Consider the following 99,856-nt stretch of genomic DNA (forward strand, 5'->3'; position numbering starts at 1 on the left):
TTCACCCTCATGGTTATCAAGTTGTCAAGGTTCTGTTGAACCAGGCGGTCATACCCTCAAACCTTTATAAGTCTTGGGTTTCAGACCAACGAATCACAGCCGCGACTTTAGTCCGGGGTAAGCTTACAAGATTTAACCTGCTGAGAGGGCTTATACCAAAGCTTTCAAATTCAACGCTGTTTCATTCAGTTTTTGAGTTTCTACCTTGGTTTGGCTGATGCTACTCGCTGTTTGACTAGCTCCTTGATTAAGTACATTCATGGCATCAATGACTTGTTGAATCGCGATCGCTTGCTGTTTAGCGGTGAGCGAAATTTGTTGGCTATTCATCGTGATGCCATTCACAGCAACCACAATTGTTTCTACCGTTTTAGTGCCTTCATCAGTCACCATGACAGTAACGTTGGTAGTATTTTGAATGTCTGTGACTAGGGCGTTGATGCGTTCGGTGGATTGTCGGCTTTGGTCAGCCAGTTTGCGAATCTCGGCAGCGACCACTGCAAAGCCTTTGCCCTGATCTCCGGCTCTGGCTGCTTCTACGGCTGCATTCAGCGCCAACATATTGGTTTGATTTGCCAAGTCTCGGACTAGATCGGAGATGTTACCAATTTGGTTGGTCTGCTCACTTAAGCGCAAAATCTGCTTAGCTATCTGCCCGACTCTTGCTTGTAGGCTGGTGCCATCAGCGGATAGCTCATCGCTACTATTACCGTTCACCAGCGTTAGCACTTGTTGCGCTCCGGTGGCGGCAGCCTCAGCTTGACTAGCTGACTGACGCGCAGAAGTTCCTAGCTCATCCATCGTCGTAGTCGTTTGGCTGACTGAAACGGCTTGTTGGGCAGCGGTACGTTCTTGCTGCTCAACGGCCACTGCAATTTCTGTTGATGAGGATGCGAGTGTGTTGATGACACTGCTGAGTTTGGTACTCAATGGTTTGGCGATCGCTTGAGTGAAGTAGAAGCCAAAGATAATAGCGATCGTAGGCCCCAACACCATACCTAAAATTGCCAGAGTTGAAGTTTGTCTAACATCATTTAAAGCTAAGTTTTCGGCTTCTTTGGCCACTTTATAGTTGAGGTCGAGCAGAGCCAGTAGATCATTTGTAGCAGCGTCAAAGGCTGCCCGCTCTTCATTCGCCAAAAAGCGATTGAGCCGATCCATTTCAGTTAAAGAAATGCCATCTACTTCTAGTTCTTGATAAAGCTGCAAAAACCTAGCTTGTTGTTTCTTCCATTCTTCCCATTGCGGTAGGAACTGAGTTTTGTAGAGTTTAGCTTCTGCAAGAGTTTGGGGGGCGGGTTCATATTCCTCAAATCCTGCGTTAATTTGCTGCCAAGCAGCCTCAATTCGGTTTAATTCAACGTTGCGATCCTCCGGGCTTAAGCGGGGATTGGTTAGCGATCGCATGGAGGACTCTACTTGAGTTTGTCCTTCATTAATCTTCCATAACCCGGTGATGCTAGGAATACTAGTTTTGCTAAAGATTTCAATGCGACTACTGAGCCGAGTGGTACTATTCCAACCCAAAGCAGTAGACGAAAAAACAATAAACCCCATAAACAGAAATGAACCGATGAGCCTGCCCTGTAGCGTCATGCTCTTAAACATTAGAAAATCCTAATGAAGGTAATAGTGAAATGGATTGCTCATACTACTGCCTTTAAATCGTGAGCCGCTTCATTCAGCTGCTGCGTACTAATTTTGGTTTGGCTAATGCCGCTTGCCGTTTCTAAAGCTCTTTGGTTTAAGGAGCCCATTGCATCCACGACTTGTTGAATTGCGATCGCCTGTTGTTTAGCGGTTAGTAAAATCTGCTGATTATTAACAGTGATGTTGTCAATTGCTGTGACAATACCTCCCACCGTTTTGTTGCCTTCATCAGCAACCATGACTGTGGAGTTGGTGGCATTCTGAATATCAGAGACCAGTGAACTAATTCGTTCTGCTGACTTACGGCTTTGATCTGCCAGCCTACGAATTTCGGCGGCAACAACTGCAAAACCTTTGCCATGTTCTCCAGCCCTTGCTGCTTCTACGGCTGCATTTAAAGCCAACATGTTTGTCTGATTTGCCAAATCACTCACCAAGACGGAAATACTCCCGATTTGGCTAGTTTGCTCGCTCAAACGCAAAATCTGCTCGGCGATTTGCCCTACTTTGTCCCGTAAGCTGGAGTTATGTACTCCTCCTTGTGCTCCAACTGAGCCATTCCCATCTACTAAAACCAAGGCTTTTTGAGCGCTAGTTGCCGCAGCTTCAGCTTGCTGTGCTGACTGCCGAGCAGAAGCCCCTAACTCATCCATCGTTGTGGTAGTTTGGCTGACTGCGGCGGCCTGTTGGCTAGCGGTACGTTCTTGTTGCTCTACAGCCACAGCAATTTCTGTAGCAGAACTGGCGATCGCACTTGCTACTTGATTGATAGGTTGCACAATGCGACGAGCAATAAAAAACGCGATTGAGGAACCCAAAACAACCACAATGACAGTTCCACCAAAGGATGAAAAAGAGGCAAAGCGTTCAGCTCTAGTTGCCGTAGCCTCTCGATCTGCTAAAAGCTTGTCCTCCACAGCTTGCATCGCAGCCAGGTTTTTGCGAATATCATCCATTGTTTCCTTGCCCTGGCCTGACAGCACCAAAGCCCTCAGTTCCTGTTCTTGACCTTGTCGCTTGAGCGTGATGGTGCGGGCTAGCTCATCTAGTTTTCGTTCGGTTAAAACTTCTACTTGATCAAGCTTTCGTCTTTGTTCTTCACTTCTAATTTCGCTTTTTAGTTGGCTTATATGGTCATCAAGCACCTCTGTAGCTTGATTATAGGGTTCTAGAAAGTCTTCTCGACCTGTGAAGATGAACCCACGCTGCCCAGTTTCGGCATTCACCAAAATAGTTTCTAGTTCTTGAAGATCTTGTTTAACTCGATGGGTGTGATTGACCCAAGTAATTGAGTTAACCAAAATATTCATACTCAGTTTTGAGGCTAAGCCGACCCCAACCATGAGCGCAAAAATAACTGCAAAGCCCATCGGAACGACTCGGCTCAATTTCATATTTCTTTGTAACATTTCAGTCCCTCCACTCCAGTGATTACATGAGCGCAATCAGCTTCTTTTTACGGGCGATCGTCCTGTTTTAGATAAAATAACTGCCCAACTCAGTAATATTCTGATTTAGACTCTGAAAAAACTAAAGCGTAATCAGTGGCTGGCACGAGTATTTCATAAAAATAAAAAAACAGTATAAATGCTGATTTTGCTATCTAGAGCATGCTTAAACAATAGTTTCGCTGAAATAAATCTCAGCATCAATCAAGACCTAGCTACTTTAGCAAGCCCATCTCAGTTTAATAAAGTAGAGATCTTTATAAATTTTATGGTTTGAAGACAAAGGTTAATATATGTAAAAATACACAAAAAGCGATCGCATTAATTGCAATATTGTCTACTAATGAGCTATTTAGCAGAGATATTTAATTAAAGATATTTAGTTAGAGATATTTAGTGAAAACTTTATAGCTCCTCCTCAATGAATAAATTACCTTGCTGTAGGATTTTTGGCATATCTAAAATCCCCATCATTTTTTCGCGATAAAGCGCGGTTCCTTTTAGAAAGTCACTCGCTTCAAAGTACATAGCAGCAGGCACAGGCTTTAGATCATGGGGATGTAAGTAGGTTACATCGAAGACCTCATCTACTGTGATGCCAGCAATTACATCAGAAATGTCTACTATCATCGACTTCATGGCTGAATTACTAGGACTAACCGCTAAATTCAGCAAATTTCGAATATCAATCAGTGTGACAATTTCCCCTCTTAGGTTCACGTTTCCAACAATATGAGGGGGGCAGCAGGGAATCGGTGTGACCTTGTGGATATCTGTAAACTCTCGGACAAACTTGAGATCTAACCCAAAATACTCTCCATTGAGACCAATCACCGCTAGCGGCATCAAACCCGTAAAGTCCTGGTTTTGAGGCAGTTGCAGTAAATTAGTGGCTCGATTTCGTAAGACTGCTTGTTCTGCCACCGATAAATGACGGGATAGCTCCATTGGTTGTCTTGATTCATCTGTCTGATCGGCTGCAACTTGTAATGCAGCTAATGTTTCATTCAGTGATGACTGACGAACCAAATTTTCGTGATTGAGAATAGTAATAATTTCGCCATCAGTTTTGGCAATTCCAGACGTAAATCTGGATGTAGTCTCTTGCTCTCTACCGTACTGAACTGCGACTTCAATAGTAGCGGAATCGAGGTTTTTAACAGCATGGACTTGATTTACTAAGATGCCAATCAAGAGTTCCTGCCACTCCACCACAAGCACACTATCGCTTAACTGATAATCTTTTGGTTGTCGTCCTAACCGACGAGCGAGGTCCATGATTGGCACGATTTTGCCCCGCAGATTAATCATGCCGATAATGTCGGGTGGTGCCTCTAAAGCCACTGTTAGCTCTGGTACATAAAAGATTTCATAAACGAGGGTGGCTTTTACACCATACAGTGAACCATGAAGACTAAAGATTAAGTAGGGATCTGACAGCATTTTTGAAAATTAATCTAGTTTTAGATAATTAGAGATGTAGTTAAATTTATATCCTCGAAACTATGCCTGATGTAACAGTTTTTTGATGTATAGAATCAGCTCACTTGCCGTCAACTGCTCCTGATACTCTATAGTTGTATGCGGAGATACCTGCCTCAGCAACTCTAAGGCTGTGTTGCGCATTTTTTTAGCTCTAATAATATCACTTTCCCTGTTGTAAATAGCTCCTAAATCTAAGTAGGCAGCGATCGCCTTAGGATCTAAATAAATAATTTTTCTCAGAATAGATTTGGCTAGCTCTATATCCCCCTGCTCTTCAGCAATTTTAGCCAATAGATAGTAAGGTTTGACCGATGAAGCCTTTAAATTCATGGCTTGCTGACAACAATCTTGGGCTTTTTGATACTGACCTAGATTGGCATATGCTTGAGCGGCTAAGTAATAGGCATCAAAACTGCTGGGGTCATGCTTAATAGCTTGGTTCGTTGCTTGTAGAGCGAACATGTAAGCACCCTCTTCAACCAACTTCTCAGCTTGCCTCAACGCTGCTTGATACAAGGCGACTTGAGTTTTCTCAGGCAGGGGAGAGGCAGGCGATCGCTGGAATGTTGTCTCCGGTGAGGGTAATGGCCAAGACTGTTCTGGCTGGTTAGCCTGGAGCGAAGCGGGAATAGGGCGCTGATATATAATTGATTCTGGCAAAATTTGAGCATGAAACTGGCTTAACTCTTGATTGTAGAGTTCTGCATGACCCGTTATTAAATATCCTCCTGGTCTCAAAGAATTATGAAACTTAGTTAAGACTGTCGCGATCGCAGTAGCGTCAAAGTAGATAAATACATTGCGACAAAGAATTAGATCTAAATCACAGAGGTTAGACAAAGAATTAGGAAGTTTGTCTCGGATTAAATTTCCCGTGGAAAACTTCACCATCTGACGAATTTTGGCATCAATCTCCCAACCCGATTTAATTGGGGAAAAATGCTGCTTTTGCAACTCAGTGCTCACCATCCGAAAAGACCAGGAGCTATAAATACCCTGCTGTGCTTTTTTAATGGCCTCAGGATTAATATCCGTTCCTAATATAGTAATGTTCCAATCATCTTGTCTTGGCAGTAATTCATTAACTAAAATGGCTAGTGAATAAGCTTCTTCTCCTGTGGAACAGCCTGCACTCCAGACCTTGAGTGCAGCTTTGGGTTTACCCTGCTGAATCTTTAGATTTCTTTGATAACTAATGATTTCTGGCAATATTTTATTTCTTAGAAGATTGATTTGCCCCTGATCTCGGAACAAGTAACTTTCTCCAGTCGTTAATAAAACAACTAACTCTTGCCATTCGCGATCGCTCTGAGAGCTTGAACCTTCTAGAAGACTGTGGTATTGGGAAAGATTTGACAGTTTGAGGGTTTGCCTCCTCGTGATAATTTTTTTAGAAATATTAGTCTGATCTTGCGATCGGATCTGCAATCCTGTTCGTACAGAAATTAATTGAAATAAAGCTGGCAGGAATTCATCCTGAGTGGAAACCATAATTTATGGAGCCTGTCTCTTAAAAAATAATTGATTTTAACTTTATGAAATATCAGAAACAGAACTACCTACTTTGCTGTAATCAAGCTGCGTAATTCACATTTACTTCTACGGGCCTCAAAGCTGTAGGAGGAGCTATGGGAATTTGAATCAAAAACTCTGACCCCTGTCCTGGCTCCGAGAGGCAATTTAGCATTCCACCGTGCTTATCTACCACAATCTGGTAGCTGATCGATAATCCTAGACCCGTTCCTCTGCCTACAGGTTTTGTCGTAAAGAAGGGATCAAATAACCGTCCTCTTACAGATTCATTCATTCCAGGGCCATTATCCCTCACTCGAATGAGAATTTGAGGAGCTGTGCTAATCTGCCCCAAACCTAATAGCTCTAGAGAAGCTGCCAATTCAGCTGTCAATAGTTCTGTCTGAATGGTAATTTTTCCGAATTGTGACTGTTCTTCTAAAGCATCAACAGCGTTGCTCAAAATATTCATGAAGACTTGATTTAGTTGCCCTGCATAACATTCAACTAAGGGTAATTCTCCATACTCTTTAATAATTTCGATCCCTTGATTGCTGCCAGCAGGCTTGAGACGGTTTTGTAAAATTAGTAAAGTATTGTCAATACCTTCATGGATGTCTACTGGCTTCATTTCCGCTTCGTCTAAACGGGAGAAGTTACGGAGTGATAGCACGATTTGGCGGATGCGATCGGCTCCCATTTTCATAGAAGAAAGCAACTTCAATAGATCTTCAGTCATAAACTCAACATCCAATTCTTCAATCTGCTGCTGAATGCTCTCCGCTGGTTCGGGATAACACTTTTGATACAAGTGCAGCAACTCTAATAAATCTTGAATGTAGTTGTCAGCATAGATGAGATTGCCGCTGATGAAATTCACAGGATTGTTGATTTCATGAGCAACACCAGCCACCAATTGGCCTAAGCTCGACATTTTTTCGGTTTGGATGAGTTGCGATTGCGTCTGCTTCAGATGTTGTAGCGCTTCGGTTAACTGTTTTGCCTGAGTCTGAGCGGCAAAGGCAGCAGCCCGTGTCTGAGCATACAGTTCGGCCTGGTCAATCGCGATCGCTAGTTGGTCTGTTACGGCTCGCAACAACTCTACTTCTGTCTCAGTCCATTGCCGAGGGCCACTCGCATGGCTACAAACAATGGCTCCAAATTGTCCCGAACGAGTTTCTAAGGGGAGCAGCAATTGCGAAGTCATGCCTAAGTGTGCCAACAAGGGTTGCACCTCCACATCGATGTTCTGCCCATCGCTCGCATCATCGATCTGAATCACATCGGCGCTGAGAATTTGCCTGACGACCAAATCAGTGTACTGAGGTGGAAAATCTCCCAACAAGCTAGCTAGAGTGGCATGCCGAGCTTCATGAGTGACGGCTAGCGTGGGTTGTTCTGGATGTGGCCAGCACCAAATGAAGTGACAGCGATCAATCTTCAACAAACTACGAATTTCGGTGACAGCCGTTTCTAAAATGGTGTCTAAATCAAGGGAGTTACGAATTTGATTGGCTAAGCGCAGCATTAAAGCTTCACGCCGACTCAGCAACTCTTCTCGCGCCCAAGCTCGGTCGATCGAGACTGCAATGCTGTTAGCTACCCAGCCCAAAAAGTTCTGGACTGTGTCTGTAATCACGTTGCGGCTGAAAAGTGCCATCACTCCGACGAGTCGGTCTTCCACAATCAGTGGATAGCCTACAAAGGTCTGCATCCCTTCTTGCTGCACCCACTCGGTAGCTCCAATGCACAAATCCTTGGACACATCATGACTTAAATAAGGCGTCCGATTCTGGGCAATGAAGCCAACAATAGAGATGCCTAAAGAGATCAAACTAGGGAAGTCTTCTGTATGGCTGTGTTGTCCTGCGATCGCCTGTAGTTCTAATAAATTGGTATCAGTGTTGAAAGTCCAGATGCGTACAAAGGCGGCTTCGAGTTGCTGGGCTACGGCGTTAACAAAGTGCTCCAGTACCTCTGGTAAATCTCCACCTTGGGCCAAGGCAATCCCGATTTCAGCGCTTAAGGTTGAAAGGCGCGATCGCTCAATCAGAGCCACTTCCGCTTGCTTTCTGGCCGTTACATCTCGGAAATAAACCGATAGGCCATCTTGGTAAGGATACGCCTGCACCTCAAACCAGGTTTCTAGAGGGGCGTAGAATTCCTCAAAATGTACCGTTACCTGCTCGGTCACGGCTCTGTGATACTCACGGTGAAATGTAGATCCTACAGTCTCCGGTAGCTGGTCCCAAATCCGCTGACCAATCAACTCTGCTCGGTTCCTAAATAGGATCTGCTCAGCTTGCGAGTTGACGTAAGTAAAGCGCCAATCGCGATCGAGCGCAAAAAACGCATCTGTGACACTTTCCAAAATATTGATAATGCGCTTGTTCGACTTGTGCAGCTCTTCCTCTGCCCATTTGCGATCGCTGATGTCGATCAAGATGCCATTCCACAGGAGATCTCCGTTGGCTTGCCGAGATGGACACGAAGCTCCTTGTATCCACTTCACTTGGCCTGAGGACAAAACAAATCTCCCCTGCCAAGCCCAAGACTCTAGCGTCTCGGCTGAAATGGCAATGGACTGATCTAAACCTAGGCGATCGTCTAGGTGGATGAGACTAAAAATGGCATCAGCATCCTGTTGAACAACTTCTGGCTCCAACTCTAGCAATTCCCGCGAACCAGGACTGATAAAGGGAAAAGCCAGTGAACCATCACAGCGCAAGAGAAATTGGTAGACCATGCCAGGAATCGTAGTCGCCATCTTCTGGAAGTTGGCTTCACTCTCTCTTAAGGCAGCTTGAGATTGCACCCACTCAGTCACATCATTCAGCGTGCCAGACACACCCATCACGGTGCCATTCGCTGCACACATCTGTTGCATATAGATTTCTAGCCAACAGAGATCACCCGCTTCTGTGAAGAAACGGAGTTGCTGCCGAAAAGTATCTATCTTTCCTTGCACGATCGCTTGCAGTTGGGCCTGGGTAGACTCATGGTCGTCTGGATGCAAGTAGTCAGTAATGGAGCTACCAATGGATTCTCCCAGCGAGAAGCCCGTGATTTCTGTCCAAGCAGGATTAAGAAAAGTCCAGCGACCCTCCACGCTGAGTTGAAAGATTACTTCTTTAATACTCTCGACTACAGAGCGGTACTGCCTTTCACTTTCCTGTAGGGCTGCTTCGGCTCGCTTGCGCTCTGTAATGTCTTCTGAGATCCCTAATAGATATTGAGGATTTCCAGTGGCATCTAGTAAAGGAATTTTTTTGGTATGTAAAACCCTAGAGCCTCTGTGCTTGGTATGAATTCTTTCTTCTGAGCTATCAATTAATTGTTTGACCTGTATTACTTCTTGGTCTTTGGCTCTAAAAAAGTCAGCTTCTGCTTCAGAAAAGAAGTCATAATCATCTTTACCAATCATTTCGGCTCTAGAGAGACCCGTTAGTTCTTCACCAAATTTGTTGAATTTAACAAACTTGAAATCGTGAGCATCTTTCACAAAAACCATGTGCGGAATGTTTTCGACGATCGAGTCTAAAAACATCTGGGTCTGTCGGATTTCTGCTTCGGAAGCTTTACGCTCTGTGATGTCATGAGCAACTGCATAAATCAAGCCCTGCTCTACTAGAGGCGTGGCCTTCCAAGAAAGCCATCTGTAAGAGCCATCTTTACAGCGATAGCGGTTTTCGAAGCAAAGTGTTTCTAAACCCGACTTCAATCTCTCCAGTTCGGCTGCGGTGGCTGCTTGATCCTCTGGATGTACCCATTCGCTGAGAGGATAGGCCGAGAGTTCTTGCTGCGTAAAACCTAAGTTCTTTTCCCAAGCTGGGCTGAGATATCTAAAATAGTGGTCAAAATCAGTAATAGAAAGCATGTCGAGGGAGAGAGTAAAGAAGCGATCGCGCTCTTCCTCAGCTTTCCGACGTTCTGTAATATCAATACCTGTACAAATAATATGCTTAGTCGATTCATCTGCATTCAATAAAACCGTATGTGACCAAGCAATAATGCGGCGATCGCCGAGCTTGGTTAAACATTGGCTTTCGTATTGGTTGACAGGCTGCCCCAACTGCAACTTCTGTAGCATTGCTGCTACCTGCTCTATATCCCGAGGGGAGATAAATAAGTCCCAAAAATAACGCTCTTTGACTTCCGAAAAGGTGTACTGGATTGTGTCAGCGCAAACCTCATTGATCCGCAGCACTTGTCCTTGGGGATTTAACACAACCACTAGGGCGTTGGCTGTCTCTAGTACAGTAGAAACAAAGTTACGAACTAGCTCATCGGTTGAATCTAAAACAGTGGCCAGGAGGTTACGTTCTTCTTGGAGTGCTCGTTCAACCTGCTGGCGATCGCTAACTGCTTGAGTCAAAGCTTGCAGATTGTAACGTAACTCCAGTTGAGCCACAACTTGACGGCTCAATGCTAACAGCCCTTCTTGTTGTTCTTGGCTTAGCCCTCGAGGTTCATAATCGATTACACAGAGGGTTCCTAAGGAAAATCCTGCCTGTGTAATTAAAGGCGCTCCCGCATAAAACCGAATATGGGGGGCATTAACGACTAAAGGATTGGTTGCAAACCGTTCATCCAACAACGCATCCTCAACCAAAAGCAACTCTGGCTGCAAAATCGCGTGAGCGCAGAATGCTACCTCCCGTGAGGTTTCACAGGCTGTCAACCCAATTTTGGACTTAAACCACTGGCGGCTTTTATCCACCAAGCTCACCAAAGCAATCGGGGTTTGACAAACCTGTGCAGCCAAACGAGTGATGTCATCAAAACTAGCTTCAGAGCCAGTGTCTAGAATTTGATACTGGTGCAAAGCAGCTAGTCTGGCTGATTCGTTGCTAGGAATGGGTGCTTGCATAATCGGGTTTACTACCTACTAGCTGGGTTCTGTGATAGTTGAGATACTGCTCTACAGTGCAGTCCTATCGCTGATCACAGAACATCGATACTCAAATCCCTAACTGACCAACTTTAATGATTTAGCTGGATGTGTCTAAGGGAAGTTCAAGACAAAGGTCTCAACGTAGCTATTCATGGGCGATCGCGGCTGGTTCTGGGCAAATGACTGCAACATCAGCAGTCGGTCAGGTGGTTGGTAAACAACGCAACGCTCAGCCTTTGCTAGTAAATAAGACACGGCCTTTTGCGTTCTGATTTATCGTGCCCAAGAAACCACTAATGAGAATCAAAAGGTCGAAGGTTCTACATTTATGTTTATGTGGGCTTGTGTGGGCGGTTGCTAGAGCGGGTGGGAGCCTGAGCCATTCACCCAGCCAATGCTTCTAGGCTTTCAATTAAAGGGTGTTGGGCGATCGCAGTCATCCAAGCAAAGTGCCCACAAAAGGTGCTCCTACAGTTGTTATGAAATATTTATTCGTTGTTGATAAAACCTATCTTTTCTTGAGTCAGCTATAACCAAGCCTGACTGAAAGTAAGCCTAGCTAACTGAAACTCTTGAATATTAAGATATGTTGATTGAAAGGTAGTTAGATTTTTGAATTGGGAATTTATAACTTTAGTTGAAGTGAAGCTCAAGACAGGATAGAAACAAAGCTCTAGCTTATTTTCAGCCTTGTAGTAAAGCGAAAGCCTTACAACTCAAAAATTAAGTTTTTCTTAAGTTTCTATCCTGTTTTTTTATTTAGCTTCAGATGGAATCATAGATTTTCTGACCAAACCTTCTTTATCCCAACCCTTGAACATTTTAGTTTTAGCTAGTAAGTCAACTGTGATATTTACTCTAAGCTTATGTCATCTTCTTCGAGTTCTATACCTACTGTTCTAGTAGTTGATGATAGCGCGGTGATGCGAGATTTGATGCAGGCAGCATTATCCCCTAAATATCAAGTCTTACCAGTTAGCAATGCAGTTGATGCTTTGGCGGCTCTCTATCATGAAAATATTTCTATTTTGTTGCTAGATGTTTCTATGCCAGAAATTGATGGCCTAGAGCTGTGCCGAACTATCCGTAATCTGCCTCAATTTCACCAAATGCCTATTATTATGGTGACAGCAAAAGATAGCTTCTTTGACAGAGTTCAAGGAAGGCTAGCAGGGGCGACGGAATACTTGACCAAGCCTTTTGATACGGATCAACTTCTGCAAGTAGTTGAAAGATTTGTTGATGTCACCTTCATGAATAAACTACTCTCTGGTAGCGAGCTTGAGGAGAAAAGCTAGCATTTTTAGAAGCCGCCACTGCTAGATTGAAAGCGCTGAACTGGCAGGATGACAGCACGTTGAAAACCTCTACCAAAGAGTTAGCTTGATGCAAGAGATTTTGGAAGCTAACCTCAGCAAGCTAGAGACGCTACCCCCTGCCTACTGTTAAGGCGTTTTATGTCAACAACGTAGACAAGTTGCTACTGCCTACTCCATCTACCACTTCAAGCAGGCCCGTTTTACGCTGGATAAATCCGTAGACGGCGATTAGGTTCCTCCCCAAAGCTGGAAGACTTGAGATGATAGTGTTCCACCAGCTCATGTTGCATCTTTCGCACCTTAGACGATCGTGGCAACAACTCTACGGGTTGACCTTTGGGAATCACGATTTGCTCCACCGCAAGTCTGGCTTCTTCGAGTGCTTCGATTTCGTCTTCATCACTATCGCGGTAAAACAGGCTTAAGTCCGATGCTTCTGGAATAGCGGGGTCGTCCATGTTTAACAACCGCCGCAATGAACGGACAATTTGTGGGACTGTATTGGCCTTAATGGTATGGATCGGCACATGGCGATTTTTGGCCATACTTCGCAGCTTGGCATGGTTTTTGACATGCGATCGCAGTGCTAACACGGCATCAGAACTGTCAATATCCTTCGTCAACACCACAGGCAAATTGAGGGTTTGAATCACTTGGTCGAGCTGATGCCGACTAATGCCGTAGGGATAGACATGTAAAGGCAAATCTTCTCCGTTAGGCCCTGCGGTGCGAGCTGAGAGATCCGTAACGAAATCTGAGCTGCTGCTACCAAAGCTAGCCTGCTGCCAAGAGGCATCCAACAGTTGCTCAAATTCTTGAGCCGCCGGAGAGCTATCTAAGCGGCTGTTAAGAGCTGATGATCGCCTCGACAAGCGCTTTTCCCCAAAACTAGGACTCGGAAGTGGCATCATCTGACCCGAAGAACGCCAGCCGACAGTCCCCTTAGCCGCTGCAAAGCGATTTGGGGAGGTTGGGGCTTCGGCGATCGCATTAGGCACTTCGTGGGTAATTACCACTGCGCCAGCTTCGTTCACCGTTCTGGTCTGCGGATTGGGTTGACGACCTCGCAGCAAGCTATCCACAGTGTCAGCCACATGCTCATGTACCACCCACTTTTGCCGCTCCATCATCTCGACCGCAATATCGAACGTGGGTGGAGCTTTGCGCTCTAGTACACTCTTTTGGCTCCCGCGCCGTCTCGCTTCCTCATCACCCAAGGTCACCGATTGAATGCCACCCACTAGATCCGACAATGTGGGATTTTTGATCAAGTTTTCAATGCGGTTACCGTGAGCGGTACCAACCAGTTGCACCCCCCGCTCCGCGATCGTACGAGCTGCCAGAGCTTCTAGCTCTGTGCCGATTTCATCAATCACAATCACTTCGGGCATGTGGTTTTCCACGGCCTCAATCATGACTTGATGCTGCAATTCCGGTCGCGCGACTTGCATCCGACGGGCACGTCCGATCGCGGGATGAGGCACATCTCCATCGCCTGCAATCTCATTAGAGGTGTCAATAATGACCACGCGCTTTTCTAGTTCATCCGCCAAAACACGAGCGATCTCGCGCAGAGCTGTCGTTTTACCCACACCAGGTCGCCCCAGCATCAAAATGGAACGGCCACTCTCTACCAAGTCCCGAATCATGCCAATGGTGCCAAAGATGGCTCGCCCCACTCGGCAGGTGAGACCGATCACCTCGCCCCGCCGATTGCGAATCGCACTAATGCGGTGCAACGTTCGCTCGATACCCGCACGATTGTCTCCACCAAAATCTCCGACCCGCTCAATGCAGTATTGGAGGTCTGCTTGGGAAACGGGTGTTTCGGACAAGTACTCTGCTTTACCTGGAAAACGGGCTTCTGGACGACGGCCTATATCCATGACCACCTCAACCAAGCTGTCTTGGTCAGGATGCTGCTCTAAGCGTTGGCGGATCTCGCTAGGCAAAATATCTAGCAATTTACTGAGATCGTCTGTAATTTGCATGTTTTTCATCATGACGTTTTGAGGCTCGATCGCTGCCGTTTCTGCTGCCAGAGGGGCTGTTTTGGGCTGCGGTTTTTGGCTCTGGCTCGGTGAAGCTGGGAGCGAGTCAGGAACACCCGGCAGATTGTCCTGATTCTCAAAAGAATTTATACCGTCAAGGCTCACCATAGTGATTAAAAAATTGAGTTAACAGCAGGTGCTTCGGAAGGTAAGGGTTGGTTGAGAGCAGAGGTGAGAGCAGGGGGTGACTTGAGTTGGCCCACTAAGGAGTGAGCTAAATCAACGGCTTGCCACAGGAGGTCTGGTTGAGCTTCTAATTGCAGGAGTTGGGGTTGAGCTTCTGCTAAGGCGATCGCGCCTAGAGGGCTTTCAACCGCAGGCAAGGCCAAAGTTTCTAATTGGTCTAAAACAGGGGATAACAAGACTCTGGCATAGCTGCCGTAGGCCACTCCAGCAATCTGTTTTTGGCCTAAGGTTTGAGCAGCTAGAAGCCCTAGACTGTTTAGCTTCTCAACAGTATGACGGTTCGTTCCTCCTGCTAATTGCACAAATCCGGGTAGGTTGGCGGCCAACACTTTCTGGCCCAGCTTGACCGCAGCTCTAGTAGCTCCATCTCCAATGTCTCCACTCATGGGCCGACCATCGGTTTGCCAAACTAAAGCGCAGGTAAGCGGCGAAATGGTTTCGTAGATTGACCAGAGATAGTCAATCAAGCCATCGCCATCGGGGCAGCTAATCGCCAACAATTTGAGTTGTCCCGCCCAGGGAGCGATCGCTCGCCACAACCGCTGAAAGTCAGCCAGCCGTCCTACTTGTGTATGAATTTCTAGCGCATCTACCCCTGCTTGCAACACTAGGGGTGCGATCGCTTCTGGGGTAAACACATGAGCGCGGGTAGTGATTTGCTGAATCGGGCAGATAGGTAAACACCGCCCACAACCATAGCAACGGGCATCTATAACTCCAGAAAATTGCTCCGCTTGGTTTTGCTGTGGTTGCTCAAGGACTCGTTGTTCAAAGACTGGTTGCTTAAAGACTGGTTGCTTAAAGACAATTGCTTGGGCAGGACAGATTGCCTCGCAAGGGCGGGGACACTCAGGTGGACATAAAGCTGGGTTAAATTCTGCTTTGCGAAAGTGGGGGTCTTCGCCATCATTCAAACTCACCATCAGCCAGGGACGGCCTCTCCAAGCAAGGGCGGGATGCTGAGCGGCGATCGCAATTTGGCTCGCTGTGTCTAGAGCGGCTTGGGCGATCGCAATTACTGCTGGGTCTGCGGCAACATCAATACAATCAGCACCAGCCAAAGCATAGGCCAGGGTCAAGTTTCGGACGGCAGGGAGATGTTGGAAACTGGCTCCGCAAATCAACTTGAACCAGCGTCCCTCCCTTAGAGAACGTAAGGGATGGTCGAAATTAGTCACACCTTCATGCTAATGCCCTCGCAGTAAAATGACGAGGCTCTAGGCAAAATTTGATCCCGCAACCTCAGTGCAAGGGCTGTTTACAACTGGGTGGCGTTGGCATTGTTGACTGCTCCTTCGCTACATCTGTTGTCTTAAGGAACCCTTCGCCGCCAACCCACTCCAAATCTGGTAATTGTTTCAGGGGCGATCGCGGATCAGCCCATGCCAACCTTGATTAATAGCAATTAGCGTTTGTTAACAAATTTGGCCTATCCTTAAACCAAAACCTCGGCTTCATTGGCTGCAAGCTGACGAGCGCGGACTTCTAAGTGAACTAAAAGGGCGTTGATGTCGGCTGGGTTGACTCCGCCAATCCGGGTGGCTTGACCGAGGGTGAGTGGCTTGATCTTAGCTAGTTTTTCGCGGGACTCTTTCGAGAGGGTTTCGATCGCGGCATAGTCGAGGTCGGCGGGCAGCTTGCGGTGTTCTTGGCGGGCGATTTGCTCGATTTGGTGTTGTTGGCGGTGCAGGTAGCCTGCATATTTGAGGTCAATTTCAGCCCCTTCTTTCTCGACACGTTCCAGTGCTGGGTTGCCTAGGCCGTAGTGGTCAAGGTTGACATAGTGGAATCCGGGACGACGAAGCAAATCAGCTAGAGTAGCGGAGCCTTTAATGGCTTGTTGCGTGTCAGCGGCGATCGCTTTGCCGACCGGATCGTTTTCTTTGATCCGGGTTCCGTGCAGGCGTTCTTTTTCGGCGGTGATGTTGGTTTGCTTGCGGGTAAACAGTTCCCAGCGGCGATCGTCGATGAGGCCAATTTCGCGACCGAGGGGGGTGAGGCGTTGGTCGGCGTTGTCGGAGCGCAGCAACAAGCGGTACTCGGAGCGGCTAGTGAGCATGCGGTAAGGTTCGCGCAGGTCTTTGGTGCAGAGGTCGTCGATCAAGGTACCGATGTAGCTTTGCTCGCGCGGAAGAATCACCATTTCCTGGTTATAGGCATAGCGGGCGGCATTCATGCCTGCGACTAGACCTTGAGCGGCAGCTTCTTCGTAACCCGTGGTGCCGTTGATTTGCCCTGCACAGAAAAGCCCTGCTACCTTTTTGGTCATCAAGGTGGGGTAGCACTGGGTGGCGGGTAGGTAGTCGTACTCCACCGCGTAGGCAGGCCGCAGCATGGTGCAGTTTTCGAGTCCAGGCAGCGATCGCAGCATTTGCAATTGCAAGCCTTCTGGGAGTCCGGTGGAGAAGCCTTGAATATAGAGTTCTGGGATGTCTCGGCCTTCTGGCTCAATAAAGATTTGGTGGCTCTCTTTGTCGGCAAAGCGCACAATTTTGTCTTCAATGCTGGGGCAGTAGCGTGGCCCTTTGGCATCGACCCAACCGCCATAAACCGGAGACAAGTGTAAGTTCTCCCGAATCAGACGGTGGGTTTCAGCCGTGGTGCGGGTCAGGTGGCAATTCATCTGCTCTCGCTCTACCCATACTTCGGGGTCGAAGCTGAACCAGCGCACGTCTTCGTCGGGAGGCTGGGGTTCCATTTTGCTGTAGTCTACCGATCGCCGATCGACCCGTGCAGGGGTACCAGTTTTGAGTCGTCCAGTTTCAAAGCCAAGTCGGTTGAGGGTTTCGGTTAGTCCTACGGCAGCAAATTCTCCAGCTCGTCCTGCATCCATCGACTTGTTGCCGACCCAGATTTTGCCACCCAGAAATGTGCCTGTAGTTAAAACCACAGCTTTGCACTGGAAAGCCACCCCAAAGTAGGTTTGTACGCCGATCACTTCATCGTTCTCGCCCAAGATTAGGTCGGTGGCCATGCTCTCTCGCAGTACCAAGTTCTCTTGGTTCTCCACGATGACTTTCATGATGTTGGCGTATTCGCGCTTGTCGGTCTGCGCACGTAAGGCCCAAACTGCTGGCCCTCTGGAGTTGTTGAGGATGCGTTTTTGCAAGTAGGTGCGATCGGCCATTTTACCAATCTCGCCCCCTAGAGCATCGGCTTCATGCACAAGCTGAGATTTTGCGGGTCCACCGACGGCTGGATTGCAAGGCTGCCAAGCAATTTTGTCGAGGGTGAGGGTGAGCAGCATGGTACGGCAACCCAACCGCGCGGAAGCTAGGGCTGCCTCACAACCGGAGTGGCCCGCTCCAACCACAATCACATCAAAAGCATCTAAGAATTCAACAGAATTTGGCGATCGCATACCTACGCTTCAACCCATGCAAAGGACCCATGTTTAATCTTAGCGAGTCTATGTGGGCTTCTATATCAATCAGCTCCATAACTTCAACACTCTTTTAGTAACTGGGAATGTTGGAGTTGCGTGATGTAGTCAATATTCTCTAGCCAAGCCCAACTTAAAAATATGCCTCAGTCTGCTCCTTCCAGAAATTCAGCTTGGTGCAATAGGGCTGAAGCTTTACTCATTGCAGGTTCCATTGGTAGCTCAGTCGCAGCGGTTGTGTTGCAACAAGTCACCTTTGCAGCGATTACATCAATCCAGCTTTCTTTTGTAGTTGGTCTAAATTCTTGGAGCCGTAAACGCTTCGATGAAGTAAATCAGCAAAACCAAACTGTTATTACTCAATTGCAGCAACAACTTTTACAAGGACAAAACTCTTTTAATCAAATTGAGCAGGTAACACGGCAGCTACCCACCTACAAAGAAATTGGAGATCTACAGCACCATCTGGAGCGATTAGAGACTGACAATCAAAAACGAATTAATCAACTGCATGAGGATCTTGAAAAGCAAGAAGATCAATTTAATCAGTTAAGAAAAGAACTATCCTCTCTACAACAAGCTCCACAATCCATCCCATTTGTAGATGTTGATTCCTTTCAAAATGAAATTCACAACTTAAAATCTCGTTTTGAGCTTAAGTTCAGAGAATTAAAAGGAACTAATCACTCTTTGGTTGATCAAGTAGAAAACCGCGTTGCTCAAGTTGAAAAGACTGTTAATAAATTGCTAGAGATTGCAGATTCAACAACTCTCTTTAGTGCTCAAATTCAAGGTTTTAGAAAGGAGATTGCAGGGATAAATGTTACAGCATCTAAGCTGTCTTTCCTCAGTGAATTCGATCCTGAAACTTTACATGCTGATGTGCAAGGATTGTCTGTTAATCTTCAAAAACTAGAAAGCCGAATTCACGAAATGGAGATTAATCTCAAAAAAATTTCTTTAATAAATACAGAGGTAGAAAATAGAACTCCTCAAACCCAAGAACTGTTTGATTTCGACTTTATTCAATCTGAAATTGATGAACTAGATGGTAGAAACCAAAAACTTTATCTCCAAATTTCTACACTAACAAATCAACTTGAATCTTATTCAAGCAGTATTACTCATAGATTTCAAAAAAGTGAAATCGAATCGACTGCTCGTTTTGGAACTCTAGAAGCAGAAATTAAAAGAATTTATGTCTATATTGATTCAAGAATAAATAAAAACATTCCTAATCCTCCTGGTTTAACCCAACCTAATACAGCTGCTAAATCAGTATGTGCCTGGTGTGGAAAGGTTTGTAATTCGTTTGTTAAAGGTAGAGTTGTAGAGGGATATATTTTTTGCTCAACAAGTTGTAGAAAAGTTTATGAAGACACTGAAGATAAAAGAGGACACTGAGTATACATTTTTTTACTTGTCATCCCTAAAAATACGCCTTTTTTACAAGTAACAAGTAGCTGTTGGAGCTGTTTTAGATGATTAAGCTCATATTTAGATGAGTGGCTTTGTTGCTGCAAGTGCGATCGCTAGCTTCAAATGCATCACCACAATAGAACTAACTGTTTGCTCAGTAGCCTTCGATGCTTAGGATGACGCGATCGCATCCCTCTATTGAATTTTTCTCTGTTTAACTGTGGCTTTGCTGATTATCCTGGTGAGTTGCAACAAATACTGAATGATACTGAAGAATCATGAAAGATTAGATTTAGAACGTCATAATTTCAAAGCCATTTCTCATTTTTAATCGCTTGTGAAGTACTTCTTTTTGTCAGACGGCTGGACTGTGGGGCGAGTGTGGGAGTCAGCAGGGTTATGGAGCGAAGTAGCTTGGCGGCGAAAGCCAGACATTGAGAAAATGAACGTCTCAATCTTAGAGCAAGGGGAAAAGCTGTGGCTTTACCGAGTGGAAGATGCAGTGCTGATGGTAGAAGTGAGGCCCACTGAGTCAGCAGACCTGAATCACAGCACTCAAGCCATTGGGCAAGTTGTACTCAAGCGCTTAATTACAGCAGAGCAAGTCCTAGAGTGGCTGTCTAGCTCTAGCTCAGTTTGCACCCAGAAAGAGGCTGAGCTTGACATCTAGCGAGCTTTGCACGGGCGTTCACTCATTCGGGGGAAGAAGATTTTCACCACATCATCCACACTAAGCTAATAGGTATTTAAGCCACCTCACGTTCTAGCGCATCACTGTATAACTAGCGGGTTTTGTAGTGGGAACTAACTTGGTCGAACAAGCGTATCAGCGTCTTGCCATCGCTACAGACCTGGTGAGAAATAGTGTGGATTCTCTAGGAAAAGTAAGGGAAGCAAGCGATCGCTCAGAAACTAGCTTTGAAGTCTTGCAAGACCTAACGGTTGCCCTCTACGAACTGGAAAAGCTGGCCCAAGATTTCAACACGTTGCTGAAAAACTGAGCCAGTCGGTTTTACAAATAAGAGCCAAACTGCCTAATGGTTACGGAGCGGTAGCCTCAGGAGTCGTACCGATAGGGGTGGTAGGAGCAGCTCCCAAGTTGGTAATCGATCGTTGCAGATTAGCGAGAGCCCGGTTATAGTTCAAAATCGCATTCAGGCGATTGCCTTCAGCTCTAGTCAACTCGTTTTGGGCACTGATTACGTCTGTTTGAGTGCCAACTCCTGCCTGGAAGCGCAGCCGTGCTAAACGTAAGCTCTCCCGTGCTTGCTCCAAGGCGACTGAAGCCGTTTGAATATTTTCAAAGTTGGATTGTAGGTTAAAGAAGGACTGTTCTACATCCAAGCGGACTTGATTTCTCGTATCTGCAAACTGGTTTTCAGTAATTTCTGCATTAATTTCTTCCTGTCTGGCTCGCGCTCTAGCCGCCCCGCCATCAAACAAGTTCCAGTTGACCCTAGCGCCGAGGGAGTACCTCCTGAGGGCATCTCGGTCATCATCAAACTGATCTTGCAAGCTAGTGTTCAGAAAAGCGCTAATTTGCGGTCGGTTCTCTGAAAGGGCAATCTGACGCTGTTGCTGGTTGATTTCTCGCTGTAGCAGTTGTTGTTCTAGCTCAGCCCGGTTTTTGAAGGCTTGGACAATACTCTGTTCCAGCGACAGATTCCACAAGCCTGAAATTTCCACTGGGTCTGCTGCTGCTAAATCGATTGATTGGGTGGTATTGAGCCGCTGAGCCAGTTGCCGTCGAGCAGTTCGTTGGTCGCTGAGGGCTTGAGTCAGGTCTTGCTGCGAGTTGGCCAAGTCTACTTGAAATCGCAACACATCAAAGCGGGTGCCTACACCTGCTCGTTCTAGAGCTAGGGCATCTCGTAAACTGGCTTGAGCCGTTTCTACCGCAGCCCGGGAGATACGAACTTGCTCATCGCTTTGTTGCAAATCATAGTAATTGTTTGTGACATCCAGTCGTAGCTGCTCTCGCTGCACTTCAACTTCTAATTCGTTAGAGCGCACCTGCGTCTCTCTGGCTCTAATGGTGGCAGATCGTCGGCCTGAGGTGAAAATGTCGTAGCTAACGCCAACTGTGCCACTCAAGGATGTGCTGGCAGTATCGCCATCATCCAACTGGGGTTGTTGTGAGATGTTGTCTTGGTTCGAGTCTTGGTGCGTAACGTCAGCTTGGGCCGACACGCTGGGGTAATAAGCGGCTTGAGCTTCTCGCAGGGCAGCACGGCTTCTTTCTAGATTGAGTCGGGCAACTTGCAAGCTAGGTGTATTGCGCTCGGCTAGGGCGATCGCCTCTTGTAAGGTAATCGGTTGAGTCCCTTGAATTTCGACTTCGCTAGGTCTAGTCGGAAACCTCAACGGATTAGGGTCAGGATTGAGATAACCCCGGGGAACAGGTCTGACCGATGGGTTGGGATTGCCAGCAGGAGTCGTGGGAGTGACGGCTGGAATTACAGTCGGTAGGTTAGTGCCCGGACTAGGCTGAGAAGGGTTAGATGTAGGATTCACCAGGCTCGGAGCGGGTGTTTGAGCACTGCCCGGACTGTTAGAATTGGTCGGAACTGTCCCATTTGCAGGTTGTAGCGCAGGCAAGGGAGAGTTAGTCTGAGCTGTCCTTTTGGCGGGAGTCCCAGTGGACTTGGTTTGATTCGCACTCTGATTTGCTTTTTTAGCGGTAGTCCCAGATTGAACGACGGTCCCAGTTTTAGCCGTATTCTTGGAGCGCTTAGAGTTAGGCTGAGCCGTTGTCTTTCGGGTAACGTTAGTCTGAGTTGTGCCTTTCTGAGCTGCATCCTGGCTAGGAGCGTCAGTCTGATCTGTGCTCTTGGAAATAGCGCTAGTGTTAGTAGCACTCTGATTAGCAGGATGCGAGGAGCGAGTAGAGCGGCTAGAGCCAGCCTTAGTCACACGCTTAGAACTAGAGGTAGTAGAGTCAGAACTAGTTTTAGTCGTCCGCTCGAAGGTGGAGTCGGAGACGGTAGCGTCAGTCTTAGCAGCACTCTTTGGCGTTGCATCAGTGGAAGGCTGAGCCGAAGTTTTAGACTGGGCTGCACTGGGTTCGGGGGTACCCAACGTACTACCCAAGGCGATCGCCGCACTCATACCTACAGCCATCAAATAGCGAATGGTTTGCATAAGTTTTATTCGGTCTGCAATCCAGAGAAACGTCCAGAAGTCGGGCAACTAACCTTAAGCAGGATACTGGCTGGCAAAGGCACTTGGCAAATAGTTCAGCCTGGCAACTCCTACACCGCTCTAATTTACTAAGTATGTGAACTAAAAGCACCCTAAAGATATCAATAAGACTATAGGATGCTGTGGCTCAGAAAGCTCAGCAACAATAAGCAACAGTAATTAGTCGCAGATCAACAAGTCTCAGAACAACAGTTGCAAGCTCAATTGCAACTAGCCTGCCGAGCCGCTTTGACTCGCACTGCTCAAGATTTACCAACAAAACTTAGCTAGTATTTCTGTAACAACTAGTTAAAATCTCAATCCTCTTGGCTGGAATCATCACGGCCCTTGCTAAATTTTGTAGATCCAGCGATCGCAGTTTCAGCTTCAGATCACAAAATTCATTGTATTCTTCCTGTAAATTACTCATAACTTTTCGCCTCGCCAGCAGAACCTGCGGCAAATGAGGCCGCGATCACCTTCTCCAGCAACGATTGAACTGTCACTGAGCGAGCAGTCTATGTCCCAGGATGTCGTAACAAATCAGATGGCCTCAGACTCACTAGAAGGCTCAATGCCGAGCCAGGTTTGGTCAGTCGAAGACTATGCTGACAAATTGATGGATGAGCTATTTGAGGATGTGGATCGTGTCGTGGAAGGCGGCACCTCACTACCGACCGAAACCACGCCGATCGAGACCCCTCCCCTCCAAACTCTCGCCATCCCTCAAATGATCTTGGCTTCGGCCTTAATGCCCCGCCAAGGTCTCACCTCCCAGCCTGTTCGCCGTGAAGCATCTGATACGGCGTTAGTAGAAACTGATGGTTCGATTACCAAGCATCACCCTCTTACTCGGTCGTTTGATAAGTTGCTGTTGGGTGCCGCTTGCGCTTCTATTATCGTCACTATCCTCATTTGGTTAGGCAGTCAGGGGAGGCTGGGGCGCTTTTTCCCCGCTAGTAACTCCACCCCGACCGTCACTGCACCCGCTCCCACGGCTAAAGAGCTAGCAGATGCTCAATTTGGGGAGTATGTGCAGCGATCGCTAGAGGTAATCGCTCAGCTCGACACCCCAAACAAACAAGTTGCAGCAGTTCCCACCACCGCTCCTCAACCTGCGGGCACTCTACCAACTGTGCCAGTGACAGGTAACTTAGCTCAGCCCCCAACTCGGATTCCTAGCGCCCTAGAGAGAATCTATACCCTGCCCAAGATACCCCAACGTCCCTACAAGCTGCCTGCGCCTGTAGCACCTGTGTCGCCGCGTCCTGTGGTGGTGCGCCCCGTAGTGCCCATGCCCAGAGTTGCTCCTGCGCCTGTTGCTTCTGCGCCTGTAGTACCCGTTGCTCCTGCTGCACCTGCCGCACCCGCACCTAAAGTGACCTTGCAAGGAGTTGTGGAGTGGGGCGATCGCTCTGCCGCTCTGTTTGAAATTGGTGGCAGCACTCAGCGGATTAACCTAGGCGAAAACATTGGCTCTAGTGGCTGGACTTTGGTAAAAGTCAACAATCAAGAAGCCATGATTCGTCGTAATGGTGAGGTGCGCTCGGTCTATGTAGGACAGCAGTTTTAAGCTGACATCAGGCCGAGCCAGTTCTTCGTAAGTTCTTCCTTAAGCTTGTAGCGGACTTTGGGTTACTCCTTGTTACCATCAGGAAAAGCTTTATCCGACCGCAGGAGTTCTTGCCGTGGGTTTATTTGAAGATTTCAGCCGTTTTCTGGAAACTCGACTAGAGGAGTTTCTACGGAACAACCCTCATCTGGAGTTGCAAGCCCTAGAAGAACAACTGCGGGAACAGGAAGAAGAATCGCTGCGGCTCATGGCAGATTTGCGCCTGAAAGAGAAGCAAGCCCAAGACAATATTTTGGCGACAGCTCAAGAGATTCAGCGCTGGCATGAGCGGATTGACAAGGCTAAAAAGGCAGGAAGATGGGACTTGGTGAAGCCAGCGGAGGAACGAGAAGCCGCTCTGTTGCGCGAAGGCAATCAGCGTTGGGGCCAGATGCAAGCTCTGAAGGAACGCATGAAGCAAGCAGAAGAACTACAGCGTAAAATTCAGGCCCGTCGTCAAGAAGTGAGAGCTAAAGCGGTGGAAGCGGAAGCGGCTCGCGCTACAGCTAGTGCCAATGCGAGTGCCAAAACCGAACCCAGTTGGCAGACGATTGGCTGGAATCAAAGCAATACCTATCTACATAACAGCGCCGACCCCTTAGAAGCCCAATTTAAGCGCTGGGAAATGGACGAAGAACTAGATCAACTGAAGCGCAACATGGGGCGATAGTTCAGACTGATTGGGAAAAGCTTAATTTAGCGATCGCGACCCCTGACTTGTCCAAATCAAGAGCTAGCTTAAGTTTTTACTCTTGGGGCTCAGGGCGACGAATAGTAAATGAAACGGGGCGAGGTGATTGAGCTTTGAGGTTAGGTAACTGAGGCTCTAAAGGTTTTTGGGCTGAGTTAAGTTGAACCGGAATGCCTGATTGAGCAGGGTTAATCACTGTAGGAGCTGGGCTGGCGATCGCCTTTGATTCCTCAAACTTCAAGGCGAAGGGTAAGCCAGTCCGTTTGTCATAGTTAGAGGCGATCGCTAAAGCCGCTCCACCCAAAATAAACACAGGCAACGGTAAGGTAATCGTCCAGTTGAAATGCTGCACCCATTGGTACAGTTCCACCAAGCCAAACAAGACCACAAAAGTAGTTGCCCAGATTTTCATGGCTCAGCCCCAAGATTCACTCATGTACCAGTACTGTACCAAAGCCGTACTATATCGCAACGCTTGGAGCTAGAAGTGCCTTAGGCTGACCATTCCTGGATAAAAGGCGCGATCGCTTGGACAAATTCAGGAGTTGTTTCGTAGGGCATGACGTTTCGGCCTGTCATCTTGAGGCTACGGCCTTGAGGGAGATGAGCGAGATAGTCGGCAATGCGTTGATCAGGGGTTTCCTGCTTTCCAGAACGACTGATGCTGGACGCAGTTTCTCCCACCACTACCAGCGTGGGTTGCTGAATGGCCGCGATCGCTTTCTCGTAGTCTTGTCGCCAAAAGCCTGCTAAGAACGCAAACACTGCATGACGACTCGCTGGATCTTGAGCCCCTTCCACTAACATGTCTACCCATTCTTGATCCACAGCCTCGGCGCGATCGAACAGTTGTTTGGTAGAAAACGATCGCAAAAACTGGGGACGACGAGCATACCGGAAGAAGGCTGCACCTAAAGGCGAATCAAACAGATTCCAAGAGAGTCGTCGTTGCCAAGGGGGAGAAGCTTGGGTCATCACGGGCCAAGCCGGAGGGCCAGAGAGCACTAAACCACGAATCAGATTGGTTTCGGTTTGTAATTGGGTCAAGGCGATCGCAACTGGAAACAACGCTCCCTGCACCACCAAAATCACAGGCTGCTGAATCACCGTCTGCAAAAAGTACTGCAACTGCTCCGCCCAATCTTCGGGAGTGTAAGTCACGTGAGGCATATCGCTGTCTCCACAGCCCAACAGATCAGGGTTGTAGATGGGGTTGCGATTTCCAGCTTGATACCACTCGCGACAAAAGCGCTGCCAAAAATGCCGCGACAACCCCACACCGATAGGATGAATCAACAATAAGGGCGTTCCAGTTGCCGTAGACGCATCGGTAGGAGTTTGCACCTCATAAGCGCAACGATATTCTTTCCAGGTATAGAACTGCGTGGGGGAAACAGTTTGGTATTCGGGGGCAGAAGTTGGAGATTGCATAGAGGTTGAGGATTGGGGTGCTTGAAATTCTCTTGCGTAACTACCGTGTCCAATCGTTTGCTGAGTGCAAATTCCTGTGAAACCTAACCCCCAGCCCCTTCCCTGCCAGGGAAGGGGAGCTAGATTTAAAGCCCCTCGCCTCGCAGGAGAGGGTTTGGGGAGAGGTCTGTGGCTTCACTGTACTATCAAAAATTAGTGTGTACACGGTAGTGACACAGGGAGGGTTTGCGGGGCATTCTTCCCGCATTTTAGGATCAATACCCGCTCAACAAACCTCGTTGCTTAGCTCGGCGTTCGGCTTGCCAAAATAGCAGTACCCCAACTACTAGATATACAGCTCCGTTGATAAAGGCGATCGCCAACTCGTTCCAATCTAGGGCTTGCCCTTCTGCCATCAGTTCTCGTAATACACCCGCCCCAGCGGTCATGGGCAGAATTCTTGATAACACTTGCAGGGAACCTGTCCAATTTTCTGTAGGGGTTGAAATCAAGAATAGTAGGGCAAATTGAAAAATGCCTAACACTTGCTGTACCCGCTTGAGTAGCAACGCTAAGGCTCCTAGCGCAAAGGATAAACCATAGGCTCCGAGCAGAATGGCGCTAAGCGGTAAAAATAAACTGAAGCTGAAATTGAGCCGACTGCCTGTGACTGCCATGATGATCAGCAGCACTACGAGAGTTAGGAATAAGCGGAGAGTGAGACTCGCGATCGCCCGCATCAAGAAGACCCGTGAGGCTCCAAAGGGAGATAGGAATAACTGCTCTAGCGTCCCGGTTTGAGCTTCTGCCTGTAAGCCGACGGCAATGTCGTTCATGATGAAGATCAACAGCGTCCACAGTACATAGCCAATGACTACCGCATCTAAGCGATCGCCAAACTGGATACTAGGCCCAGCAATGTAACGGGCACTGGCAAATAGCCCGTAAAAGACGAGAGTCGTGATTAAAATTCCAGCGATCGCATCAGCGGGATAACGAATGAACTGAATCCAACTTCGTCGCAGTTCGGCCCAAAACAAGTTAAGCATCTCGCCCCTCCCGCACCAATTTCAAAAAGATGCCTGTCAAATCAGCTTGATCCTTCTTCACCCGCAAAATCGGCAGCGGTTGCAGAATGGCAAACACTTGATACAGCGTGTCGGAACCCTGCACATACACGGTTTGCTCAGCTTCAACGACTGCACCCAGCGCCGCGATCGCCTGACTTTGCTTGGCATCCAAGGAGCTTTCGAGTTCGATCGTGTAAGCAGAACCAGAAAACTGCCGAATCAATTCTCGTGTCGGCTCCTCAGCAATAATTTCTCCTGCTTGAATAATTGCCACGCGATCAGAGAGTTGTTCGGCAATGTCAAGCTGGTGGGTAGTGAGGAGAATCGCCCGTCCTTCTTGAGCAATCTCGCGCACCAAAGCTTTGACGTTTTCGGTGGCTTCTACATCAAGGCCGAGGGTGGGTTCATCTAACAGTAAAAGCTGCGGTTGATGTACCAGAGCCACAGCGATCGCCAGTTTTTGTTGCATCCCTCGTGACAGGGCTTGCACTGGAGTCCGGCGTTTATCCATCAAGCCAAAGCGCTCTAGTAGCGATCGCCCGTATCGTTTAGCGTGGCGCTGGTCTAATCCCCGCAACATGCCGAAGTATTCTAGATTCTCTTCTGGGCTGAGCCGCCAGTAGACATTGCGATTGCCCTCCAAAACGGCACCAAGCAGTTTTAAGGCGTGGGGCTCACGGTGGGGGTCACTTCCGGTAATTTTGACAAAGCCAGAGTCGGGACGAATTAAGCCCGCAATCATCTTGATGGTGGTGGTTTTGCCTGCTCCGTTTGGCCCCAGAAACGCCAGAACTTCACCTGTCTTGATAGTTAAGGAAACGTCGCGCACGGCTTGGATCTGTTTGCCGCGATCGCGATAGGTTTTGCTCAGGTTGTTGGCTTCGAGTGCAATCATGTCGCCTAAACTAACCACCCTGTTTCATCGCGTTCGTGGCGCTCGTGGCGAGCTTGAGCAAATTGCTGGAGCTGCCCCGCATTTTGTTGTTCGCACCACCAGCGCAAGCCAGCCTCAATCGCTTGGTCGCGATCGCTGGTCAATTGGTCTACTTGTTGCACCAGTGCTGCATCTAAGGTGACAGAAATGGTCTGCTGTGAAAAATCCACCGAGGACATGTTGAGATTGCCAGTCAGGGTTAGGTTTTGCGAAGGTTTGCGATCGCTTTGTTACTATATCAACCTAAAACCACTCTCTGAGTCAGCTCACTGAGGATAGATTAGGACATAATTTCTGTAGCTAGATTTTGTAAGGAGAAAAGATGCCTATTGAAGTTGGAATTTGGCGATTAGGAGATAAGCCAGAGAAAGTTGTTATGTCCGCCATTGACTCTGAGATAAGGCTTGAAGATGCTCTTACCAAGGATCTATCAATTTTATCTCCACAACTAATGCTGATTGGCCGACAAATTCCAACTGCATACGGGAAGTTTATTGATATCCTGGCGATGGACATGTCAGGATATCTATCTATCATTGAGCTAAAAAGGAATCGTACGCCCCGTGAGGTAGTAGCTCAATTGCTGGACTATGCTTCTTGGGTACAAACACTTTCATATGAAGCAATTGCCAAAACTTACTCGGATAAAAATCAAAACAAAAAAATAGAAGAGGGGTTCGATGAAGCTTTTGGCATGAGTTTGCCAGAGCAAATCAATCAAGCACATGAATTGATTGTAGTTTCATCAGAACTAGATACTAGTACAGAGCGAATTATTAGCTATCTCTCAGATAACGACGGTGTACCAGTTAACGCAGTATTTTTCCGCTTTTTTCGAGACAACGATCGCGAGTATTTAACAAGAACTTGGCTCACTGAACCGGAAGAAGTTGAACGAAAAGCTAGTAAATCAAAAAGTAGAAAAGGTGGTGAATCTTGGAATGGCCGAGATTTCTACATCAGTCTTGGAGAGGGTGAACATAGAACTTGGGATGATTGCCAAAGATATGGCTTCATCTCTGGTGGCCAAGGTAAATGGTATAACCAAACCTTAAAGCTTTTATTTCCTGGAGCAAGAGTTTTTGTCAACATACCTAAAACAGGTTATGTTGGCGTCGGAACAGTGAAGGAAAGTCCTCTTCCTATCAAGGATTTTAAGGTAGTCATTGATAGTCAAGAGATTCCAATTCTAAATGCTCCTCTCAAAGCTATAAATATGAAAGAAAATGTCAATAATCCAGATTTATGTGAATATCTCGTTCGGATTGAATGGATAAAAACCTTTCCCAAAGGTAAAGCTTACTGGGAGAAGGGGTTTTTCGCCATTCAGCATACAGCCTGTAGGTTAACAAACACTTTTACGATAGAAAGGCTTGCTAAACATTTCGGTTTGGATGATTAATGTGTATAAAAATCTTAAAAGTCAGAAGACGTAAAAATATTTAGAAGTTGTATTGCTTTAGTTAGCGATCGCCTAACTCATTACTCAAAACCTAAACTATGACCCCCAATAGTTAAATTTTAAGCTGCTAGTTGCAGGTAAGCCATGAATCTAAAATCGCATTTTGTCACGATCGCAAAATATAATGCTTGGGCGAATGCCAAACTCTACAAAATGGCTCGTGAATTGCCCGATGAAGCCTATCGTAAAAACGTCGGGGCGTATTTTGGCAGCTTGCAAGGAACCCTCAATCATATCCTTACCGCCGATCGCATTTGGATGCGTCGCATGACTGGAACTGGAGAGCATCCTGACAAGCTGAACGCGATCGCCTTTGAGGATTTGCCTTCCCTCCAAGCAGCCAGAGAAGCTGAAGACGATCGCATTCTGCAATTTGTAGAAGGATTAACAGACGCTGACCTCGACCGAGAGTGGAGCTACCAAACCCTTGATGGAGCACCTCACCGTCAACCCCTCCACGAGATCCTGGCCCACTTCTTTAATCACCAAACTCATCATCGCGGCCAAGCCCATGCCATCCTTACCGCCCTCGGTGTTGCTGAACCTGACCCCCTCGACCTTTTAATGATGGTCCGTGAGGCTAAGGGTTCGTAGAGCGATCGTCTTGATATTAGCCGTAAAGCTAAGACGGTATGGCTTACGTTAAGTTGGGTGATACAAGTATTTCTTGAGAAAAAATGCCCCTCAGCGAGTTGCTATCTGCTGCTAGCCAACTAACCCATCAAGACAAATTACGCCTTATCCATTTTCTACTGCTGGAAGTAGCAAAAGAAGAGGGATGTAATCTCGAATCACCTGGGCATCAAGCACCAGAAGACTTACTACTAAGTCAACTAGCATCAACCGAAGCTACTGTGTGGTCTCCCTACGATTCCTACGAAGCAGCTCAAACCCTCTCTAACCTTTTAGAAGAAGCAAGAAAAGAGAATGATGCTTGATGGGAGACGGTTTCCCTTCGTTGAGCGGAGTAGCAACCTTGGTACTTCTAGCATGATGCCTTATCTGCCCTTAACACTGACTTACCGAAATCAATCGGTAGAAGTGATGGGTTTGCTGGATACAGGTGCCAGCGTCAACGTATTGCCTTACGAAGTGGGCTTACAACTTGGCGCTGTCTGGGAAGAACAAACAGTTCCAGTTCAATTGGGTGGTAATTTGGCCCAGCTAGAAGCAAGGGGCTTAATTGTTTCATCTCATGTAGATGAGTTTGCCCCGGTGATGCTTGCGTTTGCTTGGACATCATCTAAAGACGCCCCTGTAATCCTAGGGCACATGAACTTCTTTGCAGAATTCGATATCTGTTTTTATCACTCTGATTTAGCATTCGAGATACATCCACGAAGAAAAGGATGATCTTCAGAGCCTTTATGACTTTGGCTGGTTTTCAGGTTTGTCCAAGCCTTTCATAGCGTTAGGCCAGTATTGACTTTGTTCCGACAGCAGCACGAGTTGAGCAGAAATAAACCCAGCTTCTGGTTGGTTAGAACGTGTCCATCGCCATTTATAGTGGAATTGCAGTCAATTCTTAAGCGATTGTGAAAGCAATTACTCTCCTCGGCTCCACTGGCTCGATTGGTACGCAAACGCTAGACATCGTGGCTCAATATCCCGACCAGTTTCGGATTGTTGGGTTGGCGGCGGGACGGAATGTCGAACTACTGGCGCAACAGATTCGGCAATTTAAGCCAGAAATCGTGGCCCTTTGTGACGAGGAGAAACTGCCAGAACTGAAAGCGGCGATCGCAGACCTTGCTCCCCAACCGATTCTGCTGACGGGGGAGGCGGGGATTGTAGAAGTGGCACGCTATGGCGATTCAGAGGCCGTAGTCACCGGAATTGTGGGTTGTGCGGGTCTGTTACCGACGATCGCCGCGATCGAAGCAGGGAAAGATATTGCTCTTGCCAACAAAGAAACTCTGATTGCAGGTGGGCCAGTTGTGCTGCCCTTGGTTGAGAAACATGGCATCAAGTTGTTGCCTGCCGACTCCGAACACTCCGCCATCTTTCAGTGCTTGCAAGGCGTACCGAAAGGTGGACTGCGACGAATTCTTCTGACTGCTTCCGGTGGTGCTTTCCGCGATTGGCCTGTGGAGAAACTGCCTCAAGTGACAGTGGCTGATGCCTTAAAGCATCCCAACTGGTCCATGGGTCGCAAGATTACGGTAGACTCTGCCACCTTGATGAACAAAGGTTTGGAAGTCATTGAGGCGCACTATCTATTTGGTATGGACTACGACGACATCGAAATCGTCATCCATCCCCAAAGCATTATTCACTCTTTAATTGAGCTGCAAGATACCTCTGTTCTGGCGCAACTGGGCTGGCCCGATATGCGCTTGCCACTGCTCTACGCCCTTTCTTGGCCCGATCGCATCTACACCAACTGGGAACGCCTCGACTTGGTGAAAGCAGGAGATCTCACCTTCCGCGCTCCCGACCACCAGAAATATCCTTGTATGCAGTTGGCTTATGCCGCAGGTCGAGCCGGGGGTTCTATGCCCGCTGTCCTCAATGCCGCGAACGAACAAGCAGTGGCCCTGTTCCTCGACGAAAAGATTCGCTTTTTAGATATCCCTCGCGTGATTGAAACTGCTTGCGATCGCTACCAAACCCAAAACTCTACCACTCCTTCCTTAGAAGATATTGTGGCCGCTGACCAATGGGCGAGACAAGCGGTTCTGCAAGCCACTGAGGAACTAAACCAGGGCGATCGCCTAATTTCCCTGCGCTAACCTCGGCTTATTCCAGTTATGCTTTTGGCACTTCAGTCATACAGAGACTAGCGCGTCAGTACGTTCCGAAACTTCTAAGAGCGATCGTACTAGCGGGTAGCTGCATAACTGGAGTGCCGCAATCAGATCTCCTGCTAACTCAACAAAGTTAAACTACCAAGCTGAGCAATCTATTTAGGTTTGCTATAGCAGAGTAATTATTCTTTGGCTGTCATAGTCCGTTTTCTGGTAAAGGCCGCCAACCCTACAACTCCTAAACCAATTAGAGCAGATGGTTCAGGAACAGAGGCACGAGGTGCAAGGCGTTCTGCGGTTAAGCTAGCACCATACTCAACAGCCTGACCATTGCTAGACCTGATTTGATAGCTAGCTTCAATGGGTTGCAATCCATCCGCTCCTACAGGAATTGCAGCGATACCATTGCTATCTAACGCAACCTCCTCTCCTAAGTATTCCAACAATACATTATTAGTGGGCGCTCCCTGGTAGAGCACTTGTACGGGCAGAGATGCCCCCGTGAGCCCAATCGGATTCCGGAGGGGCAAAATTTCAAAGGGTAAGCCTAAAGGGTTCGCAACAAAGTCTGACCAATCATAAAGAGCTTTCGTGTACTTCAAGGTATTGACAGTTGTGTTGATGTTGCGGTCAAAGTAGCTGCTTTCATAAAAGGCGGTAATCGCCGCAACGTCTCCTTTAGCAGTGATAGAAACGCCATCTGTATGCGGAACCTGAGAGAAGGGAAGAGCAGCTCCAGAGGCATCGTAGACATTCACTTGCTTGACTCTAGCGGGATCATAAGGTTGTGGTGTGCCCAACTCAGGATGACCAAATAGAAGGTCGAAATTGCCGTCCTGTTGCTGAAACCAAATCGCATGCGCTAAAGCGGGTTGAGCCAATAAGGGCAGTAGAGCTACTGACAAAAGTACTTCTTTCAACCACTTCTGAGCCATTTTATTTCTCCTGCAATGGGTAGATGCTCGTTTTGATTACGCGAGCGACAAGGGAAGCAACCTACACCCCGTAAAAGCCTTAGGTAGGGAGCTTTTAGCAGTTTGAGGATGATTCCCATTATCTCCATCACAGATTAGTAAGCCAGTGAAAATACTACCATTCCCCTGCAAGTATCTTCACCAAATCATTAAACAAGGCCTCTTTTTTAAAGTTTCTATAAAGGAGAAGCTTTAATATTTCGCAATATCGAACTAGAGGATAAATGCCAATGGCATTAATACCTAAATTTGCAGACAGAAGGCTGGAATGAAGTATTTTCTCCCTCTACCCCGTTATGGGTTCAACTGCTAACGAGATTCAAGTTCAAACCATAGATCATCTAGCATCGTCGCTGGAACGATGAATGAGATTGGACTGGTTGAACAAGTAGTCAAATGATTGGAAGCTCATCCGTAGGCAGTAATGACGCTAGGACAAGGGTTCAAATCGATGATTTTCGATGGTTGAGTTTTGCCTCAACCCCGTTGTATCTCTTTAAGCAGCCCTTGCTGGCAAGGCGATCGAGCCTTTGCTGGGCACTGAGGTAAGAGCCTATCACTGAATTGTTAACTGGCACTCACTAAGCGGGCTAAGGCATCCTTCACAGCAGGCGGGAGTCTTCGCATAATCTTGCCTTTTTCCCGGTCAACCGCTACTAAGATCACCCGCGCTGTCAGGTACAGTTCTGCGCCATCCGGAGATTGAATCTGGTAATCCCAGTTAATTCGCACTCCATCGACATCGGCCATCCGAGCTTTTACGATCGCCGACATCCCTAAGCGCAGACCTCGGTGGTAACGCACCGACAGATCCACTACAGGTAAATCACAACCCAACGCGACTAGGTCAGCATAGTCAATGCCGATCGCGCGTAGACATTCAATTCGAGCTTCTTCCATCCAAGCTACATAGGCACCGTGCCAAACGGCTCCTGCATAGTCAGTATGGTTAGGATGAACCCGCACCGGGTACTCAAACCAACTTCCCGCTGCAAACAACGGTGGGCTTTGAATGGCTCCCGAAGCAGGGACTTGAGGTTGTATTTGTTTACTTTCCGACACGTTGCGATCGCCTAAAAAATCTAAGTTTTACATTAATTTCTAAACTAATTTTTACACTAATTGTTCAGATTATTTAAGTTTGCCTGAACCCAATTTTGCTTAACCAATTCAAACCGTCGATTTTTACTTCCCTCTCAGGGCAAAAACTGACTTCGATTACTACAAATCCTTTACACAGATAATTCTGGCCTAATAATCGTGACACTTCTTAACAAGAAGTTGGAATCACAAATCTTTAAGAGAATGAGACCATTCACTATCAGTAGATATGATGATCTTGTAAGAAGAAGGCTAAAGTTTTTCAGCCAATCGATCATTCAATGTAATGAATGATTAAAAGGTGTTACTAATCACTGAACTGTTCGGGCATTAACTTAAGAAACTAGACAATTTTTTGGGCACGAGGCGAAACAATGATTGAGAGAATTCTGCTAGCTGACTCCGGAAATGGACACTCTGAAGAGATGCTCAAGGCTTTAATGGCCATTCCGTCCATGCAACGGGCATCCGTTACAGTTCTCCACGTAGTGCAGCCCCAAATTACGGCTGAATCAATGGCTGCAAAGCGAGAGCAAGGCCAGCAGCTTTTAGAGTCGGCTGTGCAATCCCTGCACCTTGATTCGGGCCATGTTACGACGATTCTACGGGAAGGCAATCCTAAGGATGAAGTCTGCCGCGTCGCTGATGAGATTGATGCCGATCTCGTCATTATGGGTTCCCGTGGCCTCAAGCGTCTAGAGGCAATTTTAGAAGACTCTGTCAGCCAGTATGTGTTCCAAGCTTCTTCTCGTCCCATGTTGTTTGTGAAGGACGACGTTTATGTGAAGCAAATCCATCGAGTTATGGTCGCGATGGATAACTCTGATTCAGCTAAAAAGTCACTCGACTTAGCCATGTTCTTGCTACGAGATGTGAAGGGTGGACAGCTACTCCTGACTCACGTCAATCCCAAGAAGGAACGATCAGGCGTAGCCATGCAAAATCCAGAGCAAGATCCTGTCTTGGCTCCTGCGGTGGCAGCAGCGAAAAAGTGGGGCATTGCCTACCGTTGCATTTCCACAAGTGGTAAGCCTGGAGAAGAAATCTGTCGCTTGGCAGAAGAGATGAGCGTTGACCTGCTAATGCTCGGCTCTCCCGATCGCCGTCCCATGATCGGCAAAACCTTGCCCGATCTCGATCGTCTCCTCGGCGGCTCCCTATCAGATTACGTCCGAGTTTATGCCAACTGCCCTGTACTGCTAGAGCGGACAGTAGGTTAAGTCTGAAGTTAAATTGAGTTGAGTCAAACAACCTGGGCCAGAAGCAAACATTGCTAAGATCTGCCCCAGGTTGTTTCTTTCTAAACTAACCTCAGAGCTGTTCCTGCGGCGCTATCTTAGAGCAAAGCCTGGTTTGAAGGGTGAAACGTGGCAGAAAGAATCAGAGCAGCTCGAAATCGTACCCTGACGTTGACAGAGGCAGAGCGATCGCATTACCCATCCCAACTGTTACAGCTATCTGGCCCAGTTACTGCTGAGGCGATCCTCAACCAAACGATTTGCCAAGATTTGTTCCAAGTTTTGGATTGGCTCCCAGAGCAGTTTGTCGATTTGCTGGTTATAGACCCTCCTTATAACCTCACCAAACAGTTCAATCAACAATGGGTAAAGCAGCGATCGCTCGAAGACTACAGCGATTGGGTGGATAGTTGGCTGTCTCGCCTAGTACGGGTACTAAAGCCCACGGCCTCGGTTTATCTCTGTGGTGACTGGCAATCTTCCCTCGCCCTCTACGCGATCGCCTCGCGTTATTTTACGGTGCGTAATCGCATCACGTGGGAACGTGAAAAAGGTCGGGGAGCTAAAGCCAATTGGAAAAACTGTGCCGAAGATATTTGGTTTTGTACTGTCTCAAAAGACTACTACTTCGATGCTGAGGCAGTGCAATTAAAACGCCAAGTTCGGGCTCCTTACACCGATGGGGCAGGGCAACCCAAAGATTGGCAAAATACCGCAGAAGGTAACTTTCGCCTCACAGCCGCTTCTAACCTCTGGACGGATATGACTGTGCCCTTCTGGTCTATGCCCGAAAACACCGATCACCCTACCCAAAAACCAGAGAAGCTAATCGCCAAAATTATTCTGGCTAGCTCACCCATGGGTGCTGTCGTCCTCGATCCATTTCTCGGTTCAGGGACTACTTCTGTGGTTGCTAAAAAGTTAGATCGGCAGTTTGTCGGGATTGAACTAGACGAGTACTATGCTTGCCTAGCGCTAAAACGTCTAGCCCTAGCAGAGAGCGATCGCCACATTCAAGGCTACTGCGATCGTGTTTTTTGGGAACGCAACACATTGCCCCACCAAAGAACATTGCTCAAACGTAGATTTTTATCTCAGCCATAGCAAAAGCGCCGCACTTTTGAGAAGTAGGCGCTTAGCAGTATCAATCCAATTCAGTTGTTCAGTTGCTTGATCAAAAATGATTGATCAAAACGCAAATTAACACAAGTTTTGAAGCCGTTGGCAGGAGAGTAAAATCACCAACCCAGGGTTGCTCGATCTCCTAAGCAAAACTATTTGTCTTGGTCTGCTGATTGGCGGCTAGCAGTTTGGATATAAAGAATCAGCAAAAATACAGTTGGAACCAACACAAACAAAATACTTGCGACAAATCCTAGCTCATTAACTTCCATTACCCAGCCTCAATTTCATTTCAAAGTTACTAGCAGGCCCAGCTCACTCAAGCAAACAAGTTACCGCTTACTGGCAATGCTGTCGTCAGAACTGGGCTTTGAAAAAGCCTTAAGTGCCCTGTCTATCTTGTATCACAGATGGGCTGTCTGCTAACACCTACTCTCTTGATCTCCAATCAACGGCTCTTAGGTTTAGTGTTTACGCTCACAGGCCCATTCACCAAGGCTTGGCAAGCTAACCGATAGTTGTCAGGCTTTTTCTTGAGTTTACGATCCTCAACCTCAGTCCGAGGAGAAAGATTATCAAGACCTTCCACAACCTCAACAATGCAGGTACCACATTGGCCATACCCGCCACAGTTCGTCATTTTGCCAATGAGGGTATAAACATCAATCCCATTCTCGATCGCCTTAAACCTCAAGTTGGCCCCATCTGCTGCGATCACCTCTTTATTTTCTTTGACGAACTTAATATTTCCCATGCCCGTTTCCCTCGTTGTCGCTTCGTTACATTCACCCGTCATCACAAAAGCTGCTCTATCTCAGTGGCATAGACGTTGCCGCAAAAATGTAACAGCTTAACCAGTAAGGTTCAAGAAACGCAAATTCTTTCTCAGAATCAAAGCTCCCCGTTTCTAAGCTAACAAATGAATTGATGCTGATCTGACCCAGAACGTTGTATTCTGCTAGCTTTCAGTCAAAAACCGTGAAGATGCCAGGATATTGAAGAGTAATTACAAGTCACAAAGGACTATTGCAGAACCATCAACTTTACTTGCATTAGGCTCTAACACTGGTTACACTTCTTTATACATTTCATCTTTATAAGCGCATTGTCAAACTGCTTAAGCTGTCTTGTTTAGAGGCAATTTTGGTAGACGGTGCTAAACGGCAAAAGAGTTACAGCGGTTCCAGATCTGGTAGGTTTATCAGTATCCGGCACCTTAACAAAATGCTGAAAGAAGCGTTGAAGTAGGAATATTTAGAGGAGGAGCGTAGTCAATGGGACTACCCTGGTACCGAGTACACACAGTCGTTCTGAATGATCCAGGGCGGCTGATTTCTGTACACCTAATGCACACTGCCCTTGTGGCAGGCTGGGCCGGTTCAATGGCGTTGTATGAACTGGCTATTTTTGATCCTAGCGACCCCGTCCTGAATCCCATGTGGCGTCAGGGCATGTTCGTTCTACCCTTCATGACTCGTTTGGGCGTCACCCAATCTTGGGGTGGCTGGAGCATTGCAGGTGAAGCAGCTGCCAATCCTGGTATCTGGTCATTTGAAGGTGTTGCAGCTGCTCACATTATCCTTTCCGGTCTACTATTCCTCGCTGCCTGCTGGCACTGGGTTTATTGGGATCTAGAACTGTTTAGAGATCCTCGGACTGGCGAGCCTGCTCTCGACTTGCCAAAAATGTTTGGCATTCACTTGTTCTTGTCTGGTCTACTCTGCTTTGGCTTTGGTGCATTCCACCTGTCAGGCTTGTTTGGACCCGGAATGTGGGTTTCCGACCCCTATGGTATAACAGGCAGTGTTCAGGCTGTGGCTCCAGAATGGGGACCTGCTGGATTTAACCCCTTCAACCCTGGTGGGATTGTGGCTCACCACATTGCAGCTGGAACGGTTGGCATTATTGCTGGTTTATTCCACCTCAGTGTCCGTCCTCCTGAGCGTCTCTACAGAGCGTTGCGGATGGGTAACATTGAGACTGTTCTCTCTAGCAGTATTGCGGCTGTCTTCTTTGCTGCTTTTGTGGTTGCAGGCACGATGTGGTACGGCAACGCTGCTACCCCCATCGAATTGTTTGGCCCCACTCGCTATCAGTGGGACCAAGGTTACTTTTATCAAGAAATCAACCGTCGTGTTGAAGCCAGTGTTGCTGGAGGCGGCAGTCTCGAAGCAGCTTGGTCGGAGATTCCTGAGAAGCTAGCGTTCTACGACTATGTCGGCAACAACCCTGCGAAGGGTGGTTTGTTCCGTACTGGTCCCATGAACAAAGGTGACGGGATTGCTCAAACTTGGCTAGGCCACCCTGTCTTCAAAGATTCTGAAGGTCGCGAGCTGTTTGTTCGTCGTATCCCCAACTTCTTTGAGAACTTCCCCGTTGTCTTGATTGATAGCGAAGGAATAGTTCGGGCAGACATTCCCTTCCGTCGGGCTGAATCTAAATACAGCTTTGAGCAGACTGGAGTGACTGTTAGCCTGTACGGTGGCGAACTCGATGGCAAAACCTTCGATGATCCTGCAACTGTGAAGCGCTATGCTCGTGCAGCTCAGTTGGGCGAACCCTTCCAGTTCGATCGCGAAACTTTGAACTCTGACGGGGTATTCCGGACTAGCACTCGTGGTTGGTTTACCTTCGGACATGCTGTATTTGCACTCTTGTTCTTCTTCGGCCACATCTGGCACGGTTCTCGGACTCTGTTCCGCGACGTGTTTGCTGGGGTTGAGGCCGACCTAGAGGAGCAAGTTGAGTGGGGTCTGTTCCAGAAAGTGGGTGACAAGAGCAGCCGCCGGAAGGAAGCTGTTTAAGCCTCTGTATGAGAGCGGAAGAATGGTTTGGCGGCATCTCACCTATAGAGGTTAGTTCGTTAGGCCGTTCTTCCCGTTCTCTTGATAAACTAACAATTAGCTAGATGCTCAGGAATTTCTGACATGGAAGCCATTGCTTACATTTTGATTTTGACTTTGGCGATCGGAGTGCTGTTCTTTGCAATTGCCTTCCGCGAACCTCCTCGGATTGGTAAATAGTCACTATTTACAGGCAATATTCTTCACAAAGAACAATTTGTGAGAGGCTGGCGGGACTCGGTAATCTGACATTACTAGGGTAAAATTCTCCCAAAAGCAACAATTCAAAGTTTTTGATGACCTGAGCCTTAGCGCTGTTCGTAGGGAGTTATATCACTCTCAATCTGAACAGTTTGCATCTTAAGTGGCTCAGGTTTTCACCTTTGTTTTTTCCGACGCAAAGGATTTGGTGAATATGCGGTGTCCCTTCTGCCAGCACCCCGATAATCGCGTTCTTGAGTCTCGCTCTGCGGAGGCGAGCCAAAGTGTGCGACGGCGACGGGAATGCTTGAAGTGTAACCGCCGCTTTACCACTTACGAGCGAATTGAGTATGTGCCGATCGCAATCATTAAGCGAGATGGCGATCGCGAATCATTTGACCGTTCCAAGCTGCTTCGAGGAGTTGTGCGGGCTTGCGAAAAAACAGGCATCAGCTCAGACCGATTAGAAGCCTTAGTCGATGAAATTGAAGCTGAACTACAGCAAAGAGCGGTACGCGAGGTACCAAGCACCGAGATTGGTGAATTAGTATTGCAGCGCCTACAGTTTCTGAGTGAAGTTGCTTATATTCGATTTGCCTCGGTCTACCGTCAGTTTCGTGGCATTCGAGACTTCATTGATACCCTTAATCATCTGCAAGGATGTCTTGACCAAGGAGAGAGTATTAGTAAAGCTGCCGAGGACAGAATAGATGCCGGAGCTAGCGCTGATGCAGAACCTGAGCAAGAAACACCTGCTTCCTTTGTGACCCATTCCTAAGAATTACAAAACTGTCATAGAAAGTTACAAAAACCCCTCTAAAGATAATAGCGGGGGAAGCTATTGCGTTATGATAGTTCTTCTGAACCCACAAACCATCTAGAGCAAATCTCCTACAATAGTGCTTGGGGGGGATACAGGTGTAGGCTGCACATTAGTAAACGTGCGTGTACATCGATAGGAGACGAAACTACCAAATAGATTAGACACTGGGAAACAATTAGCATGGTCAATCAGGAAACAACGGCTAAGGACATTGGCTTTACTCACGACGATTTTGCAGCCCTACTCGACAAATACGATTATCATTTCAGCCCCGGCGATGTGGTCGCCGGCACAGTATTCAGCTTGGAGCCGAGGGGCGCTCTGATTGACATCGGTGCTAAGACGGCTGCTTATATTCCGATTCAGGAGATGTCGATTAATCGCATTGATGCTCCCGAAGAGGTACTCCAGTCAAACGAAACTCGTGAATTTTTCATTTTGACGGATGAAAACGAAGATGGACAGTTAACTCTGTCTATTCGTCGAATTGAATATATGCGAGCTTGGGAGCGGGTCCGTCAGTTGCAAGCAGAAGATGCGACGGTTCGTTCTAGTGTATTTGCGACTAACCGAGGGGGGGCGCTGGTCAGAATTGAGGGATTGCGCGGCTTTATTCCTGGTTCTCACATCAGTACTCGTAAGCCTAAAGAAGAACTGGTTGGCGAAGAGCTACCTTTAAAATTCTTAGAAGTAGACGAAGATCGTAACCGCTTAGTCCTCAGTCATCGTCGCGCTTTGGTTGAGCGTAAGATGAATCGCCTGGAAGTGGGTGAGGTGGTCATTGGTACTGTGCGCGGTATTAAGCCTTATGGTGCATTTATCGATATCGGTGGTGTGAGCGGTCTGTTGCACATCTCTGAAATTTCTCATGATCACATTGACACACCTCACAGTGTTTTCAACGTCAATGATGAAGTGAAGGTTATGATCATTGACTTGGATGCTGAGCGCGGTCGGATTTCTCTCTCTACCAAGCAATTGGAACCAGAACCCGGCGACATGGTGAAGAATCCTCAAGTTGTCTATGAAAAGGCAGAGGAAATGGCGGCTAAGTACCGTGAGCAACTCCGGGCTCAGCAAGAGGGCGTGACCGCTGAAGAGCCTCCTGCGGCAGTTGAGGAAGTTGCTGAGGACGTGGTAGAAGCAGCAGTTCCTGAAGAAGTGCTAGAAGAGCAACCTTCGGCTGTAGAAATCTAGACTTTCAACTACTGGGTTTTAGGCTACTGGGCTAGTGCTGCTACAGCTCGTTTTTTCTCTGTAAGCTAGCGCTCAATTATCTAAATGTTTTTGAATGAAGAGGGGCTGACTCCTCTTCATTTTTATTGTCTTAGTTTTATTGGTTTAACGAGTTTGCAGGAGTGATAGATTTGGCGATCGCGCGCTGCCAGCACTTAACTTTTACTAATATTGAAGCGGTGGTTTTTGACAAAGACGGCACCCTAGCAAATTCGGAATCTTTTTTAAGCAAGTTAGGTCAGACGCGATCGCACCTCCTCAATCTCGAAGTTCCAGGCATAGAAGCATCGCTGTTGCGAATGTTTGGTTTAGTAGGCGATCGCCTCAACCCCGCTGGAGCTTTAGCAGTGGGCAGTCGCCGCGAGAACGAAATTGCTGCTGCCGCTTATGTTGCGGCTACGGGTCGAGATTGGGTGCAGTCATTGGCGATCGTTCAAGCAGCCTTCAAATCAGCGGATGAATATTTTCAGCGCAAGGCTGACTACACAGCAGTTTATCCAGGTGCATTACCTCTGTTGCGATCGCTCAAAGCTGTCGGTGTGAAGACGGCCATTCTCTCCTCCGATAGCATCACTAATGTCCAAGACTTTGCTCAAAAATATGAGTTGGAAGCTTATTTTGACTTACTGATGGGCACCGAAGCAGGACTCACAAAACCTGACCCTAAATTGCTGCAACAAGTTTGTGTCGCGCTGGAAGTAGCCCCTGCCACAACACTCGTAGTGGGTGATTCTAGTGCGGATTTAGTCATGGCCCGGGCAGCAGGAGCAGCGGGTGGAATTGGGGTAACCTGGGGATGGGCTGAATCCTTTGATTTACCAGATGCAGATGTCGCGATCGCACGATGGGACGAAATTGAAGTGTTGAGCGTAAACTGAAAATTGCTTGCAAACCATTGATCTCAGTCAGAGAACCGCTTTGCTCGTGGGAGCCTACATCCAGGCCTCTAGGAGCATAACCACAAGTGGTATAATTCCGGAACTTAACCCCTGAGCGCTTGTCCGTTTAGCTAAAGAGAGGATATTTCCTTGTCTCGTCGCTACCTTTTTACATCTGAATCAGTTACAGAAGGCCATCCCGATAAAATTTGTGACCAAATCTCGGACACCATTTTAGATGCTCTCTTGGCTCAGGACCCCACTAGCCGAGTTGCTGCTGAGGTGGTTGTCAACACAGGTTTGGTTTTGATTACTGGCGAAATCACTTCCAGAGCTAATGTCAACTACATTGAACTAGCTCGCCAGAAAATTGCCGAGATTGGATACACAGGTGCCGAGAACGGCTTCTGTTCTAATAGCTGCTCCGTCTTAGTAGCTTTAGATAGGCAATCCCCCGACATCGCTCAGGGTGTGAATGCGGCACAGGAGCGCCGTGAAGAGTCCAGCACAGAAGACCTGGATGTCACCGGAGCAGGCGACCAAGGTATTATGTTTGGTTTTGCTTGCAACGAAACTCCCGAACTGATGCCCTTGCCGATCAGTCTGGCCCACCGAATTGCCCGCCGTTTAGCAACCGTTAGGAAAACTGGGCAACTGTCTTACTTACGCCCAGACGGTAAAACTCAGGTCACGGTCGCTTACGAAGATGGCCGTCCGGTTGGCATCGATACTATTTTGGTTTCCACGCAGCATACGGCAACTATTGGCGATCTCACCGATGAAGTTGCGGTACAAGCCAAGATCAAGGAAGATTTGTGGTCTTTGGTCGTACAGCCTATCTTTGCAGATATTTCTGTAGAGCCCGATGAAAACACCCGTTTCCTCGTGAATCCTACAGGCAAGTTTGTGATTGGTGGCCCTCAGGGTGACTCTGGTCTGACGGGACGCAAAATTATTGTGGATACCTATGGAGGTTACTCTCGTCACGGTGGCGGTGCTTTCTCTGGAAAAGACCCCACCAAAGTAGATCGCAGTGCTGCTTATGCTTGCCGTTATGTCGCTAAAAACATCGTGGCGGCTGGACTAGCGGAGAAGTGTGAAGTGCAGTTGAGCTATGCCATTGGTGTGGCTCGCCCGGTCAGCATCATGCTGGAGACTTTTGGTACGGGTAAGGTCGATGATGAGAAACTCCTAGAGCTAGTGCAACAGCATTTTGAGTTGCGCCCAGCGGGTATCATCAAAGCCTTTAACTTACAAAAACTCCCAAGCGAACGGGGTGGCCGTTTCTATCAGGATGTAGCTGCTTATGGTCACCTGGGCCGCACTGACCTAGAGTTGCCTTGGGAGAAAACCGATAAGGCGGAGCTCCTAAAGGAAGCTCTTACCCTGTCTAGCGCTTTAGCTTAATCCTAAGTTGTTCATCAAGCGATCGCCACTCTTAATCGGGTCGCGATCGCTTTCCGTTTTTACTAGGCTTCAAGAATATAAGCCTCAACCAAAGGCAAGCTGCTAGTAACGGACTTGTAGTGTCACAATTGCCGCGACTTCTTGTTCTCCGCCGATTATGGGCGTAGGCACTTTAGCATTTTGAGTTAATTCTCCCGCGATCGCCATTGGCATTGGCGGGGGCATTTGGTTAGCACCCATTACTTGAACGTTGACAATTTCTCGCTGTTGCAGCCCTAACGCTCCTAGAGCCGAACTCACTTGAGTTTTAGCTTTGTCGGTTGCTTCCCGAATTGCATCTTGTTGCGCTGTGGCGATCGCTTCGTCGGAGGCAGCAAAGGAAACGCTATCAATCCGGGTTGCGCCTGCTTTGACAGCATCATCTAGTAAGGTGCCAACTTTGTCTGTTGGCATCTGGAAGCTGACTATATTTGCCCCTGAATAGCCTTTGATGCTCTGTTCTCCATCTTTGTAGCTGTATTGAGGATTGAGCCGAATCCCAGTAGTTTCCAGCTTTTCGACTTGGCGAGACTGGAGGAGCTTGACCACAGCTTGCGATCGCTGCGCCACTTGTTGTTGCACAGCCTCAGCCGTCTGATTCTGGACTTCTACCCCCAGTTGTACTTGGGTTAGAGTTGTTGGAATATTGACCTCACCTTTACCCGAAACCATTAAGGTTCTGGTGAGTGGGTTGGTGTTTGACGGGGCTTGACAAGCGCTTAGGCCAATGAGACCCAGTAACAGGAATGCAGCTCTTAAATACTGATTTCTGGCTCTAACAAAACGACTTAGAGGGGCACAGTTCATATATCCTCAATACTGGAATCGAGCGGATATGTCTACTGTGTCACTGTCGTCATTGAGCATCTGGTAAGTTACAGTTTTGGCAACCTCAAGTTTTGGGGTTCAGTTTTTGCGAAATCCAACTAACGGCTCCACTGGCTAAAGCTCCCGCCATCAGAATTCCTAGCGCTGGGGTAAACACAGGGTCCCAGAGCTTGTACCACAAATCTAGGCCTAGAGGAACGCCCGCAGAACGGCCTATCACCGCGATCGCCAGCCAGAAAAAGCTAAATAGAACTAAAAATAAATCGGCAACAAGCGCCAGATTGATCCACTTTAAAAGATTGTCTTTCATTAATTGTTTAGGCTCAGAGCCGCAAAAAATAGATTAACAAAAAAAGATGGCCGTACTTGCAATGAGTACAGCCACAATTGTAGAAGCAGAATTGATAATTTTGGAATTAACTATCTAAAGGTCTGCTTAGTCCAGATCATTCATCGCTTCTCCAGGCATGCTCAGATCATCTGGATCTACATAGTGGCAAACTGCATCATCAATACAAATCAAAGCCCAACCTGATTGATCAATCCCAACCAGCTTGTAAGAAGTTTCTTGAACAAAAAATCCTTTGTGATTGCGAGTTTCTGGCTTAACAGCGACATTCTCAATAATCATGGCGGCCTAACTCCGTGAATGTTAAAAATGAACTAAGCGATAAATCTAAAAGCTCAGCTTATCGCTTAGTTCATAAAATCTTATCATTAGAGTTTCGGATTTATCGTTAAGTTGTTTGAGCAATTGTTGAGCGATATCAACAGACAGAGAGTTTTATGTCTTTAAGGGCTCAACTTACGACTCCAGCGGCTGGCTAAGACTCAAATAACCACTGCTGAACTCGCTTTAAGCTCTTCCAGTCTGGTTTTCTGCTTAACCCTTCTTCAAGATTTTGTTTAACTTCATCCTCTAATTCTTGAGCCACCATCATGATCTGTTGAGCTATTTCCACATGATCACGGACCCCTTTCTTAGAAATTTCCAGCATGGCGATCGCTAGATTCACTTGGGCTTGTGGATCTTGCGGATTAAGCTTGACTGCTTTTTGGGCCGCGTTGTAAGCCTGTGTCGGTTTGTCATCTAATAGATACAACCAAGCTAAGCAAGTCCAAGCGGGGCTACTTTTGCGAGAGCGATCGCAAATGTCTTTGAACACAGGAATTAAGGTGTCTGGGCCTTCTCCTGCCTTGTAGCGTTCAATGCTGGCATCAAAGAGATCTTCAATAGTCTGAGTCATAACAATTCAAAGCTTGAATGGTTGAGATGGCAACAGCACAGTGGCTGCGTAGTTTCTAAGGAGTTGCTATCAGTATTGCAACCCATAGCCGCAATAAATTAAACCATGCTGGGGGAGCATGGTTCGTAATTTAGGACCGATTTCTAGATACAAATCTAAACTCGCAAGTGGCAAATCAAGCCGAGAATGACTTCCCGCAACCACAAGTTTGAGAAGCGTTGGGATTGGTGAATTGGAAGCCACCACCAATTAAGGCATCATTGTAATCCAGCACTAAGCCATAGAGATAAAGCAAGCTCTTGCGATCGCAGATGACCTTAAAACCGTCATAGTCAAACACATCATCGTCTTCGCGAATATCTTTGGGATCTGCAAAATCCATTAGGTAGGACATGCCCGAACAACCTCCGTTACGGACTCCTACCCGGAGGCAAAGGTCTTTACCTTGCTTTTCTCGCAGGGAAAGCACTTGACGGAGGCCATTTTCAGTTAGCAAAATTCCTTGTTGAGACTGAGTTGCTTGTGTCATTGATCGGTGCGACTCCTTATGCTTCTTAAACGTAGACTGCTTCAGCTTTTCAGTCTATTTTCTTGAGGGTATTTCAGCTAAATTGGTTGTTACAGGCTAAACCCCTCGAAATAACCGTGATGGGTCTACTTTTAGATCTTAACTCCGATAGCGGATTGGTCAGCTAACAGAAACCCAGGCTTGACACAATCGCGATCGCTGCTCAACCCAGTGAGCAGATGGTTAAGGTTTAATCTCCGGGTTTAATTCCCGTCCCTTAGAGCACGAATGATAGGATTTGATTGGTGTTGCGTCCCGTAGATTGAGAGTAAAAGTCAGGCTTTGCCGGGACCTCCAAAGCTCTAGAAACCGCATCAGAACCTTAAACTGAAGTTAGGGGGTTCCATCCAGAAACACTCAGCTTTCAGCGGGTGGGTGTGGATGGGTAAAAACTTCACAGTCTAAAGGCAAGCTTTGAGTCCAAAGCAGTACCCAGAAACTCTGGGAATGGGAAACTGCCTGCCAAGTCGGTCTGTCGGGGAAAGAATCATGAGGTTCGATCTAGATCAGTGGCGTGGGGCAGGAATGCCTAATTGCGAGGTTAGGATGCCCTGCTGCTTGCGGCGGGGAGGATGTCACTATGGCTACCATTGAGCTTTCCCCCTTGTCCTAGCCTTCTATAATCACTGGTTCGGTCTATGACTACTCTGACTCGCCCCACCTGTCGTCGTCTTCAAAACTTACCGCAAATTCCTAGTGTGTGGGAGGGCGATCGCCGTCCTTTGACTGGAGAAGCCGCCGCAAGTGTTGGGGCAGAGCTGAAGGGGGAAGGGGAGTGCATTTTGTGGGTCGATGGCTCACAGGCAGTGGTGCGAGCGATGGACATAGTAGCTCCCGAAACGGGGTCGGAAGCGGTAGTCCGAGCGCTTTTGCAAGCAATGGAGCATCCCCATAGCCCAGCCGCTCCAGCTCGTCCACAAAAGATTGTGGTACGCGATCGCGAGTTGCAGTTTTTTCTACGGGGGGTCTTGCAAGATCTGGATATCGTAATTGATTATGTGCCAGACCTGCCGCTGATTGATGAAATTTTTAAGGGCTTTCAAGAAGCGGCCAGTGTACATCCACCCCAACTACCACCAGCCTACGCCAAAACCTTAATTGAAAAAACGTACGCACTTTGGGAAGGAGAACCTTGGGAAATTTTGGGGGAGCATCAAATCCTGGCGATCGAGATCAATCAGTGGGATGTCGAAACGCTTTATGCCTGCATCATGGGCATGATGGGGATGGAATATGGCATTCTGCTCTATCGCTCGTTGGACTCTCTTAAGCAATTTCGCCAACAAGTTCTCACCCAAGACTCTAGCGAGGACATGGAATCGGCGTTCCTGAAGCAAGATTGCATGTTTGTCACCTTTGAGCGCACTGAAGACGCTACTGACGACGAAACGCTCGACTTATCGGAATTGCCCCTCTCCGAAGTCCAACCCAACTTTGGCAACCTGCACCCCCTAGAGCGGATGCGATCGTTTTTGTATGAGGAAGAAGCGATCGCCTGTTTAGTTGCTTTAGAAGCCCTCCACCGCTTTTTTAAGCAGCATGGCAAAAAGCTATCCCTCGACCACTTTCCTGCGATTAATAGCCGCTATCGCATTCCCTTAGCTGAATTGGGTATAAAGTCCTCCACATCTCAGCTTTCCGTCCAAGTTTCGACCTTGCCTGATGTCGCCAATGAACTCGCCGAGCTGAGCGATGACACAGACGAAGATTTAGACTTTCCGGTGCTACGCGACGATTTGGTGCCTAGAGATTGCCTACGCTGGCTAGAAATTTTGCCTTGGGACACCATCGAACTCCTCAGGAAAGGCTCAGGAGTTTACCAGCCTGCCGATACCCGCGTTGAAGCAGTAGGCGAAGGTCTCCCTGTCGTCTTCATTCAAACCTCACAGCCCAAAGCGAAAGCCTTAATTCAAGGATTGCAAGCGGCAGAAGGCTTAAGCGCGATTTGTTTTAATCCAGGTGAAGATCCGTTTTCAGGCATGACCTACGATCTAGGGGTTTTGCAAACCAATAACGGCGATCTGCATTTATTTGAAGAATTTATTGATGAGAATGCTGCCTACAAAGCTGCCCGCAAAAAGTGGGAACGGGTTTGTAAAAAAACGAAGGGCTACTGTGGCTTAGTGATTGCTAAAGGTGTCACCGGAGCTTCCCGTGGCAAACCACCCGTCAAAGACATGCTGGCCCTGATGGAAGCGCGATCGCTCTCCGCCGAAGAATTAGGCATCGGCCCGATGGAGCTGAAGTTAGAGATCGATTGGGTCTAGGGTTTGCTCACTCTGTCCCTTACGCCATTAAAATATGTAAAGCAATTGATCAGGAAAGGCAGAATGCGAGTTGCGATCGTTGGGGCGGGGCTTGCTGGCATGGCCGCAGCCGTCGATTTAGTCGATGCAGGGCATGAAGTAGAGATTTTTGAGTCTCGTCCGTTTGTGGGTGGCAAAGTTGGCAGTTGGGTAGACCCTGACGGCAACCACATCGAGATGGGCCTGCATGTGTTTTTCTTTAACTACGCCAATCTGTTTGCACTGATGAAAAAGATTGGGGCGTTTGAGAACCTGCTGCCCAAGCAACACACGCATACTTTCGTCAATCGCGGTGGTGTGGTTAAGAAACTCGATTTTCGTTTTCCGATTGGCGCACCGTTTAACGGCCTGAAAGCCTTTTTCACCACGGGGCAATTGTCGCTGCGAGATAAGCTGCAAAACGCGATCGCCCTCGGCACTAGCCCGATGATTCGTGGCTTGATTGACTACGAAGGTGGCATGAAACAAATCCGGGCGCTCGATCGCGTCAGTTTTGCCCAGTGGTTCCGGAGTCATGGTGGCTCAAATGGCAGCTTGAAGCGGATGTGGAACCCGATCGCCTATGCTTTGGGCTTCATCGACACGGAAAACATCTCAGCTCGCTGCATGCTGACGATCTTCCAGATGTTTGCCACCAAAACCGAAGCCTCGAAGCTGAACATGCTGAAAGGCTCCCCTCACGAATATCTGCTCAAGCCGATTGTGAATTATTTAGAATCGCGCGGCACTAAGATTCATACCCGTCGCGGTGTCCGCAAAGTCCTGTTTGAAGATGCAGGGAATCAAACCAAAGTTACTGGGTTAGTGATTGCCAATGGTGACACCGAAGAAACCATCACTGCTGATGCTTACCTCTGTGCCTGTGATATACCGGGGGTTCAACGCCTCCTACCCTCAGAATGGCGGCAATGGTCCGAGTTTGACAATATCTACAAACTCGATGCAGTCCCAGTGGCAACGGTGCAATTGCGCTTCGATGGTTGGGTGACAGAACTGCAAGACCCCCAAGCTCGCAAACAACTGGAACATGCGGCTGGAATTGATAACCTGCTCTACACCGCTGATGCAGATTTCTCTTGCTTCTCCGATTTAGCGCTGTCTAGCCCTGCCGATTACTACCGTCCGGGTCAAGGGTCGCTATTGCAGTTGGTGTTGACTCCGGGCGATCCGTTTATTAAGCAGAGTAACGAGGCGATTGCGCAGCACGTCCTTAAACAAGTGCATGATTTATTCCCCTCCTCCCGAGAACTGAACATGACCTGGTATAGTGTCGTCAAATTGGCGCAATCTTTGTACCGGGAAGCTCCGGGCATGGACCCCTACCGTCCCCCGCAAAAAACCGCGATCGCCAACTTCTTCCTGGCAGGCAGCTACACCCAGCAAGACTACATCGACAGCATGGAAGGAGCCACACTGTCTGGGCGACAAGCTGCTAGAGAAATTTTGGCTAATTTTTCTCAAATCACTGAGAATCGTCAACCTGTAACAATGAACGTTTAACTCACTAGCCCCCCTTTATCAGGGGGGTTGGGAGGATCTAACCCACCTTCATCAGCGAGATCCGAGTATGTCCGATTGGCTAGAACACAGCGTCCAAGTTGAAGTCGATGTCCCGATTGAGTTGGCCTGGAGCCTCTGGTCTGACCTGGAACAGATGCCCCGCTGGATGAAGTGGATTGACTCGGTGAAAGTGCAGGAGGACGATCCAGATCTCTCACGCTGGAAGCTAGCTACAGGCGGTTTGGAATTTAGCTGGCAATCGCGCACTCTCAAAGTCATCCCCCACCAAATTATCCAGTGGGAATCGGTGGGTGGTTTACCCAACCGAGGGGCCATCCGCTTCTACGATCGCGGTAACAGCAGCATCGTCAAGCTCAGCATTTCCTACGCCATCCCTGGCATCATCGGCAAATTGATGGATAACCTATTCCTGGGGCGTGTGGTGGAATCCACCATCCAAGCGGACTTAGAACGATTCAAGCAATACGCGCTGCAAGCTAAAACCCAGGTAGAAGCCTAAGCATGTTGCTCTAAAGTTAAGCGGTAGCGATCGCTCAAAATACCTTGACTCTCTAGCCGACTGGAGACTCTAAGATAGCTTCATTCCCATCTCTGCTATTTCTACCGAGTAGAGCGACTTAAAAATGGAGCATTCAATTATGAGTACGACAAAGTGCAAAGTAGCAATTTTGAGTAGTGCGATCGCAGCGCTGGGCCTGTTCACTGTAGCAGTAAGCTCCGCATCAGCGAATGAGCACAACTTAAATCAAACGAAAGCGACGGCTGTAGACACAAAGAGTGATTCGGTCACTCAAAAACCGATGAATCAACCTGCTGTTCGGCAACAGCCAACGATGCAGCCATCTAACGAGGGTGGGTGTAGCTGCTGCAAGAACATGATGGGCGGCAACATGTCAGGCATGATGAATCACAACAAAAAAGATATGATGCAGCCCATGCCAGGAATGATGAGAATGCCAAATTCGTCCAAATAAATAGCAAGAACTCTTGATAGCGTGGGCAAGATGTCCGCGCTACAGTTCTATCTACGCTGCGCCTTTACCTACCAGAGGCAGGTAGATGCAACAGAGATAGGACACAGGGTTTATCACCCACCTGGATAGGCATAGCCTCAACGTAACAGTGAATCAGTTCACAGCCGAAATCTAGCGTCTCCAAACCCGTTTGTGGCTGACCACTGCTAAAGGCCACCGCAATTAAAGAGTCGTGGGGAATCGATTTGTTTTTGGGAATGAAGCCGCTGCTCCAGCCTTGAGCCTTGGCTCGCCACCACACGCGCAATTTCTTTTTGGGTTGGGGTTTAGTCGGGAGACAGCCTTTTTCTTCTCGACGACTTAATGCCCGGTGCCACATTACTACCGCATAGGCTCCCGACTCGTGTTGCACCATGCGGAGCAAAGTGGCGAGCAACGAGGTTTGGTAGAGATTGGCGAGAATTTGTCCGGTGCGGAGGGAAAAGCCGAGACTGCGGAGTTGAGGCAGAAACGAAGAGGTGGGCATCAACAACTCAGCGGCTCCGCGATCGCACAACTGCTCTTTTTGCTCAGCCTGCCAAGGTAGTTGCGTGTTGGTGCCTAACAATAACCGCTCCTGAGCATCAAACAACAACTCCATCAGTTCATGGCCTTCGGTGAAGCGCTGCCGTACCAAGGGGTCATCTTCTTTAATCAGAATTAAGCCTGCATCACTATCCACCAAAATGCCCTGCTGATCGGCCAGTGGTGCCCGCAGAGGCGTCGGCATCCCGAATTGTTGGTAGATGCGTAAGAGATCGATCGGTGGTTCGTCGCTCAGCCCTGCTGATTGCCGCAGAAACTCGACATAGCGACCTACATCCTGCTCAGTTTGCAACAGCCCATAGCGGGACAGGAAAGCTTGCCCAGGATGCCTGTACTGCATGGAACCGTTCTGCCTCACTCACTTGATTACTGTTTTAAGAGATGGTGGAGTGACTCAAGCTGTGACCTAACCCCCCAGCCCCCTTCCCTGCAAGGGAAGGAGGAGTCATAGCCCCTCGCCTCTTAGGAGAGGGGTTTGGGGAGAGGTTTTCAATGCTTGCTTGAGCATGTTGGACCTAAAATTTGGTGCTATTTACCAACGGTCATCTTAATCACGTTATAGAGCAGCTCCCATTTTTCTGGGGTGGTGGGTTGCTGGCCTCGGTACTTGAGCCGCGCCAACATTAACACATCATCCGGGGGGAGATCTGCGGTTTTGGCAAACTCCGCCAAGCTCGACGGTAAATCTGCCATTGCCTCTAAAGTTCCCGTTTGTTCTTGCTTCAACCCCAGTACTGAGGTGAGGCGTTCCATCACTTGCCAGGACAGGTTGGTGGCCTGCCCTCGCTCGATTTGCGACAGGTAATTGCGGGAAATCCCGACTTGCTGCGCTAATTCCTCCTGGCTCAGTTTTTCTTCTCGGCGGCGATCGCGCACCTTTTTACCAAAATCATCAGTTTCCATTGCATTGACGGTCAGGCCTAAATTTTGACAACTACAGTTTGCAAATTTAGTCTGTTGGCTTTACATTTACTGAAGCGGATGCCATAATAGTGTTCAGTAAATGTAAACTACAGTTTGCAATCCTGATTTCACTCTAACAGAAGTTCCCCAAAAGATTGCCCGCCGCGAGTTCGAGTTGGTTCAAAACAAGTTCTTTCCAGACTTAGTGATTCAAGTTCTAGTTCTAGGAGATGTTTCATGACCTCAGGTGCCGTCAAAGACAGCAAAACCAAGATTTTAGAAGCATTTCAACAGATTTTGATGGAGCGGCAAACTAGTGAGTCCAAGGTCGCCACTAAGGAAGAAGAAGCCGAGAAAGCCCAGAATCAACAAATTCTAGAAACCGCTTCCCAATACACCGCTGACAGCATCGTGCGCGGTTTGGCAGATCTGCAAATTGAGTTTGGCAGCATCATCACCAACCTGGCGGGTCGCTTAAGCACCGAAACCACCAAACTCGACGAGTTGAAGCGAGCAATCGCCTTTGAAACCCAACATTACCAAGAACTTCAGCAAACCCGCATCGTTGCCGATGCGCTGCACATCCTGACCCAAGAGCATCAAGAAAAACTCAAAGACCTAGAGCAGCAAGCCAACCGCGATCGCGAAACCCTAGAAAAAGAACTCGTCGAAGCCCACAAAGCTTGGCAACAGGAGCAGGAAGAATTTGCGGCGGCTCAAACCGAAAGCCACGAATTGCTGACCCGCGATCGCCAACGCCAAGAAGAAGATTACCAGTACGAAACCGAGCGATCGCGCACGATTGCCACCGACAACTACGAAGCCAAGAAACGCCAGATTGAGCGAGAAATCCAGGAAACGGCTCAAGCTAAAGACAAAGATTGGTCAGAACGGGAGCATGTCTGGGAAGCGAACCAAACGCAGCTAGAAACCTATCGCCAAAAAGCCGATTCTTTCCCCACGGAACTTGAGGAAGCGATTAAGAAATCTAGAGAAGACGGCATTCGCGAAGTTAACCAAGACGCGAAAGTGAAAGCTGATTTGTTGGAGAAGGAATGGGAAGCCACGAAGCAATTTTACGAGCTACAAATCCAATCTCTCGAAGCCAAAATCCAGAAACAAACAGAGCAAATCACCGAGATTTCCAATCAACTCCAAGCCGCCATGCGCCAAGCTCAAGACCTCGCCATGCGTGCCTTTGAAAGCTCCTCCAATCGGATGACTGCCTAAAGATTACACATCGTAGGGGCGAAGCATTCGGTTTTGATTATTTGGTTTCTGAGTTAATGCCTCTACCGAATGCTTCGCCCCTACAAAATTCTAAAATTCAACATTTTTGGTGTAATGCATGAAGCAATTACTTTGCGGTCATACCTCACATCGCAATGAGGCGATCGTGGAACATACCTTTTATGTCACAGATGAACACCGCACTTATGCCTGGAATGGCCAATCTTCTTTAGATGCTCGCATTGATGCCGTGATTGATATTGCCTCTGCTTACATTCATCAAATGACTCGTCACAAACCAAAATTTCAAAAACTCGAACTTTCCTCACAAGTGCTCAGAAATGGTGAAAAGTATTACTACTTTCTGGTGATGTTTGAGCCTCCTTGGTGGGACAATCCAGATGCAGAAATCTGTGGAATGACAGAGGCGATCGTAACTCTAGATTACAAAGTAATTGAACCAGAGGTTCATCATTTCACCAGTGAAGAAGAGTACCAACGACATCGAGTTCTACAGCGATTACACCATCAACTTGGTAGCCTCAAACCAGGCATGGAACAGCAAGTTTCTCGTCTTTCCACCAACGTACTCTGGAGCCTAGAAACTGCTATTTGGGATTTCAATAGTGAGAGTGACTTGACGAACTGGTTAGAAAAATATAGTTCTCATCAACACAAGAGTAAGTGCTAAAAGCAGATTTGGTTAGTTAATAAAATTTGGCATTAACTAACCAATTGCAAACTCTGTGAATTGTCTCTTATAGGGAGCTTGAAAACCTAGAACAATATCTTGCTTGGGAACCCCCAACTCTACTAGCGAAGATGCAATATCTTCCTCTGTACCATTCCATTGAACCCAAATCTTGCCATCTTTGATATCTAGATGTAGCACAGCTCCGTAAACGCGACGTTTATTATGCCAGCCTACATACATCAATTGGTAGTGATCGTGTTCAGTATCAAAAATTATTTGGGTTTCAACCCCATCTTCTCTATTTGTTGACGAACCCTTTTGGGCATGTTCCAGTAAAGCTTTTTGAATGTAATTTCGATATTGTTCTAGTTTTTCCATGCCACGATTTCCTCCTGTTCAGCATCATAAATCAGCAGATGAATTTCACTACCTTGAATTACGGTTTGTACAAAGGGAAGTGCAAAAAACTCATCATAAGTTTCTACTGGTACTGCTAAGTACAAAATACGTTCAGGATCATGCTCAGCTAGGGCATACCGATAGTTGATGAATTGCCCGACTGCTGTATGAAAGTCAGAGATTAGAGATGCACCCAAAAAGCTCTTCACCTCAACGGCAATTCTCTGCCCATTCCGATCAGCAGCAATAATTTTCTCAGCCCCCAAATCTATGTACAGGTTGAGTGTTCGGCTGAGACGAATGGTTAAAGGATCATCTGTAATCTGCCAATCAGCCTTCTGCAGAGCAACTTTAACCGCGTAATGAAAGATGTCTTTTGCTGACATAGCTTTTCTGAATAAGCACTTAGATCTTTCTTCAGATCCTAGTCTCTCTTAGCTCGATTCTATAAAGCTCAACGATTGTTTCACAACTAGAGGTTAACTATGGTTCGTAGACCGAGTGAGAAAAACACGAAGGCGGAAATTCTTGCAGCTTTTGATGAATTACTAAAAGAGAAGAAAGTGTTGGAAACTCAAGCAGCACAGGCGACAAAAGAGCGATCGCCCGAATCAAGCCAGAAACCTGCCCTGAAAGTAACCGTCGTGCAACCAGAGTCACCGACGATGACCTCTGTGTTGGAAGGGTTGAGCAAGCTGCAGCTCAGCTTTGGTGGGGCTATCAGCGATCTATCGGAAAAGCTGACGCTAGAAGCGGTGAAGCTACAAGAAGTACGACAGGCCATCACAACCGAAGTGCAGCAGCTAGAAACCCTTCATGGTTTACGAGCTGATGACGCGAGTTTGGAAACGTTGATTGAGCAGTATGACACTAGCTTTAAAACCTTCAACGAAGAACTGGGTCAATGTCGCGAAACTCTAGAGCAAGAATTCTCACAGGCAAAAAAGGCTTGGGCCAAAGAACAAGAAGAACATCGCCGCACCGTGAAAGAGCGCAATGAGACGCTGACCAAAACTCGCCAACGCGATACCAAAGAGTACACCTACAACCTGACGCTGCAACGCAAGCTTGACACCGACACCTACGAGCAAGCCCAAAAAGCCCTGTGCCAGGAATTAGAAGAACTCCAGCGATCGCACGATCAACAGTGGACTGAGCGAGAAATGGCGATCGCGGAACGAGAGAAACAGTTTGCCGAGCTGAAAGCAAAGGTGGAAGGCTTCCCGAAAGAGTTGGAGTCGGCGATCAAACGCGCTAAGGAAGAAGGCAAGGGCATTGCTCATCACCAAGCCAAGGTCAAAGCAGATTTGTATGCCAAAGACGTGGAAGGGAACAAGCGCAACTATGAATTACGCATCCAATCCCTACAGGAGAACTTACAAAATCAAGAAACCCGGATTCATGCTCTCTCACAACAACTTAGTGCTGTCCTCAAACAGGTTCAGGATTTGGCAGTCAAAGCGATCGAAGGCGCAGCAAATGTTAGTTCCTTCCAAGCTATGCGCGAAATTGCGATCGAGCAAGCGAAAACTCAGTCCAAGAACAAGTAACCACACCTCGACGTTCTACACCCTGCTACTGCGTTGTTTGCGATCGCTCACCAGTCAGTTTCCCGCTTCCTAACACTAGTCACTGAGTGATTCAAGTTCTATCTTCAAACCAAGGAGTCCACGATGTAACCGATTCGTCAAGGCGATGTAATTCTAGCTCCCGTTGAGTCTGCTACTGGATTCCCGACCCAAGACAGCCAAAAACTTCCACACCTCACCCTCGCAGAAGAAGTCACCGGACACAGCCACCGAATTAGTCAAGGATAAGCCGAACTGTGCGATCGCGAAGGTACACTATATCTCTCGATTGCCTCTGACTCCGCCACCCTCACCCACGAAGAACACAAACCCATTCAAATTCCCCAAGGTAATTGGCTTGTCCGCATTCAGCGCCAATACGAACCGGGTAATTGGAGCTATGTAGAGGATTAAGCCGCTACTCCCCCTGATCTTTTTGTATTAGGTTAGGGGGATTTCTAAAACTTTGGGGTTGATCAGGAGCGATCGCTAAACCTAAGGCAAAATCTCAAAGCTATTACAGTGTTTCGGTCGGAATAGCCTGAAATCCCGTTGGTCTAAAGTCAGAATAGTAGTACTACTGTAGCGCTCAGCAATACTCATGACACTTGCATCTACAAAATCAATACGGCTGTCAGCATACTGAGCCAGAATTTCAGCAACGCGGACTATATCCTGATCTGTTAAAGCTACCAAGCGAAAGCGACTTGCAGACAAGCCATTTAAAAAGCCAACTACAACGGTAGTTCCCGCATCTCGGCCCAATAGATATGCAACTTCTGCTAGGACTGTTTGAGGTAACAGCACTGATCGTTGGGTTGCATATACTGCTTTGACAGCTTCATGTCTAACGTCTGTACGATTTAGCAAGGCAACGACAAAGCCTGTATCTGCTACTGCAATGGTTCTTTCCACGTCCACCCAGACTGTTCAGTAGTGCCTTGTTGCAAGATTTCTTCTGACTTCGTTGCTAAATCTGGTGAACCTGCGAACAGACCAATCAGCGGATCAGGTTCATTGCTCCTCGATTTTGTAGATTGAATATCTAAGTACAAGGTCACAGCCTCATTAATGATCGCCTCTGGAGACTGACCTCTTCTACGCGCTAAGGTGACTAGCTGTTCTAGAAGACCTTGCTCTGGCTTCCAGTTGAATGCAGAATTCATAGTTTTTAGTTACGCAGCTGTTTTAACGCTAGGGTTTCTGACAAAGTTTGAGTTTGCAACTATTTTTACTTTCTAATTTTACAACTTTGCTTAGTGCGATCGCTCCTCTTCACCAAAGTCATGACTACCAAAATCGGCAAACCCACACCCGAACAAGAAGCACTCATTCCCGTATATCGAGAAAAATGGAGAGCGATCGCTTTATCAACAGAGAGAATTGACCGTCAGAAGGTAAGAGAAATAGTTAATCTTCTTTATACTTTCCTTGAAAAGGAAACACCTGAAATTCTTTGGCTAGATAGTCCTTATGCATTTTTGAGATATGCAGAGTTAGAAAATCTAACAGGCAACACCCTCACTAATAAAATTTTTAGACAATTGAGTATATTGCCGACGCAGCTTATCGAACAGTTGACAGATGAACTGTGGGAGAGATTATCGGAAGAACTAAACGCTCAATTAGAAGACCAGTTAGAGCTTCAGTTTAATGAGCACTTACTAATGAAACTCCATGAGGAAGTTGATTTATACTTTCAGAAATTCAAGGATAAAATTAATTTTCGAGTAATAGGTAAACTTTTAAATCAATGCATATATCCAGAGCGGTGGGCTTACTGTAATAGTGTTTATGAATTTTGCATTTTAGTTCTTAATTGTTTATATGATCCTGATCAATGGAATATACATCGGTTGTTGGCCGAACAGTGTGGTTGGCTTGTTCCTTTCCAAAAAGTCTGTATTGTGTGTGATCGCCCCACCAAAATTTTTTTTGATTCTGAGAATTGCTTACATGCAGAAGGAGAACCAGCAATTCAGTTTGCGGATGGTTTTAGTGTGTATGCCCATCACGGAGAACTGCTTTACTCTTAAAGAATAGATTTAGTCTTTTGAAGTATGGAGATATAGCAATGCCTACTAAAACAATAGATTTACAAATAGAGCAAGCTAACCTACAAGACTTACTAGCTCTTGTACAAGCTGGGACGGATGTGATTTTAACTGAAGGAACAACCCCGATCGCTCAGTTGATTGCGATCGCTTCTACAACCCCATCACGAGTTGCAGGACTACATGCTGGCTCAATGCAAATGAGTAGTGACTTTAACGAGCCTTTACCCGAAACTTTTTGGTTAGGAAACTCATGAGGCTGTTGTTAGATACCCATACATTCATTTGGTGGGACAGTGAGCCATCCCGCCTCTCTCAGCAAGCCCTGGCAGCGATCGAGAATCCAACTAACACACTAGTACTTAGTGTTGCTAGCGTCTGGGAAATGCAAATTAAATCTCAATTGGGTAAATTACAATTCAAGCTACCGCTAGTAGAAGTAATTGAGAGCCAATGTCAGACGAATCAGATTGAAATATTACCAATCAGGCTCTCACATGTTTTAGGAATCAATCATCTACCCACATATCACAAAGATCCATTTGATCGGCTCTTAATTGCTCAATCAATTGTTGAGGAAGCAACATTGGTGAGTGGAGACCCAATCATCAGCCAATATTCGATTCAAATAATTTGGTAACTAGCGATCGCTTTTCCTCACTAAACTCATGACTACCAAAATCAATAAACTCACGCCTGAACAAGATGCACTCATTCCGGTATATCGAGACAAGTATAGTGCTACGCATCAAGTGTAGGACAAAGGGAGTGTGGGGGCTTCGCCCCCAGCCAGGGGTTCCACCCCTGCACCCCGTCTTAACCTTTATCAGTACTGCTATAGCGAGTCAGCCAAGAACTAGAGGCGATCGCGATCGATGCTTGGCGCGAGTACACCTTGCTCGGTGTGGATGCTGAGATTGATGACGAGTCAATGTTGCTGCTGAAAATGACCTGCCCCAGCACTGGCCTCACGCACGTTGCCCGTGTCCCACCTGACTTTGATTCCGCTCAAGAAGCGATTCAATGGGTGAATTGGGATATCGATCCAGCAGAAGTTGCCGTCCAAACATGAGTTATTGGTTTTCCCGCAACAGTTGATACTGCACTCGCAATTCGGGTGCTTCGGTAGCGGGCGCATCCTGAACTAATAGAGGTGTAGTTTTGACCGCTGTGCCAGAGGAGCGATCGAGAATGACATCGACGCGATCGCCCACAGTCCAGCTTCTGGGCACTGGCTCTAGGGCTAAATCAGCTTGTGGGCTAGAAGGAATGGCAGGGCTGGAGCGAGTAGACGACACGACTGGTCGGTTCGATTGTCCTACTGGAAAATCTTGGCTGATACTACGACTCTCAACACCCCGGAGTGATTCTCCTGACAGCGTAAAGTTACCTGTTGCAACTTGTCGAGGAGTTTGGGCAGAGGCCGCAGGTAGGAAGCTGAGGGTGAGTAAACCTGCTCCCAAAACGGCGAAACCTTTGGAAATCATGAATTTTGTCTCCTGATTAGTGCTGCTACTGCTCAGGGTACGAACCAAAAAATATCCCTACGTCTCTCAGAGGAAGCAAGTCATTTTTAACTTGGCATCTACCCGAGGGAGGACTTACTCTGGCTAGAGAATTTACCAGCTCGGATCGGAGAACAGTTGAATCGTCAGTTGCGATCGCCCTGGTGGTACTGCCGAGATGCAGCTACGAATGGTTTCTCCGCCTTCAATTTCCACCTCACAAGCGTGGCAAGACCCCATCAGGCAACCCGTCGGAATATCAACTCCCGCTCTGTCAGCGACTTCTAGCAAGGATTCTCCTGGTTCTGCCTCAACCGTGACATCGTCTGGTAGAAAGCGGATGCAAACACTCATGACCAAACCCTAAAATAAAGCTAAATCTAACGGCATTCTGACGGGCCAACCCTTACTGTATAGCTTAAGGACAAATGGGTACGTTGCACCCAAAGGGTTAGGGACATTTAGCGCACCTTGAATAGCGGGTGCGCTTATTTTTTTGGTTTGTTTCTCTTAGGGGAGAATCGGACCTAAATCTAAATGTGACTCAACTTGGGTCGCCAGAGCATCTAAGAGGGCTTCGCGTTGTTCGCGGTAATTAGAAATTCCGGTTGGCAGAGATTTGAGACCGCGTTGCTGCCGTAGCCGATTGAGCCAAGCACGTCGCCAAGGGCCGTTGTCAAACAGGCCGTGCAGATAGGTACCCCAAACAGAAAAACTCTTATCTACCACACCTAAATTGGCATCCTCAAACAAAAGCTCTACGCTTTCTCCTTCCATCACCTGTGTCCGCCCTTGATGGATTTCATAGCCCGAAACAGGCAACCCAGTTTGCGGATAGTTGGAGCTGACCAAACGCTGACGCGCTACTTTTTGGCCTGTAATCACCGTTCTCAGAGGCAGCAAACCCAGTCCTTTGTAGCGGCCTTCGTGTCCTTCTAAGCCTTCTGGGTCAGCGAGAATCTTACCCAACATTTGGAAGCCACCACAAATTCCTAGCACAGTCCCGCCAGCGGCTGCATAGTTTTGAATTTCTTCCGCCATGCCAGTTTTTTGCAGCGCTAGCAGGTCAGCGATCGTGGCTTTAGATCCAGGAATAATTACCGCATCCGGATAGCCTAAAGAATCTTTAGGACTGACATATTTCACCGAAACGGTGGATTCTGATTCCAACGGGTCGAAGTCGGTGAAGTTGGAGATCCGAGGTAAGCGAACCACGGCGATCGCGAGGTCACGATTACTCTGGCTAGTACGGCGCTCAAATAAATCTAGGGAGTCTTCTGCGGGAAAACCGGAGTCTTCCATCCAGGGAATCACGCCAATGACGGGAATGCCTGTGCGCTCTTGGAGCCAATCGATTCCGGATTGCAGGAGCGATCGCTGTCCCCGGAACTTGTTAATCACAATGCCACGAATCAAAGCTCTTTCGTCGGGATCTAGCAGTTCCAAAGTCCCAATCACATGGGCAAAAGCCCCACCGCGCTCGATATCGACGACTAAAATGGTGGCAGCATTCAAATGTTTGGCGACCCGCATGTTGGTTAGGTCACGGTGTTTCAGGTTGATCTCTGCTGGACTTCCCGCTCCTTCACACACCAACAAGTCAAATTCTTCGCCCAAGCGTCGCACAGATTCTTCGATCGCCTGCCAACCTACATCAAAATAATTCTCGTAATACTCGGTAGCATTGACCTTACCGACTGCCCTGCCTTTGAGAATCACCTGAGACGTCATGTCTCCTTGCGGTTTCAGCAAGATTGGGTTCATTTCAATCCGAGGTGTGACCCCTGCGGCCCAAGCTTGCACCGCTTGTGCATAGCCAATCTCTCCCCCACTCGGCGTCACATAAGAATTGAGAGCCATATTTTGGCCTTTAAAGGGCGCAACTCGCCACCCTCGGCGGCTCAGAATTCGGCACAGAGCCGCAGTTAGTAGCGATTTTCCAGCGTGGGACGTAGTGCCCACAATCATAATGGCTTTCATCCGAGATCCTCGCTGGCTATCCCATCCAAATTATTCATCAGCACCGTCTAGAACGGTAATCTCACCCAACGGTTCAAGGCGTTATAAAGGTGATTCCAGAACGTGGCAGCAGGCCAGATCCCTCCTTGCAACTGCCACTGCTCCACAATCTGGCGACCCAGTGGGGTGAGCCGAAAGCTATCTGTTAGACCTTGACCATCGACTTCTCGCCGCAGCACGCCTACCTGGATCAGCCATAGCAAGGCACTCTCAGCCGTCAATTCGGGCAATGGCTGACGGGTATATTGCTGCTGCACTCCAGAATGCCCCGCGATCGCTTGCAAAGAGACACTTTGCTGGCGCATGGCCACATATAAGGAACTCCGAAACGGAGAACAACGCATGGCCCGTTTGGCCCGCTTGACTGTTCGACTGGGATATTGAATGGTTTTAGAAAGGTTGGGATTGACTACAGTCATTAAGAAGCACAAAGGTGTTGAGTCAAAGATCAGGCTGTAATGCAGCTATCTGAAAATTACAGTTGCTTGCATTATCTCCTAATCTTAGATTCTCAGCGATATAGCCACCAGTCCGGAATGTGCCTAAGATTACTTCGAGATTTAGAGAACCTGAGGTTGAGCGGATACCGTGGGAGAAAGTGGTTTTTGCAAGCAGGTTAAAACTTCCCAGCTTAGGTTACGTGGAAAGTATAAGGTGTGACATCGCCCATTTAGGTGAACTCATGAGGACAGTTAAACTCATTGACTGGCAGAAAGCAAAGCTAAGGGCAGGCGATCGCAGCAGTTTGTAGTTTTCGATACATAATTGCTTATGAGCTGTTGGTAGAACTATGACAACAATTCAATTGCTTCTAGGGTTCCGGTTACAGCTTTAGCAGCTGCAACGTCTGGTCCGAGAGAGGCAACCAGTCTTTAAGTATTTCGGCAATTTTGTAGAAACACTAGCTGGTCACACGGCGGGAAAAAAGCCCGGGAGGTACGTAGCAGAGTTGGGCTGCTAGGTTTCTCCTGGGCTTTTGTGTTGCAATTTTTTTGTTTTTTAATCCACTCGCATCGCCATAAACCATGACTGAAGATTCTCTCTTTCGCAGCCCTAATGGTGATTCACCACAGCGCCAAACCGAAGCCAGTCGTGCCCTCGAACTAGAGACACATTTGCCTCTGACGGGCTGGCAACAAGAAGTTTCCAAAGGTTTGGAGTATGGCTTGGAAGCGGCTGAAAGCATTCGCGATCGCACCATTCCCACTTTTTCTCGTGGGGAGTTGCCGCACTATGCAGGCATCAATACTTTTCTCAAAGCGCCTTATTTAGAAGATGTGAGAAGAGTAGGGGAATATGATGTCGCGATCGTGGGAGTGCCTCATGATTCAGGTACCACCTATCGCCCCGGAACTCGCTTTGGCCCCCAAGGAATTCGCCGAATTTCAGCGCTCTACACTCCTTACAACTTTGAGCTAGGCATTGACCTAAGAGAGCAGATCACCCTCTGCGATGTCGGGGATATTTTTACCATTCCGGGTAATAACGAGAAATCGTTCGATCAGATCTCCAAGGGTATTGCCCACGTCTTTAGTTCGGGTGCTTTTCCCATTATTATGGGCGGCGATCATTCGATTGGTTATCCCACGGTTCGCGGAATTTGCCGCCACTTAGGGGACAAGAAAGTCGGCATTATTCACTTCGATCGCCACGTGGATACCCAAGAGACTGACTTAGACGAGCGCATGCATACCTGCCCTTGGTTCCATGCCAACAACATCAAGAACGCACCTCCCCAAAACTTGGTGCAGTTGGGCATTGGTGGCTGGCAAGTCCCGCGTCAAGGTGTCAAAGTTTGCCGCGAGCGCAACACCAACATTTTGACTGTTACAGACATCATGGAAAGGGGCTTAGATGCTGCCGTAGACTTTGCTCTAGAACGGGCTATGGATGGCACTGACTGCGTGTATATCAGCTTTGACATTGACTGCATCGATGCTGGGTTTGTCCCTGGTACAGGCTGGCCCGAACCTGGTGGCCTCATGCCCCGCGAAGCCCTCTATCTCTTGGGCAAAATTGTCCAGCGTGCCCCCGTTTGCGGTCTAGAAGTGGTGGAAGTTTCGCCTCCTTATGACATCAGCGACATCACCTCTCTAATGGCCACTCGCGTGATCTGCGACACGATGGCTCATTTGGTCTTATCGGGTCAACTGCCTCGTAAAGAAAAGGCTAGTTTCATTCACCCAGAGGCAACCCCAGAATTGGTCGCGGAGTGGAGGTAAAAGATGCACGAAACTGATATGACCAAGGCCCTCATCGTCACGGTAAAAGACTGGTGGGAAGCGCAGCCAGAGCAACCCAAGATCAGCCGAGTCCACCTGACTGTGGGCAAATGTACTTGTGTAGAACCTGTTAGTCTGCAATTCGCCTTTGAAGTGCAGACGCGTAACACCTTTCTCGAAGGCGCAGAACTGGCGATCGCAGAAACGCCTCTGATTGCCTTCTGTCACCACTGTCAAGCTGAATACGCCCCCGAAATCGGCCTGCAATACGCCTGCCCCCAATGCCAATCCCCAATGGAAGACATCCGCTCTGGCCGCGAACTAAAAATTGACCGGATTGAATATTCTTCTGATGTGGTTTCTGATGCGGCTAACGTAGCGATCGCCTAACTCTTTCTTCTTCCCTCACTTCTCACTCCTATCCCCTCACCTCAATCATGCACCAAACCTTCGACGCTGCCCTTGGCATTAACCTGCTCCACGCTAACCAAGCTGGAGCTGACCATAATCGGGCTCATTTTGATCAGTGGGGCATCACCTGCTTCAACCTCATGAGCAGTCCGGGTGCTGGCAAAACAGCCCTACTAGAGCGCACTCTAGCCGCTTTGACCAGTGAGCTAAAAATTGCGGTGATTGAAGGCGATATGACTACCGAACTCGACGCCGATCGCTTGCGGCAGTATGGCGTTCCAGTAATCGCGATTAACACCGGACGCTCGTGCCACCTCGACTCCAAGATGGTAGCGGGCGGGTTGCATCAGTTTTCCCACAACTACAACCCCACCGAATTCGATTTGGTCTTGGTGGAGAACGTGGGGAATCTGGTCTGCCCCGCTGAGTTTGAAGTGGGAGAACATGCCAAGGTGGCCCTGCTCAGCCTCACCGAAGGTGAAGATAAGCCACTGAAATACCCAGTGATGTTCCAAGAAGCGGACTGCCTGCTGATTACCAAGATGGACTTAGCGCCCTACTTAGAAGTGGATATTCAGCAAATTGTGGCAAATGTGCGGCAAATGAATCCTCATGCCACCATCATTCCGGTTTCCACCAAAACTGGCGAAGGCTTGGAGGCTTGGTTTGAGTGGGTACGCACCCAAGCCGCGCTCCTTAAATCCAGTGATAGTGATAATGGTGTGGAGAGTGTAGAGCTAGCCGCTACTCATTAGCATTGGCTTAGCATTGGCTTAGCATTGGCTGAGGCGATCGCGTCGATTCAAGTCCACTGTAGTCACTTCCAGAGTCACTTCTAGGGAAGCCTGAACGAATTAAGCAGTGCGATAAAACTGGTTAACGTGCAGTACTACTTCACCGTGCTCAGGTACCCAAGCTAGCCACTCATCTTCAGACTGCTGACAAATTAGCAAAGCTTCGTCATAGCTATAAGTGCTAGGAGGCTCTAGCAAATGCACCCAGGTAGAAGCTTGAGGTTCGGTGGGGGTTGGAGCCAGACCAGGGAGCCAGCAAAAGTTAGCAGTCTGAGCAAAAGCAGTTTGGGAATATTGCAGTTGAACTTTCATAAGTCAGTTTCCTTAATTTGATTTTTAACCTGGGTCTCAGTCAGAGATTGAGTAGGTGCTACTCAATCAACTGGCAGATTGCTACTGATTAAGCGGCTCTGCTGGTAAGAACTAAAAAATATTTCTGTAACAAAGACTACAGAATGCCGAAGTGCAAGAGCAAGTGTCTGAAGTATAACTTTACGTTTTGCCGCTCAACCTTAAGGGAGAGTAGCGATCGCCCCCTTCGGGAATCAATCCTGCTAGCGCTGTAAAAAGCCCGGTAAGTTACAATCTGGAACTGAACCTAGAAACTAGAAGGAAGCCGAATCTATGCCTTTATCTGTTGGTGATACTGCCCCCGCATTTACAGCCAAAGATACCAACGGTAATACTGTTTCGCTGTCTGACTTTGCAGGCAAGGCAGTTGTGCTGTACTTCTACCCCAAAGACGATACGCCCGGTTGCACTAAAGAAGCTTGCAGCTTCCGAGACAACTACAGCCAGTATCAAGGCAAAGATATTGTTGTGCTGGGTGTCAGCATTGATGACGAAGCTTCCCACCAGAAGTTTACAGAGAAGTTTAATCTCCCCTTTCCTCTCCTCTCCGATGTCAACGGTGCCATCACGAAAGCCTACGATGTCGATGGCGGCGGTTATGCCAAGCGCGTCACCTATGTCATTGGTAGCAACGGCGCTATCAGCAACGTCTACACCACTGTGAAGACTGACACCCACGCAACTGATATTTTGGCTGACTTGGGTGTGTAGTTCCTACGGCAGCATTTACCCTGTTTAATCGCATCGATTTTATTGAGTCCCAAGGTGGTCATCATCTTGGGATTTTTCTTTTTCAACCTTCTGCTAGATGGGAGGTAGAGCCTTAACCAGTAGCTTAGCCCTAGAGTGTCAGACTGATTTTTGAACTGTGTCGGAAAGTATTCCTTTTCAACTGTAGTTGCCTTGAGTGCTTTGCTTTTGCCCCCTGCTCTACATGAGTCATTCAGAAGCGAGCCAGGCAAAATTAAAACTGAAGGGTGCCACTTCCATAGGATGAAGTCGCCACTCTAGACATGTCGCCACTCTAGACATAAAGACTAGAAAAAAGAGTCATCCACCGTCTGAGGACACTATGACCAACTCCCAAGCCCAGCCTCCCAGTACTCCAGCAGTTGCTTCAGCCCCACCCGCACTCACCTACAGTGGCCCCAGAGAAGTTCTGATCAATCAGGCCGTGGTTCTGAAGGGCACCTACGACCCGTTGCGAATTGCCAAAGTCTCGCTCGCCGCAGAAGACAAATATCCTTTGGAAGTGACGGTGGATGCTCAAAAACGCACTTGGCAGGTGAACTTAAACCAAGGCTTTAAGGCAGCAGGCTCTCGCTGGCTAAAACTCAAAGGCACCGATAGCGCTGGCAAGCTGGTTGACGATGAAGTCATTTACCTGACTGTCAGCACCGACCCGATGACCGTAGGCCAGTCATTAACCTTAAAAGTTTTGCGAGATACCTTATTTAAGTTTCGGGCGATTGACTCAGCTCGTCTCAACGCTCAGCAAAAGGTGGCTGTGAAGGCAGGCCAAACCTTTACAGTCAGCCGCTATGGCTCAGTAGATGGGCATCTCAAAGTGGTACTCAACCCACCGATCGCCCCGATTGGGGAATTTGGCTATTTCTTTGAGGAGCATGTGCAGCTCAGCAAGGGAGCGCAGGTTTTCAAATTTAATATCAGTGATGTTCCTAACACACCTTTAAGTGCTCAGGTGCTCGTCACACAAACTACCTTAATTAAGGCTCAACCCGCGGACTCCGCCTCGTTAGCGGCAAACCAAAAAGCAGAGTTGTTACAAGGACAAACCTTGCAAATCACTGGATACGCTGCTATCAAGGGCCATTTTCGGGTATCTCTGGCTGCTCCTATTCAGGGTTTTGGCCAAACTGGCTATATCTATTGGGAGCACATTCAGATCAAGCACAACAATAAAGTTGTGTCCTTTGACCCAGATGCCCTCACAGTTACAGTGCTCAAATCCACTGTGTTTAAAAAACGTCCGGTTGATTCTGCTAGTCTGCAAGCTCAAGAAAAGTTCGCGCTAACGGCAGGCAGTATTTACGGGGTGGCAGGTTACGCGATCGCCGATGGCCATATCAAAGCCTCCCTCACCGAAGAATTGCCTCAATTTGGTAATACGGGTTATCTCTTCCCCGACTTTATCCAGATGAAGCGGGGCACCAAGCCTTTCAACCCGATGCCACCCCAGGTGGAACTCAATGTTCCTTACTTCTCCCAGCGAGACAACCCCCGCTATTCCTGGGCCACTTGCAACGTCACCTCGATCGCGATGATTTTTTACTATTACGGACGGCGATCGCAAGGCGGCCAGCTAGAGGATGAACTATTGCAATGGTGCCTCAGCCGCTACGGAGAAGGATCGCAAACCGATAACGCCGTCCTCTCCGAAATGATTAAAGCTTACGGTTTCAAAACCAGCTTTAGCACGACTCGCAACTGGTCAGCCGTAAAAGACGAACTGATTAATGGTCGTCCCGTGGTCATGGGAGGCGACTTTACTGCAACTGGTCACATTGTTTGCGTGGTGGGCTACACGCCGCAAGGCTTCATCGTGAATGATCCTTGGGGTGATGCTCTCTCTGGCTACTACGATACCGAAGGCCGCAAGCTGCTTTACCCCTACAGTTACATGGATCGAGTCGCAGGCCCAGATGGGAATGTGTGGGCGCATCTTATTGCTCGGTAAAGAGTGGCGGTTGGTGATTAGCTTTTAGTTGGCTAACCACTAACTGCTAATCGCTAATCGCTCACTCCTCACCATCTCAACCTCCGGGGGACTCCCGCCACAGCGTTAGCGCAGCCATGCCGAAGGCTATAGCTTGGCGGTGAGGGGGATAGGAGGGTAATTAAGGGGGTACCGCTGCGCGGAAGCAAGCAACGATGCCCTCTTAATGACCAGCTTTAGTCTTTCGCTTCAGGCCACGAATAAACTCTCTGATGACATCGGTCTGACTTCGATCTTCTTGATCGCAATAGGTTTTCAGTAGCTCTAGCTCTTGCTCTGGAAGCCTTATGTTCAAGGTCTTCATGGGTTGCCATTGTAATTACTTTTGCATTACAATGGTAGCATGTTAATCACCTATCAATACAGACTCAACCCCACTCCAGAACAGGCGACCACTATGGCGCTCTGGGGTGAATTGTTGCGTCGGCACTGGAACTATGCTCTAGGCCAACGCCTGGATTGGTTGCGTCGAACTCGTTCACCAATTGACCGTTGCAGTTTAGTTGCAGAGCCAATAGGCGAGATTCCAGACAAGGTGGATTACTCCACTCAAGCATCACAGTTAAAGCGAACTAAAGAGTTATTCCCTGAGTACAAGCACATCTATGCCGACTGCCAGCAACAAAATCTGATGCGCCTAGACAAGGCGTGGAAGCGTTGGCTGACACCTGATAAAACGGGCAAGAGAGGCGGCAGACCTCGCTTCAAGAAACGAGGTGATATCTGCTCATTCACCTTTCCACGGGTAAACCATCCCAAGGCAGGCGCGCATCTCAGGGGTAGCGCCTTAAAGCTCTCTAAGATTGGTGAGATGAAGGTGATTTTGCATCGACCGATTCCTGATGGATTTGAACTGAAGCAGGCCACCATTCTGTCTAAGGCAGATGGCTGGTATGTCAGTCTTTCCCTGGAAGATGGTGTGGTTCCTGATGCGATACCTGTCGATGAAATCAAGTCAGCAGTGGGCATAGATGTCGGACTAGAAAAGTTTTTAGTGACCTCGGATGGGCAAGCAGTTGAGATTCCCCAGTATTACCGGCAGGCTCAACAGCAATTAGCTCGGCAACAGCGGCAATTAAGTCGCAAACGGAAGGGGTCTAAAAATTACGACGCTCAGGCGAATAGAGTGGCACGGCTGCATCTGCATGTCGCCCGCCAACGCCAAGAGTTTCACTATCAAGTTGCCCACTGGCTCTGTGCCCACTACGACCTGATAGCATTTGAGCTTCTGAACATTAAAGGACTTGCCAGAACCCGATTGGCAAAGTCGATCTTGGATGCGGCCTGGGGTGCATTTCTCACAATTGTCCAAGCAGTAGCGCTCAAACGCGGCAAGGTCGCAATTGGAGAGAATCCCAACGGCACCAGCCAAGAATGTTCGGGATGTGGTGAAACAGTGAAGAAGGCGCTGTCGGAAAGGGTTCATCGTTGTCCTCATTGTGGGGTGAACCTGGATAGAGATTGGAACGCAGCGATCAACATCTTGAATCGGGTAAGTAGGCCGTTGGGACTAACGGTTTCTGGCTGTGGAGGATACTCGGTTACGAGTCCTGTGAAGCAGCAATTCTCAATCGTGAGGTTGGGAAGCCCCTGCTACACCGCTTGCGGTTAGGAGGGGAGGATGTCACTCCCACAAGCTAAAATCTGGGTACTGTTCAGCGATCGGAGTCAGCTATGCCTCGGTATAACCCCTATACCCTGCAAATGCAAATTACGCGGATGTTTGAGCAGGGGCAATCGCTCTTTGCCACGATGAAGGTGCAAGACTGGCTACGGGAGCGTAACGAAGATCCTGCTGCCTACGAGGTTTTATTTCACCAAAAACCTGCCCCTCCAGGCTCCCAGGAAGTTTTGGTCGTCGAAATTGAGCTAAAGCGGCGAGATGGCCAACCCGTAGATGGGTGGCTGCAACAACAGGTTAATGAACATGGCTAATTGATCTGGATTCAAGAGGCGATCGCTAATTACTACTGAGATCGTTATCACTAAGGAGAGGCAGTCATGGTCCAGACAATTCGAGCTGAAAGCCTTAATCTCCATGACGTAGAGGCGAAGTTCGGGTTGCAGCTCACAGTAGAGCCGCAATTTTTTACCGAGTGGTCAGAGGAGCTTCTAGAAATTTCAGCTTCAGAAAAACAAGCGCTAGACCGAGTGAAGGCGAGCTATCTCAATCTGGCTAAGTATCCCATGCTAGAAAACACCGTCAAAATGGTGGTGCTGTCTCCCTTGCTAGACTTAGCTGGTTTCTACCTACCACCCTTTCGCGTGACATCAGAGGAATCGGTCCAAGTCACTGCCGAAGATGAAGGAGTGCTGGTTCAGGGACGCATAGATGTATTGGTATTGCAAGAGCAGTTGTGGGTGCTAGCCATTGAGTCCAAACGAACTACCTTTTCTGTTTCTCTAGCTCTGCCGCAGCTCCTAGCCTATCTGCTGAGCAACCCAAGCTCTACTAAACCTGCTTTTGGCTTAATTACCAATGGCAGTGACTTCATCTTTGTCAAACTGGCCCAACAAGCCACGCCTCAGTACGCTCTCTCCAGGATCTTCTCTCTACTCAATCCAGGCAACGATTTATATGGCGTTTTGAGTACTTTAAAGCGATTGGCTCAACTGGCTACTTAGTGAAGACAGACCTTACCATATTCCTGATTTTGCTGCTATCAGATGAAGTTAAGCTGATTCAACAAAGAGCTAGTTACCTATGATGGATAGATAACGGTTCAGTTTTCATCCCCATGCAATTCATTGATCAGGCAGAAATTCAAGTTCAAGCTGGTAACGGCGGTGATGGTTTAGTCGCCTTCCGGCGTGAAAAGTATGTGCCCGCAGGGGGACCATCGGGCGGCAACGGTGGCAGAGGCGGCTCCGTGATTCTAAAGGCAGACCCGAACTTGCAAACTCTGCTTGACTTTAGATATGCGCACATCTTTAAAGCGGAAGATGGCGAACGGGGTGGCCGCAGTAACCGAACTGGAGCATCGGGAGAGGACAGGATCATTGAAGTACCTTGCGGCACGGTGATTTACGATGCGGTAACGGATGAAGTATTAGGCGACTTGATTACACCTGAGCAAACCTTTTGTGCTGCCCAAGGTGGCAAAGGGGGGCTAGGTAACAAGCACTTTCTCAGCAACCATAACCGTGCTCCCGAACGAGCTTTACCAGGTTTACCTGGCGAATCCCGCCTGTTACGGTTGGAGCTAAAGCTGCTAGCGGAAGTAGGAATCATTGGTTTACCCAATGCAGGCAAGTCTACTTTGATTTCGGTTTTATCTGCTGCCCGACCCAAAATTGCCAATTATCCCTTTACTACTTTGGTGCCTAACTTAGGAGTCGTCCGTAAACCAACGGGAGATGGCACTGTGTTTGCCGATATCCCTGGGTTGATTGAAGGAGCGCATCTAGGCACAGGTTTGGGCCACGACTTCTTACGCCATATTGAGCGGACTCGACTTTTGTTACACCTGATTGACAGCACCGCAGAAGATCCGATCGCGACTTATCAGACCATTCAGGATGAGTTACACGCCTACGGTCGAGGGTTAGGTGATCGTCTACAAATCATTGCCCTCAATAAGATCGACGCCATCCAAAACCAGGAAGAAGCCACACAAACCTTGGAGACGGTTGCAGCTCAGTTAAGAGAAATCAGTCAAGCACCTGTGTTTCTAATTTCTGCCGTAGCTCATATTGGTCTAGAGCCATTGTTGCAGGAGATTTGGCAAACTCTAGACCAAATGACGGCTATGGAAGCAGCAAGTCTCTCAGACAGCGTATCTGAGCATCCCTCAGACGATCTCTCTGAGAACTTCTCTGAGACTCTCTCTGAAAGCCTTATTGCTGATTAAACCCAGGTGCCTGGTTAAACGTGCCTGGCGCAGTGGGAGGCATTGAGCGAAATTGACCTGGAGCACCTGGAGCACTAGTGGGATTTCCCTGGGGCATGTTTACAGGCGGATTGGGCATAGCCATGCCTGCACCTGGAGGAATGTTGACCCCTGGCACAGTCCCATTTACAGCTCCCCCAGCTTGGCTGAGATTGTTGTAGGTCACGCGGGAAATTTGGCGAATTAACTCTGAGGCTTGCCCATCGTTGAAGGGACGTTTGACCAAAGCAGTAATGACATAGCGCTTACCATTGGGCATGTCAATTAAACCGACATCTCCAATCAGAGAACCAATATCTCCAGTTTTATGAGCAATGGTCGCGCCTTCTCCTAGACCGCGTGGCAGTAGGGTATCCGTAACGGTGCGCCGCATAATATCCAGCATCCGATCGCGCGATCGCATCGACACCAAATCTCCCTGATTCACCCAGGCCATCAAGGTGGCTAAATCTCTAGGACTGGTTGTATTGGTGCCTTGGAGATCAGGCAGGGCATTGTGAATCACTGTTGCGGTGAGGCCCCAAGATTGAAAGCGTTGGTTGAGGGCAGCCACTCCACCCAGGCGAGCAATCAGCATGTTGGTCGCTGTATTGTCGCTAATAGTAATCATTCTGTCGGCAGTTTCTAGGGCACTGAATTTTGTGCCTGGAGGTTGGTACTGCATATCGCCTGACCCGGAGCCAATTAACTCAGGCTTCATCGTCAGCGGCTCATCTAGGCGAATTTTGCCAGCATCTACATCTTGAAAGAAGGCCACTAAAACTGGAACTTTGATCGTGCTAGCAGCCGGAAAGACGGCAGTTCCATTCAGGTCTACGTAAGTTGATGTATCCAGATCGATCAGAAATACGCCTGGAGTTAAACCAGAGGTTTGTCTGGTCAGCCCTTGAATCTCGGCCTTGAGGGGGGCAGATTCTTGGCTTAACTTCAACGGCATAGGGGGTTTAGCTGAGTTACCCAGTTTTGCCTGTTGCTCAGTTGGGCTTTTAGCATTGATCGCAGTTTGGGAGGCTCCAGCCATAAAGCGGCTGGGGTCTAAGGTGGAGAGCAAAGTTCCAGCAATCACCCCAATGCCTAAGCCCAAGATCAATAGTCGAGTGCCATACAACAATGGTGAAACTGATCGCCGCAGCTGCGATCGCTGAGCAGCTTTACGCTTCAACTCAGCCATTGACTGAGCTGGAGGTTGGGGACGGTGGAGTTTAGGATTACGTTGTCTGGTTCGCTTGCCCGATCTGGTTCGGGTAGGTGAGTTACCAGGAATGGGGCTACCAACTTGAGTGCGTCGCTCAGAAGGTAACAGATTTCTGGTACCTAACCCTTTGGCGGTTTCTCTAGTTGTTTCTTTCGGGGTAAGGGGCAGGAGGCGATCGCGCCAGAGGCTATCGTCGATTGAGTGGGCATCTCGCGATCCGGGGAGACGCTGAGCACTGTTAGATGGGCGTAAGGCACTCTCTCTCGGTGGACGGCGGGTTGTAGGTGCGATCGCGCTGCTTCTTGATGGCGACACCACTAATTTCCCGTTGGTCGTCGCGGGGGGCAATAAACGGCGATCTGTTTGGCCTGACAAAAGTTGCTTTAAATTGAGGCGCAAGTGTGGCTGAGCTCCAGCTCGATGGGTAGCCCGATGCCGTGATTGCGTTGGAGCATTAGGAATAGAGTTCTGAGCGGAGGGCAAAGTTTCGGGTTGGCTAGGCAGTCTTTTCGTAACTTCTTGTTGTTGTGATGCCTGCAACATTTGGCGACGACGGTGCCGACGGCTCATAGTGCTACCTTGATCTGTCATCAGCGAGCCTCCCGACACAACAAATTAAACTGTACACCTCTAGCCACACCGATCTTCCTCACTTCTCACCGATCTCCCTCGCTTCTCATGGTTGGCGTTGAGCAACGCTGCCGTTAGGTTAGTCGTATTTGCAGTTGATCACACAAATTTGGATGAATTTTAACCTTGTTCTGCGGCAACTGTGCCTAATTACCCGCGATCGCGCCCCTATTTTCTGGTGGTGCCTCTCTTGAGAGGACTCTAATGAAAGGACTCTAAGACAGCCCTCAATTCATACCTCTTCGTACTTCTGACTCTGCTGTAGTGCCCACTCCATTTGACTGAGAATACCCCGCAACATCGCCACCTCAGCAACCGAAAGTTCAGCTCGATTAAATAAGCGTCTAAACTTTTCCATGCGGCTGGTTGCAGTATGCGGGTAAAGATAACCAATTTTCAAGAGCAAAGTTTCTAACTGTTGATAATACGCTTCTAAGGATTCTAGAGGAGCGCTCAAAGTTGGGGTGGCTGAGGGCTGAGGAGTTGGTAGGGAAGTTGGTCTAGGGGCAATTTGAGGTATGACCATTGCTTCTGCACCCATCTGAACAAATTGATATAGCTCGTAGCAACAGACTGCGACTGCTTGAGCTAAGTTCAGCGAAGGATAAGTTGGGCTGGAAGGGATGCGAATGAACCGCTGCGCGTAGTTCAGCTCCTCGTTACTCAATCCTCGATCTTCTGGACCAAAAATTAAGGCTGATTGCCAATCATCGGTGGTCGTTGCCTCTGGGTTATTCCCCGTCTCTGTTGTCTCAACTGCTTTCTCAACTGCGATGGCTCCTGGTAATAGCCAAGGAAGAGCGGTTCGGGGATGTTCTAGTTCAGTTTCTAGGGTGCGAGTTCTGGCTGTGGTTGCGATCGCCCGTTGGCATCCCTGTAAAGCAGTGGGGAGATCTGGGACCAAACGTGCTGTGGTTAGCAAATCCGCAGCGTGAACTGCCATCTGGCGTGCTTCTGGCCCTAGGGGATCGCATTGAGAATTGACCAATACCAACTGTTGCAAACCCATGTTTTTCATCACACGGGCGATCGCACCTACATTGAGCGGCCCTGCGGGTTCTACTAAGACAATTCGCACGTTAGCTAGAGCAGTTTCAGACATGTAAAACCAGGAATAGAGGGTAAGCCAGCCAAAGTTTTAGTAAACTGAGCCTGGAGTCGTGGTTATGGCCTTATCACAACCTAATTTTCCACCATACCTTACAGCCCACCGTTGGTCTTTGCAGCTTTTCCTTATGGGGCGTGCTCGTTCTAAATCAGATTTACCCACCAAAATTTGTCCCGTTTGCCAACGACCCTTTGCTTGGCGGAAGAAATGGGAGGACTGCTGGGACGAAGTCAAGTACTGCTCAGAGCGCTGCCGCCGTCGTCGTAGCCAAGCTCAGCCTTTAGATTGATAGAGCAGTACTGATAAAGGTTAAGACGGGGTGCGGGGGTGAAACCCCTGGCTGGGGGCGAATCCCCCACACCCCCTTTGCCCTAAACTTGATGCGTAGCACTATAAAGCGTGGCGTTGTAGGGTGGGCTAGCGATCGCGTTAGTTTCAGCCAGTTGAGTTTTAGCTATTTATTTACTAAAGGTGCTAGTTATGTCACGGGTGCAGCCAAAGCTAATTATTCATGGGGGAGCGGGTAGCTCCTTAAAAGGCAAAGGGGGAGCTGAAACGTTACGGCAAATCCTTTACAGCATTGTGGAAGAAGTCTACGCTCTCCTCAATCAAGGAGCCAGTGCTCAAGCTGCGGTTGTGCGGGGTTGCCAACTCCTAGAAAACCATCCCCGCTTCAACGCTGGCACTGGGTCAGTGCTGCAATCTGACGGCCAGATCCGTATGAGTGCGGCGCTTATGGATGGCGCAACTCAACGCTTTAGTGGCGTGATTAACGTCTCCCGTGTGAAAAATCCGATCAATCTGGCTGAAACCTTGCAAAACTCAGCCGATCGCGTGCTTTCTGATCATGGAGCTGCTGAATTACTGCGCGAATTGCAAATTCCTCCCCATGAGCCTTTAACTGAGCTACGGCTACAAGAGTGGATTCAGGAGCGGCAAGGCAACTTTTCTAAAACAATGGCGGGTGTCGTTGCAGAAGAACTCGCTGCCGATAGCAATGCTGGGCGCGGCACAATCGGAGTGGTAGCCCTCGACAACCAAGGGCATCTGGTGGCTGGCACCTCAACTGGAGGCAAAGGCTTTGAGCGCGTGGGCCGAGTCAGCGATTCCGCCATGCCTGCGGGCAACTACGCCACAACGCATGCAGCCATTAGCTGTACTGGCATTGGGGAAGACATTATTGATGAGTGTTTAGCCGCGCGGATTGTCGTGCGGGTCACTGATGGCTTACCCCTACAAGCTGCCTTCGAGCGCTCCTTTAGTGAGTCTCAGCAAAATCAGCGCGACCTAGGTGCTATTGGTATTGATGCCAATGGCGCGATCGCTTGGGGCAAAACTAGTGACGTACTCCTCGCTGCCTATCACAATGGCGATCGCCTGGGTGACACCTTAGAGTTAGCGTCTGGAATGGTGGTAGGTACAGCGTGAGGGAAAAGTAACGAAAATCCCCAAATTACCAAGGGCTCCCCACCACCGTAAACGCTGCCCAATAGTAAGGATGTGAGAGATCCTCATTCTGCACCGCCAACTCTGGAGGCAGCGAAAACGGTCCCCTAGAACTATGTAACTGACCATTTTCAATCCGCACTTGCTTTCGCAATAATGAAATTTGCGATCGCCTTAGAGCCTCTGCCTTAATCGGAGCCGTTTGCAGTTGCCGATAAAACTCACTCATTAAGCTTAAAGTTCCCTGATCGCTGACATACCACAAACTCGCGATCGCCGACTTTACCCCCGCCTGCACCGCCAACCCTGCAAACCCCAGCTCTGCGTTGCGATCGCCGATCGCCGTTCTACAAGCACTCAGCACCAATAACTCTACCGAAGGATTTTGCCAACGCAACTGCTGCATTTCATTCAGCTGCAACTTGTCATTCCACAACTGGATATATGAGTTGCGAGGCTTTCCGGGTTGAAAGTCAGCATGAGTCGCCAAATGAATGATTTTGAAAGCTTGGCTGGTACGTTGACGTTGTAAATTTGCCAAAGTAAAGTCTTGATTGAGAAAAAATTGCCGAGATTTAGTATTCCGAGCCACCAAAAACAACTCTACAGGTACGCTCGGTAAAGGGCTTTGCTCCTTGAAACTAGAAGCACCCATCGCTAAAACAGGTGCCCTGCGAATGTCAGTGTAGAGAGTATCCGTCAAAGTAAAAGCGGGAATCCGAGCCAGATTGTACTTTTCGACTAAAAACTGCTGCCCGTCATGTAGTGCTGATAAAGGAAGTGTACGCAGCCCTACCCCTAAGCAAAAGATTAACGTGTCGATTTTTTGAGCGGCCAACTCTGCTTCTAACGGCGCAATCATCCATTTATAGAGTTGCTGTGCGGCTGGTAAATACTGGTTGCTAGATTGCAACCGTGGGTCAGCGATCGCTTGGCTAAACTGCTTCACCTGAGGCAACAACACAGAATTAGGAGCGGCAATGCGTTTTTGCACTGGCGGTTGACCAGGGGTGATGAGCACCAGTTCTAGTTGTTTGGCTCTGGGCACAACATAAATCAAGGCTGGTTTTTGGCCCGTTTGGGTTGCCAGCTGATCGAGGGTTTTGGCGACATCTACAGCCGTAATAGAGGGGTCTGGAAAGTTGACGCGAAAGTAATCTTCGTATTGCTTTTCCCAAGTTTGCTCAATCAGAGGTACTGCCTCTGTTGCCCTTCCTTGGTCAAGCGCAGTGTCTAGGGGGGCGGCATGAGCGACAGATGCAAGGAAGGGGAAGAATGCCAGCCATAAACCAATGCAGCGAATCACTTGTTTCATGATGATTAAACCGGGTACAGGTTCTCATTCTGAAATTGGAAAGGTGGCTCCTGCTAGATAGGCGGCAAAGTGCTGTTTGAAGTAGAGCCAAGAAGTTACATCTGACTCATCTTGAGGGGATTGAGGGGCTGATTGGTAAGCGGGAACTCTAGTGTTGATTTCTGACTGTAGCTGTGGCGGTAAGTCAGCTAAGCCACCCACCTTGCTACCGTAAGCACTGTAAATCAGTTGTCCGGGGCGATCGCCCATCTTCATCCAGGGTAGCCAAGGCCCAATGCGATCCCAACCGAGGTGCAATCGAGAAACTGAGTTGAGTTCAGGATTCAACAGGTCTGCTAAAGGCACGGTGAGTTTAAATAGTTCCGCAGCTTGATAAATAGCTTGAGGACTGTACTCCCGAAACTGTTCATCTTTGGCCAAAGGGTTGGGATAAGTGGGAAATAGATCAAACGCAAAAGTGGCAATTTCACCATCCACATGGGCTGGAAATTGACCTTGAAAGTAAGCTTGCACTGGGTTGTTAGCCACATGCATCACGGGCAACGTTTCACCCGTCCAAGGATTGTGCCATTGATGCAAAATCTCGTTGGTCTGGGGGTCGAGGTAGTAGGTCAGTTCTCGCGAGACAAAATCCCAGGCTCCTTCTGGCTCAGCGGGGATACAGCGGCTGACGCTCATCCCTACCATTTTGAACAGCCGCTGCCGTTTCTCTCCGGGAATGAAGGCATAAATTGAGCCTGCCCAAGTTAGCCAGCTTTGCTCCCTGGCATCCAGAGAGGCCCGCACTTTCACAAAAGTTTTGGCATCAAACTCTTGAACCGCAGCAACCATGATTTTGCTCCTGGAATGCTTTAGCTTCAAGGTAGCTCATGCTTAGGCGATCGCTCTCCTAAATCTTGGAGGGGTCTACGCCTAATTCTCGTAATTTTGCAGCAAGGCGATCGGCTCTTTGCTGTTCTTGCTCCGCCCTTTGCTGTTCTTGCTCGGCTCTTTGCTGTTCTTGCTCGGCTCTTTGCTGTTCTTGCTCGGCTCTTTGCCGTTCTTGTTCCGCTCTCTGTCGTTCTTGTCCTGCCCGTTGCCGTTCCTCCTCGGCTGATTCTTCCGGGGTAGGGACTAGCTGGCCTTCAACTGTAAAAAAGCGCAACTGAGCTGCATGAATTCCCAAAAACAGCTGTAATTGCTGGCTCCATAGCCAACCTTGAGGATTGCGTTCTAGCGGTTCATAGTGACCGTCTACTAGGTGAAATCCTGCGAATTCCAGGCGATCGGGGTCAAACCAGAAATAGTCTGGAGTGCGAAAAATATCTTGATAAATCTGCTTTTTCAAGCCTCGATCGGTATCAGCGGTGGAAGGAGACAGTAGCTCCACAATGATATTGGGATATTTGCCCTCTTCTTCCCAAACTACCCAGCTTTTCCGAGGCTTCCGCTCCGTGCCGAGCACCACAAAGAAATCTGGCCCTCGAAATTGCTCCGACTTGCGCTGTCGCGGGCTGTAATAAATGGTGAGATTGCCTGCTGCAAAATAGTCGTCGCGGGCTGTAGGCCCTCCCGGGTGCCAACACCAATCTAGGCACTTGAGCAGCAGCAGAAGTTGTTGCAAATGCAAATAGCTTTCCAAAGGTGGCTCATCACTCAGCAAGTCACTGGGAGGAAATATAACATCCTCCAGGGTGTCTTCTGGCGTGCCCAAGTTAGGTGCGTAAGTCATAGCAGCGGTAGCAACTCTAAGCTTAGTTTAACCAAGTTTTTAGCGGGCTCAGGATTAGCGTCAATGAGTCGTGCTTGCCCCTAGGCGATCGCCTGTTCTATTAGAGACAATAGAAATTAGAGATTTTGATTCAAGTTCCAGCCTTGTCCAAGGCATCTAGCTATTGCACCCAAAACCTATGAAACTCGAAGAGATTCTGCCGCAACTGCAAGCGTGGTTTCTGCCAGAGGAACACAAAGAGCGAGACCTACCCGGAGGTGGGCGCTGGTTCTTTGTACCGCACCAGATTATTACCCAACGACTCAACGCAGTCTGTCCTGGTGAGTGGAGCAGCCAATATAGCGATCCGATTACAACAGGCGACTACACAGTGATTCGTTGCGAATTGACAATCTGTGGTGTGACGCGCACAGGCATTGGTGACGACAAAACCTTTCCAGAGGTGAACGATCGCGGCAAAGCCAAAATCATTGGGACACCACCTGTCCGGGCTTTTCGTAATGCCTTCAAAGATGCGGCAGAACAGTTTGGCCTGTGTGCTTACCTAGATGAGCAAAAAGGACGGCAAGGCAAGGAAGCCTTTATTCGCTACATGCAAGGCAAAGGAGACGGCAGAGCCGCTAAGTTTGCTTTGGAAAATGGTTGGAGCGGTGAACCTACCCCGATCGCTGAAGGGCCAGTGGGGCGAGAGCGGTTGATGCACGAAACCACTCAAGAGATGAAGCGCTTGGGCTGGAACGAGATCCAGGGTCGTAATTATCTGAAGCAGCAGTTTGCGGGTAAGGAAACTCGCTCCAAGCTGACTAACAACGAGTTGAGCCAATTTCTGGCCTACCTCAAGTCTCAAAACTCAGTTGCGATCGCTAAAACAGCGTAGCTATTCTTGACCTGGCCAGTGGCGGATCACTTCTGCCACTGACCAAGCTTGAGCGATCGCACCTTGAGGTTGGTGAGGCGCGTCACCATCAAAAATTTCGGAAATGGAGCCGAGACAAGCTTGATGTTGCAGATGATCGAGCAACGGTTGCCAGTCAAACGGTAAAGGTTCGCTGCCCTGTACATCAAAGAAGCGCTCCCAGGCTCGCACAAAGGGGCCAATCAACCAGCTCCAAACGGTGCCTTGATGGTAGGCGCGATCGCGAATGGGTTGCGGTGCCACTCCTCCGGGTTCACCTAGATAATAGCCAATGTAGTCGGGATCAGCGGGGTCGAGGCTGCGTAGACCGTAGGGGGTGAGCAAGCGATCGCGAGCCACTTGCAACACTTGACGTGCCTGATCTGCTGGGAAACCGCAATGGTGCAGAGACAACGCTAAAACTGCATTGGGACGAATCTTTGGGTCGGGGCGATCGTCCGGTTCAATCGTGTCGTAAAAGTACTGCTGGTCATGGTTCCAAAATTGCTGGAGTGAAGCTTGAACTTGATCCGCATGTTGGCGGTAGCGACGGGCTTGGTTCACTAAACTAGCAGGGTTTGTCACCGCTTCTTTGTCTAAACGTTCAGCCCACTGACTAGCCCAACGCAAAGCCGAGTACCACAACGCATTAATCTCGATCGGTTTGCCTCGCCGAGGCGTAATCGGTCTACCATCCACTACGGCATCCATCCAGGTAAGAGCCACGCCGGGAGCATCCCAGGTGACAAGGCCATCTGCCGCATCCACTCGAATGTTGTAGAGTGTGCCGACCGTAAAGGCTTTGTAGATTTTCTGTACCACGGGATATTGTTGTGCCAAGAATTCCCAGTCTGCGGTTGCTTCTAGGTAAAGACCCAGAATTTCAATCCACCACAGAGCCGCATCAATGCTGTTATAAGAGGGCTGCACCCCCACGTCCGGAAAGGCATTAGGAATCAAACCCAAGTGGCAGTAGTGCCCAAAAGTTTGCAGTAAGCCTTTGGCTAGGTCAAACCGTTGAGTTGCTAAAGCCAATCCTGGTAGAGCAATTAGTGTGTCACGCCCCCAATCGTTAAACCAGGGATACCCCGCGATCACGGTTGGTCCTGCGATCGAAGCGCGATATACCAAAAATTGATCACCCGCTCGCAGTAGTTGCTGCCACAAATGGCTCCCATGAGCAGGTTCGGGCTCAGGTTGCTTTTTTGCAGGAGTGAGGCTTATGGCTTGAGGAGACGGAGGTAGAACTGCCGCAAAGTCACGGGCTAAGCGCTGTTGCTCGGCTCGTATTGCCGCTGTAAACATGGAGCGGTGGAGCAAAGGTAGCTCTGATTCTGGCCAACCAACGCTGGCCTCTAGGGTTAGCTGCTCACCAGGTTGCAGAACCGCAGTCAAATATCCAGGGCTGTAGAGGTCTTCATAATCGGCGAGACCTCGCTGAGTTTCTGCTGGGTAGTGGTAGTTCCAGTACCACATCCCATCTGGTTCATACTTGCCTTGAGTCCAGCGCAGATGCCAAGGCGTCCCTGCAATACCCGGACGAATGGCTTGCAATAGCAGTTGTTGTGGCCCCACAATTTGGGAGAAATGTAGCTCTGGGTCGGCTTGTTGTTGATGGTGGAAGTCGCGATCGCTAATCAAGGGCCGTAGCCTCAGGGTTGCCGCTTCACTACCTTCATAGCTGTATTGAATTAAAGTTTGGTGCCTGAAACGGAGTGATGTATCGTCACTGCCAAGGGATGCAGGAGTAGCATCGGAAACACAGCCGTAGGGCAAGATGAGGCGACGGGTAAACTGCCAGGGAAAGTCGGCCCAAACCCAAGTGGGCGCAGGATCAACCTCAAAAGATTGCAGCAGTTGGAAGCCTTGGGGGATAACTGCTCCGTTTAACCAAAAATGAGTGCCTAAAGAAAAAACTTGTCCTGCAATTTCTAAACTGGCCTCGATGTGAGACAGCAGGAGGGTGCGTTGACTGGGAGGATCAAGCGCAGCAAATAACCAGCCGTGATAGGTGCGAGTATGAGCATCACAAACAGTACCACTGGCAAAACTACCTAACCCATTGGTGAGTAGCCATTCCCGTGTATCTAAATTATCCATGCTGCTTAGGTTTTTATGCTTAGTCTACGGCTTTGATTCAGGATTGTCTGCTGCCTGGTGATAGGACCCTGACTAATTTTGGAATAATGCAGATTTCTATTCTGCGATCGCCGATTCAGCTCCGCATAAACCCTGATAACCTACCACTGGCCTCTACTCAAAATCGTTATGACTATGATATATTACGTAACAGTTCGTAAATAATCAGTCGTTGCCTGCATAGGAAAGAGCAAGCTTTGTGCTGCTTGGCCTATGACTCCGCAAACCTAGAGCTGTAGATTATTCAAGGAGAATAAGTACATGACCTTGACCTACAATACCGAAGGCTGCCTCCGGGTTGGTCGCCCTGCCCCTGACTTCACTGCAACGGCTGTGGTCGATCAAGAGTTCAAGACCATCAAGCTGTCTGACTACCGAGGCAAATACGTTGTCTTGTTCTTCTATCCCCTAGACTTTACATTCGTTTGTCCCACTGAAATTACTGCTTTCAGCGATCGCTACGACGAATTTAAGCAAATCGGGACTGAAATTCTAGGCGTATCTGTAGACAGTGAATTCTCTCACCTCGCTTGGACCCAAAGCGATCGTAAGCAAGGTGGTGTAGGCGACCTCAACTATCCCCTCGTTTCTGACATCAAGAAAGAAATCAGCGCTGCTTACAACGTGCTCGATCCAGAAGCAGGTGTAGCCCTCCGGGGTCTTTTCATCATTGACAAAGATGGTGTGATTCAACATTCCACCATCAACAACCTGTCCTTTGGCCGCAGTGTGGACGAAACCCTCCGGACTTTGCAGGCCATCCAATATGTGCAGTCTCACCCCGATGAGGTCTGCCCCGCTGGTTGGAAGCCTGGTGATGCCACCATGAATCCTGACCCTGTGAAGTCTAAGGAATACTTTGCAGCAGTCTAGTTGCTAGCGATCGCCTATCAGCGATTAGTTGTAATTTAATGGCTAGGGTGGGCAATGCTCACCCTTTTTTATGGTTGACCGCAGTTTCAGAACTCAGATCATAGCTAGCAATGCTAACTTCTACAGACTTTAGTGGCCTGCTGAATCAGCGCTTCTTCAACAACTTTTTCCCGATTCCCGCCACGAGTCCTCTGGCACTAGGTCAGAGGACTTCAGACTTCGAGCTACCAGATATCACTCACGCTCAGCGACTTAAGTTGTCGGCTTATCGTGGACAGCAACCCGTGATTCTGGCTTTTACGCGCATCTTCACCGAAAAGCAGTACTGTCCGTTTTGCTTCCCCCACATCAAGGCGCTGAACGAGAACTACGAAGAGTTTACGAGTTGCGGCGTAGAAGTCTTGATGATTACCAGTACCGACGATCGCCAAAGCCAAATTGTAGTACGCGACCTAGGGCTAAAGATGCCACTTCTGAGTGATCCTAGCTGTCGAGTCTTCCGCACTTACAACGTTGGGCAAGCCCTAGGTGCACCTCTGCCAGCGCAGTTTGTTTTAGATGCTCAGGGCAATTTGCGCTTCAAACATCTGTTCTCGTTTTTATCCCACAACGCCAGTGTTGAGGAACTGTTAGCGGCCATCTAAAGCTGCATGCCTTGTAGATGACTGCGAGGATTGAAGCTGCGAATCGCTCGAAGTTTTTCGTAGTACTCGCGCTCTTGGGAGCTAAGTTCCTTAGGGGAGGCGATCGCAATTTTTACAATTTGGTCACTGCGTCCACCCTTAGGATTGGGCCAACCTTTGCCTCGCAAGCGTAGAGATTGCCCTGCCCGCACACCAGCAGGCACATTCATGGTGACACTGCCATCGGGAGTGGGGATTTCAATCTGGGCTCCTAACACTGCTTCATCGGGCGCGATCGGCACTTCACAGAGCAAGTTGTCGCCCTCAAATTGAAAGAAGGGATGGGGTTGAATGTTGACGACAAGGTACAGATCACCACGCTGAGGCGAATAAGGGCTAGCTTGCCCTTTGCCTTTGACCCGAATGCGGCTACCTGGTTTAGCACCGGGAGGAATCCGGACATCAATGACTTCATTGCCTAAATTGAGGCGTTTTTGCACACCTTGGAAAGCTTCTCTCAGGCTCAGAGCGATCGCGGCTTCGCTGTCTTGAGGTGGAGCGGTAGTGGAGTCTCCAAAACCACCAAAACCTCCGAAATCACCAAAGCCTGGGCCGCCCCCCGGAGTGGTGCGATAACTATAGGCTTGGCGTCCAGCACCAGGGTTAGGGCCAGCGCCAGGGCTACCAAAGCGACCCAACAACTCGTTGATGAAATCGTCAAAGCTGCCGTACTGGCTAAAGTCGAAGTTGCCAAAATCAACGTTGGGGCTAGCTCCTCCACCAGGCCAACCACCGCCAGCTTGTTTCCAGTACTGGCCAAACTGGTCGTACTTTTGGCGTTTTTCTGGGTCAGATAATACTTCATAAGCTTCGTTGACTTCCTTGAACCGCGCTTCAGCGTCTTGGTTGCCCGGATTAACGTCTGGATGGTACTTGCGGGCGAGTTTCCGAAAGGCTTTTTTAATGTCGTCGGCAGTGGCAGTTTTGTTCACTCCCAAGACGGCATAGTAATCTTTATAGTCGGTTGCAGCCATCCACCTACCTCCTCTAATAGTTTCAGTTTATGCCTTTATTTATAGAATCGTCTGCTCTAGGCACATCAGTAAGCGCATCCCTAGAGTACCAAAAGTCTTGATAGAGAGAGGTTCGGGTCTTGCACGTAGGGCGATCGCAATTTCCCTATTGCCTGGTTTAGTGATACCAAGACTGACGAATTAAGCTCGTGAATCCTTCTTCTAAAGCTGGGGGCGCACCTAAAAGTTGTCGATGCATTCGCAGCATCACGGCTTCTGGAACCACGCGATCGCGCTGATGATTTCTGGCTAAACAGACCTCCAAAGGCAAATCTAACCAAAAACCGACAATTTCCTTAAAGCCTAGCGATCGCGCCAAAGTTAACACCCGCCGCCGTTGTTTCCGAGCCGTATTGGTAGCGTCGTAAATCGCATCAGGAATTTGGCCTTGGGAGATCTGCGCGACTGCTTGCTGTAACTGCTGTTGGACCTCTTGCCATACCTGTAGCCACGGCCCCTGGACTGCTTCATCGCCAAACAATTGAGCCCGGACCGCATCAGTAGAAATCAACCGACGCTCCGGGCTAGCTGTGAGTAAATATTGAGCCAGGGTTGTTTTGCCGCTTCCTGGCAGCCCCATCAAAATGACCAGGCGAGTGATGGGGAGCGCAGGGTGGATGTTTTTAGAGCCATCATCCCCTAACTCCACACCCCTAGTCCTCGTCTAGATGATGGTGCCATCTGGAATGATGGCATTCTTCATAACTACGATGATGCCGTTGCGGATGTAGAACCCTTGGTCCTCACGCTCAGCTTCTTCCACTCGATCTTTGTTGATGATCTGTACATCACAACCGATGTGAGCATTTTTGTCGATGATCGCCCGTCGGATAGTGGTGTTCGCCCCAATCCCCATTGGCACCTTTTGAGTTTCGCAATTGATATTGCGCTCAGCAAAGGGTTGATAGAAGTCAGCACCCATCAACAGCGAGTTGTCGATGACACATCCAGATTCGATGCGCGATCGCACACCCAAGACAGAGTGCTGGATCTGGCAGTTTTTCAGAATGCACCCTTCCCCAATGATTGACTCGGTGACGTGGCAATCCAGGAGTTTGCTAGGAGGCAAGTAACGAGCACGGGTGTAGATAGGTGCTTTCTCGTCGTAGAAGCTAAAGCGTGGTTGCGGCTGTTGGGTTAGCGACAAATTGGCTTCGTAGAAAGCTTCAATGGTTCCGATGTCCTCCCAGTAGTCATCGAACAAGTAAGCCTGGACGTTGTGGTCTGCGGCACAAGCGGGGATGATCTCCTTGCCAAAGTCAGTGCGATCGGGTGCCTGCTTCAGCAGGTTCATCAAGACATCGCGCTTAAAGACATAAATGCCCATAGAGGCAATATAAGGCCGCTCTTGAGCTTGCTTAGCATCCAACCCCAAAATGCTGGTATCTACCTGCATCTGTTTCAGAGCTTCACCTTTGGGCTTCTCGCTAAAGTCTACAACTCGGCCAGAGTCGTCAATCTTCATCAAGCCAAAGTCAGACGCGCGGCGCTCATCCATGGGCACGACTGAGATGGTGATGTCGGCTCCTGTATCTCGGTGGCGCTGCACAAACTGACGGTAGTCCATGCGGTACAGGTGATCTCCGGAGAGAATCAGGTACTCATCGACTTCCCACTCGTCAAACAACCACATGTACTGGCGAACCGCGTCAGCCGTGCCTTGGAACCAGTTGGGGTTTTCGGGGGTTTGTTGGGCCGCAAGTACTTCAACAAATCCTTCGGTAAAGCCAGCAAAGTTGTAAGCGCGGGCAATGTGACGGTTGAGGGAGGCTGAGTTGAACTGAGTTAGAACGTAAATCTTGAATATTTCTGAATTAATGCAATTACTAACAGGAATGTCGATCAAGCGGTACTTACCTGCAAGGGGTACGGCAGGCTTTGCACGCGGCTTGGTGAGTGGATATAGGCGGGTTCCGGCTCCCCCACCGAGGATAATCGATAATACTCTTTTCACAAAAGACCTCTAAACTGCCAGTCAACTCCCAAGATAAGTGTCGGTCTGAGCGTTGCAGTTTGCAAGAGGGGATCGGAAGATAACCAAGAGTTTTGTCGATCCGCCCAAAGGTAGAGGGTGTTCAGCTTAAGGAAGGATTAAGGGATAGGGGAGAGCGATTGCATTTATGAGGTGAGGTGGGCGATCGCCTTAAGGGGTGAAGGGGCGATCGCATCACAAAACGTTAGGCAGCACTAACCATAGTTATCGAAATTGATCAAATAGTTAGTCCTATTCTGATATGGCTTAAGGTATTCCTCTACTCGATTAGGATTAGCATCTGCAAACCGATTATAGACAATGTCTAGCGAAGGGTTTAGTTCCTACTGGTAGATTTGCTTGTTGAATTAGCATATGTTATCTGGACAAACTTGCTCAACTTTTTGAAGTGCTTTTCTGGCAGCCTTCGAAATATCTGTACCTCCAAACTCTTCTACACTAGAAATGTCCTTTAGAGAGTCGGTTAAATTTTTCAAAATAAATTCAACCTTTTTGCTGTCATCTTGATCTTCAACCTTGTTTAAGTATTCGCGTATTGACTTGTTGAAATCCACCATAGGCTCTATAAGAGCTAGAATATCGGTCATGGATTCAACGTTAGTAGACTGATCTTTGCGCAATAAAGAAAATCTTAATTGATGTATGGATGATTCTAGCAGCGTGATAGCAGATTCAAGGCTTTCTTTTATTTTGTCGTTCATAATCAGCTAGCTTTCCTTAACTTAAAATAGGGGTAATCTTGATTGTCAGTAGAATTAGGATCTGTCGCAAATTTGACGATCTTCATTAGCAATATTAACATTAGTACTTAAGTAATCATTTAGCCAAATACAGCTAGCATTAATAAGACCGTTCGTCTCGTAGCTTGAGGGTTGAATTGACCTTAGACCCCAAACCCTTACGGTTCGATCATCACTGGTAGATACTAGAAGTTTTCCATCAGGGCTAAAATTAATGGCGCTGACTGGCCCATTATGGCCTTTAAATGTTTTGACCAATTTACCAGCAGGCACATTCCATAACTTAATAGTTCCATCTTCACTAGCGGAAGCAACCATAGTTCCAGTAGGACTAAAGCTGACACCATACACAGCAGCATCATGCTTGAGGTTACTGTGTAGCTCCCCATCCGATACTCTCCAGAGCTTTACAGTCTTATCCCAACTAGCAGAAGCTACCAGGTTACCCTTGGGACTAAAAGCAACCTCATGAACTCTATCCTTATGCTCAAAACTTTTTAATAACTGTCCATCCGACACTCTCCAGAGCTTTACAGTCTTATCCCAACTTCCTGAAACAATAATTTCACCGTTAGGACTAAAGTCCACCCCATAAACTGGATCACCATGCTCAAAACTTTTTAATAACTGTCCATCCGATACTCTCCAGAGCTTTACAGTCTTATCCCAGTTGGCAGATGCAACTATCGAATTATTTGGGCTAAATCTCACCTTTAAAACAGCATCTCTCTCTTTGATTTTTTGTGGCCTCAGCTCTTGTCTGAGATCACCCTTAATGCCCCAAACTCTAGCTACTCCATCTATACTACCTGTGACAATTAATTGACTATCAGAACTAAAATCAATACCCCAGATTCCTTTCTGAAAGCTGCCAATATCTCTTATGAACTCTCCATTCTTCTTCCAAATTTTTACAGTCCGATCAATACTTGTGGAGCCGATAATGTCACCACTTGGTGCAAAATCTGCATCAATCGTATCTTGCTTATGTCCTTCTAGCCGATTGTACTCTTGCGTTTCAGTTACTATTGTTTCAAGTAGTGCTGGAGGTTGAACTCTTTTTAGTTGAATTTGCTTTAAAGTTTTTACTGCTGCCACTAGCGAATCAAGTTGATTATGAGCATCGAATAATGCCTTAGATGTGGCAGTCAATGCTTTGATTTCATTGACTTGTGCGTTACGTTTTTCTGTTTGAGCCGAAAAGGCTAAGCTGCCTGATACAGCTGCTAAGATGGCTAGTAAAACTCCAAATGTAGTAGCAATCTGAGTTCGCTGTTTTTCAGCCTTGACTCTGCCTTGATATTCTTTAGCTCTTGCTTCAGCTTCTTCTCGCAGCCTACGTTCCTGTTCTAATTGAGCCTGATTTTCGCGATCGCGTTTCTCAACACTTTTTCGGATAAACTCTGCTTCTTGCAGCGGTAATTTAGGTTGAGATTTATCAATCCAAGCTTCGATCGCAGCTAAGGGGGCACCCGTTAATAAAGCATCTTCGGATTGTTGATAGATATCCTGCCAATCTTGACAAGCTGCTTCTAAACGACGATTGAGTTGAATATCTTCACGACTCTCTTCAATCCAATCGTGCAGCAGTTTCCACTCACTAAATAATGCTTCGTGGGCAACTTCTACGGTTTTATCGGAAGTAATAATCAGACGTTGTTGTTGATCAGAAAGCCGACGAGTAACGCGATCGAGTTGTTCTGGAGAGTCAGCGATCGCCCTTAGGTCTTCCCAACTCGATCGGCGGCGCGTGAACTTTTGACCTTCCCCAATTTGTACTAACTCCAGCAATAGACGACGAACAAACGCTTGATCCTCAGGAGAAAAACTGAGATAGAGCAGATCAGCCCGCTTTTCTAATGCGCCCTTCACCCCACCAATCTCGCGATATCCATGCCAAGTGAGGCAAGGTTGAGCAGACTCTACTTCTTCAATGCAAACTCGCCAAAGTTCTGTTAACGCATATTGCAGCAATGGTAAGGCACCAGGGCGATCGACCACATCATTAGCAATTTGTGATACTAACCCTGACTCCAAGGTGACACCGTGCAAACTTGCAGGCTTTTCGATCGCCTCGTTTAGCTCAAGCAATGTTAGAGGTGTAACTAAATTCGGCTGAGTTTGGTTAATTAGACTAGCTGCTTCGGGATAAGCGGCGCACCGATCGATAAAATCGCCACGAATTGCGATGATGACTTTGGTTGGACGCTCAGAATTGGTTGCCTCTTGAGACATCAAACGAATAAAGTCACGGCGTTCTTTGTCATCGCCACATAGCGTAAATAACTCCTCAAACTGATCGATAAACAGGACAAATGGCTCAGAGCGTTGCTGTTGACGCGCTAAAGTTTCTAGTAGTCGAGCAATCGGGTAATTACCTGGTGTAAAAGCTTCAATTGCCCATTGACTACTTCCTGGCAAGCCATTGCGCTTGAACAGTGGAAATAACCCTGCCTTCACTAAAGAAGACTTGCCACAACCAGACGGCCCAATGACTGCTAAAAAGCGGGATTTTCTTAAATGGTCAATCAAGACCCGAACGATCTGCTCACGACCACAAAAGTAATCTGCCTGTTCTAATGCAAATGCGTTCAAGCCTAAGTAGGGATTTTCTGTCTTAAACGAGGGCGCGGTTTCAAGAGTAGGTAACTGTTGAATTGGGTAAGTAATCAGTTTGATAGAACGACCCCAACCCATACGGATTGGTTCTTGCCGAGAGTCTTTCAGTTCACTACTGATGTAGTCAAACAGGCGATCGCCACTAATGCGACCATCCCTACCCGCATTTTCTGGGGCTAAGCCTTTCAGAAGCGCTCCAGTAAAAACATCATGTTGCTCTGTTTTAATGGCCCAAGCTTGCTCAAATCCACGACAAGCAGTAATTAAGTAATAATCTCTTTGCGAACTGAAGGCGGTTAGGGTTTGTTCGACTAAGCTCCGTTCTAAGAAATAGCCGCCGTGGCAGCAGTCCAAAAGTAGGACTAGGTTGCTCAAATTCGAGGCTCGAATGAGATCATTCAGGCTATCTAGAGCAATGCCATGCTGTTGCTCAACAATTTCTTGACCTTGAGCTTCAATGACACAATCCGAAGTAGCTAGATATCCTTTTTTCTGACCTAAATGATCCGATACAGTAAGGCCATGACCTGTGAAGTAAATCAGTGCTTCGCTCTTATCTGCACGCTCTAAGAAGAAAGTTTTTAACGCTTGACCTAGTTCAGCCCCTGTAACCCCCCGTGAAACCATCTCATAAACATTGTTCTCAGGGTTGAGACGGGCTGGTAGACGAGTCACTTTCTCGAAATCGCCGCACTTTTCTAGAATTTGTGCTACCGCCTCAGCATCAATCGTTGTTTTGTCCAAATTTTTCAGCGGGCTTTTGTACTGAGCAATTCCAATGACAAGTGCGTATCGAGCCATGCAGATGCACCCACTTTTTAGGGCTAGGGATGTAACTTATGACACTAAGATAGACGAGATAATTGAAGCTAAATGTAAACCTTCAAAAAACTCATTCAAACTTTACTGAGGTAATCAATGTCAGAAGTTCAGCGTTTGGTCTATGAAGACGGTGGTGAGCAATTTGAGATTTACATTGAATCTAGGGCTGTCCCGACTCTTCCGCCAGAGTCTAATCAGGATGACGATCTCGAAGAGGGGTACGGCTGGCAGGAAGATACTGCGGTTAAAATGCGCCAAGCGCGTGACATGATTCGAGGCTATACCTTATATGCTCTAAGTGCCTTTAAGAACTTCGGTGCTGCCGAAATTCAGGAAGTTAATTTAAAGTTTGGTTTAAAAATTGGTGGTAAGGCAGGAATTCCTTACATTACTGAAGGAACGACTGAGAGCAACCTGGAAATTTCTGTGAAATGTACATTTCCTGATCCAGAAAAAGCTGATTTAGCAACAGAACCGAAAGTTTAGAGAATACTGTTTGGGCTTTGTAAATTCGATAAAGGCGATCGCCCTCCCCTCCCTAACTCCTCAGGAGAGCGATCGCCTTTCGTAATCACAAAAGTTACTTGGAAATAAAGTGACACCACATGTGACCAGGCCCTTCGGGTGAGCAGGTACGTTCGATCAAAGTGTAGGAATACGTGCGTCCTTTGCCTTTGGTGTTATCCCAGTCGCTATTGATGTCGTAGCCGCTATCCCAATATTCGCCATAGGGGTCGTGAGCAATAAAACCTTCAGTGTTGTAGCCCATTAAAACAATGATGTGGCCAAAGCGGGTGAAGTACCCATGCACGATCACGGGCTTATCTTGCGCGATCCACTGTTTCACATCTTCAATAGAAGCAGTTTCGCGGAAGTCATCCCTGTACCCCTGCTGTTCTACTAGCCATTTCAGGTCGTAAGGGTCGTGTCTAGAGCGGCCTTGCTCAATCAAGAAATCATAGTATTCGTCTTCTAGTTGAGCTTCTTGGGTAGGTTTGGCCCCAAAGAAAGCAAGACACATGGCAACACTGGTGACATTGCAAGAACCAGAAGGGTTGTAGCGATTATCAGTTTGGGCGAAATAAGGAAAACCTTTAATTCGATGTTCTTGAGGCAATGCGCCCGGTGTCGGTGGCGAGAGCTGTTGTTGGGTTGCCACAACATCTTCTTGGGAAGTCACGAGACGGACGTGATCCGCAAAGACGTACCAGGTGTTGCGTTCCTTAAATTGCACATTTTCAAAAGCAACTTTGATCAGCTTGCCTTCAACTTTGTAGGAGTGCAGATCGAATAGTTGTCCAGCAGTAATTTCTTCTTTTTGGTCAGTGGGTAGATCAGACGCCTGAACGGGCTGTAACTTGAAAACCGTGTTTTGCAGGATTTTGAGCTTCATAACAAATCACCTAAAGATACATGGTTCCAGTCGGGGGATGAGGAACCTCTAGATTGGTCTGACTTATATCAACAAGGCCAGAAGCCAAGTTTTCGTCATCGAATCACAACTAATCGCTGACTTTCTACCAGGGGAAAGAATCCTGAAAAAGCATGTGCTTGTACCTTGTCAGTGGAGGCTTAGAGAGCTACTTATGCAGATTTATACGCCAGACTGGGTCAAGCACGCAGTTTTCTACCAAATTTTCCCCGATCGCTTTGCCAAAAGCCACCATCCGCACAAAAAATTGTTAAAAAATGCCAGTTGGGAAGCCTGGGACGAGATGCCAACGCTACAAGGCTATAAAGGTGGCGACTTGTGGGGTGTGATAGAGAAGTTGGACTATCTCAAAGATCTGGGGATCAATGCTATCTACTTCACCCCTATTTTTCAGTCTGCGAGTAACCACCGCTATCACACCCACGATTACTACCAAGTGGACCCGATGCTGGGGGGAAACACAGCCTTTCGCGATCTACTAGAAGCGGCTCATGAGCGCGATATTCGAGTGGTGCTAGATGGTGTGTTCAACCACGCGAGTCGAGGCTTTTTCTTCTTTCACGATGTGCTAGAAAACGGGCCGCATTCTCCTTGGGTCGATTGGTTCAAGATTCATGATTGGCCTGTGTCCCCCTATAACGGGGAGTACCCAGCAAATTACGAAGGTTGGGACAATAACCGAGCTTTGCCCGTGTTCAACCACGACCACCCAGAAGTACGGGAGTACATCATGGAGGTGACGGAATACTGGATTAAATTTGGCATTGATGGTTGGCGCTTGGATGTGCCTTTCGAGGTGAAAGCGCCCGGGTTTTGGCAAGAGTTTCGCGATCGCGTTAAAGCGATTAACCCAGAAGCCTACATTGTCGGGGAAGTCTGGGAAGATTCTCGTGAGTGGCTGGATGGCACCCAGTTCGACGGCGTGATGAATTATCTTTTTGCTGCTCCTACGATCGCATTTGCCGCAGGCGATCGCGTAGTGATGGAGCAGGTGCAAGGCCGCTCCTATTATCCTTATCCGCCACTATTGGCTAAGGAATACGCTGAGAAAATTCAGGAAGTGTTAGCGCTTTATCCCTGGGAAATTCAGCTGACTCAGTTAAATTTGTTAGCAAGCCACGATACGGCTCGTTTGCTCTCGATTGCGGGGGGCGATCGCGCCAGTGTAGAACTCGCCACCATTCTTCTGATGACCTATCCTGGTGCTCCTAGCGTCTACTACGGTGATGAAGTAGGACTGCCAGGAGCGCTCGATCCTGACTCACGACGAGCTTTCCCGATGGAAGGCAAGTGGGAACGAGACGTACTCAACTACCACCGTTACCTGATTGATTTGCGGAACCGCTACGCGGCTTTACGGACAGGAACCTATCAGGTGTTGTTCGCAGAAAGCACCGTTTATGTGTTTGCCAGAGTTCTCGGTGGCGAAGAGGTGATTGTCGCTGTGAATGTGGGAACTGCTTCTGGGAAGGCCCATATTAATTGGGATGAGACAGGGTTGCGATCGCGTCCTAGCGAGATCCTCTATGGCTCCGCCGAGTTGGAGTGGGATGAAGCGAATGCCTCACAGTTAAGCTTGACCATTCCAGCTCGGACAGGTTGTATTCTGACTAGCTGATTCAGACTTCTCTTCTTCAGGGGATGATATCTGACTCAGTTTAGATTTCAGACACAAACTCATAGATAAGAGGCGGCTGAGTTTCGGTTGCCTCATTCTGTGGCTTGTACCGTTATTCACGCGATTGCCTCAAGCAACTAGAAGTGGTGCGAATTGACAATACACAGGTGCTGGCAGATCCGATCAATAGGAAGATGGCAATCCAAATGCTGAACAGTTACAAGGAATTCTGCAAGTTGAGAGTGCAAACGGTTGGACAACCTTCACCATCCAACTTCCTACTCAACCCCAAGCTTCCTAGAAGGCATAGATTTTAACCAATTAAGACCTCTCCCCAACCCCTCTCCGCGTCGGAGAGGGACTTTGAATCTATCTCCCCTTCCCTACTAGGGAAGGGGCTGGGGGTTAGGTCTCAATATTGGGAGAACTATTCAACCATCGCCAAAGTGGGCATCAGGACAGTATCAATGACATGAATCACACCGTTATCGGCCAAGATATCGGTTTTCAGCACATTGGCATCGTTCACCTTCAAGCCATTCTCATGCTCTACAGCCACGATCGAGCCTTCCATCGTGGGAGCTTCATCGATCTGAGCTAAGTCATCGGAGCGGACGTCGCCAGAGATCACGTGGTAAGTCAAGAGCCGCCTTAGCTTCAGGGGTTCTTTCAACAAGCCATCAATGGTGCCCTCTGGCAGCTTGGCAAAGGCTTCATCAGTGGGGGCCAAGACCGTTATGGGGCCAGGATTTTTCAGCGTGTCAGTTAAGTTAGCTGCTTCGATCGCGCTCAGCAGTTTGCTAAATGATCCAGCCTGGGTAGCAGTTTCTAATAGGTCAGCCATAGTTGCTTATTTAGCTTCTCGATAAAGTAGGTCTCTTGTTAAGGAATAAAAGCCAGAGACCAACTCGGCATCTTTCTACAGGCTGACTCAACTAGATTTTAATGGCTAGATTGAATATTGCGCTGGCGCAACTGCCCCATAAAAAACTCTTCTAGAGTAGGCCGAGCTAGACTTACGGTGATGATTTGAGCGCCCATGAGACTGAGGCTCGCCAAGAAATCGTAGGGCTCGCCGCGTAAGTTTCCCTCCCAAAAGCCATCTTGGAATTCTAAATTGAGCATGCGTTTCTTCAATACATCAAGGCTGCCGCCTTTGCCTTTCACGTAATAGGTGTCGGCAGTTCCTAACAGCTCATTCAAGGAGCCGACACAGACTAATTCGCCCTCAGCCAAGATGGCAACGCGATCGCAAATTTGCTCCACATCCGACAAAACGTGACTGTTAAAGAAAATCGTTTTGCCTTGCTCTTTCAGCGACAGAATAATCTCTCGAATTTGGTAGCGTCCCATTGGGTCTAATCCCGACATTGGTTCATCAAGAAACACTACTTCTGGATCGTTGATCAAGGCTTGAGCCATGCCAATACGCTGCAACATACCCTTGGAGTATTGCCGCAGTTGTTTCTTGCGCGTCGTTTTTTGCGACAAACCCACGAGTTCGAGTAATTGCGGAATTCGTTGCCGCTGCACAGAGCGTGGGATTTGAAACAAGCCTGCGACAAACTGCAAAAACTCCCATCCGGTGAGGTAATCGTAATAGTAGGCATTTTCTGGCAGGTAGCCGACTTTTTGCTTCACCAGGCGATCGCCCAACGGCCTATTTAACAGCAAAGCTTTGCCTGAGGTGGCGCGGACAATGCCCAGCAACGTTTTAAGCAGGGTTGTTTTGCCCGCACCATTCGGCCCCAACAAGCCAAAAGTTTCTCCCTGATACACGGTGAGCGAACAGCCTTTTAGGGATTCCACACGCTGATTAAACCAGAACCCAGTGCGATAAACTTTGCGCAGGTTATTGGTTTCTACTACCGTGGGTCGCTCGTATACGACTAGTTCGCTTGGTGAATCTGTTGCAGCAGTCATGCCAGTTCTACTGAATACCTAGTCTTCTAGATTAGCTTGGTCTTGGCTCCTCGCAGCGAGAAGGTTACTGCCATTCGTCGAGTTCTGTCACCCAGTACTGCAACAGCGCCGAAACTTGGCTACGACGGGCTTCAAAGGTAGCCGCAATCCAGATTAAAGCTAGACCCAAAAGAATCAGTAAGGCCCACAGCAACAAAGAGTAGTTGTCAATCAACAGCCAAACTTGCCGTAACACTTGGATCATGAAGCTGGCAGTACCGACATAGAGAAATGCCCGAACTTGCAAAGCTAATCCCGCTAAAATTAGCCCGATGCTAAAGCCCAGCGTACCCAAGGCGATCGCTAAACTGGTTTCGGATTGATAAATCGCGGTTAAACAAATCAGACCTACGGCTAAACTGCGGAGCCAATGCCGTTTTTCGCGTTCGGTTGGCGATCGCAAGGCGGGGTCTACTTGCGCCACATAAAGCAGCGACCCACCCAAAACGGCGGCATACCACAACGGTTCCTCTTGGGCACGATCGTTGAGAAACCGCAGTATGGCCCAATCTGCCAGAAGAATACTGAGATAACTCAGCCGCGCTTGGCTTCTAGTTTTGGCTAGCCACGCATAAAAAGCTGCCACAATCAGTAAGCTTTGCAGATTCACTCTACCCGCAGTGGCAACGGTGATCAAACCGGGGAGCAGAATGGCTGACTGCTGCCAAGGCTCCAACGACCACCCTCCGCGTTGCCAAGGCACAACGTACATTCCATAAGCCACAGCACTAGCGATCGCGGCTCCCCAAGTTAGTAGCGTGGCATCAGATAGCCAAAGACTGAGCCAGTAGCCGAGAGCCAACCAACTGGCGACAATTCCGGCGTAAGTCCAAGGTTCACTGGCTCGACCTTCTAGGAGGGCGTAGATGGCAAGCACAGCCGTAAGTCCTACCCAAAGCAGTTCTCCGGTGGAGCTGAGCGAATTAAACAGGGCCAGCAACGTCAAACCGCTACTGATAATCCAGTGCAGGTGAGCGAGCGCGTGAATCTGGCGCAGATCAAGTCGGAGATAAGGCACCAACCAGCGGGACAGCAGGCGATCGCCAATGGCAATCACAGCTGCTAAAGCCGCCAGCAAGATAATGCCATCGCCTGCATTACCGCCTATTGCTTGCATAAGCTGGTAGATCAGCAACTCATAGGCCGCGATCGACACACCTGCAAGCGAGAGGTAGGTGAGTGCGAGCCGAGGTTGTTGTCGCCCCACTCCAATACCAATCAGAGCCGCACCTAAGCTATACAAACCCGTGGTTGCTGTGAATGTGGTATGAGCACCAATCAAAGCTAAACCTGCATAAACCACCGGAACCACATGCCAACTCATGAGATAGGGCTGCTGAGTTCGCCTCACCCACCAATCACTCGCCAGTTGCGCGATGAATCCCAAAGCTAGATTCGCGATCGCCAACCGTTCCAGCAGGGTAGGAATCAGAGAGACATCGGATGACCAGAGCAGACGGGCAACCAGTAACTCAATGCCCCAAGCCAAGCCATAAAAAGCTAGGTTGCTCGCTTGCTGCCAAGTGCGGTAACCAATCGCCAATGTGGTTAAAGCGATCGCGATGGTATAGCCCACAGAGCGATCTTCGAACCTGCTGTAAAGAGCTAAATCATAACCAGTCAAAATCAAGAGATTGGTAATGCTGAGCGCGATCGCCCAACCGTTACTCGCTTGAGCATAGATTTTGGCTAAAGGACTGGTTTGTCTGCGGCCCATGTCATGAACGAACCATAGAATTAGAGTCGCGATCGCCACTAAATTTAGCGCGATCGGCACAGTGAGCTGAGTGGAGAAACCTTGCCAAATTGCGGCACTGGCTAAACCCAAGCTGAAACCAACGGTGAGAATGGCCGCGTCCAAATGCTGCAAGCGATAAGTATTCACCAGCATCAAACTGGTGGCGACCCCTAAACCGATTAAGCGAGGAATCGCAAAGCCCAGTGTCAGCGGTTGCACCACAACTAGGGCCAGCGTGCTTAACCAACTCGCCTGTCGGATATGAGGCCACTGCCTATGAGTCGCCAAACCAGTCATGGCCGCAGGAGCCAGCAACCAGAAGCGCCCCTCAGGGCTAGCCTCACTAAACCAAGTACTGACAAAAAGGGTGTAGCTCAAGGCGGCAAGCAGCAGGCCCAAATACCAAGCACTGCGCCGCCAAAGCGACCAACGAGGCACGAGGGTGAAACTCCACTCCAGCAGCATCCCAGTTAGTAATACTCCTGCCCAAAGCTGAGTCGGCAAATTGGGAAATCGGAGATCAATCGCAGAGGCGATCGCTGTTAAACCCGTGATATGAGTCAGATAGATCAGCCCAGAGGATGCTTGAGGCCGCTGACGTACCACCAGCGCTAATAGCAAAACAGAAAGCGCTAAATTGAGCGATCGCAGCAGGGGATTCGTCAGACTAAACAGCGTTAGGGGCTTGCAAATAAATAAGATACCAGTCACTCTAGCAAGAATGGAGCCGGGAGTTCCCTCCCTTGCTCAAGCTTGCTAGTGAAGGAAACCCTCCAACGATGTTCAATGACACGATTAAAGCAA

At 48.3% G+C, this 99,856-nt stretch carries 97 protein-coding genes; 46 read left to right on the top strand and 51 right to left on the bottom strand.

What is annotated here, in order from left to right:
- Positions 1 to 150: 150 nt before the first annotated feature.
- The 6 genes from KME12_13890 to KME12_13915 form a co-directional block, all read right to left on the bottom strand.
- A complete protein-coding gene (locus KME12_13890; GenBank protein ID MBW4488873.1) occupies positions 151 to 1,161 on the bottom strand; it encodes a chemotaxis protein in 1,011 nt (336 codons plus the stop codon).
- A 485-nt stretch (positions 1,162 to 1,646) separates the two neighbouring features.
- Positions 1,647 to 2,606: a chemotaxis protein gene (locus tag KME12_13895; protein MBW4488874.1), complete on the bottom strand. Its 960-nt coding sequence runs from the start codon at positions 2,604 to 2,606 to the stop codon at positions 1,647 to 1,649.
- Between the two features lie 897 nt (positions 2,607 to 3,503).
- A complete protein-coding gene (locus tag KME12_13900; protein ID MBW4488875.1) occupies positions 3,504 to 4,541 on the bottom strand; it encodes a chemotaxis protein CheW in 1,038 nt (345 codons plus the stop codon).
- A 60-nt stretch (positions 4,542 to 4,601) separates the two neighbouring features.
- Complete coding sequence (locus KME12_13905; GenBank protein ID MBW4488876.1) at positions 4,602 to 6,074, bottom strand: tetratricopeptide repeat protein; 1,473 nt, start codon at positions 6,072 to 6,074, stop codon at positions 4,602 to 4,604.
- An 82-nt stretch (positions 6,075 to 6,156) separates the two neighbouring features.
- Complete coding sequence (locus KME12_13910; protein ID MBW4488877.1) at positions 6,157 to 10,965, bottom strand: PAS domain S-box protein; 4,809 nt, start codon at positions 10,963 to 10,965, stop codon at positions 6,157 to 6,159.
- A gap of 135 nt (positions 10,966 to 11,100) precedes the next feature.
- Positions 11,101 to 11,244 (bottom strand): hypothetical protein, encoded by a 144-nt coding sequence (locus KME12_13915; GenBank protein ID MBW4488878.1) that lies wholly within the window; start codon positions 11,242 to 11,244, stop codon positions 11,101 to 11,103.
- A gap of 611 nt (positions 11,245 to 11,855) precedes the next feature.
- On the opposite strand from KME12_13915, the gene KME12_13920 reads away from it, so the two are divergent.
- Complete coding sequence (locus KME12_13920) at positions 11,856 to 12,287, top strand: response regulator (protein MBW4488879.1); 432 nt, start codon at positions 11,856 to 11,858, stop codon at positions 12,285 to 12,287.
- Positions 12,288 to 12,508: 221 nt separating this feature from the next.
- Here the strand turns inward: KME12_13920 and KME12_13925 are convergent, their stop codons facing one another.
- From KME12_13925 to mnmG, 3 genes are all read right to left on the bottom strand, one after another.
- Entirely contained in the window at positions 12,509 to 14,299 is a 1,791-nt protein-coding gene (locus KME12_13925; protein MBW4488880.1) for an AAA family ATPase, read from the bottom strand.
- A gap of 173 nt (positions 14,300 to 14,472) precedes the next feature.
- On the bottom strand, positions 14,473 to 15,723 hold the full coding sequence (locus KME12_13930; GenBank protein MBW4488881.1) for a 4Fe-4S ferredoxin: 1,251 nt from the start codon (positions 15,721 to 15,723) through the stop codon (positions 14,473 to 14,475).
- Between the two features lie 257 nt (positions 15,724 to 15,980).
- On the bottom strand, positions 15,981 to 17,906 hold the full coding sequence (gene mnmG / locus KME12_13935; protein MBW4488882.1) for a tRNA uridine-5-carboxymethylaminomethyl(34) synthesis enzyme MnmG: 1,926 nt from the start codon (positions 17,904 to 17,906) through the stop codon (positions 15,981 to 15,983).
- Between the two features lie 162 nt (positions 17,907 to 18,068).
- Here mnmG and KME12_13940 point away from each other — a divergent pair, with 162 nt between their 5' ends.
- The 3 genes from KME12_13940 to KME12_13950 all read left to right on the top strand — a co-directional run bounded on the left by KME12_13940 (position 18,069) and on the right by KME12_13950 (position 20,347).
- Positions 18,069 to 19,331 carry a hypothetical protein gene (locus KME12_13940; protein MBW4488883.1) on the top strand — a complete coding sequence of 421 codons (1,263 nt, stop codon included), beginning with the start codon at positions 18,069 to 18,071 and terminating at the stop codon, positions 19,329 to 19,331.
- 352 nt (positions 19,332 to 19,683) lie between these two features.
- A complete protein-coding gene (locus KME12_13945; protein MBW4488884.1) occupies positions 19,684 to 20,016 on the top strand; it encodes a hypothetical protein in 333 nt (110 codons plus the stop codon).
- Between the two features lie 127 nt (positions 20,017 to 20,143).
- A complete protein-coding gene (locus KME12_13950) occupies positions 20,144 to 20,347 on the top strand; it encodes a hypothetical protein (protein ID MBW4488885.1) in 204 nt (67 codons plus the stop codon).
- A 40-nt stretch (positions 20,348 to 20,387) separates the two neighbouring features.
- Here KME12_13950 and KME12_13955 read toward each other — a convergent pair whose 3' ends face one another.
- Positions 20,388 to 22,454 carry a TolC family protein gene (locus KME12_13955; protein ID MBW4488886.1) on the bottom strand — a complete coding sequence of 689 codons (2,067 nt, stop codon included), beginning with the start codon at positions 22,452 to 22,454 and terminating at the stop codon, positions 20,388 to 20,390.
- 592 nt (positions 22,455 to 23,046) lie between these two features.
- Between KME12_13955 and KME12_13960 the strand changes: the two genes are divergently transcribed.
- Both KME12_13960 and KME12_13965 read left to right on the top strand, forming a co-directional pair.
- Positions 23,047 to 24,099, top strand: a complete 1,053-nt coding sequence (locus tag KME12_13960; protein ID MBW4488887.1) for a hypothetical protein — start codon at positions 23,047 to 23,049, stop codon at positions 24,097 to 24,099.
- A gap of 115 nt (positions 24,100 to 24,214) precedes the next feature.
- Positions 24,215 to 24,808, top strand: coding sequence for a TIGR04376 family protein (locus tag KME12_13965; protein MBW4488888.1), 594 nt, complete (start codon positions 24,215 to 24,217; stop codon positions 24,806 to 24,808).
- Positions 24,809 to 24,884: 76 nt separating this feature from the next.
- Here KME12_13965 and KME12_13970 read toward each other — a convergent pair whose 3' ends face one another.
- The 5 genes from KME12_13970 to KME12_13990 form a co-directional block, all read right to left on the bottom strand.
- On the bottom strand, positions 24,885 to 25,241 hold the full coding sequence (locus KME12_13970; protein ID MBW4488889.1) for a hypothetical protein: 357 nt from the start codon (positions 25,239 to 25,241) through the stop codon (positions 24,885 to 24,887).
- 80 nt (positions 25,242 to 25,321) lie between these two features.
- Entirely contained in the window at positions 25,322 to 26,260 is a 939-nt protein-coding gene (locus tag KME12_13975) for an alpha/beta hydrolase (GenBank protein ID MBW4488890.1), read from the bottom strand.
- Positions 26,261 to 26,514: 254 nt separating this feature from the next.
- The gene (locus KME12_13980; protein ID MBW4488891.1) at positions 26,515 to 27,288 is read right to left on the bottom strand and encodes an ABC transporter permease; all 774 of its coding nucleotides are present in this window, start codon (positions 27,286 to 27,288) and stop codon (positions 26,515 to 26,517) included.
- Entirely contained in the window at positions 27,281 to 28,204 is a 924-nt protein-coding gene (locus KME12_13985; protein MBW4488892.1) for an ABC transporter ATP-binding protein, read from the bottom strand. The genes KME12_13980 and KME12_13985 overlap by 8 nt, the downstream gene beginning before the upstream one ends.
- A 5-nt stretch (positions 28,205 to 28,209) precedes the next feature.
- Positions 28,210 to 28,422 carry a hypothetical protein gene (locus tag KME12_13990; GenBank protein MBW4488893.1) on the bottom strand — a complete coding sequence of 71 codons (213 nt, stop codon included), beginning with the start codon at positions 28,420 to 28,422 and terminating at the stop codon, positions 28,210 to 28,212.
- A gap of 143 nt (positions 28,423 to 28,565) precedes the next feature.
- Here KME12_13990 and KME12_13995 point away from each other — a divergent pair, with 143 nt between their 5' ends.
- From KME12_13995 to dxr, 5 genes are all read left to right on the top strand, one after another.
- Positions 28,566 to 29,645 carry a DUF91 domain-containing protein gene (locus KME12_13995; GenBank protein ID MBW4488894.1) on the top strand — a complete coding sequence of 360 codons (1,080 nt, stop codon included), beginning with the start codon at positions 28,566 to 28,568 and terminating at the stop codon, positions 29,643 to 29,645.
- A gap of 144 nt (positions 29,646 to 29,789) precedes the next feature.
- Complete coding sequence (locus KME12_14000; protein ID MBW4488895.1) at positions 29,790 to 30,299, top strand: DinB family protein; 510 nt, start codon at positions 29,790 to 29,792, stop codon at positions 30,297 to 30,299.
- An 83-nt stretch (positions 30,300 to 30,382) separates the two neighbouring features.
- Positions 30,383 to 30,643: a hypothetical protein gene (locus KME12_14005; GenBank protein MBW4488896.1), complete on the top strand. Its 261-nt coding sequence runs from the start codon at positions 30,383 to 30,385 to the stop codon at positions 30,641 to 30,643.
- Positions 30,644 to 30,695: 52 nt separating this feature from the next.
- The gene (locus KME12_14010; protein ID MBW4488897.1) at positions 30,696 to 31,058 is read left to right on the top strand and encodes a retroviral-like aspartic protease; all 363 of its coding nucleotides are present in this window, start codon (positions 30,696 to 30,698) and stop codon (positions 31,056 to 31,058) included.
- A gap of 182 nt (positions 31,059 to 31,240) precedes the next feature.
- Positions 31,241 to 32,437 carry a 1-deoxy-D-xylulose-5-phosphate reductoisomerase gene (gene dxr, locus KME12_14015; protein ID MBW4488898.1) on the top strand — a complete coding sequence of 399 codons (1,197 nt, stop codon included), beginning with the start codon at positions 31,241 to 31,243 and terminating at the stop codon, positions 32,435 to 32,437.
- 197 nt (positions 32,438 to 32,634) lie between these two features.
- Here dxr and KME12_14020 read toward each other — a convergent pair whose 3' ends face one another.
- Positions 32,635 to 33,387 (bottom strand): DUF4198 domain-containing protein, encoded by a 753-nt coding sequence (locus tag KME12_14020; GenBank protein MBW4488899.1) that lies wholly within the window; start codon positions 33,385 to 33,387, stop codon positions 32,635 to 32,637.
- A 606-nt stretch (positions 33,388 to 33,993) separates the two neighbouring features.
- Positions 33,994 to 34,488: an acyl-CoA thioesterase gene (locus tag KME12_14025; GenBank protein ID MBW4488900.1), complete on the bottom strand. Its 495-nt coding sequence runs from the start codon at positions 34,486 to 34,488 to the stop codon at positions 33,994 to 33,996.
- A gap of 413 nt (positions 34,489 to 34,901) precedes the next feature.
- Here KME12_14025 and KME12_14030 point away from each other — a divergent pair, with 413 nt between their 5' ends.
- On the top strand, positions 34,902 to 35,747 hold the full coding sequence (locus KME12_14030; protein ID MBW4488901.1) for a universal stress protein: 846 nt from the start codon (positions 34,902 to 34,904) through the stop codon (positions 35,745 to 35,747).
- 147 nt (positions 35,748 to 35,894) lie between these two features.
- Positions 35,895 to 36,869, top strand: a complete 975-nt coding sequence (locus KME12_14035) for a site-specific DNA-methyltransferase (GenBank protein MBW4488902.1) — start codon at positions 35,895 to 35,897, stop codon at positions 36,867 to 36,869.
- Between the two features lie 170 nt (positions 36,870 to 37,039).
- Here KME12_14035 and KME12_14040 read toward each other — a convergent pair whose 3' ends face one another.
- Together KME12_14040 and KME12_14045 are read right to left on the bottom strand one after the other, a co-directional pair.
- Positions 37,040 to 37,159, bottom strand: coding sequence for a photosystem II reaction center protein M (locus tag KME12_14040; protein ID MBW4488903.1), 120 nt, complete (start codon positions 37,157 to 37,159; stop codon positions 37,040 to 37,042).
- A gap of 176 nt (positions 37,160 to 37,335) precedes the next feature.
- Positions 37,336 to 37,641 carry a (2Fe-2S)-binding protein gene (locus KME12_14045; GenBank protein ID MBW4488904.1) on the bottom strand — a complete coding sequence of 102 codons (306 nt, stop codon included), beginning with the start codon at positions 37,639 to 37,641 and terminating at the stop codon, positions 37,336 to 37,338.
- Between the two features lie 520 nt (positions 37,642 to 38,161).
- On the opposite strand from KME12_14045, the gene psbB reads away from it, so the two are divergent.
- The 6 genes from psbB to metK all read left to right on the top strand — a co-directional run bounded on the left by psbB (position 38,162) and on the right by metK (position 44,275).
- A complete protein-coding gene (psbB, locus tag KME12_14050; GenBank protein MBW4488905.1) occupies positions 38,162 to 39,691 on the top strand; it encodes a photosystem II chlorophyll-binding protein CP47 in 1,530 nt (509 codons plus the stop codon).
- 123 nt (positions 39,692 to 39,814) lie between these two features.
- Positions 39,815 to 39,910: a photosystem II reaction center protein T gene (locus KME12_14055; protein ID MBW4488906.1), complete on the top strand. Its 96-nt coding sequence runs from the start codon at positions 39,815 to 39,817 to the stop codon at positions 39,908 to 39,910.
- A gap of 235 nt (positions 39,911 to 40,145) precedes the next feature.
- A complete protein-coding gene (gene nrdR, locus KME12_14060; protein MBW4488907.1) occupies positions 40,146 to 40,709 on the top strand; it encodes a transcriptional regulator NrdR in 564 nt (187 codons plus the stop codon).
- A gap of 225 nt (positions 40,710 to 40,934) precedes the next feature.
- Positions 40,935 to 41,951 carry a 30S ribosomal protein S1 gene (locus KME12_14065; protein ID MBW4488908.1) on the top strand — a complete coding sequence of 339 codons (1,017 nt, stop codon included), beginning with the start codon at positions 40,935 to 40,937 and terminating at the stop codon, positions 41,949 to 41,951.
- Positions 41,952 to 42,121: 170 nt separating this feature from the next.
- The gene (locus KME12_14070; GenBank protein ID MBW4488909.1) at positions 42,122 to 42,868 is read left to right on the top strand and encodes an HAD-IA family hydrolase; all 747 of its coding nucleotides are present in this window, start codon (positions 42,122 to 42,124) and stop codon (positions 42,866 to 42,868) included.
- 150 nt (positions 42,869 to 43,018) lie between these two features.
- Positions 43,019 to 44,275, top strand: a complete 1,257-nt coding sequence (gene metK / locus KME12_14075; protein MBW4488910.1) for a methionine adenosyltransferase — start codon at positions 43,019 to 43,021, stop codon at positions 44,273 to 44,275.
- A gap of 102 nt (positions 44,276 to 44,377) precedes the next feature.
- Here metK and KME12_14080 read toward each other — a convergent pair whose 3' ends face one another.
- From KME12_14080 to KME12_14100, 5 genes are all read right to left on the bottom strand, one after another.
- Positions 44,378 to 45,121 (bottom strand): SIMPL domain-containing protein, encoded by a 744-nt coding sequence (locus KME12_14080; GenBank protein ID MBW4488911.1) that lies wholly within the window; start codon positions 45,119 to 45,121, stop codon positions 44,378 to 44,380.
- A gap of 85 nt (positions 45,122 to 45,206) precedes the next feature.
- Complete coding sequence (locus tag KME12_14085; protein MBW4488912.1) at positions 45,207 to 45,452, bottom strand: hypothetical protein; 246 nt, start codon at positions 45,450 to 45,452, stop codon at positions 45,207 to 45,209.
- Between the two features lie 126 nt (positions 45,453 to 45,578).
- Entirely contained in the window at positions 45,579 to 45,773 is a 195-nt protein-coding gene (locus KME12_14090) for a hypothetical protein (GenBank protein ID MBW4488913.1), read from the bottom strand.
- A gap of 193 nt (positions 45,774 to 45,966) precedes the next feature.
- A complete protein-coding gene (locus KME12_14095) occupies positions 45,967 to 46,389 on the bottom strand; it encodes a hypothetical protein (GenBank protein ID MBW4488914.1) in 423 nt (140 codons plus the stop codon).
- A gap of 175 nt (positions 46,390 to 46,564) precedes the next feature.
- Positions 46,565 to 46,918 (bottom strand): iron-sulfur cluster assembly accessory protein, encoded by a 354-nt coding sequence (locus KME12_14100; protein ID MBW4488915.1) that lies wholly within the window; start codon positions 46,916 to 46,918, stop codon positions 46,565 to 46,567.
- A 677-nt stretch (positions 46,919 to 47,595) separates the two neighbouring features.
- Between KME12_14100 and KME12_14105 the strand changes: the two genes are divergently transcribed.
- From KME12_14105 to KME12_14120, 4 genes are all read left to right on the top strand, one after another.
- Positions 47,596 to 49,224: a hypothetical protein gene (locus KME12_14105; protein MBW4488916.1), complete on the top strand. Its 1,629-nt coding sequence runs from the start codon at positions 47,596 to 47,598 to the stop codon at positions 49,222 to 49,224.
- 63 nt (positions 49,225 to 49,287) lie between these two features.
- On the top strand, positions 49,288 to 50,763 hold the full coding sequence (zds, locus tag KME12_14110) for a 9,9'-di-cis-zeta-carotene desaturase (GenBank protein MBW4488917.1): 1,476 nt from the start codon (positions 49,288 to 49,290) through the stop codon (positions 50,761 to 50,763).
- A gap of 67 nt (positions 50,764 to 50,830) precedes the next feature.
- Positions 50,831 to 51,283, top strand: coding sequence for an SRPBCC family protein (locus tag KME12_14115; protein MBW4488918.1), 453 nt, complete (start codon positions 50,831 to 50,833; stop codon positions 51,281 to 51,283).
- A gap of 139 nt (positions 51,284 to 51,422) precedes the next feature.
- Complete coding sequence (locus tag KME12_14120; protein ID MBW4488919.1) at positions 51,423 to 51,758, top strand: hypothetical protein; 336 nt, start codon at positions 51,423 to 51,425, stop codon at positions 51,756 to 51,758.
- 64 nt (positions 51,759 to 51,822) lie between these two features.
- On the opposite strand, the gene KME12_14125 is transcribed toward KME12_14120, so the two are convergent.
- Both KME12_14125 and KME12_14130 read right to left on the bottom strand, forming a co-directional pair.
- Positions 51,823 to 52,683, bottom strand: a complete 861-nt coding sequence (locus tag KME12_14125) for an ImmA/IrrE family metallo-endopeptidase (GenBank protein ID MBW4488920.1) — start codon at positions 52,681 to 52,683, stop codon at positions 51,823 to 51,825.
- A 188-nt stretch (positions 52,684 to 52,871) separates the two neighbouring features.
- Positions 52,872 to 53,246, bottom strand: coding sequence for a helix-turn-helix domain-containing protein (locus KME12_14130; GenBank protein MBW4488921.1), 375 nt, complete (start codon positions 53,244 to 53,246; stop codon positions 52,872 to 52,874).
- A gap of 237 nt (positions 53,247 to 53,483) precedes the next feature.
- Here KME12_14130 and KME12_14135 point away from each other — a divergent pair, with 237 nt between their 5' ends.
- Positions 53,484 to 54,476, top strand: coding sequence for a hypothetical protein (locus KME12_14135; protein ID MBW4488922.1), 993 nt, complete (start codon positions 53,484 to 53,486; stop codon positions 54,474 to 54,476).
- A gap of 118 nt (positions 54,477 to 54,594) precedes the next feature.
- Positions 54,595 to 55,167 (top strand): DUF4351 domain-containing protein, encoded by a 573-nt coding sequence (locus KME12_14140; protein ID MBW4488923.1) that lies wholly within the window; start codon positions 54,595 to 54,597, stop codon positions 55,165 to 55,167.
- A 36-nt stretch (positions 55,168 to 55,203) separates the two neighbouring features.
- On the opposite strand, the gene KME12_14145 is transcribed toward KME12_14140, so the two are convergent.
- On the bottom strand, positions 55,204 to 55,548 hold the full coding sequence (locus KME12_14145; GenBank protein MBW4488924.1) for a XisI protein: 345 nt from the start codon (positions 55,546 to 55,548) through the stop codon (positions 55,204 to 55,206).
- The gene (locus KME12_14150; GenBank protein ID MBW4488925.1) at positions 55,536 to 55,955 is read right to left on the bottom strand and encodes a XisH family protein; all 420 of its coding nucleotides are present in this window, start codon (positions 55,953 to 55,955) and stop codon (positions 55,536 to 55,538) included. Before KME12_14150 ends, KME12_14145 begins: the two co-directional genes overlap by 13 nt.
- Before the next feature lie 99 nt (positions 55,956 to 56,054).
- Between KME12_14150 and KME12_14155 the strand changes: the two genes are divergently transcribed.
- Positions 56,055 to 57,119 carry a hypothetical protein gene (locus KME12_14155; protein ID MBW4488926.1) on the top strand — a complete coding sequence of 355 codons (1,065 nt, stop codon included), beginning with the start codon at positions 56,055 to 56,057 and terminating at the stop codon, positions 57,117 to 57,119.
- Positions 57,120 to 57,632: 513 nt separating this feature from the next.
- Here the strand turns inward: KME12_14155 and KME12_14160 are convergent.
- The gene (locus KME12_14160; GenBank protein MBW4488927.1) at positions 57,633 to 58,052 is read right to left on the bottom strand and encodes a PIN domain-containing protein; all 420 of its coding nucleotides are present in this window, start codon (positions 58,050 to 58,052) and stop codon (positions 57,633 to 57,635) included.
- Positions 58,031 to 58,303, bottom strand: a complete 273-nt coding sequence (locus KME12_14165) for a ribbon-helix-helix domain-containing protein (protein MBW4488928.1) — start codon at positions 58,301 to 58,303, stop codon at positions 58,031 to 58,033. Before KME12_14165 ends, KME12_14160 begins: the two co-directional genes overlap by 22 nt.
- 120 nt (positions 58,304 to 58,423) lie before the next feature.
- On the opposite strand from KME12_14165, the gene KME12_14170 reads away from it, so the two are divergent.
- The 4 genes from KME12_14170 (at position 58,424) to KME12_14185 (ending at position 60,263) form a co-directional block, all read left to right on the top strand.
- Positions 58,424 to 59,173: a hypothetical protein gene (locus tag KME12_14170; protein ID MBW4488929.1), complete on the top strand. Its 750-nt coding sequence runs from the start codon at positions 58,424 to 58,426 to the stop codon at positions 59,171 to 59,173.
- 38 nt (positions 59,174 to 59,211) lie between these two features.
- The gene (locus tag KME12_14175; protein MBW4488930.1) at positions 59,212 to 59,448 is read left to right on the top strand and encodes a hypothetical protein; all 237 of its coding nucleotides are present in this window, start codon (positions 59,212 to 59,214) and stop codon (positions 59,446 to 59,448) included.
- A complete protein-coding gene (locus KME12_14180; protein ID MBW4488931.1) occupies positions 59,445 to 59,831 on the top strand; it encodes a type II toxin-antitoxin system VapC family toxin in 387 nt (128 codons plus the stop codon). Before KME12_14175 ends, KME12_14180 begins: the two co-directional genes overlap by 4 nt.
- Before the next feature lie 255 nt (positions 59,832 to 60,086).
- Entirely contained in the window at positions 60,087 to 60,263 is a 177-nt protein-coding gene (locus KME12_14185) for a hypothetical protein (protein MBW4488932.1), read from the top strand.
- 1 nt (position 60,264) lies between these two features.
- On the opposite strand, the gene KME12_14190 is transcribed toward KME12_14185, so the two are convergent.
- The 4 genes from KME12_14190 to KME12_14205 all read right to left on the bottom strand — a co-directional run bounded on the left by KME12_14190 (position 60,265) and on the right by KME12_14205 (position 63,134).
- Positions 60,265 to 60,678: a hypothetical protein gene (locus KME12_14190; protein ID MBW4488933.1), complete on the bottom strand. Its 414-nt coding sequence runs from the start codon at positions 60,676 to 60,678 to the stop codon at positions 60,265 to 60,267.
- Between the two features lie 132 nt (positions 60,679 to 60,810).
- Entirely contained in the window at positions 60,811 to 61,050 is a 240-nt protein-coding gene (locus tag KME12_14195) for a (2Fe-2S)-binding protein (GenBank protein ID MBW4488934.1), read from the bottom strand.
- A 156-nt stretch (positions 61,051 to 61,206) separates the two neighbouring features.
- On the bottom strand, positions 61,207 to 62,676 hold the full coding sequence (gene cobQ, locus KME12_14200) for a cobyric acid synthase CobQ (GenBank protein MBW4488935.1): 1,470 nt from the start codon (positions 62,674 to 62,676) through the stop codon (positions 61,207 to 61,209).
- A 47-nt stretch (positions 62,677 to 62,723) separates the two neighbouring features.
- Positions 62,724 to 63,134: a hypothetical protein gene (locus tag KME12_14205; GenBank protein MBW4488936.1), complete on the bottom strand. Its 411-nt coding sequence runs from the start codon at positions 63,132 to 63,134 to the stop codon at positions 62,724 to 62,726.
- Positions 63,135 to 63,740: 606 nt separating this feature from the next.
- Between KME12_14205 and speB the strand changes: the two genes are divergently transcribed.
- From speB to hypB, 3 genes are read left to right on the top strand one after another with little or no spacing between them, the layout of a single operon-like run.
- A complete protein-coding gene (gene speB / locus KME12_14210) occupies positions 63,741 to 64,937 on the top strand; it encodes an agmatinase (protein MBW4488937.1) in 1,197 nt (398 codons plus the stop codon).
- 3 nt (positions 64,938 to 64,940) lie between these two features.
- Positions 64,941 to 65,327: a hydrogenase maturation nickel metallochaperone HypA gene (gene hypA / locus KME12_14215; protein MBW4488938.1), complete on the top strand. Its 387-nt coding sequence runs from the start codon at positions 64,941 to 64,943 to the stop codon at positions 65,325 to 65,327.
- Positions 65,328 to 65,374: 47 nt separating this feature from the next.
- Positions 65,375 to 66,103: a hydrogenase nickel incorporation protein HypB gene (gene hypB, locus KME12_14220; GenBank protein MBW4488939.1), complete on the top strand. Its 729-nt coding sequence runs from the start codon at positions 65,375 to 65,377 to the stop codon at positions 66,101 to 66,103.
- A 99-nt stretch (positions 66,104 to 66,202) separates the two neighbouring features.
- On the opposite strand, the gene KME12_14225 is transcribed toward hypB, so the two are convergent.
- Complete coding sequence (locus KME12_14225; protein ID MBW4488940.1) at positions 66,203 to 66,454, bottom strand: hypothetical protein; 252 nt, start codon at positions 66,452 to 66,454, stop codon at positions 66,203 to 66,205.
- Positions 66,455 to 66,766: 312 nt separating this feature from the next.
- Between KME12_14225 and KME12_14230 the strand changes: the two genes are divergently transcribed.
- Complete coding sequence (locus tag KME12_14230; GenBank protein MBW4488941.1) at positions 66,767 to 67,204, top strand: peroxiredoxin; 438 nt, start codon at positions 66,767 to 66,769, stop codon at positions 67,202 to 67,204.
- A gap of 361 nt (positions 67,205 to 67,565) precedes the next feature.
- On the top strand, positions 67,566 to 69,191 hold the full coding sequence (locus tag KME12_14235) for a C39 family peptidase (protein MBW4488942.1): 1,626 nt from the start codon (positions 67,566 to 67,568) through the stop codon (positions 69,189 to 69,191).
- Positions 69,192 to 69,393: 202 nt separating this feature from the next.
- Here the strand turns inward: KME12_14235 and KME12_14240 are convergent, their stop codons facing one another.
- Positions 69,394 to 69,534: a ribbon-helix-helix protein, CopG family gene (locus KME12_14240; GenBank protein MBW4488943.1), complete on the bottom strand. Its 141-nt coding sequence runs from the start codon at positions 69,532 to 69,534 to the stop codon at positions 69,394 to 69,396.
- Positions 69,535 to 69,573: 39 nt separating this feature from the next.
- Between KME12_14240 and KME12_14245 the strand changes: the two genes are divergently transcribed.
- The 4 genes from KME12_14245 to obgE all read left to right on the top strand — a co-directional run bounded on the left by KME12_14245 (position 69,574) and on the right by obgE (position 73,081).
- Positions 69,574 to 70,842 carry a transposase gene (locus KME12_14245; protein MBW4488944.1) on the top strand — a complete coding sequence of 423 codons (1,269 nt, stop codon included), beginning with the start codon at positions 69,574 to 69,576 and terminating at the stop codon, positions 70,840 to 70,842.
- A 62-nt stretch (positions 70,843 to 70,904) separates the two neighbouring features.
- On the top strand, positions 70,905 to 71,165 hold the full coding sequence (locus KME12_14250; protein ID MBW4488945.1) for a hypothetical protein: 261 nt from the start codon (positions 70,905 to 70,907) through the stop codon (positions 71,163 to 71,165).
- 66 nt (positions 71,166 to 71,231) lie between these two features.
- On the top strand, positions 71,232 to 71,855 hold the full coding sequence (locus KME12_14255; protein MBW4488946.1) for a restriction endonuclease subunit R: 624 nt from the start codon (positions 71,232 to 71,234) through the stop codon (positions 71,853 to 71,855).
- A 113-nt stretch (positions 71,856 to 71,968) separates the two neighbouring features.
- The gene (obgE, locus tag KME12_14260) at positions 71,969 to 73,081 is read left to right on the top strand and encodes a GTPase ObgE (GenBank protein ID MBW4488947.1); all 1,113 of its coding nucleotides are present in this window, start codon (positions 71,969 to 71,971) and stop codon (positions 73,079 to 73,081) included.
- On the opposite strand, the gene KME12_14265 is transcribed toward obgE, so the two are convergent.
- Together KME12_14265 and KME12_14270 are read right to left on the bottom strand one after the other, a co-directional pair.
- Positions 73,068 to 74,291, bottom strand: coding sequence for a class A beta-lactamase-related serine hydrolase (locus KME12_14265; protein MBW4488948.1), 1,224 nt, complete (start codon positions 74,289 to 74,291; stop codon positions 73,068 to 73,070). The two genes, obgE and KME12_14265, sit on opposite strands and share 14 nt — an antisense overlap.
- A gap of 886 nt (positions 74,292 to 75,177) precedes the next feature.
- Complete coding sequence (locus KME12_14270; GenBank protein MBW4488949.1) at positions 75,178 to 76,047, bottom strand: RNA methyltransferase; 870 nt, start codon at positions 76,045 to 76,047, stop codon at positions 75,178 to 75,180.
- 133 nt (positions 76,048 to 76,180) lie between these two features.
- On the opposite strand from KME12_14270, the gene KME12_14275 reads away from it, so the two are divergent.
- Positions 76,181 to 76,342 (top strand): DUF2256 domain-containing protein, encoded by a 162-nt coding sequence (locus KME12_14275; protein MBW4488950.1) that lies wholly within the window; start codon positions 76,181 to 76,183, stop codon positions 76,340 to 76,342.
- Between the two features lie 191 nt (positions 76,343 to 76,533).
- Entirely contained in the window at positions 76,534 to 77,481 is a 948-nt protein-coding gene (locus KME12_14280) for an isoaspartyl peptidase/L-asparaginase (GenBank protein ID MBW4488951.1), read from the top strand.
- A 25-nt stretch (positions 77,482 to 77,506) separates the two neighbouring features.
- Here KME12_14280 and KME12_14285 read toward each other — a convergent pair whose 3' ends face one another.
- The 3 genes from KME12_14285 to KME12_14295 are packed head-to-tail and all read right to left on the bottom strand — an operon-like array spanning position 77,507 to position 80,525.
- Complete coding sequence (locus KME12_14285) at positions 77,507 to 78,814, bottom strand: CHAT domain-containing protein (protein ID MBW4488952.1); 1,308 nt, start codon at positions 78,812 to 78,814, stop codon at positions 77,507 to 77,509.
- Positions 78,815 to 78,838: 24 nt separating this feature from the next.
- Positions 78,839 to 79,645 (bottom strand): DUF1838 domain-containing protein, encoded by an 807-nt coding sequence (locus tag KME12_14290; GenBank protein ID MBW4488953.1) that lies wholly within the window; start codon positions 79,643 to 79,645, stop codon positions 78,839 to 78,841.
- Positions 79,646 to 79,703: 58 nt separating this feature from the next.
- On the bottom strand, positions 79,704 to 80,525 hold the full coding sequence (locus tag KME12_14295; protein ID MBW4488954.1) for a Uma2 family endonuclease: 822 nt from the start codon (positions 80,523 to 80,525) through the stop codon (positions 79,704 to 79,706).
- Positions 80,526 to 80,703: 178 nt separating this feature from the next.
- Here KME12_14295 and KME12_14300 point away from each other — a divergent pair, with 178 nt between their 5' ends.
- Entirely contained in the window at positions 80,704 to 81,402 is a 699-nt protein-coding gene (locus tag KME12_14300) for an RAD52 family DNA repair protein (GenBank protein ID MBW4488955.1), read from the top strand.
- On the opposite strand, the gene KME12_14305 is transcribed toward KME12_14300, so the two are convergent.
- The gene (locus KME12_14305; protein MBW4488956.1) at positions 81,403 to 83,520 is read right to left on the bottom strand and encodes an amylo-alpha-1,6-glucosidase; all 2,118 of its coding nucleotides are present in this window, start codon (positions 83,518 to 83,520) and stop codon (positions 81,403 to 81,405) included.
- A 300-nt stretch (positions 83,521 to 83,820) separates the two neighbouring features.
- Here KME12_14305 and KME12_14310 point away from each other — a divergent pair, with 300 nt between their 5' ends.
- Positions 83,821 to 84,432: a peroxiredoxin gene (locus KME12_14310; GenBank protein ID MBW4488957.1), complete on the top strand. Its 612-nt coding sequence runs from the start codon at positions 83,821 to 83,823 to the stop codon at positions 84,430 to 84,432.
- A gap of 110 nt (positions 84,433 to 84,542) precedes the next feature.
- Positions 84,543 to 85,076: a redoxin domain-containing protein gene (locus KME12_14315; GenBank protein MBW4488958.1), complete on the top strand. Its 534-nt coding sequence runs from the start codon at positions 84,543 to 84,545 to the stop codon at positions 85,074 to 85,076.
- On the opposite strand, the gene KME12_14320 is transcribed toward KME12_14315, so the two are convergent.
- The 5 genes from KME12_14320 to KME12_14340 form a co-directional block, all read right to left on the bottom strand.
- Positions 85,073 to 86,089 carry a DnaJ domain-containing protein gene (locus tag KME12_14320; protein MBW4488959.1) on the bottom strand — a complete coding sequence of 339 codons (1,017 nt, stop codon included), beginning with the start codon at positions 86,087 to 86,089 and terminating at the stop codon, positions 85,073 to 85,075. The two genes, KME12_14315 and KME12_14320, sit on opposite strands and share 4 nt — an antisense overlap.
- Before the next feature lie 157 nt (positions 86,090 to 86,246).
- On the bottom strand, positions 86,247 to 86,777 hold the full coding sequence (locus tag KME12_14325; protein ID MBW4488960.1) for an AAA family ATPase: 531 nt from the start codon (positions 86,775 to 86,777) through the stop codon (positions 86,247 to 86,249).
- 15 nt (positions 86,778 to 86,792) lie between these two features.
- Entirely contained in the window at positions 86,793 to 88,082 is a 1,290-nt protein-coding gene (locus KME12_14330) for a glucose-1-phosphate adenylyltransferase (protein MBW4488961.1), read from the bottom strand.
- A 386-nt stretch (positions 88,083 to 88,468) separates the two neighbouring features.
- Positions 88,469 to 88,822 carry a hypothetical protein gene (locus KME12_14335; GenBank protein ID MBW4488962.1) on the bottom strand — a complete coding sequence of 118 codons (354 nt, stop codon included), beginning with the start codon at positions 88,820 to 88,822 and terminating at the stop codon, positions 88,469 to 88,471.
- A gap of 54 nt (positions 88,823 to 88,876) precedes the next feature.
- Positions 88,877 to 92,281: a caspase family protein gene (locus KME12_14340; GenBank protein ID MBW4488963.1), complete on the bottom strand. Its 3,405-nt coding sequence runs from the start codon at positions 92,279 to 92,281 to the stop codon at positions 88,877 to 88,879.
- A gap of 117 nt (positions 92,282 to 92,398) precedes the next feature.
- Between KME12_14340 and KME12_14345 the strand changes: the two genes are divergently transcribed.
- Complete coding sequence (locus tag KME12_14345) at positions 92,399 to 92,788, top strand: hypothetical protein (protein ID MBW4488964.1); 390 nt, start codon at positions 92,399 to 92,401, stop codon at positions 92,786 to 92,788.
- 94 nt (positions 92,789 to 92,882) lie between these two features.
- On the opposite strand, the gene KME12_14350 is transcribed toward KME12_14345, so the two are convergent.
- Complete coding sequence (locus KME12_14350; GenBank protein ID MBW4488965.1) at positions 92,883 to 93,695, bottom strand: C39 family peptidase; 813 nt, start codon at positions 93,693 to 93,695, stop codon at positions 92,883 to 92,885.
- Positions 93,696 to 93,888: 193 nt separating this feature from the next.
- Here KME12_14350 and KME12_14355 point away from each other — a divergent pair, with 193 nt between their 5' ends.
- The gene (locus KME12_14355) at positions 93,889 to 95,352 is read left to right on the top strand and encodes a glycoside hydrolase family 13 protein (GenBank protein MBW4488966.1); all 1,464 of its coding nucleotides are present in this window, start codon (positions 93,889 to 93,891) and stop codon (positions 95,350 to 95,352) included.
- Between the two features lie 427 nt (positions 95,353 to 95,779).
- On the opposite strand, the gene KME12_14360 is transcribed toward KME12_14355, so the two are convergent.
- The 3 genes from KME12_14360 to KME12_14370 all read right to left on the bottom strand — a co-directional run bounded on the left by KME12_14360 (position 95,780) and on the right by KME12_14370 (position 99,763).
- On the bottom strand, positions 95,780 to 96,196 hold the full coding sequence (locus tag KME12_14360; protein ID MBW4488967.1) for a fasciclin domain-containing protein: 417 nt from the start codon (positions 96,194 to 96,196) through the stop codon (positions 95,780 to 95,782).
- 98 nt (positions 96,197 to 96,294) lie between these two features.
- Positions 96,295 to 97,275, bottom strand: coding sequence for an ABC transporter ATP-binding protein (locus KME12_14365; GenBank protein MBW4488968.1), 981 nt, complete (start codon positions 97,273 to 97,275; stop codon positions 96,295 to 96,297).
- A gap of 64 nt (positions 97,276 to 97,339) precedes the next feature.
- On the bottom strand, positions 97,340 to 99,763 hold the full coding sequence (locus KME12_14370) for a hypothetical protein (protein ID MBW4488969.1): 2,424 nt from the start codon (positions 99,761 to 99,763) through the stop codon (positions 97,340 to 97,342).
- Positions 99,764 to 99,856 lie beyond the last annotated feature (93 nt).

Origin of the sequence: Trichocoleus desertorum ATA4-8-CV12 (genome assembly GCA_019358975.1) — a bacterium.
Classification (GTDB): domain Bacteria; phylum Cyanobacteriota; class Cyanobacteriia; order FACHB-46; family FACHB-46; genus Trichocoleus; species Trichocoleus desertorum_A.

What these genes read in the sequence shown, in the direction of transcription:
- KME12_13890 (MBW4488873.1), bottom strand. Translation starts at nt 1,161, where the DNA reads ATGGATCGGCTCAATCGCTTTTTGGCGAATGAAGAGCGGGCAGCCTTT.
- KME12_13895 (MBW4488874.1), bottom strand. Translation starts at nt 2,606, where the DNA reads ATGGATGATATTCGCAAAAACCTGGCTGCGATGCAAGCTGTGGAGGAC.
- KME12_13900 (MBW4488875.1), bottom strand. Translation starts at nt 4,541, where the DNA reads ATGCTGTCAGATCCCTACTTAATCTTTAGTCTTCATGGTTCACTGTAT.
- KME12_13905 (MBW4488876.1), bottom strand. Translation starts at nt 6,074, where the DNA reads ATGGTTTCCACTCAGGATGAATTCCTGCCAGCTTTATTTCAATTAATT.
- KME12_13910 (MBW4488877.1), bottom strand. Translation starts at nt 10,965, where the DNA reads ATGCAAGCACCCATTCCTAGCAACGAATCAGCCAGACTAGCTGCTTTG.
- KME12_13920 (MBW4488879.1), top strand. Translation starts at nt 11,856, where the DNA reads ATGTCATCTTCTTCGAGTTCTATACCTACTGTTCTAGTAGTTGATGAT.
- KME12_13925 (MBW4488880.1), bottom strand. Translation starts at nt 14,299, where the DNA reads ATGCAAATTACAGACGATCTCAGTAAATTGCTAGATATTTTGCCTAGC.
- mnmG (MBW4488882.1), bottom strand. Translation starts at nt 17,906, where the DNA reads ATGCGATCGCCAAATTCTGTTGAATTCTTAGATGCTTTTGATGTGATT.
- KME12_13940 (MBW4488883.1), top strand. Translation starts at nt 18,069, where the DNA reads ATGCCTCAGTCTGCTCCTTCCAGAAATTCAGCTTGGTGCAATAGGGCT.
- KME12_13955 (MBW4488886.1), bottom strand. Translation starts at nt 22,454, where the DNA reads ATGAGTGCGGCGATCGCCTTGGGTAGTACGTTGGGTACCCCCGAACCC.
- KME12_13960 (MBW4488887.1), top strand. Translation starts at nt 23,047, where the DNA reads ATGTCCCAGGATGTCGTAACAAATCAGATGGCCTCAGACTCACTAGAA.
- KME12_13970 (MBW4488889.1), bottom strand. Translation starts at nt 25,241, where the DNA reads ATGAAAATCTGGGCAACTACTTTTGTGGTCTTGTTTGGCTTGGTGGAA.
- KME12_13975 (MBW4488890.1), bottom strand. Translation starts at nt 26,260, where the DNA reads ATGCAATCTCCAACTTCTGCCCCCGAATACCAAACTGTTTCCCCCACG.
- KME12_13980 (MBW4488891.1), bottom strand. Translation starts at nt 27,288, where the DNA reads ATGCTTAACTTGTTTTGGGCCGAACTGCGACGAAGTTGGATTCAGTTC.
- KME12_13985 (MBW4488892.1), bottom strand. Translation starts at nt 28,204, where the DNA reads ATGATTGCACTCGAAGCCAACAACCTGAGCAAAACCTATCGCGATCGC.
- KME12_13990 (MBW4488893.1), bottom strand. Translation starts at nt 28,422, where the DNA reads ATGTCCTCGGTGGATTTTTCACAGCAGACCATTTCTGTCACCTTAGAT.
- KME12_13995 (MBW4488894.1), top strand. Translation starts at nt 28,566, where the DNA reads ATGCCTATTGAAGTTGGAATTTGGCGATTAGGAGATAAGCCAGAGAAA.
- KME12_14000 (MBW4488895.1), top strand. Translation starts at nt 29,790, where the DNA reads ATGAATCTAAAATCGCATTTTGTCACGATCGCAAAATATAATGCTTGG.
- KME12_14005 (MBW4488896.1), top strand. Translation starts at nt 30,383, where the DNA reads ATGCCCCTCAGCGAGTTGCTATCTGCTGCTAGCCAACTAACCCATCAA.
- KME12_14010 (MBW4488897.1), top strand. Translation starts at nt 30,696, where the DNA reads ATGATGCCTTATCTGCCCTTAACACTGACTTACCGAAATCAATCGGTA.
- KME12_14020 (MBW4488899.1), bottom strand. Translation starts at nt 33,387, where the DNA reads ATGGCTCAGAAGTGGTTGAAAGAAGTACTTTTGTCAGTAGCTCTACTG.
- KME12_14030 (MBW4488901.1), top strand. Translation starts at nt 34,902, where the DNA reads ATGATTGAGAGAATTCTGCTAGCTGACTCCGGAAATGGACACTCTGAA.
- KME12_14040 (MBW4488903.1), bottom strand. Translation starts at nt 37,159, where the DNA reads ATGGAAGTTAATGAGCTAGGATTTGTCGCAAGTATTTTGTTTGTGTTG.
- KME12_14045 (MBW4488904.1), bottom strand. Translation starts at nt 37,641, where the DNA reads ATGGGAAATATTAAGTTCGTCAAAGAAAATAAAGAGGTGATCGCAGCA.
- psbB (MBW4488905.1), top strand. Translation starts at nt 38,162, where the DNA reads ATGGGACTACCCTGGTACCGAGTACACACAGTCGTTCTGAATGATCCA.
- KME12_14055 (MBW4488906.1), top strand. Translation starts at nt 39,815, where the DNA reads ATGGAAGCCATTGCTTACATTTTGATTTTGACTTTGGCGATCGGAGTG.
- nrdR (MBW4488907.1), top strand. Translation starts at nt 40,146, where the DNA reads ATGCGGTGTCCCTTCTGCCAGCACCCCGATAATCGCGTTCTTGAGTCT.
- KME12_14065 (MBW4488908.1), top strand. Translation starts at nt 40,935, where the DNA reads ATGGTCAATCAGGAAACAACGGCTAAGGACATTGGCTTTACTCACGAC.
- KME12_14080 (MBW4488911.1), bottom strand. Translation starts at nt 45,121, where the DNA reads ATGAACTGTGCCCCTCTAAGTCGTTTTGTTAGAGCCAGAAATCAGTAT.
- KME12_14085 (MBW4488912.1), bottom strand. Translation starts at nt 45,452, where the DNA reads ATGAAAGACAATCTTTTAAAGTGGATCAATCTGGCGCTTGTTGCCGAT.
- KME12_14090 (MBW4488913.1), bottom strand. Translation starts at nt 45,773, where the DNA reads ATGATTATTGAGAATGTCGCTGTTAAGCCAGAAACTCGCAATCACAAA.
- KME12_14095 (MBW4488914.1), bottom strand. Translation starts at nt 46,389, where the DNA reads ATGACTCAGACTATTGAAGATCTCTTTGATGCCAGCATTGAACGCTAC.
- KME12_14100 (MBW4488915.1), bottom strand. Translation starts at nt 46,918, where the DNA reads ATGACACAAGCAACTCAGTCTCAACAAGGAATTTTGCTAACTGAAAAT.
- KME12_14105 (MBW4488916.1), top strand. Translation starts at nt 47,596, where the DNA reads ATGACTACTCTGACTCGCCCCACCTGTCGTCGTCTTCAAAACTTACCG.
- zds (MBW4488917.1), top strand. Translation starts at nt 49,288, where the DNA reads ATGCGAGTTGCGATCGTTGGGGCGGGGCTTGCTGGCATGGCCGCAGCC.
- KME12_14115 (MBW4488918.1), top strand. Translation starts at nt 50,831, where the DNA reads ATGTCCGATTGGCTAGAACACAGCGTCCAAGTTGAAGTCGATGTCCCG.
- KME12_14120 (MBW4488919.1), top strand. Translation starts at nt 51,423, where the DNA reads ATGAGTACGACAAAGTGCAAAGTAGCAATTTTGAGTAGTGCGATCGCA.
- KME12_14125 (MBW4488920.1), bottom strand. Translation starts at nt 52,683, where the DNA reads ATGCAGTACAGGCATCCTGGGCAAGCTTTCCTGTCCCGCTATGGGCTG.
- KME12_14130 (MBW4488921.1), bottom strand. Translation starts at nt 53,246, where the DNA reads ATGGAAACTGATGATTTTGGTAAAAAGGTGCGCGATCGCCGCCGAGAA.
- KME12_14135 (MBW4488922.1), top strand. Translation starts at nt 53,484, where the DNA reads ATGACCTCAGGTGCCGTCAAAGACAGCAAAACCAAGATTTTAGAAGCA.
- KME12_14140 (MBW4488923.1), top strand. Translation starts at nt 54,595, where the DNA reads ATGAAGCAATTACTTTGCGGTCATACCTCACATCGCAATGAGGCGATC.
- KME12_14145 (MBW4488924.1), bottom strand. Translation starts at nt 55,548, where the DNA reads ATGGAAAAACTAGAACAATATCGAAATTACATTCAAAAAGCTTTACTG.
- KME12_14150 (MBW4488925.1), bottom strand. Translation starts at nt 55,955, where the DNA reads ATGTCAGCAAAAGACATCTTTCATTACGCGGTTAAAGTTGCTCTGCAG.
- KME12_14155 (MBW4488926.1), top strand. Translation starts at nt 56,055, where the DNA reads ATGGTTCGTAGACCGAGTGAGAAAAACACGAAGGCGGAAATTCTTGCA.
- KME12_14165 (MBW4488928.1), bottom strand. Translation starts at nt 58,303, where the DNA reads ATGAATTCTGCATTCAACTGGAAGCCAGAGCAAGGTCTTCTAGAACAG.
- KME12_14170 (MBW4488929.1), top strand. Translation starts at nt 58,424, where the DNA reads ATGACTACCAAAATCGGCAAACCCACACCCGAACAAGAAGCACTCATT.
- KME12_14175 (MBW4488930.1), top strand. Translation starts at nt 59,212, where the DNA reads ATGCCTACTAAAACAATAGATTTACAAATAGAGCAAGCTAACCTACAA.
- KME12_14180 (MBW4488931.1), top strand. Translation starts at nt 59,445, where the DNA reads ATGAGGCTGTTGTTAGATACCCATACATTCATTTGGTGGGACAGTGAG.
- KME12_14190 (MBW4488933.1), bottom strand. Translation starts at nt 60,678, where the DNA reads ATGATTTCCAAAGGTTTCGCCGTTTTGGGAGCAGGTTTACTCACCCTC.
- KME12_14195 (MBW4488934.1), bottom strand. Translation starts at nt 61,050, where the DNA reads ATGAGTGTTTGCATCCGCTTTCTACCAGACGATGTCACGGTTGAGGCA.
- cobQ (MBW4488935.1), bottom strand. Translation starts at nt 62,676, where the DNA reads ATGAAAGCCATTATGATTGTGGGCACTACGTCCCACGCTGGAAAATCG.
- KME12_14205 (MBW4488936.1), bottom strand. Translation starts at nt 63,134, where the DNA reads ATGACTGTAGTCAATCCCAACCTTTCTAAAACCATTCAATATCCCAGT.
- speB (MBW4488937.1), top strand. Translation starts at nt 63,741, where the DNA reads ATGACTGAAGATTCTCTCTTTCGCAGCCCTAATGGTGATTCACCACAG.
- hypA (MBW4488938.1), top strand. Translation starts at nt 64,941, where the DNA reads ATGCACGAAACTGATATGACCAAGGCCCTCATCGTCACGGTAAAAGAC.
- hypB (MBW4488939.1), top strand. Translation starts at nt 65,375, where the DNA reads ATGCACCAAACCTTCGACGCTGCCCTTGGCATTAACCTGCTCCACGCT.
- KME12_14225 (MBW4488940.1), bottom strand. Translation starts at nt 66,454, where the DNA reads ATGAAAGTTCAACTGCAATATTCCCAAACTGCTTTTGCTCAGACTGCT.
- KME12_14230 (MBW4488941.1), top strand. Translation starts at nt 66,767, where the DNA reads ATGCCTTTATCTGTTGGTGATACTGCCCCCGCATTTACAGCCAAAGAT.
- KME12_14235 (MBW4488942.1), top strand. Translation starts at nt 67,566, where the DNA reads ATGACCAACTCCCAAGCCCAGCCTCCCAGTACTCCAGCAGTTGCTTCA.
- KME12_14240 (MBW4488943.1), bottom strand. Translation starts at nt 69,534, where the DNA reads ATGAAGACCTTGAACATAAGGCTTCCAGAGCAAGAGCTAGAGCTACTG.
- KME12_14245 (MBW4488944.1), top strand. Translation starts at nt 69,574, where the DNA reads ATGTTAATCACCTATCAATACAGACTCAACCCCACTCCAGAACAGGCG.
- KME12_14250 (MBW4488945.1), top strand. Translation starts at nt 70,905, where the DNA reads ATGCCTCGGTATAACCCCTATACCCTGCAAATGCAAATTACGCGGATG.
- KME12_14255 (MBW4488946.1), top strand. Translation starts at nt 71,232, where the DNA reads ATGGTCCAGACAATTCGAGCTGAAAGCCTTAATCTCCATGACGTAGAG.
- obgE (MBW4488947.1), top strand. Translation starts at nt 71,969, where the DNA reads ATGCAATTCATTGATCAGGCAGAAATTCAAGTTCAAGCTGGTAACGGC.
- KME12_14265 (MBW4488948.1), bottom strand. Translation starts at nt 74,291, where the DNA reads ATGGCTGAGTTGAAGCGTAAAGCTGCTCAGCGATCGCAGCTGCGGCGA.
- KME12_14270 (MBW4488949.1), bottom strand. Translation starts at nt 76,047, where the DNA reads ATGTCTGAAACTGCTCTAGCTAACGTGCGAATTGTCTTAGTAGAACCC.
- KME12_14275 (MBW4488950.1), top strand. Translation starts at nt 76,181, where the DNA reads ATGGGGCGTGCTCGTTCTAAATCAGATTTACCCACCAAAATTTGTCCC.
- KME12_14280 (MBW4488951.1), top strand. Translation starts at nt 76,534, where the DNA reads ATGTCACGGGTGCAGCCAAAGCTAATTATTCATGGGGGAGCGGGTAGC.
- KME12_14285 (MBW4488952.1), bottom strand. Translation starts at nt 78,814, where the DNA reads ATGAAACAAGTGATTCGCTGCATTGGTTTATGGCTGGCATTCTTCCCC.
- KME12_14290 (MBW4488953.1), bottom strand. Translation starts at nt 79,645, where the DNA reads ATGGTTGCTGCGGTTCAAGAGTTTGATGCCAAAACTTTTGTGAAAGTG.
- KME12_14295 (MBW4488954.1), bottom strand. Translation starts at nt 80,525, where the DNA reads ATGACTTACGCACCTAACTTGGGCACGCCAGAAGACACCCTGGAGGAT.
- KME12_14300 (MBW4488955.1), top strand. Translation starts at nt 80,704, where the DNA reads ATGAAACTCGAAGAGATTCTGCCGCAACTGCAAGCGTGGTTTCTGCCA.
- KME12_14305 (MBW4488956.1), bottom strand. Translation starts at nt 83,520, where the DNA reads ATGGATAATTTAGATACACGGGAATGGCTACTCACCAATGGGTTAGGT.
- KME12_14310 (MBW4488957.1), top strand. Translation starts at nt 83,821, where the DNA reads ATGACCTTGACCTACAATACCGAAGGCTGCCTCCGGGTTGGTCGCCCT.
- KME12_14315 (MBW4488958.1), top strand. Translation starts at nt 84,543, where the DNA reads ATGCTAACTTCTACAGACTTTAGTGGCCTGCTGAATCAGCGCTTCTTC.
- KME12_14320 (MBW4488959.1), bottom strand. Translation starts at nt 86,089, where the DNA reads ATGGCTGCAACCGACTATAAAGATTACTATGCCGTCTTGGGAGTGAAC.
- KME12_14335 (MBW4488962.1), bottom strand. Translation starts at nt 88,822, where the DNA reads ATGAACGACAAAATAAAAGAAAGCCTTGAATCTGCTATCACGCTGCTA.
- KME12_14340 (MBW4488963.1), bottom strand. Translation starts at nt 92,281, where the DNA reads ATGGCTCGATACGCACTTGTCATTGGAATTGCTCAGTACAAAAGCCCG.
- KME12_14345 (MBW4488964.1), top strand. Translation starts at nt 92,399, where the DNA reads ATGTCAGAAGTTCAGCGTTTGGTCTATGAAGACGGTGGTGAGCAATTT.
- KME12_14350 (MBW4488965.1), bottom strand. Translation starts at nt 93,695, where the DNA reads ATGAAGCTCAAAATCCTGCAAAACACGGTTTTCAAGTTACAGCCCGTT.
- KME12_14355 (MBW4488966.1), top strand. Translation starts at nt 93,889, where the DNA reads ATGCAGATTTATACGCCAGACTGGGTCAAGCACGCAGTTTTCTACCAA.
- KME12_14360 (MBW4488967.1), bottom strand. Translation starts at nt 96,196, where the DNA reads ATGGCTGACCTATTAGAAACTGCTACCCAGGCTGGATCATTTAGCAAA.
- KME12_14365 (MBW4488968.1), bottom strand. Translation starts at nt 97,275, where the DNA reads ATGACTGCTGCAACAGATTCACCAAGCGAACTAGTCGTATACGAGCGA.